79 protein-coding genes (1 of these 79 running past the window's edge) are annotated in these 81,930 nt (G+C 65.2%); 52 read left to right on the top strand and 27 right to left on the bottom strand.

Annotation, left to right across the window (positions count from 1 at the left end):
* The 4 genes from F595_RS0110665 to glnK form a co-directional block, all read right to left on the bottom strand.
* On the bottom strand, positions 1-229 hold a 229-nt coding region (locus F595_RS0110665; protein ID WP_022956866.1), incomplete at its 3' end, for a helix-turn-helix domain-containing protein.
* 128 nt (positions 230-357) lie between these two features.
* A complete protein-coding gene (locus F595_RS0110660; protein ID WP_022956865.1) occupies positions 358-744 on the bottom strand; it encodes an SCP2 sterol-binding domain-containing protein in 387 nt (128 codons plus the stop codon).
* 205 nt (positions 745-949) lie between these two features.
* Entirely contained in the window at positions 950-2,260 is a 1,311-nt protein-coding gene (locus F595_RS0110655; RefSeq protein ID WP_026913512.1) for an ammonium transporter, read from the bottom strand.
* Between the two features lie 36 nt (positions 2,261-2,296).
* Entirely contained in the window at positions 2,297-2,635 is a 339-nt protein-coding gene (gene glnK, locus F595_RS0110650) for a P-II family nitrogen regulator (RefSeq protein ID WP_022956863.1), read from the bottom strand.
* 465 nt (positions 2,636-3,100) lie between these two features.
* Here glnK and ccoN point away from each other — a divergent pair, with 465 nt between their 5' ends.
* The 14 genes from ccoN to F595_RS0110585 all read left to right on the top strand — a co-directional run bounded on the left by ccoN (position 3,101) and on the right by F595_RS0110585 (position 15,256).
* The gene (gene ccoN, locus F595_RS0110645) at positions 3,101-4,522 is read left to right on the top strand and encodes a cytochrome-c oxidase, cbb3-type subunit I (protein WP_022956862.1); all 1,422 of its coding nucleotides are present in this window, start codon (positions 3,101-3,103) and stop codon (positions 4,520-4,522) included.
* 15 nt (positions 4,523-4,537) lie between these two features.
* Complete coding sequence (ccoO, locus tag F595_RS0110640) at positions 4,538-5,161, top strand: cytochrome-c oxidase, cbb3-type subunit II (protein ID WP_022956861.1); 624 nt, start codon at positions 4,538-4,540, stop codon at positions 5,159-5,161.
* A 2-nt stretch (positions 5,162-5,163) separates the two neighbouring features.
* Positions 5,164-5,349, top strand: coding sequence for a CcoQ/FixQ family Cbb3-type cytochrome c oxidase assembly chaperone (locus tag F595_RS0110635; RefSeq protein ID WP_026913511.1), 186 nt, complete (start codon positions 5,164-5,166; stop codon positions 5,347-5,349).
* Positions 5,346-6,230: a cytochrome-c oxidase, cbb3-type subunit III gene (gene ccoP / locus F595_RS0110630; RefSeq protein WP_022956859.1), complete on the top strand. Its 885-nt coding sequence runs from the start codon at positions 5,346-5,348 to the stop codon at positions 6,228-6,230. Before F595_RS0110635 ends, ccoP begins: the two co-directional genes overlap by 4 nt.
* Before the next feature lie 110 nt (positions 6,231-6,340).
* On the top strand, positions 6,341-7,774 hold the full coding sequence (gene ccoG, locus F595_RS0110625; protein ID WP_022956858.1) for a cytochrome c oxidase accessory protein CcoG: 1,434 nt from the start codon (positions 6,341-6,343) through the stop codon (positions 7,772-7,774).
* Between the two features lie 16 nt (positions 7,775-7,790).
* Entirely contained in the window at positions 7,791-8,285 is a 495-nt protein-coding gene (locus tag F595_RS0110620; RefSeq protein WP_022956857.1) for a FixH family protein, read from the top strand.
* The gene (locus tag F595_RS0110615; protein WP_022956856.1) at positions 8,282-10,744 is read left to right on the top strand and encodes a heavy metal translocating P-type ATPase; all 2,463 of its coding nucleotides are present in this window, start codon (positions 8,282-8,284) and stop codon (positions 10,742-10,744) included. The genes F595_RS0110620 and F595_RS0110615 overlap by 4 nt, the downstream gene beginning before the upstream one ends.
* A 15-nt stretch (positions 10,745-10,759) precedes the next feature.
* Positions 10,760-10,978 carry a cbb3-type cytochrome oxidase assembly protein CcoS gene (ccoS, locus tag F595_RS0110610; protein WP_022956855.1) on the top strand — a complete coding sequence of 73 codons (219 nt, stop codon included), beginning with the start codon at positions 10,760-10,762 and terminating at the stop codon, positions 10,976-10,978.
* Entirely contained in the window at positions 10,975-11,778 is an 804-nt protein-coding gene (locus F595_RS0110605; RefSeq protein WP_022956854.1) for a sulfite exporter TauE/SafE family protein, read from the top strand. Before ccoS ends, F595_RS0110605 begins: the two co-directional genes overlap by 4 nt.
* 76 nt (positions 11,779-11,854) lie before the next feature.
* On the top strand, positions 11,855-12,793 hold the full coding sequence (locus F595_RS0110600; RefSeq protein WP_022956853.1) for an alpha/beta fold hydrolase: 939 nt from the start codon (positions 11,855-11,857) through the stop codon (positions 12,791-12,793).
* A 10-nt stretch (positions 12,794-12,803) separates the two neighbouring features.
* Positions 12,804-13,532 (top strand): dienelactone hydrolase family protein, encoded by a 729-nt coding sequence (locus tag F595_RS13810; protein ID WP_022956852.1) that lies wholly within the window; start codon positions 12,804-12,806, stop codon positions 13,530-13,532.
* The gene (locus F595_RS0110590; protein ID WP_022956851.1) at positions 13,414-14,103 is read left to right on the top strand and encodes a DNA-deoxyinosine glycosylase; all 690 of its coding nucleotides are present in this window, start codon (positions 13,414-13,416) and stop codon (positions 14,101-14,103) included. The genes F595_RS13810 and F595_RS0110590 overlap by 119 nt, the downstream gene beginning before the upstream one ends.
* Complete coding sequence (locus F595_RS14690; RefSeq protein WP_156873865.1) at positions 14,090-14,242, top strand: hypothetical protein; 153 nt, start codon at positions 14,090-14,092, stop codon at positions 14,240-14,242. Before F595_RS0110590 ends, F595_RS14690 begins: the two co-directional genes overlap by 14 nt.
* A gap of 111 nt (positions 14,243-14,353) precedes the next feature.
* A complete protein-coding gene (locus F595_RS0110585) occupies positions 14,354-15,256 on the top strand; it encodes an acyltransferase (protein ID WP_022956850.1) in 903 nt (300 codons plus the stop codon).
* Position 15,257: 1 nt separating this feature from the next.
* Here F595_RS0110585 and F595_RS0110580 read toward each other — a convergent pair whose 3' ends face one another.
* Entirely contained in the window at positions 15,258-17,030 is a 1,773-nt protein-coding gene (locus F595_RS0110580) for an alkaline phosphatase D family protein (RefSeq protein WP_022956849.1), read from the bottom strand.
* A 169-nt stretch (positions 17,031-17,199) separates the two neighbouring features.
* On the opposite strand from F595_RS0110580, the gene F595_RS14685 reads away from it, so the two are divergent.
* From F595_RS14685 to F595_RS0110560, 4 genes are read left to right on the top strand one after another with little or no spacing between them, the layout of a single operon-like run.
* The gene (locus F595_RS14685; protein WP_022956848.1) at positions 17,200-17,352 is read left to right on the top strand and encodes a hypothetical protein; all 153 of its coding nucleotides are present in this window, start codon (positions 17,200-17,202) and stop codon (positions 17,350-17,352) included.
* A 16-nt stretch (positions 17,353-17,368) separates the two neighbouring features.
* Positions 17,369-18,571 carry an acetate/propionate family kinase gene (locus tag F595_RS0110570; protein WP_022956847.1) on the top strand — a complete coding sequence of 401 codons (1,203 nt, stop codon included), beginning with the start codon at positions 17,369-17,371 and terminating at the stop codon, positions 18,569-18,571.
* Positions 18,572-18,586: 15 nt separating this feature from the next.
* Positions 18,587-20,662: a phosphate acetyltransferase gene (gene pta, locus F595_RS0110565; protein ID WP_022956846.1), complete on the top strand. Its 2,076-nt coding sequence runs from the start codon at positions 18,587-18,589 to the stop codon at positions 20,660-20,662.
* An 11-nt stretch (positions 20,663-20,673) separates the two neighbouring features.
* On the top strand, positions 20,674-22,209 hold the full coding sequence (locus tag F595_RS0110560) for an AbgT family transporter (RefSeq protein ID WP_022956845.1): 1,536 nt from the start codon (positions 20,674-20,676) through the stop codon (positions 22,207-22,209).
* A gap of 1 nt (position 22,210) precedes the next feature.
* On the opposite strand, the gene F595_RS14275 is transcribed toward F595_RS0110560, so the two are convergent.
* The 3 genes from F595_RS14275 to F595_RS0110545 form a co-directional block, all read right to left on the bottom strand.
* On the bottom strand, positions 22,211-22,969 hold the full coding sequence (locus F595_RS14275) for a CHAD domain-containing protein (protein ID WP_022956844.1): 759 nt from the start codon (positions 22,967-22,969) through the stop codon (positions 22,211-22,213).
* A gap of 77 nt (positions 22,970-23,046) precedes the next feature.
* A complete protein-coding gene (locus F595_RS0110550; RefSeq protein ID WP_022956843.1) occupies positions 23,047-24,078 on the bottom strand; it encodes an RNA methyltransferase in 1,032 nt (343 codons plus the stop codon).
* A 43-nt stretch (positions 24,079-24,121) separates the two neighbouring features.
* The gene (locus F595_RS0110545; protein ID WP_211213171.1) at positions 24,122-24,685 is read right to left on the bottom strand and encodes an HD domain-containing protein; all 564 of its coding nucleotides are present in this window, start codon (positions 24,683-24,685) and stop codon (positions 24,122-24,124) included.
* A 79-nt stretch (positions 24,686-24,764) separates the two neighbouring features.
* Here F595_RS0110545 and F595_RS0110540 point away from each other — a divergent pair, with 79 nt between their 5' ends.
* Positions 24,765-24,989, top strand: coding sequence for an ATP-binding protein (locus F595_RS0110540; protein ID WP_022956841.1), 225 nt, complete (start codon positions 24,765-24,767; stop codon positions 24,987-24,989).
* A gap of 26 nt (positions 24,990-25,015) precedes the next feature.
* Here the strand turns inward: F595_RS0110540 and F595_RS0110535 are convergent, their stop codons facing one another.
* Entirely contained in the window at positions 25,016-25,435 is a 420-nt protein-coding gene (locus tag F595_RS0110535; protein WP_022956840.1) for a helix-turn-helix domain-containing protein, read from the bottom strand.
* Positions 25,436-25,511: 76 nt separating this feature from the next.
* Here F595_RS0110535 and F595_RS0110530 point away from each other — a divergent pair, with 76 nt between their 5' ends.
* Both F595_RS0110530 and F595_RS0110525 read left to right on the top strand, forming a co-directional pair.
* Positions 25,512-26,003, top strand: coding sequence for a DUF2938 domain-containing protein (locus tag F595_RS0110530; RefSeq protein ID WP_022956839.1), 492 nt, complete (start codon positions 25,512-25,514; stop codon positions 26,001-26,003).
* 25 nt (positions 26,004-26,028) lie between these two features.
* The gene (locus F595_RS0110525; protein ID WP_026913506.1) at positions 26,029-26,253 is read left to right on the top strand and encodes a DUF2798 domain-containing protein; all 225 of its coding nucleotides are present in this window, start codon (positions 26,029-26,031) and stop codon (positions 26,251-26,253) included.
* 49 nt (positions 26,254-26,302) lie between these two features.
* Here the strand turns inward: F595_RS0110525 and yjjJ are convergent, their stop codons facing one another.
* From yjjJ to F595_RS0110510, 3 genes are all read right to left on the bottom strand, one after another.
* Complete coding sequence (gene yjjJ, locus F595_RS13800) at positions 26,303-27,619, bottom strand: type II toxin-antitoxin system HipA family toxin YjjJ (RefSeq protein WP_022956837.1); 1,317 nt, start codon at positions 27,617-27,619, stop codon at positions 26,303-26,305.
* Positions 27,620-27,795: 176 nt separating this feature from the next.
* On the bottom strand, positions 27,796-28,284 hold the full coding sequence (locus tag F595_RS0110515; RefSeq protein WP_022956836.1) for a DUF4411 family protein: 489 nt from the start codon (positions 28,282-28,284) through the stop codon (positions 27,796-27,798).
* Entirely contained in the window at positions 28,284-29,435 is a 1,152-nt protein-coding gene (locus F595_RS0110510) for an ImmA/IrrE family metallo-endopeptidase (protein WP_022956835.1), read from the bottom strand. The genes F595_RS0110515 and F595_RS0110510 overlap by 1 nt, the downstream gene beginning before the upstream one ends.
* Positions 29,436-29,679: 244 nt before the next feature.
* On the opposite strand from F595_RS0110510, the gene F595_RS13795 reads away from it, so the two are divergent.
* The 4 genes from F595_RS13795 (at position 29,680) to F595_RS0110485 (ending at position 37,814) form a co-directional block, all read left to right on the top strand.
* Complete coding sequence (locus F595_RS13795; protein WP_040568538.1) at positions 29,680-31,272, top strand: ATP-binding protein; 1,593 nt, start codon at positions 29,680-29,682, stop codon at positions 31,270-31,272.
* Between the two features lie 219 nt (positions 31,273-31,491).
* Entirely contained in the window at positions 31,492-33,339 is a 1,848-nt protein-coding gene (locus F595_RS0110495) for a type I restriction-modification system subunit M (protein WP_022956832.1), read from the top strand.
* A gap of 44 nt (positions 33,340-33,383) precedes the next feature.
* Positions 33,384-34,658 (top strand): restriction endonuclease subunit S, encoded by a 1,275-nt coding sequence (locus F595_RS13790; RefSeq protein WP_228126956.1) that lies wholly within the window; start codon positions 33,384-33,386, stop codon positions 34,656-34,658.
* A 51-nt stretch (positions 34,659-34,709) separates the two neighbouring features.
* On the top strand, positions 34,710-37,814 hold the full coding sequence (locus F595_RS0110485; RefSeq protein ID WP_022956830.1) for a type I restriction endonuclease subunit R: 3,105 nt from the start codon (positions 34,710-34,712) through the stop codon (positions 37,812-37,814).
* Between the two features lie 6 nt (positions 37,815-37,820).
* Here the strand turns inward: F595_RS0110485 and F595_RS14885 are convergent, their stop codons facing one another.
* From F595_RS14885 to F595_RS13785, 5 genes are all read right to left on the bottom strand, one after another.
* A complete protein-coding gene (locus tag F595_RS14885) occupies positions 37,821-38,168 on the bottom strand; it encodes an HVO_A0114 family putative DNA-binding protein (protein WP_022956829.1) in 348 nt (115 codons plus the stop codon).
* The gene (locus F595_RS0110475) at positions 38,165-38,536 is read right to left on the bottom strand and encodes a toxin-antitoxin system TumE family protein (protein ID WP_022956828.1); all 372 of its coding nucleotides are present in this window, start codon (positions 38,534-38,536) and stop codon (positions 38,165-38,167) included. Before F595_RS0110475 ends, F595_RS14885 begins: the two co-directional genes overlap by 4 nt.
* 159 nt (positions 38,537-38,695) lie before the next feature.
* Positions 38,696-40,210 carry a fumarate hydratase gene (locus F595_RS0110470; protein ID WP_022956827.1) on the bottom strand — a complete coding sequence of 505 codons (1,515 nt, stop codon included), beginning with the start codon at positions 40,208-40,210 and terminating at the stop codon, positions 38,696-38,698.
* 82 nt (positions 40,211-40,292) lie between these two features.
* Entirely contained in the window at positions 40,293-41,210 is a 918-nt protein-coding gene (locus F595_RS0110465; RefSeq protein ID WP_022956826.1) for an alpha/beta fold hydrolase, read from the bottom strand.
* A complete protein-coding gene (locus F595_RS13785; protein ID WP_022956825.1) occupies positions 41,207-42,463 on the bottom strand; it encodes a YihY family inner membrane protein in 1,257 nt (418 codons plus the stop codon). Before F595_RS13785 ends, F595_RS0110465 begins: the two co-directional genes overlap by 4 nt.
* A 61-nt stretch (positions 42,464-42,524) precedes the next feature.
* Here F595_RS13785 and wrbA point away from each other — a divergent pair, with 61 nt between their 5' ends.
* The 12 genes from wrbA to F595_RS0110400 all read left to right on the top strand — a co-directional run bounded on the left by wrbA (position 42,525) and on the right by F595_RS0110400 (position 51,835).
* Complete coding sequence (gene wrbA / locus F595_RS0110455) at positions 42,525-43,118, top strand: NAD(P)H:quinone oxidoreductase (protein ID WP_022956824.1); 594 nt, start codon at positions 42,525-42,527, stop codon at positions 43,116-43,118.
* 34 nt (positions 43,119-43,152) lie between these two features.
* Positions 43,153-43,557, top strand: coding sequence for a DUF2069 domain-containing protein (locus F595_RS13780; protein WP_022956823.1), 405 nt, complete (start codon positions 43,153-43,155; stop codon positions 43,555-43,557).
* Between the two features lie 78 nt (positions 43,558-43,635).
* Positions 43,636-44,385: a thermostable hemolysin gene (locus F595_RS13775; RefSeq protein WP_022956822.1), complete on the top strand. Its 750-nt coding sequence runs from the start codon at positions 43,636-43,638 to the stop codon at positions 44,383-44,385.
* Positions 44,382-45,893, top strand: coding sequence for an AMP-binding protein (locus F595_RS13770; RefSeq protein ID WP_022956821.1), 1,512 nt, complete (start codon positions 44,382-44,384; stop codon positions 45,891-45,893). The genes F595_RS13775 and F595_RS13770 overlap by 4 nt, the downstream gene beginning before the upstream one ends.
* Positions 45,890-46,573 (top strand): TenA family transcriptional regulator, encoded by a 684-nt coding sequence (locus tag F595_RS0110435; RefSeq protein WP_022956820.1) that lies wholly within the window; start codon positions 45,890-45,892, stop codon positions 46,571-46,573. Before F595_RS13770 ends, F595_RS0110435 begins: the two co-directional genes overlap by 4 nt.
* The gene (locus F595_RS0110430) at positions 46,570-47,370 is read left to right on the top strand and encodes an SDR family oxidoreductase (protein ID WP_022956819.1); all 801 of its coding nucleotides are present in this window, start codon (positions 46,570-46,572) and stop codon (positions 47,368-47,370) included. Before F595_RS0110435 ends, F595_RS0110430 begins: the two co-directional genes overlap by 4 nt.
* Positions 47,367-48,008 carry a tetratricopeptide repeat protein gene (locus F595_RS0110425; RefSeq protein ID WP_022956818.1) on the top strand — a complete coding sequence of 214 codons (642 nt, stop codon included), beginning with the start codon at positions 47,367-47,369 and terminating at the stop codon, positions 48,006-48,008. The genes F595_RS0110430 and F595_RS0110425 overlap by 4 nt, the downstream gene beginning before the upstream one ends.
* A gap of 54 nt (positions 48,009-48,062) precedes the next feature.
* Entirely contained in the window at positions 48,063-48,722 is a 660-nt protein-coding gene (locus F595_RS0110420; RefSeq protein WP_022956817.1) for a response regulator, read from the top strand.
* Entirely contained in the window at positions 48,719-50,032 is a 1,314-nt protein-coding gene (locus tag F595_RS0110415; RefSeq protein WP_022956816.1) for a sensor histidine kinase, read from the top strand. Before F595_RS0110420 ends, F595_RS0110415 begins: the two co-directional genes overlap by 4 nt.
* Before the next feature lies 1 nt (position 50,033).
* The gene (locus F595_RS0110410) at positions 50,034-50,369 is read left to right on the top strand and encodes a cupredoxin domain-containing protein (RefSeq protein ID WP_022956815.1); all 336 of its coding nucleotides are present in this window, start codon (positions 50,034-50,036) and stop codon (positions 50,367-50,369) included.
* Positions 50,370-50,372: 3 nt separating this feature from the next.
* The gene (locus F595_RS0110405; protein ID WP_022956814.1) at positions 50,373-51,131 is read left to right on the top strand and encodes an FTR1 family protein; all 759 of its coding nucleotides are present in this window, start codon (positions 50,373-50,375) and stop codon (positions 51,129-51,131) included.
* On the top strand, positions 51,128-51,835 hold the full coding sequence (locus F595_RS0110400; RefSeq protein WP_156873864.1) for a hypothetical protein: 708 nt from the start codon (positions 51,128-51,130) through the stop codon (positions 51,833-51,835). The genes F595_RS0110405 and F595_RS0110400 overlap by 4 nt, the downstream gene beginning before the upstream one ends.
* A gap of 5 nt (positions 51,836-51,840) precedes the next feature.
* On the opposite strand, the gene hda is transcribed toward F595_RS0110400, so the two are convergent.
* Positions 51,841-52,572, bottom strand: a complete 732-nt coding sequence (gene hda, locus F595_RS0110395) for a DnaA regulatory inactivator Hda (RefSeq protein ID WP_169447019.1) — start codon at positions 52,570-52,572, stop codon at positions 51,841-51,843.
* Positions 52,562-53,638 (bottom strand): AI-2E family transporter, encoded by a 1,077-nt coding sequence (locus tag F595_RS13765; protein ID WP_022956811.1) that lies wholly within the window; start codon positions 53,636-53,638, stop codon positions 52,562-52,564. The genes hda and F595_RS13765 overlap by 11 nt, the downstream gene beginning before the upstream one ends.
* Before the next feature lie 112 nt (positions 53,639-53,750).
* Between F595_RS13765 and purM the strand changes: the two genes are divergently transcribed.
* The 3 genes from purM (at position 53,751) to F595_RS0110375 (ending at position 56,295) form a co-directional block, all read left to right on the top strand.
* Entirely contained in the window at positions 53,751-54,791 is a 1,041-nt protein-coding gene (purM, locus tag F595_RS0110385; RefSeq protein WP_022956810.1) for a phosphoribosylformylglycinamidine cyclo-ligase, read from the top strand.
* A 75-nt stretch (positions 54,792-54,866) separates the two neighbouring features.
* Positions 54,867-55,529: a phosphoribosylglycinamide formyltransferase gene (gene purN / locus F595_RS0110380; protein WP_022956809.1), complete on the top strand. Its 663-nt coding sequence runs from the start codon at positions 54,867-54,869 to the stop codon at positions 55,527-55,529.
* A gap of 22 nt (positions 55,530-55,551) precedes the next feature.
* Entirely contained in the window at positions 55,552-56,295 is a 744-nt protein-coding gene (locus F595_RS0110375; RefSeq protein WP_022956808.1) for a DUF3108 domain-containing protein, read from the top strand.
* A gap of 149 nt (positions 56,296-56,444) precedes the next feature.
* Here F595_RS0110375 and dcd read toward each other — a convergent pair whose 3' ends face one another.
* The 3 genes from dcd to F595_RS0110360 are packed head-to-tail and all read right to left on the bottom strand — an operon-like array spanning position 56,445 to position 59,580.
* On the bottom strand, positions 56,445-57,017 hold the full coding sequence (gene dcd, locus F595_RS0110370; protein WP_022956807.1) for a dCTP deaminase: 573 nt from the start codon (positions 57,015-57,017) through the stop codon (positions 56,445-56,447).
* Between the two features lie 38 nt (positions 57,018-57,055).
* The gene (gene apbC / locus F595_RS13760) at positions 57,056-58,150 is read right to left on the bottom strand and encodes an iron-sulfur cluster carrier protein ApbC (protein ID WP_022956806.1); all 1,095 of its coding nucleotides are present in this window, start codon (positions 58,148-58,150) and stop codon (positions 57,056-57,058) included.
* Between the two features lie 35 nt (positions 58,151-58,185).
* A complete protein-coding gene (locus tag F595_RS0110360; RefSeq protein WP_022956805.1) occupies positions 58,186-59,580 on the bottom strand; it encodes a flavin monoamine oxidase family protein in 1,395 nt (464 codons plus the stop codon).
* 346 nt (positions 59,581-59,926) lie between these two features.
* Between F595_RS0110360 and F595_RS0110355 the strand changes: the two genes are divergently transcribed.
* The 6 genes from F595_RS0110355 to F595_RS0110330 all read left to right on the top strand — a co-directional run bounded on the left by F595_RS0110355 (position 59,927) and on the right by F595_RS0110330 (position 66,278).
* On the top strand, positions 59,927-60,151 hold the full coding sequence (locus F595_RS0110355) for a hypothetical protein (protein ID WP_022956804.1): 225 nt from the start codon (positions 59,927-59,929) through the stop codon (positions 60,149-60,151).
* Positions 60,152-60,265: 114 nt separating this feature from the next.
* On the top strand, positions 60,266-62,395 hold the full coding sequence (gene metG, locus F595_RS0110350; RefSeq protein WP_022956803.1) for a methionine--tRNA ligase: 2,130 nt from the start codon (positions 60,266-60,268) through the stop codon (positions 62,393-62,395).
* Positions 62,395-63,057, top strand: a complete 663-nt coding sequence (locus F595_RS0110345) for an alpha/beta hydrolase (RefSeq protein WP_022956802.1) — start codon at positions 62,395-62,397, stop codon at positions 63,055-63,057. The genes metG and F595_RS0110345 overlap by 1 nt, the downstream gene beginning before the upstream one ends.
* Before the next feature lie 48 nt (positions 63,058-63,105).
* Positions 63,106-63,564 (top strand): LexA family protein, encoded by a 459-nt coding sequence (locus F595_RS0110340; RefSeq protein WP_022956801.1) that lies wholly within the window; start codon positions 63,106-63,108, stop codon positions 63,562-63,564.
* Positions 63,565-63,569: 5 nt separating this feature from the next.
* Positions 63,570-64,841 carry a Y-family DNA polymerase gene (locus tag F595_RS0110335; protein WP_022956800.1) on the top strand — a complete coding sequence of 424 codons (1,272 nt, stop codon included), beginning with the start codon at positions 63,570-63,572 and terminating at the stop codon, positions 64,839-64,841.
* Positions 64,842-64,859: 18 nt separating this feature from the next.
* Positions 64,860-66,278, top strand: a complete 1,419-nt coding sequence (locus F595_RS0110330) for a 3'-5' exonuclease family protein (protein ID WP_022956799.1) — start codon at positions 64,860-64,862, stop codon at positions 66,276-66,278.
* Between the two features lie 12 nt (positions 66,279-66,290).
* Here the strand turns inward: F595_RS0110330 and F595_RS0110325 are convergent, their stop codons facing one another.
* The 3 genes from F595_RS0110325 to F595_RS0110315 are packed head-to-tail and all read right to left on the bottom strand — an operon-like array spanning position 66,291 to position 69,625.
* Positions 66,291-67,808 carry a flavin-containing monooxygenase gene (locus F595_RS0110325; protein ID WP_022956798.1) on the bottom strand — a complete coding sequence of 506 codons (1,518 nt, stop codon included), beginning with the start codon at positions 67,806-67,808 and terminating at the stop codon, positions 66,291-66,293.
* 16 nt (positions 67,809-67,824) lie between these two features.
* Entirely contained in the window at positions 67,825-68,661 is an 837-nt protein-coding gene (locus F595_RS0110320; RefSeq protein ID WP_022956797.1) for an SDR family NAD(P)-dependent oxidoreductase, read from the bottom strand.
* A gap of 37 nt (positions 68,662-68,698) precedes the next feature.
* A complete protein-coding gene (locus tag F595_RS0110315) occupies positions 68,699-69,625 on the bottom strand; it encodes a metal-dependent hydrolase (RefSeq protein WP_026913498.1) in 927 nt (308 codons plus the stop codon).
* A 381-nt stretch (positions 69,626-70,006) separates the two neighbouring features.
* On the opposite strand from F595_RS0110315, the gene mutS reads away from it, so the two are divergent.
* Complete coding sequence (mutS, locus tag F595_RS0110310; RefSeq protein ID WP_022956795.1) at positions 70,007-72,679, top strand: DNA mismatch repair protein MutS; 2,673 nt, start codon at positions 70,007-70,009, stop codon at positions 72,677-72,679.
* Between the two features lie 115 nt (positions 72,680-72,794).
* Entirely contained in the window at positions 72,795-73,118 is a 324-nt protein-coding gene (gene fdxA / locus F595_RS0110305) for a ferredoxin FdxA (protein ID WP_022956794.1), read from the top strand.
* Between the two features lie 702 nt (positions 73,119-73,820).
* Here fdxA and F595_RS0110300 read toward each other — a convergent pair.
* Together F595_RS0110300 and F595_RS0110295 are read right to left on the bottom strand one after the other, a co-directional pair.
* A complete protein-coding gene (locus F595_RS0110300; RefSeq protein ID WP_169447017.1) occupies positions 73,821-75,380 on the bottom strand; it encodes an ATP-binding protein in 1,560 nt (519 codons plus the stop codon).
* 61 nt (positions 75,381-75,441) lie between these two features.
* Positions 75,442-76,155: a response regulator gene (locus F595_RS0110295; RefSeq protein ID WP_022956792.1), complete on the bottom strand. Its 714-nt coding sequence runs from the start codon at positions 76,153-76,155 to the stop codon at positions 75,442-75,444.
* A 494-nt stretch (positions 76,156-76,649) separates the two neighbouring features.
* Here F595_RS0110295 and F595_RS0110290 point away from each other — a divergent pair, with 494 nt between their 5' ends.
* The 4 genes from F595_RS0110290 to F595_RS0110275 form a co-directional block, all read left to right on the top strand.
* Positions 76,650-79,499 carry a ribonucleoside-diphosphate reductase subunit alpha gene (locus F595_RS0110290; protein WP_026913497.1) on the top strand — a complete coding sequence of 950 codons (2,850 nt, stop codon included), beginning with the start codon at positions 76,650-76,652 and terminating at the stop codon, positions 79,497-79,499.
* Between the two features lie 25 nt (positions 79,500-79,524).
* Complete coding sequence (locus F595_RS0110285; protein WP_026913496.1) at positions 79,525-80,853, top strand: ribonucleotide-diphosphate reductase subunit beta; 1,329 nt, start codon at positions 79,525-79,527, stop codon at positions 80,851-80,853.
* A 6-nt stretch (positions 80,854-80,859) separates the two neighbouring features.
* Positions 80,860-81,180 (top strand): hypothetical protein, encoded by a 321-nt coding sequence (locus tag F595_RS0110280; RefSeq protein WP_156873863.1) that lies wholly within the window; start codon positions 80,860-80,862, stop codon positions 81,178-81,180.
* A gap of 208 nt (positions 81,181-81,388) precedes the next feature.
* On the top strand, positions 81,389-81,930 hold the 5' portion of the coding sequence (locus tag F595_RS0110275; protein ID WP_156873862.1) for an SMP-30/gluconolactonase/LRE family protein. The gene runs 382 nt beyond the window's last position; only the first 542 of its 924 coding nucleotides appear in the window; its start codon is at positions 81,389-81,391; the stop codon falls past the right edge of the window.

The raw sequence follows: 81,930 nt of genomic DNA, 5'->3' as shown, positions 1-81,930 counted from the left end.
GCAAAGGGTCTAACATGGCGGGCATCCGATAGGGTCTGGCGGTCAATCCACCCTGCCAGTCCTGTCGCCCATGCTTGCGCAACCAGACCAGAACCGTCGACCGCCCCTGGATACCGTAGCGCACCTGCGCCTGCTTGTAACTCAGTTCGCCTTTTTCAACCTGCTCGACAACGGCGAGTTTAAAAGCCAGCGAGTAATCCCCCTGCGTCCGCTTCACCTCAGCATTCATCGCACTCTCCTGAAAACAGCATGGAAAGTGTCAACCTTATTCAGGACGAGACACCGGACATGAAAAAGCCCCGGACGAACCGGGGCTTTTTCATGAGGCAGGCAACGCTGCCACCCAGGCAGGATATCTCAGGCGGTGAGCGCGAGGATCTGCTTGAACAGGGCCTTCTGCTGTTCGCTCGGACGGGCCGACTGCATGGCCATGAGCTTGCTCATGTCGCCTTCGACCTTGATCTGGCCGCTCATGAAGCCCTGCATGCCGGCGGCGGCATCGCCCTCCAGGAAGATCTTGCGCAGCAGGTCAGCCGGCAGAATCAGCTTGGTGCCAGCCGAGGCGTTGTGACCACGCTCGAACTTGCCGCCATTGAGTGCCATGTCGACGTTGCCTTCCGGCGCGCCGGTGGCGGTCACGTTGAGCACCAGATTGGCCAGCGATGCCGGCACGTTGAGGTCACCGGCAGCTGCCGTCAGTTGATCAACCTTTGCAAACCACTCTTGGGACAGGAAAGCTGCCATTTTTCTACTTCTCCAAAGTTAGCCGGGTCATGAAAATGCCGGGAATCAGCAATGACCGGGCGGTCTAACGTACACGCAGACAACCGGCCTGACAACTGCGCGCGCCACAAATGAGAAACGCCCCGCAAGGGGGCGTTTCGGTCATCAATGCACCATTCAAGATCATTTCGATCTCATTGCGCACCAGAACGGATCATTTCACCGTTCAGTGGATGTCGTAGCCACGCTCATCGTGCAGCACCAGATCAAGACCTTCGGTTTCCTGCTCGGCCGAGACACGCAGACCGCCGGTGATCACGCCGGTGAGCTTGAGCAGCAGCCAGGTGGCGATCGCGGTGTAGACGATGCCGACACCAACGCCCAGCGCCTGCGCGCTGAACTGCTCGGCAATGCTGGCATTGCTGCCAGCAAACCCCTGGCCGGAGAAGATGCCGAGATCCGGGCTGGCGAGCACGCCGACCAGCAGCGAGCCGAGGATGCCGCCGACGCCATGGACCGGGAAAACGTCGAGAGAATCGTCGATCTGCCAGCGTTTTTTCACGATCTGCGTCATGTTGAAGCAGACATAGCCCGCCAGCACACCGATCAGTAGCGCCCCCATGGGACCGACGTTGCCGGATGCCGGGGTGATGGTGCCGAGGCCGGCGACCATGCCGGTGACAATGCCCAGCACCGACGGCTTGCCGAAGCGCTTCCACTCGCAGAGCATCCAGACCAGCGCGCCTGCCGAGGCCGAGATGTGCGTCACCAGCAACGCCATGCCGGCCGAGCCGTTGGCCGCCAGCGCGGAACCGGCATTGAAGCCGAACCAGCCAACCCAGAGCATGCCTGCACCAATGACGGTCATGGTCAGGTTGTGCGGCGGCATGGCCTGCTTCGGAAAACCGCGACGCGGGCCGATGACGATGGCAGCGACCAGTGCCGCGACGCCCGCCGTGATGTGCACGGTGATGCCGCCGGCAAAGTCGATGACACCCTGCTGCGCCAGGAAGCCGCCGCCCCAGACCCAGTGCGCCACCGGCACGTAGACCACGGCTGTCCACAGCAGCGAGAAGATCAGCGTGGCCGAGAACTTCACGCGCTCGGCGAAGGCGCCGATGATCAGCGCCGGGGTGATGATGGCGAAGGTCATCTGGAAGGCCGCGAACAGGATTTCCGGAATGTCGCCCTGCATGCTGTCCTTGCCGATGCCGGCAAAGAAGACCTTGGACAGGCCGCCGATCCAGTCCTGGGCCGCCCCGCCATCACTGAAGGTCAGCGAATACAGGCCGAGCAACCAGAGAATGCTGACGCCGCCAGCGATGGCGAAGCAGGCCATCAGCACCGACAGCACGTTCTTGCTGCGCACCAGACCACCGTAGAACAGGGCCAGTCCGGGCAGGGTCATGAACAGCACCAGCGCGGTCGCCGTCAGGATCCATGCCGTGTTGCCGCCATTCAGCGTGACTTCTTCCGCGTGCCCCAGTGCCGGCACCAGCATCAGCGGCAGTGCCGCACCCATCCAACGACTCACCATGTTCACCACTCCTGCAGTTGACTGACCGCCACGACGTCAGAGCGCGTCGTTGTTGGTCTCCCCCGTCCGGATCCGCACCACGTGGAGCAGATCCGTGACAAAAATCTTGCCGTCGCCAATCTTGCCGGTACTGGCCGACTGGGTAATGACCTCGATGACCTGATCCAGCTGATCATCCGCAATCGCCAGATCCAGACGGACCTTGGGCACGAAGTCGACGACGTACTCCGCACCACGATAGAGCTCGGTATGCCCCTTCTGGCGACCGAAACCCTTCACCTCGGTCACGGTCAGACCGGTAACGCCAATGGCCGACAACGCCTCGCGCACGTCATCGAGCTTGAACGGCTTGATTACGGCAGTGATCATCTTCATGAGCAACCTCTTGTTTTCTCAAATGAAACCCGATTGATCGGTCCGCCTGGCGAACCAATGGGCGAGATCATACCACCGCGTCAGCATGGACCGTGCAGCCACCGGTCAGGGCTTGCACAGTCCGGGGGCAGCGGTTGAGCTGCCGCACCGTTTCGATGCCGGCGCATAAGCATGTTTCATGCCATCTTGTGGATACCGGTCTGAATTTCTGCCCGGCAAGGACCTGATGCGGCGCAAAAAAAAACGGAATGCCCCCACTTTTTCAGTGCGCTTTGCTGGTTTGGCGCTCTAAAATAGCGCCGCTTTTCCTGCATCCGTCGTCTCTGGCGGATTCGCAGCGAAAATCGCGGTCGTCGTGTCCAACGACAGCCGCATTGCGGGGCTTTTGCCAGCACGCCATGCTTGTGCCTGCGTGTGTTGTCGCGAACGCTCTTGACGCACAAAACTGGTTAACAGGAAGCAAGTATGTCCCATGCACAGTCAGTCGCCACGCCGGCGTACAACATGCAGGTGGTCAGGCAATTTGCCATCATGACCGTCGTCTGGGGGATCGTTGGCATGGCACTGGGGGTCTACATCGCCGCCCAGCTGGCCTGGCCGGCCCTCAACTTTGATACGCCGTGGCTGTCCTTCGGCCGTCTGCGTCCGCTGCACACCAATGCGGTGATCTTCGCTTTCGGCGGCTCCGCCCTGTTCGCGACGTCCTACTACGTGGTGCAGCGCACCTGCCAGACCGGGCTGTTCATGCCCAAGCTGGCGACCTTCACGTTCTGGGGCTGGCAGGCCGTGATCGTGTCCGCCATCGTGACCCTGCCGCTGGGCTACACCTCCACCAAGGAGTACGCCGAGCTGGAATGGCCGATCGACATCCTGATCGCCATCGTCTGGGTCAGCTACATGATCGTGTTCTTCGGCACCATCACCAAGCGCACGACCTCGCACATCTACGTGGCGAACTGGTTCTACGGCGGCTTCATCATCACCATCGCCCTGCTGCACATCGTCAACTCGATGGCCGTGCCGGTCGACTTCCTGAAGTCGTACTCGATGTATTCGGGCGCCACTGACGCGATGATCCAGTGGTGGTACGGCCACAATGCCGTGGGCTTCTTCCTGACCGCGGGCTTCCTCGGCATGATGTACTACTTCGTGCCGGTGCAGGCCGGACGTCCGGTGTACTCCTACCGTCTGTCCATCGTGCACTTCTGGGCGCTGATTTCGGTCTACATGTGGGCCGGTGCGCACCACCTGCACTACTCCGCCCTGCCGGACTGGACCCAGTCGCTGGGCATGGCGTTCTCGCTGATCCTGATCGCACCGTCCTGGGGCGGCATGCTCAACGGCGTGCTGACACTGTCCGGCGCCTGGGACAAGCTGCGCTCCGACCCCATCATCCGCTTCCTGATCGTCGCCCTGTCGTTCTACGCCATGGCCACCTTCGAAGGCCCGATGATGTCGATCAAGACCGTGAACTCGCTGTCGCACAACACCGACTGGACCATTGGCCACGTGCACTCCGGCGCACTGGGCTGGGTCGCGATGATCTCCATCGGTTCGCTGTACGTGCTGATTCCGCGCATCTTCGATCGCCAGTGCATGTACTCGACCTCGCTGATCAACGTGCACTTCTGGCTCGCCACCATCGGCACCGTGTTTTACATCGTGTCGATGTGGATCTCCGGCATCACCCAGGGCCTGATGTGGCGTGCGCTGAACAGTGACGGCACGCTGACCTACAGCTTCGTCGAAGGCGTGGTGGCCAGCCACCCGATGTATGTCGGTCGCATGATCGGCGGCGCCCTGTTCCTCGCCGGCATGCTGATCATGGCCTACAACGTGTTCAAGACGGTCCGCGGCGACACGCCGAAAGACCTGCCGGCCGCCTGAAGGAGAATGTGAATCATGGCTTCGTCCAAGCATGAACTGGTAGAAAAGAACGTCGGCCTGCTGGCCCTGTTCACGGTGGTGGCGATCAGCTTCGCCACCCTCGTGGAAATCGTGCCGCAGTTCTTCCAGAAGGAAACCACCGAGCCGGTGAAGTCGCTTGTGCCGCTCAGCCCGCTGGCCCTGGAAGGCCGCGATGTCTACATCCGCGAAGGCTGCCACGTCTGCCACACCCAGATGGTGCGTCCGCTGCGCGCCGAGACCGCCCGCTACGGCCACTACTCGGTTGCCGGCGAATCGGTCTGGGATCATCCCTTCCTCTGGGGCTCCAAGCGCACCGGTCCGGACCTGGCCCGTGTCGGCGGCCGCTACTCGGATGACTGGCACCGCGCGCACCTGATCAATCCGCGCGACGTGGTGCCGGAATCGATCATGCCGTCCTACCCGTGGCTGCAAGACAACGTCCTCGACGGCAAGCTGACCGCCAAGAAGATGGAAACCTTCCGTGACTTCGGCGTGCCGTACACCGATGCGCAGATCGCCAATGCCGCCGAGCAGGTGAAGGGCAAGACCGAGATGGATGCCCTCATCACCTACCTGCAGCAACTGGGTCATGCCTTCAAGGATCGTGGAGTACGTTGATCATGGACAGCGGCACCCTGCATGGCATTGCCACCATCTTCGCGATGGTGGCCTTTCTGTCGATCTGCTGGTGGGCCTACAAGCCCTCCAACAAGCAGCGCTTCGAAGCCGACGGCCGCCTGCCGCTGGACAGCGATCCCCTGTACAAGCCGCGCGCTGACAAGACGAGTGGAGATACACAAAAATGAGTAATTTCTGGAGCGGTTACATCATCGTTCTGGCCCTGGCCAACATCGTTGCCGTGTCCCTGCTGCTGCTGTGGACGCGCAAGATGGACCTGTCGGACCTCGCCGATGATGGCACCACCGGTCACGAATACGACGGCATCAAGGAGTACAACAACCCGCTTCCGCGCTGGTGGCTGTACTGCTTCTGGGGCTCGATCGTGTTCGCCCTGGGCTACCTCGCCCTCTACCCGGGCCTGGGCAAGTTCCCCGGCCTGCTGGGCTGGACCTCGCATGGCGAACTGGCCGCGCACGAAGCCGAATACGACAAGGAATTCGGCCCGCTGTACGCCTCGTTTGCTGCCACGCCGATTCCCGAGCTGGCCAAGAACGAACGCGCCATGAAGGTGGCCGGTCGCATCTTCGCCAACAACTGCGCCCTCTGCCACGGCAGCGACGCGCGCGGCGCCTCGGGCTTCCCGAACCTGACCGACGGCGACTGGCTGTATGGCGGCGAGCCGGAAAAGCTGGTGGAAACGCTGACCCACGGGCGTGGTGGCCAGATGCCGGCCTGGAAGGACACCTTGGGTGAACAGGGCGTGAAGGAAGTGGTGGCTTACGTGCTGTCGCTGTCCGGTCGCCAGGTCGATGAAGACCTGGCCAAGGCTGGCCAGGGCAAGTTCGCGCCCTGCTCCGCCTGCCATGGTCCGGAAGGCAAGGGCAACCAGGCCATCGGCGCGCCCAACCTGACCGACACCGTGTGGCTCTATGGCGGCACCGAGAAGAAAGTTACCGAGACCCTGCTCAAGGGCCGCAACGGCCGCATGCCGGCCTTCGGCGTCACGCTGGGCCCGGAGCGCGTGCATCTGATGGCAGCCTACGTGTATTCCCTGTCGCATCGCTGACACGCGCCAGGAAATCCGCTGCATGACACGGCCCGCGACATCTTGTCGCGGGCCGTTTCGTTTCAAAAGGGAGTAGAATATTGGCTCCGTGATTCCCTCTGGAACGTGTTATGAGCGAGAAGATCCCCAGCCTCGATGTGTCACCGGACCCGGTAAAGGTCCATGAACCGCAGATGATGGATCTCTACGCCAAACGCGAGAAGATTCACGCCCGCTCCATCTCCGGCTTCTTCCAGAACCTGCGCAACGCCTCGCTGACCATCACCATGGCCGCGTTCTTCCTGCTGCCCTGGCTGAACTGGGATGGCCGTCAGGCCGTGCTCTTCAACCTGCCCGAGCGTCATTTCTACATCTTCTGGTGGACCTTCCTGCCCCAGGACTTCTTCTTCCTGTCCTGGCTCTTCATCATCGCTGCTTTCACCCTGTTCGCCGTGACCGTGTTCGCCGGTCGCGTCTGGTGCGGCTACACCTGTCCGCAGACCGTGTGGACCAAGGTCTTCATGTGGATCGAGGAGAAGGCCGAGGGCAACCGCAACGCGCGCATGCGACTGGACAAGGCGCCGATGAGCGTCGGCAAGTTCCTGCGCCGCACCGTCAAGCACACCGGCTGGGTCATCGTAGCCCTGGCCACCGGCCTGGCCTTCATCGGCTATTTCACGCCGGTACGTGACATCTGGCACCAGATCATCACCGGCACGCTGGATTTCTGGATGGGCTTCTGGATGCTCTTCTTCACGCTGGCGACCTATCTCAATGCCGGCTGGATGCGTGAGCAGATCTGCCTGCACGTCTGCCCCTACGGCCGCTTCCAGAGCGTCATGTTCGATAGTGACACGCTGATCATCTCCTACGACCACCATCGCGGCGAGTCGCGCGGCTCGCGCAAGCGCGGCACCACCGGTGCCGAAAACGGTCTCGGCGACTGCATCGACTGCGGCATGTGCGTTCAGGTCTGCCCGACCGGCATCGACATCCGTGACGGCCTGCAGTTCGAGTGCATCCAGTGCGCCGCCTGCATCGATGCCTGCGACAGCGTCATGGACCAGATGGGCTATGAGCGCGGGCTGGTGAGGTACACCACGGAAAATCTGCTGGAAAAGAAAGGTGACGGCAAGTACCACTTCCTGCGTCCGCGCCTGATCGGCTACACCGCCGCGCTGCTGATCATGGTCAGCGCCCTGCTCTTCGCCCTGATCACGCGGGTGCCGCTGTCCATCGAGGCACTGCGTGACCGTGGCCAGCTCTACCGCGAGACCACCGAAGGCCTGATCGAGAACAGCTACACGCTGAAGATCCAGAACAAGGCCCAGAAGGACGGCCGCTACCTGATCGAGGCCAGCGCCCCCGACCTCACGCTGGAGATCGCCGGCGGCCCGCGTGAAATCGCGCTGGCAGCGGGTGAGCTGGCGACTGTTCCCTTGACCCTGGTGGCGGATCCGGCTGACATCAGCAAGCCCAGCCTGCCGATCGTGATCCGTGTGCGGCAGATCGACGGCGGTGGCGCTGAAGCCGATACCGACAACACCTTCCTGTCGCCCCGTTGAGGATAGCGAGTCCGTCATGAACGTTGCTTATGAGCGCCCGTGGTACCGCCAGTTCTGGGTCTGGTTCGTCATTGCCATTCCTGCCCTGGCCATCTTCTTCTCGCTGCAGTTCGTTTACATCGCGGTGGTCAATCGTGACACTGTGGTGCGCGATGACTGGTACGAGGATGGCAAGGCCGTGAACAAGAGCTTCGCCCGCGAGGAGAACGCGGCACGCCTCGGTCTGGCTGCCACCGTGCGTCTTGATCCCGAAAGCGGCGACATCAGTCTGCATCTCGATGGCCAGCTGCCCGACGATCTGGAACAGCTGCCGCTGGACTTCGTGCACAGCACCCGCGAGGCACTGGATCAGCGCCTGGTGGTCTATCGCATCGCCGATCGCGAGTTCCGTGGCCAGCTCAAGCGTCCGCTCAACGGCCGTTTCAACATCGAACTGGGCACGGACACCTGGCGTCTGGCCGGCACTCGTCAGCTGCCCGATGGAGAAGGCTTCCGCCTTAGCGCCGAGTGAACGCCGAGACCCTGGCACCTGCCCCCGCCGCAGCCGGGGTCGGGACCTACTGCTACCACTGCGGTCTGCCCAACCCGTCTGCCGGGCAGGGAGCACGCTACATCACCGACGTGCTCGGCGAGCCGCGGGCATTCTGCTGTCCGGGCTGCCAGGCGGTAGCGGAAAGCATCGTCAGCCACGGCCTGTCCAACTACTACCGTGAACGCGACCAGGTCAGTCCCACCGCTGCCCTGCCGGAAGCCGACGACATCCTTGCCCGCTTCGACCACCCGGCGGCGCAGAAGGATTTCGTGCACCGCGAAGGCCGCTATGCCTGCACCGATCTCAGTCTCGAAGGTCTGACCTGTGCCGCCTGTGCCTGGCTGATCGAGCGCCGTCTCGGCCAGCAGACCGGCATCGCCCAGGCCACGGTCAACGTCAGCAACCACCGTCTGCGGGTGGTCTGGGACGACACCGTGACACCGCTCAGCCAAGTCATGGCAACCCTTGAGCACATCGGCTACCGTGCCCGCCCCTTCCGTTCCGATACCCATGCCGCCCAGCTCAAGCAGGCCTCGCGCGCGCAGCTGATCCGCCTCGCGGTCGCGGGACTCGGCACCATGCAGGCGATGATGTACGGCCTCGGACTCTACATCGGCGCCTTCCAGGGCATCTCCGAGGAATACCGCGACTACCTGCGCTGGATCTCCGGACTGGTCACCACGCCGGTGTTCCTGTATGCCGGCTGGCCGTTCTACCGCGCCGCCTGGCAGGCGCTGAAGACGCGCAGCCTGAACATGGACGTGCCGGTGTCGATCGCCTTGATCGGCACCTTCCTGGCGAGCTGGTACGCCACCCTGACCCAGGCCGGCGAGACCTACTTCGACTCGGTCTGCATGTTCATCTTCTTTCTGCTCACCAGCCGCTATCTCGAGCTCAAGGCTCGCCAGCGCGCCGGCGAGACCGCGGCCAGCCTGCTCACGCTGACACCGCGGCTGGCGCACCGGCGCAGCGCGACCGGTGACTGGGAGACCCTGTCCGCCGATGACCTGGTGCCCGGAGACCATATACTGATCGAGGCTGGCGAGGCCGTGCCCTGCGATGCCCGCGTCGTGTCCGGGCTGGGTCGCGTGTCCGAGGCCCTGCTCACCGGCGAGCCGCTGCCGGTGGAGAAAGGCCCGGGTGACCGCCTGATTGGCGGCAGCATCAACCATGACCAGCCGCTGCAGGCCGAGGTCACCCGCACCGGCCAGGACACCGTGCTGGCCACGCTGCAGCAGCTGCTGTCACGGGCGCTGTCCGAGAAGCCGCTGATCGCGCAGAAAGCCGACCGCATGGCGCGCTTCTTCGTCGGCCGCGTGCTGGTGCTGGCCGTCGCGGTCTATGTCGGCTGGCAGTTCGTCGACCCGTCGCAGGCCTTCTGGGCCACCCTCGCCGTGCTCGTCGCCACCTGTCCCTGCGCGCTCTCGGTGGCGACGCCGGCAGCGCTGACCACGGCCACGCACACGCTGGCACGCGAAGGCTTTCTGCTCACCCGGGGCCATGTCCTGGACTCACTGTCGCAAGCCACCCACGTGGTCTTCGACAAGACCGGCACCCTGACCCAGGGCCGCTTCGCGCTCGCCGAGCTGACAGCATCGGGCATTGATCGCCAGCGCGCGCTGTCGCTGATGGAGGCGCTGGAGACGGGCGCCTCCCACCCCATCGCCGACGCCATACGCCAGCAGGCGCGCAGCGAGCATGTGCCCTTGCTGACCCCGGAGACGCCACCGCAGCTGCACGCCGGCGGCGGCGTCAGCGCCCGCATCGATGGTCGCGACTATCGCCTCGGTCACGCCGGCTTCGCCCTGACCGACCACGATGCCGGCAGCGATGAGCATCTGGTGCTCTGGCTCAGCGAGCAGCTCGACGATGGCCGCCTGAGCGCGCTGGCCCGCGTCATCGTGCAGGACATCCTGCGCCCCGAAGCCCTGCCGGTATTGCAGGCCCTGCATGCACGCGGCCTGAAGACCCTGCTGATGTCCGGCGACCCGTCGCGGGTTCCGGAACAGGTAGCCAACGCGTTGGGCATGACATCGTGGCAACGTGGCATGACACCGTCCGACAAGCAGGCCGCCATCGCCGCGCTGCAGGCCGACGGCGCCGTGGTGGTGATGGTCGGTGACGGGGTCAACGATGCCCCCGGCCTGGGCCAGGCCCATGTCGGCGTGGCCATGGGCTCCGGCACCGACCTGGCGCAGACCACGGCGGATGTGGTGTTGCTTGGCGACCGTCTGCCGTCGCTGGTGCCGGCCTTTGAACTGGCCACCCGCACCGCCGTCATCATCCGTCAGAACCTGCGCTGGGCGCTGGGCTACAACCTGGCCATCCTGCCACCGGCGGCGCTGGGCTATGTGCCGCCCTGGCTGGCCGCCCTGGGCATGTCGCTGAGTTCGCTGGTGGTGGTCATCAACGCCTTGCGCCTGCGTCGCCGGCACTGACACTCGAGGACATTCATGGAAGTGATCTACCTGCTCATCCCGCTCAGCCTGGTGTTCCTGGTGGCAGCGGTGTGGTTCTTCTTCTGGGCGGTGAAAAGCGAGCAGTACGAGGACCTTGAGGGCCCGGCCCACCGCATCATCCTCGATGACCGTGATCAGGAGCGCGGGGTCAAGCCGGCGCCGACGCCAGAGGCATCGGCGCCTGCACGGAACCGCGACGACACGCCATCATGATCACGATTGCTGACTGGAGCTGGCTGCTCAGCGCCGCGCTCATGGGCCTGCTTGGCGGCACCCACTGCATCGGCATGTGCGGCGGCCTGAGCAGCGCCTTCACCTACGCGCTGCCGGAAAGTGAACGTCGCGGCATGCGTCTGCTGGGCTGGCAACTGCTCTACAACAGCGGACGCCTGCTGACCTACACGCTGCTCGGCCTGCTTGCCGGCAGCCTGCTGCACAGCCTGCAGGACCTGGGCATGGCAAAGCAGCTCCTGCGCGGTCTGGCGGGTCTGCTGATGATCCTGCTCGGCGCCTATCTGGCCGGCTGGTTTCCCGCCATGGCCCGGCTGGAGTCGGTGGGCGCACCGCTGTGGCGCCGCATGGAGCCGCTGCGGCGCAAACTGCTGCCGATCCGACAGCGACCGCAGGCGGTGATCGCCGGCATGCTCTGGGGCTTTCTGCCCTGCGGCTTGGTGTACAGCGCCATGGCACTCGCCATCACCCGCGCCGCGCCGCTGGAGTCCGGTCTGGTGATGCTCGCGTTCGGCCTCGGCACCCTGCCGACACTCCTGCTCACCGGCGCTGCCGCCAGCCAGCTGCGCCATGTCCTGCAACGCCCGGGCACACGTCAGACGGCCGGTCTGCTGGTGATCCTGTTCGGTCTCTGGACCTGGGTCGGCATGAGCGGTCATGGCGCAGGTCACGACCATGGCAACCATGACATGGGTGGCGATAGCCATGCCGGCCATGTCATGCCGATGAGCGACAATGCCAGTGCCATGGACAGCGACGCGCATGCGCATCATGGACACTGACTGTTGTCTGATTTGCCTTGAGTCCGACGGTGGCGCCGGCTAGTCTCAGGCCTTGTCCTGACTCCGGAGCCGCCCCATGAAACACCGTCTTCTGCCCTGGCTGACAGCTGCCGTTCTCGGCCTTGTCATCGCCGCGCCGGCTCAGGCCAGTGTCGGTCTCTGGGTACAGGAACAGGCCTTAGCACTGGAACAGAAGCTCGCCGGTCTTGATACCCGGCGCGTCAGCGTCGGCGACCACAGCTGGCAGATCCACACCCGCCATCTCGACAGTGATCAACCCTGCCTGGTCATGGTGCACGGTTTCACGGCGCGTGCCGCACACTGGTTCCGCATGGCACGCCAGCTGCCCGAGGAGCGCTGTCTGATCGCGGTCGACCTGCCCGGCTTCGGCCAGTCCGACTACAAGCCCACCGCCGACTATTCGCCAGCCACCCAGGCCGCACGCCTGCACGAGCTGCTGCTGAGCCTGAAGCTCAAGGCACCGGTCGTGGACATGGTGGGCAACTCCATGGGCGGCATGATCATTGCCGAACATGCCCTGAACCACCCGGAACACACCGGACGCATCATCCTGATGAATGCCGCTGGCGTCAGCAGCCCCGAGCCCAGCACCCTGAACAAGGCCATCGAGGCCGGCAGCAATCCGTTCTTCGCCAAGGATCTCGCCGGCTTCCACCGCTTCTACGCGATGACCATGAGCGAGCCGCCCTTCGTGCCCGGCTTCGTGCTGGATGCCGTCGGCGAGGAAACCCTGGGCAAGGTGCCGCGTCACCAGTACATCTTCAAGCAGCTGCAAGGCCCGCGCCTGGATGACCGCCTCAAGGACATCAAGAGCCCGACCCTGGTGGTGTGGGGCGACCAGGACCAGCTGCTGCATGTCAGCATGACCCGGATCTGGCGTCAGATCCCCGGTGCTCGCGTGTTCCTCTTCAAGGGAGTCGGCCACATGCCCCACCTTGAGCGCCCCGCCGAGTCGGCGGACCTGGCCACCCGTTTCCTGACCAACAGCCTGTGAGACCCTGGACATGACACACACTGCCGACCGCCGTTTCACGCTGTCCCTGAGCAACGGCCACGCCATGGCCTGCGAACTGTTCCTGCCGCGCCAGCGCAATGACAAGCAGGCCGCCATCATCGCCATTCACGACATCTTCGGCCTCACCGAGGACATCCGCCGCATCGCCCGCCGGCTCGCCGATGCCGGCTATCCGGCAGTGGTGCCCGACCTCTACGACAACGGCAGCATGAAGCCGCTGTGCGTGACCAAGACCCTGATGGCGCATGAAACCGGCAAGGGCCTGGCCTTCGAGCAGCTCGACAGCGCGCGCCAGTGGCTGCTGGCCGAGCCCGGCCTGGACGTGACAAAGGTTGGCGTGATGGGCTTCTGCATGGGCGGCCGCTTCGCCCTGCTCTACGGTCAGCGCGCGCCGATCTCGGTGGTGGCACCTTTCTACGGCATGGTGCCGCCCAAGACCGAGGCCCTGCAGGGCATCTGTCCGGTGGTGGGTGGCTGGGGTGCCAAGGACTGGATCATGGGTCACCATGGCGAGCGCCTGGTCAAGCATCTGGAGGTGCTGGGCGTGAAGCATGACGTCAAGACCTATCCGGACGCCGGCCATTCCTACATGAACAACCATGACACGGTGTTCTTCCGCGACCTCGGCGACTACAGCCCGCTGCGCGCCAAGTACAGCGAGGCCGAGGCCGAGGACAGCTGGCGCCGCGTGTTCGCCTTCTTCGACGACGTCCTCTGAGGCGGGCAGTGATCCCTGCAGGAACCGCCCCCTGAGCCTGGTCAGCAGCTTTGCCCCCGTTGCCGACCGGTCGGCACGGGTGCTCATCCTCGGCAGCATGCCGGGGACGGCTTCGCTGGCTGCCAGCCAGTACTACGCGCATCCGCGCAATGCCTTCTGGCGCATTCTCGGCGAGATCACGGGCGCCACACCGGAGCAGCCCTATGACGAGCGCCTGCGCCGGCTGCGCGAGCACGGCATTGCGCTCTGGGATGTGCTGCAGCAGTGCCATCGACCGGGAAGCCTGGATGCCGATATCGCGCCTGACTCCATGATCGTGAATGATTTCGCCGGATTCCTGCGTGCGCATCCTGCCATCGATCGTGTGCTGTTCAATGGCGCGACTGCCGAGCACTGCTTTCGCAGCAGGGTCCTGCCAGACCTGTCCGGCGTCAGGGCAGAGCCTCTGACCCTGATCAGGCTGCCCTCGACCAGTCCGGCCCATGCCGCTCTGAGCTATGCCGACAAGCTGGCCGCCTGGCGACAGGCGCTCAGCACGCCTGCAGGAGACGATGTCCATGATGCTTCCTGATCATCTGTCCGGACCGCTGGTGCGCCAGAGCCTGCGCGCGACCTTCAAATCCTTAAGCCGGCTGCAACGCCGGGGCGTTCCTGCGTCAGCAGCTGCCCGGCTGACAGGCCTGTTTCCGCCGGGCGGCGCGCTGTCGTGACGGGTTAGGCAATCAGTGCTTGCAGCCGGCGATCAGCCGGCTACTATCTGCGCAATCAATTCATGCGCACGTGTGCATACACTTGTTCGCCTTTGTGGAGACCCGAACACCATGTCCCGCTCCCTCCTCGCCACGCTGCGCGGCGTGCTGGCCAGCGTGCTGCTGGCTGCCAACACCCTGTTCTGGTGCGTGCCCCTGTTCCTGCTCGCCCTGCTCAAGTTCCTGCTGCCGCTGACCCCGGTGCAACGCCTACTGCGCACCCTGATGCATTGGTGTGCGGAAAGCTGGATCAGCATCAACGCGCTGTGGATGCAAGGCATACGCTGGGATGTGCGCGGCCTGGACGGCTTTGATCGCGAGCACTCCTACCTGATCACCAGCAACCATCAGAGCTGGGTCGACATCTTCGCGCTGCAGCACCAGTTCAACGGGCGCATTCCGTTCCTGAAGTTCTTTCTCAAGCAGGAGCTGATCTGGGTACCGGTCATCGGCCTGTGCTGGTGGGCGCTGGAGTTTCCGTTCATGAAGCGGCACAGCAAGGAATACCTGGCAAAGCATCCGGAGAAGCGCGGCCAGGACCTGGCCACCACCCGTGCCGCCTGCGCCCGTTTCCGGACCAACCCGGTATCGGTGTTCAACTTTCTCGAGGGCACGCGCTTCACGCCCGAGAAGCACCAGCGCCAGGCCTCGCCCTTCCGTCACCTGCTCAAGCCCAAGTCAGGCGGCATCGCCTTCGTGCTCGACGCCATGGGCGAACAGCTGGCCGGCATCGTCGATGTCACCCTGCACTACCCGGACGGGCGCCCGACCTACTGGGATCTGGCCTGCGGCCAGGTGCCGCGCATTGTCATGCGCGTTCGGGCGGTGGATATTCCCGGCGAATTCCTGGGCCGCAGCTACGAAGAGGACATTGCCTACCGGCAGGCCTTCCACCAGTGGGTGAACCAGCTCTGGCTGGCCAAGGACGCCGAGCTGGCAGCGCTGCACGAGGCCTTCCCGCCCGCCGCGCGCTGACTCAGCTCAACGGGGCAGTCACCGCCACCAGCCGCTTGCTGCCCTTGACCACCCGGAACGATTTCACGGCTGCCGCTGCCGTGTCCGGATCGGTGCGATCGTCGACATGCCAGAAGTCGTACTGCGCCTGGGTGGCGGCAAACTCGACGACACCATAGCCGTTGCGGAAGCCCTCGTGGTATTTCACCCACGGGTTGGCCAGAGTCAGGTTGGCCTCGAACACGGTGTTGATGTTGAGCGGCGCATCTCCGGGCAGGCCCAGGCCAGCCAGGGTCTCGGTCAGGCCCGGCGAGGTCACCGCCGGACAGATGAACTCCACCGCCACCGTGCGCGCATCCAGCAGCGGCACCGGCGCCAGCTGCGACAGCGCATAGTCACCCGGCTTCAGCGGCACCTCGGCGGCAAATGACTCGTGGTAGTCGCCGGTCAGCACCACCACGTCATCAACACCATCCATGACGTCGATCAACGCCTGCTGCTCGGCACGGTAGCCGTTCCAGTCCTCGACGGTCAGGGTCGCGGGCAGCGGCGGCAGCGTGCCATCGCCCTGGTCGATGATCTGCTGCAGCGCATCCGGCAGGTTCACGCCGAGCACGAAGGGATAGAACGGCACCTGGTTGCCCAGCACCTTCCAGGTTGCCGTGCTCTGCGGCAGCCCGCCGAACAGCCACTGCTTCTGGGGGGCGCCGAGCAGCGTGCGTGACGGATCGTCGGTGGCCGGATCCACCGAGCCGTAACCGACGATGGCGTTGTCGGGCTGCTGATCGCGATAGAGCCGGGTATCGAGCATCCAGAGATCCACGGTGCGACCGTACTGTAGCCGGCGATACGCCTGCACCGAGCCGGTCAGGATCAGACGCAGCGGCTGCCACTCGCGCCAGGCTTGCAGGGCGCTGGCCAGGCGCAGCAGGAAGTCGCCCTCGCTGGCGTCGTGATTCTCGGCGCCCTCGCGCCACCAGTCGTTGGCAACCTCGTGATCGTCATAGCTGGTGATGAAGGGAAAGCGCGCATGCAGGGCCTGCAGGTCGGCGTCGCTGCGGTACTGACCGTAGCGCTGGCGGTAGTCGGCCAGCGTGGTGGTCTCGCGCGGCGGCTCGTGCACGCGGTCAAAGGCGGCACCCGGTGACGGTACCGGGCCGTAGCTGGTGCCGAACTCGTAGATGTAGTCACCCAGGTGAATGATGGCATCGAGGTCGTTGCGCTCGGCCAGGCGGCCATAGGCCCCGAAGAAGCCGAACTCCCATTCCGCGCAGGACACCACGCCGAAACGCACGGCGCGCGTCGAGGAAGCGGCGGGAGCGGTTTTCGTGCGCCCGGCCGGCGAGGTCACGCCACGGCTGCGGAAGCGATACCAGTAGCTGCGGTCCGGATCGAGGCCGGTGACATCGACATGCACCGTGTAGTCATGTTCGGCAACCGCCATGGTGCTGCCACTGCGCAGCGTGCCGGCGAAGCCGGCGTTGTCGGCAACCTCCCACTGCACGGGGAGCGGCTCGACCACGACATTGGCTCCCGGCGTGGCCGTCTCGACGGGGGTGACGCGCGTCCAGATCACCACCGCCGTCGGCAACGGGTCTCCTGAAGCGACACCATGCAGGAAAGCCGGCGCCGGTCCGTTGCCAGGACCATCCGGATCGACATCGGGGCGGGTCGGATCATCGCTTTCACGTGCCGGGTTCTCGTCCTCCGAGCAACCCGCCACCAGGGTTGCGGCACCCGCCCCCATCAGGGTCAGAAGCTGTCGTCGGGTCAGACGGGGGGTCTTTCGCTGCATGGCCTTCTCCGGGCGCTCGTCACGAACATTCGGTAAGTATCCGACAGGGAATCCGACAAAGCAAAACGACGGGCCGGACCAATGCGCCTGACGTCATGGCCGGCTGGCGCTATGATGAACAGCACTCAACTGCCCGGATTTGCGGGCCATTTGCAAGGAATACGGAACCATGTGTGCCAATTACGCCCTGATGCTCATCCTCGTGCTGGTGATCCTGCCACTGATCTTCACCAACAAATTCTTTGAACGCCTCAGCACCATCCTCATCGTGGTGACCTGCATCGCCGGCATTTCCGGTATGTTCCAGCGCTACATCTGCTGATCCGCCGGACTGTCTCATGACGCGCACCCGACAGATCCTGGTCATCAACGGCGGCAGCTCGTCGATCAAGTTCGCGCTGATCCGCGATGACCAGCCGGAGGCCGTGCTGACCGGCCTCGCCGAGCGCCTGGGCACGGCCGAGGCCCGCCTGCGCTGGACCGGCAACGGCAGCACCGCCGAACAGGCAATCGCCGGCGCCGATCATGCCCGCGCCCTGGCCACCCTGCTGCCGCTGGTCGAGGCCGCCGCAGCTGGTGGCCTGACCGGCATAGGCCATCGCGTGGTGCATGGCGGCGAACGCTTCTCCGGTGCCTGCCGGCTGACACCGGAGACGCTGGCCGCGATCCGTGCCACCTCGCCGCTGGCACCGCTGCACAACCCGGCCAACCTGCTCGGCATCGAGGCCGCGATGGCCGTGTTCCCGAGTCTGCCGCACGTGGCCGTGTTCGATACCGCCTTCCATCAGACCCTGCCGGCCCGTGCCTACCGCTACGCGCTGCCGGAGTTCCTGTACCAGGAGCATGGTGTGCGCCGCTACGGCTTCCACGGCACCAGCCACCGCTACGTCAGCCAGCAGGCCATCGCGCGCAGCGGCCTGGCCGAGGCTGGCAGCGGCTGGCTCTGCGCCCACCTCGGCAACGGAGCCTCGACCTGTGCCATCGCCGACGGGCGCAGCGTCGACACCAGCATGGGGCTGACGCCGCTGGAGGGTCTGGTCATGGGCACCCGCAGTGGTGACGTCGACCCCAACCTGCACGGCCACCTGGCACGCACGCTGGGCTGGTCGCTGCCCGAGATCGACCGCCTGCTCAACCATGAAAGCGGTCTGCTCGGCCTCTCCGGCGGGCTTTCCAACGACATGCGCACCCTCGAGCAGGCACGCGCCGACGGCCATGCCGGCGCCACCCTCGCCGTGGAGGTGTTCTGCTACCGCCTGGCCAAATCGCTGGCCGCCATGAGCTGCGCGCTGCCACGTCTGGACGGCCTGATCTTCACCGGCGGCATCGGCGAGAACTCGGCGCTGGTGCGCGAGCGCACCGTGGCCCAGCTGCACCTGCTCGGGCTGCGCCTGGATGCCGCCGCCAATGCGCGCTGCATTCGCGGCGAGCAGGGTCGCATCGACAACGGCTCGCCCTCGCCACAGATCTGGGTCATCGCCACCAACGAGGAGCGCCAGATCGCCCTCGACACCCTGGCCGTGCTCGCCGCCACCCCCTGATTGCCGGAGTCTGTCATGCATACCTTTCTTCTGGCGCCCACCGGCTTCGGTGTCGGCCTGACCTCCACCAGCCTGGGCCTGGTACGCGCGCTGTCGCGTACCGGCCTCAAGGTCGGCTTCTGCAAGCCGGTGGCCCAGCACCACCGCAGCGATGCCGGCCCCGAACGCTCCACCGGTCTCATCGAGCGCACCCACGGCATACGGGCACCGCAGCCGCTCAGTCTCGCCCATGTCGAGCAGCTGCTCGGCGATGACCAGATGGATGACCTGCTGGAAGAGATCATCACGCTGCACCAGCAGGCCGCCGAGGGCAACGACGTGGTCATCATCGAAGGCATGGTGCCGACGCGCCAGGCCAGCTATGCCGCCCAGGTCAATGTCGAACTGGCGCGCAGCCTGAATGCCGACGCCATTCTCGTGACCGCGCCGGACAACGAGACCCCGGAAGCCCTGGCCGATCGCATCGAGCTGCATCTGCAGCAGTTCGGCGGACCGCGCCAGGCGCACATCGTCGGTGCCGTGGTCAACAAGGTCAGCGATGACGACTACGCCAGCGCCCTGCGCGCCACGCCCCTGTTCCGTGACGAGCGCTTCCGCCTGATCGGCCACATTCCGTGGCACAGCGACCTCAATGCGGCACGCACCCGTGACATTGCCGACCTGCTGGGCGCCACGGTGCTCAACGCAGGCGACTACGAACAGCGCCGCGTGCAGCGGGTCATACTCTGCGCCCGCGCCGTACCCAACACCGTGCAGCTGCTCAAGCCCGGAGTGCTGGTGGTGGTGCCCGGCGATCGTGACGAGATCATCCTCGCCGCCTGCCTGGCCGCCATGAACGGCGTGCCGCTGGCCGGCCTGCTGCTGTGCAGCGACTTCCAGCCCGATCCGCGCATCCTGGAACTGTGCCGCAACGCCCTGCAAGGGGGGCTGCCGGTGCTCACCATCGCCACCGGCTCGCACAGCACGATCGGCAACCTGGATCGCATCAACAACGAAATCCCGCTGGATGATCGCGAACGTGCCGAGAAAGTCACCGACTTTGTCGCCAGCCATCTCGACCATGACTGGCTGACCGCGCAATGCGGCGCACCGCACGAGACACGACTGACCCCGGCAGCCTTCCGCTACCAGCTGGTGAAGCAGGCCCAGGCCGCGCGCAAGCGCATCGTGCTGCCCGAAGGCAGCGAGCCGCGCACCGTGCAGGCGGCCGCCATCGCGCAAAGCAAGGGCATCGCGCGCTGCGTGCTGCTGGCCAGGCCCGAGGCCGTGCACGAGGTCGCGCGAGCCCAGGGCATCACCCTTCCACCGGACCTGGAAATCCTTGATCCCGAGCTGATCCGCGAGCGCTATGTCGCGCCCATGGTCGAGTTGCGCAAGGGCAAGGGACTGAATGCCCCCATGGCCGCCGCCCAGCTCGAGGACACCGTGGTGCTGGGCACCATGATGCTCGCCCTCGACGAAGTCGACGGCCTGGTGTCGGGCGCCGTGCATACCACCGCCAACACCATCCGCCCCGCCCTGCAGCTGATCAAGACCGCGCCCGGCTACAAGCTGGTGTCGTCGGTGTTCTTCATGCTGCTGCCGGACCAGGTCGTGGTCTATGGCGACTGCGCCGTGAACCCGGATCCCAATGCCGAGGAGCTGGCCGAGATCGCCCTGCAAAGCGCGGCCTCGGCCGAGGCCTTCGGCATTCCGCCCCGCGTCGCCATGCTCAGCTACTCCACCGGTGACTCCGGCAGCGGCGAAGAAGTCGAGAAAGTCCGCACAGCCACCCGACTGGCGCAGAGCGCGCAACCGCAGATGGCCATCGACGGCCCTCTGCAGTACGACGCCGCCTCGGTGGCCGAGGTCGGCCGCCAGAAGGCCCCGAACAGCCCGGTCGCCGGTCGCGCCACGGTGTTCGTGTTCCCCGACCTGAATACCGGCAACACCACCTACAAGGCGGTGCAGCGCAGCTCCGGCTGCCTCAGCGTCGGCCCCATGCTGCAAGGCCTGCGCAAGCCGGTGAATGACCTCTCGCGTGGCGCGCTGGTCGACGATATCGTGTTCACCATCGCGCTCACCGCCATCCAGGCCATGCAGGAGCGCTGAACAGGACCGGCATGAGCGACTCGAGACTGCTGCAGGCGCTGGCCCGCATCGAACACCTGGGCAACCGGCTGCCGCCACCGACCTGGCTCTTCGTCTGGCTTTGCGGCCTGGTGCTGGCAGCCTCGGCCGTGGCCGCCGCCAGCGGCTGGCAGGCAGTCTGGCCGGATGGCAGCCGCACCGTGAGCGCCGTCAACCTGCTCTCGGCAGACGGCCTGCGCCGCATTCTGGGCGAGACGGTCAGCAACTTCACCCAGTTCGCCCCGGTCGGTACTGTGCTGGTGGCCATGCTCGGCCTCGGTCTTGCCGAGCGTTCCGGCCTGCTGGGCGCCGCCCTGGCGCGGCTGGTGCGTCTGAGCGGCCGGCGCAGCCTGCCGGCGGTGGTGGCCTTCGCCGGGGTGATGTCGAGCATTGCCGCCGACGCCGGCTACGTGGTGGTGATCCCGCTCGCCGGCCTGCTCTTCCAGCGTGCCGGCCTGCCACCGCTGGCGGGCATCGCCTGCGCGTTTGCCGGCGTGTCCGGCGGCTTTTCCGCCAATCTGCTGATCGGACCGGTGGATGCCCTGCTCGCCGGCATTGCCAGCGAAGCCCTGCGCACACTGGATGCCGACGCGCACGTGGCGGTCACCGCGAACTACTATTTCATGGCGGTGTCGGTCGTGCTGGTCACCGGGGTGGTCACGCTGGTGCATCACACGCTGATCCTGCCCTACCTGCAGCGTCAGCCGGCTGCCACACAGGCCACGGTCGACGGCTCGCCCGCGCACGGCGAGACTGCCGCCGGCAGTTCGGCCGCCGATGCGCTGGTCCCCCTGCATCGCGGCGGCCTGCGCGCCGTCGGGCTGTGGACACTGCTGGTGCTTGCCGTGATCGCGCTCACCCTGCTGCCGGCCGACGCCAGCCTGCGCGGCGACGATGGCTCGCTGATCCGCTCCCCCTGGATCAGCGGCATCGTGGTGCTGGTCGCGGTCTGGAGCGGCGTTGCCGGCATCCTCTATGCCCGTGTCAGCGGCCTGTGGACACGCAGCAGCGATGCCGTGTCGGCACTTGAGGACACCCTGCGCAGCCTGGCCAGCTATCTGGTGCTGATGTTCTTCGCCGCCCAGTTCGTGGCGTACTTCCAGTGGAGCCAGATCGGCCAGCTGATCGCGCTCGACGGGGCACTGGGCCTGCGCGAACTGGCCTGGTCTCCGGTGGCCCTGCTGCTGCTGTTCGTGCTGCTCACCGTCGCGCTGGATCTGCTGATCGGATCGGCCTCGGCCAAGTGGGCACTGATGGCCCCGGTGTTCATCCCGATGTTCGTGCTGGTCGGCATTCCCGCCGACGCCACGCTCGCCGCCTACCGCGTCGGGGACAGCGTGGCCAACATCATCACCCCGCTGATGCCCTATTTCGCCATGGTGGTGGCGTTCGCGCAGCGACATCAGCCATCCGCCGGCATCGGCACCCTGATGGCACTGATGCTGCCCTACTCGCTGGCATTGCTGCTGGGCTGGGGGACCTTGCTGGGGGTGTGGCTGGCAGCCGGCTGGCCGCTGGGACCGGGCTGAGTCAGCGCAGCAGGCGCTGACGAAGCTGCTCCAGACTGTGATCGGCATCGCGTTCGAAACGGCGCATTGATGCCTGCCAGCCGGGCACGCCCACCTGCAGATCGTCCTCGGATTCCGCCAGCACCAGCCAGTGCATGGTGTCATGCCAGCGTCCGACATCGGCCTGCGCCTGTTTCAGCGCGGCACGCTGGCGCGGACCGAACAGGCCCGGCTCGGGATAGACCCGGTCGCTGTAGCGCAAGGCCTTGACCAGCAGGCGAATGGCGTGACGATCCACGGGAGCCATCTCCAACCCCTGACGCAGCGTCTTCAGCTGGCGCTGCTGCTGGCGCGCCATGCGATGCGGATGCGGCCAGTCGGCATCACGCTGCCGTGCCGCCGCGGCCAGCCCGGGCCATGCCGCCAGGGCCTGCTGCAACCAGTGCAGGGTCTGGCTGCGCGCGATGTCACGACGCATGCGCCGCAGCAGACGCAGGCGCGGCACCGCAACCGCATCCAGCCCGAGACGCTCCAGCTCGGCACACAGCGACTCCAGGTCACGCGCCGGGCCCAGCAGGCGAATGGTCTCGCGTACCGCCCAGGACAGTTCGCCGCCATCGACATCGGGCAACAGCACGAGCAGGCTCTGCACCCGGCGCAGGGCCACGCGCAGGTCATGCAGAGCATTCGCTTCGTCTGCATCGGACAGACGCTGCACGGCCGCCGTGAGCGCGCCTGACAGCAGGCGCTGACGCGACAGAATCACGTCCGCGGAATCCATCTCACTCTCCTGTGGCCGGCATGATTCATGGCGAATCGCCAGCGCCACACTCACGTCCGCCAGCGGCGGCGGTTGACTCAGCGCAACCCGCGCGTGTTGACGAACTCGACGGCGCGGGCACGCAGCTGGCCACAGCCGCCAGCGACTTCCTGGCCTGCGCTGTTGCGCACCTTGACCAGCACGCCACGGCTGGCCAGGTAGCGCACCATCTCCACGATACGCTCCCCGTCCGGACGTTGGTAGTCGTCGCCCTCGAGGCTGTTGAAGGGAATCAGGTTGAGCACCGCGTACTTGCCGGCAAACAGGGCCGGGATGGCCGCCAGCTCGTCATCACCGTCATTGACGCCCTTGAGCAGCGTCCACTGCACCTGGACAGGATAGCCGACGCGGCGCGCATACGCCTCGCCCAGTGCCATCAGCTCGTCCGGCGCGATTCTCGGCGCCTTCGGCAGCAGGTGCTCGCGCAACTCGGCCCTGGTGGTGTGCAGCGACAGCGCGAGCCCCGGCTTGACGCGCTGCAGCGGCAGCCGCTCGAACACGCGCGGGTCACCGACTGTGGAAAACACCAGATTCTTGTGACCGATGCCGCCATGGGTGCCGAGCAGATCAATGGCCTCGAGCACGTTGTCGAGGTTGTGTGCCGGCTCGCCCATGCCCATGAACACCACCTTGCGCACCGGCCGGCGACGACGCGCCTGCACCACCTGGGCGACGATCTCCAGGCTGCTGACCTGGCGCAGCAGGCCGCTCTTGCCGGTCATGCAGAAGCGGCAGGCCACCGCGCAGCCGACCTGGGACGACACGCACACGCCGTCACGCGGCAGCAGCACCGTCTCGACCATCTGGCCATCGGGAATGTCGACCAGCAGACGCGCCGAGCCATCCGGTGCCGGGTGCTCGGAACGTATCCGGGCCAGGTCATCAAGCTCGGCAGACAGCTGCGGCAACGCCTCGCGCAGGGCCTTGGGGAAGACATCGGCGACCTGCTGCCGGGTGGTGCCGGCAGCATGCAGGGGTCGGCCCTGCAGCCAGGCACGCAGCAATGCGTCCCGGTGCACGGGGCGGGCACCGAGGCTGGCAAGGCGAAGGTCGAGATCGGTCAGGCGCATGGGCGCGGAGGGTAGCAGCGCCGGCGGCAAATGTCCCCGGCCATCACCACTTCAGCATGGGCAGCGGACGCAGCGGATGCCTGGCCATCCAGCGCAGACCGCGTCGCGCCAGCATGCGGTGAAAGCCGGCGTTGGGAAACAGCGCCTGCTGGGCACGGATCAGCGAGCGCGGCAGCCCGGCGGTGTACACCCCGCGCGAGAAATCGACCAGATCGGCGCGCCGGAACACCTCCACCAGCGGATAGCGCGCATCACGCACCGGTCGCAGACGATGGTGTTCGCTGATCATCAGGCCGACCTCCTCGATCCAGCCGGCATGACCGCTGGCGCTCAGATAATCGGCAGCAAGCTGCACCGAGGGCGGCAGATAGTCCAGGGTATCGTCGGTCCACAGGCCGATGTCATGGAAAGCGGCAGCGATGGCCAGCTTGTGCTGATCCTCGATGCCGGCCTGCGGTGCCAGCGCCAGGCAGAAACTGAGCATGCGACGACAGTGGTTGGCGTAGCCGGACAGCTCGTCCGCCAGCGGCTTGCGGTAGGTGTGCAGCAGACGGTCCAGCAGATCATGGGCAGTGAGCATGGCGGCGGTCTCGGGCGACAAAGTCACGAGCCTACCGCATCCGGCGCGCTGTACAAGAACTCGCCAGCGCGCGACCATGACTTAACGACCCGCCGCGAGCCCCTGCATGCCCGCCATCGCCCTGCCCGAGATTGATCCCGAGCGCTGCACCGCCTGCGGTCGCTGCGTGGCAGCGTGCCCGCCGCATGTGCTGTGGCTGGAGAGCGAGCGCCCTCAGGGCTGGGGACGCAAGCGCGCGATGCTGCATGACGCCGACGGCTGCACGGGCTGCGCGAAATGTCATGCCGTGTGCCCGTTCGATGCCATCCGCATGGTGCGTCAGCCCGACTGAAATCCAGCATGCGCCCGGGTCGGCGCTCAGGACAAGCGCTTGCCGCCACGCGCGGCCAGCGCCCCGCTGGCTGCCGCCGACAGCAGGCGCTGAAAGCTCGGGCACTCCAGATGGCTGGGCGCCTGGCAGGCGGCGGCATGGCGCAGTCCGTCACGCATCGCGCTGAGCTGGCGGATGCGTGCCTCGAGCTCATCGGCCTTGCGCGTCAGCAGCTCGCGGTCAATGTCCGGCGTGCCATCGGGTGCGAACATGCGCGCCATGTCATCCAGCGAGAGGCCCGCGGCTTGCCCCAGCGAGATCAGGGCCAGACGCTGCAGGATGTCGTCGCGGAACAGGCGGCGCAGGCCCGAGCGCCCCACCGAGGTGATCAGTCCCCGCGACTCGTAATAACGCAGGGTGGATGCCGGCAGCCCGCTGCGCCTGGCCACGTCAGAAATATCGAGCATGCCTCTTGACCTCAAGTCGACTTCAAGATGCACGCTACGCCTGACCGCCCTTGGAGGCAAGCTCAGGAGACCGCACATGAATACCCTTGCTGGCATCGTCATCACCGGCGTCGGCGCCACCCTGGTCATGGACCTGTGGGGACTGGCGCGCCGGCCCCTGCTCGGCATTCCGGCCCCGGACTACGGACTGGTGGGACGCTGGCTGGGCCACATGCCCGCCGGACGCTTCCGGCACCCGCGCATCGCGGCAGCGGCGCCAGTACGCGGCGAACGCCTGCTGGGCTGGACCGCGCACTACCTGATCGGCATCACCTTCGCCGCGCTGCTGGTGGCACTGGTCGGCCCGGACTGGCTGCAGACGCCAAGTCTGCTGCCCGCCCTCGGCGTCGGTCTGGTCAGCGTGCTTGCACCCTTCATGCTCATGCAGCCGGGCATGGGTGCCGGCGTAGCCGCCTCGCGCACGCCCGATCCCGGCAAGGCCCGCCGGCAGAGCCTGCTGACCCATGCCGTGTTCGGCCTCGGCCTCTACCTCGCCGCCAGTGCCGCCCGGTTGCTGGTCGCGGTCTGATCATCAGCCTTGAATGGAGAACACCATGCGCATTCCCGCCCGTTTCGCCCCGCTGCTGTTCAGCGCCCTGCTCTCAGCCATCATGGTCTGCATCGTCTCCGGCTTCGTGCTGGTGATGAACCAGGGCCTGCACCCCGGCCTGCCGGCGGCCTGGCTGCACAGCTGCCTGATGACCTGGCCGGTGGCCTTCCCGACCGTGGCCGTGGTCGCGCCCAGGGTCCGACGGCTGGTGGAGTGGCTGACCCGATGAACTTACGTAACAGCGTGTGCTCACGCCGGCAGGACGCGGAAAACGTGCCTCACAGCAGCGCTGACAACGCCGCCACATGCGCCTGGCGGTGCCTGGCTTCGTCCCGGTAGTCCGCAGACATCCGGTCATCTCCAGCCACCCGCGACCAGAACCGGGTGGCCGCCTCAATGAGTGATGACATGGCTGCGGACGCCCCCCCCGCTGGCAAACCCGGCCGGAACGGCTGCAGGCTGACATCGCCGTCGGACTTCGGGGCATCGCGCATGGGCAGCATGTCGTAGGCTGGCAGGGTCGTGGCCGGCCAGACGCCCTCGAAGCCCAGTGACAGGTTGCCGAAATGACGATCCGTGTTGGCGATCAGCTCGGCATAGGCCTGCTGCCAGGCCACCTGCGCCACCCCGGCCTCACTCAGCAACTGCTGCCGGGCCAGTGCCTCGGCCGTGTCCAGCCAACGCTGGCGACGCCCGACGAACTGGTCATCGAACGCCCCCAGCGAGATCATGCCGCGCCGTCCGCGCAGGCCTTGGCGGTCGAAGCGTTGCACCTGCAAAAACACGCGATTCGCGGCGAACACCAGCTCGGTGAGCGCCGCTGGCTGTCCGGCTTCCCGCATCACCGTGAGCGCATGGTGCTCGGCAATCAGCAGATCGGCCCAGCGGCGGCCCACCTCGGTGGCCAGGTCACCGGAGAACTTCACGATCACATGCTGCGGCGGCTCGCCGGCCAGGATGGCGGTGAACTTGGGCTGCTCGCCCCCCGCCGAGCTGCCAGGTGCCTCCCCGCTCAGGGCCGCGACCGCCAGTTCGGGGTAACGTACAGCGCGTGCCTCCGGCGGCAGCAAAACCGGCAGCTCGGATGACCAGACCTGCAACGCCGCATCGCCCAGCAGCAGATTGCCCGGCGCATCAACACCGACGAGCCCCAGCGCGATCAGTACATGGTCATCGTTCCAGTCCGCGAGTCGCTCGGGCAGCCCCAGGCTCGCCACCCGCTGCGCGAAGGCACGTCCGAGAAACCCTTGCGGACGCATGTCGGCGATGAACCACGGCAGGCTGTCGAAGAAGCCGGAATGCCCGTGAGGCTCCAGGTTCTCGAACCCGTAGCCGCCATGCAGCACCTGCAGGCGCCCCAGCAGGCTAACCCGACCCTGCGGCAGCACGCGATGCACAGCGATGGTATCGCCCAGCCCCGGCAAGGCGCGGCGGAGCCCGTAGCGCGTGGCACGACCGGCCCCCAGCGTCGCGATCGACGCTCCGGCCGCGCGCAGCAGCCGCGACACAGAGGGCTGGCTCAGACCCAGCCGGGCCTGCAGCTCACGCGAGGTGAGCGGGCCGGCCAGCAGGGCATCGTGCAGGGCATCGTGCATGGCTTGATGTGAATAGATGATGAATAGATAAAATTAATACTATTCCCATTGTAAACAATTTGATAGTGAGCCCTATGGAGGATTATTGAATAGAAATGCAGGCATTTGGCGTACACCTGCCTCTCTGCCGAGACTAGGTGCGCCTGGGCAATCAGTCATTTACAGCGCGTATCGATTCAGGCTCCCAGCACGAACCGGGCGCGCTCGCGGCGCAGCATCTGGTAGGGGCTCACGAACTGCACACCCATTGCTACGCAGGCGTTCGGAATCTTGATTCTGGACAAACCATCGGAGGGCACTTCGTGGGTCACCAGCACATGTCCATGCGCCACGGCATGCGCGACCAACCAGTAATCCGCACTTTGCAGAAAAGTACTCACGGCAGCCGGCCTGAAGCTCTGCGTATTGGCCCACAAACTCAAGTTCGGCAGCGCACTCATCACGGCGGCATCGGGTGACAGGAAGAAGCCTTCGCCCCTCGCCTCGGCCCAGGCCGACAGTTCATCATCGCCCGCACACAGCTCATCCCCTACCTGCTGGATGCTGAACAGTTCACCCGCAACGTATTTCACATCCAGCCAATCCCAGAATGCCGGACAGAAATCAAAACCGTACTGCAGGTTCTTGGCCTGGATGAACACATTCGCATCCAGCAGGTAGGCCATCAGAGCGGATATCCCAGGGTACGGCCCAACTCATGGAAGGTGGCCGTCTTGCTGATGCCCAGCATGCGGAAGGCATCGCGGTAGAGGGTGCGCCCCTCCAGCGTGCTTTCCACCAGAGCCCGAGCGTAGCGCTTGCCGACACGCGCGAGCGTGGTGTTGTAGAAGCTGCCGCCACCGGATTGGCGTGTGTCCAGCGCTTGTATGCGGGTCAGCTCCTCGTGATAGGCCGCGAAGAAGGTCTGACGATCCAGCTGGCCGGCATCGTGCAAGCGTCGGAGCACCACCAGCGTGCTGACCTTGAAGCGACGCGCCAGACGCGACAGGGTGTCGGGCAAGGGCTCGTGCTCGCGAAGCTCGTTCATGAACACCGCCATCGGCACCAGCAGCTCGGCCGCCACCTGGTTGCACCAGGACTCGACCGCATGCCCGCCGTCATGGTCGCCGCTGGCATCGGACAAGGCAGTCTGCCCCAGCCACAGATGCGCCAGCTCGTGCGCCAGCGTGAACATCTGCGCGGCCTTGCTGTCGGCCCCGTTGATGAACACCAGCGGCGCCCACGGGTCAGACAGCGCGAAGCCCCGGAATTCCTGCGGATCGAGCTTGCGTATGTTGTTGCTGAGCACCACGCCATTGACCATGACCAGCACGCCCAAGCCCTCGGCCTGCGCGATGAACTGGCGGAGCGCCTCGCTCCAGTTGGCGCAGCCGCGGCGCGCCTCCACGCTGAAGCCGAGAGCATCGCGGATGCGTTCAGCGGCCTGGATCGTGGGCATGTCGCGGGTCAGACTGCCGACGAATGCCAGCTGCGTCAGCCCGCTGACCTGGGCATGTTCGCGATACCAGCTCTGCCGCTCCTGGCAGGCATAGACCGTATCCAGCAGATCGGGACTAGGCCGGGTGACGGTTCGATCGGCCAGTGTGCGGAAGTCGGGGATGGGAACTGGCTCGACGGGCGGTTCAGGCAGGAAGAAGTAGCCGAATGGTGCATGTGTGGCGTGGGCGTAATCCTGCAGCTGACGCAGGGTGGGCAGCAGTTCGCCCGCCTCCCACGCCGACAGCTTGGGGAAGCGCTGTGCGAGCGCAGCGGCATCCAGCCGGGCTCGCTCGCGAGCCCAGCTCAGCAGCTGGGGACTTACAGAGATGCGTTCCATGGGAGGAATTTAAGCACAGGATGTGGCGGTTCGCTGGGTGGTTTTTCGGGTGGCTGCTTTCGACCCGAAGGGGACGGATGCTTCGCGACACCTTTAGGTTGGTTGCTCCGCAGACAATGTGCTGGCATTCTCAGGATCAAATAATTTGTGGTACTTGTCAGCAGGGAGTGCTGAATCCGCCTCACCAAGACATTGAAAGCCTTGGGCATAAGGTAATTATTGATTGCACTTTGAGAGGGCTCCAGTGAAGATCTCGGCAGTTCAATTACGGAACTTTAAGCGATTCTCAGATCTGAAAATAAAAAATATTCCTCGAGCAGCTAAGCTAGTTGTTGTGCTAGGACCAAACGGCTGTGGAAAATCATCGCTATTTGACGCGATGTTGCAGTGGTACAAAGGAAACGTTGGATTTGGCTTTAATGGCGACGAAAAATATTTCCGTAAAGATGCGACGCAGCATTTTGATTGGAGTCAAAGTGTCTCCATCGAAACACATGACAATGAACGCCCCCAGAAGGGCTCTCTTTACGTTAGAACAGCATATCGGAACGACCCAGATTTCAATGTGTCTAGTTTTAGCCGGGAGGCCGCGCCATCGGATCAGATTCGACTTCAGAGAATTATTGATAATGATCAGACTGTTGGCATTAACTATCAGCGCCTGGTGTATGACACTATGTCAGGTGTTTTCGATTCTTCGAATAACGCCAAGACGGTACAGCAGCTCAGAGAGGAGCTTATTGGTCATATTCGAGAATCTATGCAAAGAGTTTTCGGCGACCTTGTTCTGAACAACATCTCTGATCCGCTCGGCGATGGTGCATTTTATTTTGAGAAGGGATTAGCAAAGTATTACCATTATAAGAATCTATCTGGCGGAGAAAAGGCTGCTTTTGATTTATTACTTGACATACATGTCAAGAAAAAATACTTCCCAGCTGCAGTTTACTGCGTTGATGAAATAGAAACTCATCTCCATACGCGCATACAAGGTTCTCTTCTGCGAGAGTTGTATGCGGTACTGCCTGCCGAGTCACAACTTTGGGTGACAACTCACTCTCTCGGAGTTACCCGGGCTGCTCTTGAGCTAGCCAACACAAATCCTGGCACAGTTTGCGTAATTGATTTTGATAGCGTGGATCCGGATCAACCACGAGAGATTGAGCCAAGCAACCTTGGGCGTGCAGCCTGGGAAAAGATGCTGTCGATCACACTGGATGATCTTTCGCCTCTTATGGCACCGCAGCATATTGTGGTATGCGAGGGTTCTAGTGTTGGTTCACGCCGGCGAGATTTTGATGCGGAAATTTACAATCGAATCTTCAACGATTCCTACCCTAACGTGATTTTTGTGTCCGGTGGAAATTCGGGGCAGGTTGCGGGTACTGCTGGTACCGTTGCCAAAATGCTAAAATCTGTTCTGCCAAATACAAAAGTTTATCATCTCATCGATCGTGACGATAGAAGTGATATGGAGGTACAGCGACTCAGGCAGGCCGGTACGCTAGTTCTTGAGCAGCGTAATTTGGAAAGTTATCTGTTCTCTGAGGACGCCATTCAAAGTCTCATCACAGAGCTAGGCGAAGAGTTGCAACTAGAGGCAGCGTTACAAATTAGAGCGAATGCGCTTGCGGCGAGTGTGGCACGAGGTAACGCGGTCGATGACGTCAAATCTGCATCTGGGGATATCTTTGTTGAATTGAAGCGTTTGCTTGGCCTCACTCGCCGGGGAAATAACACGGATGAGTTCTTGCGAGACACTATGGCATTTCATGTTAAGTCAGGCTCGACGGGGCACGCAGAGCTTAGAGCCCAGATCTTTGATCGGCTTTCGTGATTGCCTTAAGCGCCAATGCCCATAAGCGTTTAGTGAGGCCCTTTCAGTCCAGAGCAAATCAGTCCGCTTGGGGTCGATAGCCGCCACCCACCGCCAAGCTCACCCCATGAGCCACCCACCCCGCACAGTCCCTCTCAGCCCCCACAAACTGCACCCTCGCCATCTCCGCCCCCAACCCGAAAATGCTACCCTCCCCCATCAACAACCAGAAAAACCGGCATGAACCACCAAGCCCTCTCCTCCCTGATCTGGTCCGTCGCCGACCTCCTGCGTGGCAACTACCGCCAGTCCGAATACGGCAAAGTCATCCTCCCCTTCACCGTCCTGCGTCGCCTCGATTGCGTGCTGGAAGGCACCAAGGCTGCCGTGCTCGCCGAGCTGGCGGCCAAGCAGGCCGCTGGCCTGAATCCCGAGCCCTTCCTGCTGCGCAAGGCCGGGCAGTCGTTCTACAACGCGTCGCCGCTGGACCTGCCCAAGCTGCTGGGTGACCAGGACCTGATCCGCGAGAACCTCTACGCCTACATCCAGGGGTTTTCGGCCGAGGCGCGTGACATCTTCGAGCGTTTCGATTTCTACACGCAGATCGAGCGACTGGCGAAGGACGGCCTGCTGTACCTGGTCACCGAAAAGTTCGCCAACGTGGACCTGCACCCCGACCAGGTGGACAACGCCAGCATGGGCGCGGTGTTCGAGGAGCTGATCCGCAAGTTCGCGGAAATCTCGAACGAGACCGCCGGGGAACACTTCACCCCGCGTGAGGTCATCCGCCTCATGGTGAACCTGCTGTTCATCGAGGATGACGACGTGCTGAGCCCCGGCCATGCCGTGGTGCGCACAATCTATGACCCGACAGCGGGCACGGGCGGCATGCTGTCGGTGGCTGGCGAGCACCTGCTGGCGCACAACCCGCAGGCGCGTCTGACCCTGTTCGGGCAGGAGCTGAACGACGAATCTTTCGCCATCTGCAAGGCGGACATGCTCATCAAGGGCCAGGCGGTCGAGAACATCGTCGCGGGCAACACGCTGAGCCACGACGGCCACGCGTTCCGCAAGTTCGACTACATGCTCTCCAACCCGCCCTTCGGCGTGGAATGGAAGAAGGTCGAGCGGGCAGTGCGTCAGGAACACGAGCTGATGGGCTATGGCGGTCGTTTCGGGCCGGGCCTGCCGCGCGTCAGCGACGGCTCCATGCTGTTCCTGCTGCACCTGGTGTCGAAAATGGCCCCCGTGGTGAACGGCGAAGGCGGCTGCCGCTTCGGCATCGTGCTCAATGGCTCGCCGCTGTTCACGGGCGGCGCGGGCAGCGGCGAAAGCGAGATCCGCCGCTACGTGCTGGAGAACGACCTGGTGGAGGCCATCATCGGCCTGCCCACCGACATGTTCTACAACACCGGCATCGCCACCTACGTGTGGGTGCTCTCGAACAAGAAGGATGCCGACCGCCAGGGCCACGTGCAGCTGATCGATGCCAGCAGCTTCTGGCAAAAGATGCGCAAGAGCCTGGGCAGCAAGCGCAAGGAAATGAGCGATGCGCACATCGCCACGGTCACCCGCCTGTTCGGCGACTTCACCGAAGCCGAATACATCACGGTATTGGATGCCGACGGCAAGGCCCTGGGCGAGCCCGCGCTGGTGACCGGGACCGACACCCCGCCCGTGGCCCCCGAGGGCGGCCGCCTGAAGCGCGTGCCGATCAGCCGCATCTTCAAGAACGAGGAGTTCGGCTACACCACCATCACCGTCGAGCGCCCGCTGCGTGATGAGGCGGGCGAGGTGGTGCTGGGCCAGAAGGGCAAACAGAAAGGCAAACCCCAGCCTGACAGCAGCCTGCGAGACACCGAGAACGTGCCGCTGGGCGAGGACATTCAGGCGTACTTCGAGCGGGAGGTGCTGCCGCATGCGCCGGATGCCTGGATCGATCACGAGAAGAGCAAGGTCGGGTACGAAATTCCGTTCAACCGGCACTTTTACGTGTTCGAGCCGCCGCGCAGCCTGCATGCCATTGATGAAGATCTGAAGGCTGTTTCCAGTCGCATCATGGCGATGCTGGGGGAACTGGCGGAATGAGCCTACCTAGGTATCCTGATTATAAGCCTTGCCAGATGGGATTGATGCTAAAAGTTCCAAGTCACTGGCAAGTAAAGCCACTGAAAAGAATTTCAGAAATACAGACTGGCCTTACTCCTCCGAGCGAAGTCGAAGAAAATTATTCAGACGATGGATTTCCGTGGATTCGACCTGAAGACATCAATGAAAGCGGAATATTTACTACTGGAAGCAAATTTCTTTCGCCGCAAGGCCTGAAAATCGCACGGATTATTAAGCGAGGAGCAAGCCTAATATGCTGCATAGGAACGATTGGTAAAGTTGGCATCACAAATTGTGATATCACAACAAACCAACAAATTACAGCGGTAAATTTTTTTGGTTGTTCGCGTTTCTTTTACTATGCAACTGTTGCTGCCCGAAAAGACTTTGAGCAAGCCGCAACGGGGAATGTCCTAAAGATATTGAATACCCAAAAACTGGGTGAGATCTCTTATTGTGTCCCTCCATTAGATGAGCAGGGCCTAATCGCCGCCTTCCTCGACCACGAAACCGCCAAGATCGATGCCCTGATTGCCGAGCAGGAAAAGCTCATCGCGCTGCTGGCCGAAAAGCGCCAGGCCACCATCTCTCATGCCGTCACGCGTGGGCTAAATCCCGATGTTCCGATGAAGGACTCTGGGGTAGCTTGGTTGGGGGAGGTGCCGGCGCATTGGGGCGTCACGCGACTCAAGTTCGTCGCCAATGTCCAGACCGGCATCGCCAAAGGTAAAGATACTGCCGGCAAGGAGACTGTGACAGTCCCATATTTGAGAGTCGCAAATGTACAGGATGGATACCTTGCGCTAGATGACGTCACAACCATCGACATTGAGCGCGACCAGCTATGTCGCTATCGGCTGAGCCCTGGCGATGTTTTGATGAACGAAGGCGGCGACTTCGACAAACTGGGTCGAGGCGCCATCTGGCAGGGCGAAATTGTTGATTGCATTCATCAGAACCATGTATTTGCGGTGCGTCCATACGCCATTCAACCAGCATGGCTTAACCGAATTACGAGTTCGCAATACGCGCAGTTCTATTTCATGGGTCGCTCGAAGCAGAGCACCAACCTCGCATCGATATCGTCGACCAACATCATGGAGTTGCCTGTGTTGATGCCGCCAGAGGGCGAGCAACAAGCAATCCATTCGTTCCTCGACGCCGAAATAAATCGCGTCGATATGCTCCGCACCGAATCCGAGCGCGCCATCAACCTACTCAAAGAACGACGCTCCGCCCTCATCGCCGCCGCCGTCACCGGCCAGATCGATGTGCGCGGCTGGACACCGAACAACTAAGAACAACCAGGCCACCATCCGCCAGGGGCGATTCAGGCCAAGGAGCAGGCAATGACGCTGCACAAGGAAATCCACTTCGAGGCCGAGATCTGCGCCCACCTCAGCCAGCATGGCTGGCTGTACGCCGACGGTGACGCCGCCCATTTCGACCGGCCTTCCGGCCTGTTCTTGCCCGACCTGCTGGCCTGGGTCGAAGCCACCCAGCCAGAGAGCTGGCAGAAGCTCAGCAAGACCCATGGCGCGGCCCTGCCGCAGGTGCTGGCCGAACGCATCCGCAAAAACCTCAACGAGCGCGGCACGCTGGATGTACTGCGCCGGGGCGTCGAGCTGCTGGGCCTGTCAGCCCCGCTGGCCTTGGCGCAGTTCAAGCCCGCCCTGAACCTGAACCCGGCCACCCAGGCTCGCTACGAGGCCAACCGCCTGCGCGTGGTGCGTCAGGTGCGCCACTCGCCCAATGCCCCGCAGGATGCGCTGGACCTGGTGCTGTTCCTGAACGGCATTGCCGTGGCCACGGCCGAGCTGAAGAGCAACTTCACGCAAAGCGTGCACGACGCAGTTGACCAGTATTGTTGTGACCGCCACCCGCAACCCAAGGGCGGCGTGCAGGAGCCGTTGCTGGGCTTTCCGGGCGGGGCGCTGGTGCATTTCGCGGTCAGCCAGACCGACGTGATGATGACCACCAGGCTGGCTGGGAAAGCGACCAACTTCCTGCCCTTCAACCGGGGGCACGACGGCGGCGCGGGCAACGCGCCCAACCCCGCAGGCTTCGCCACCGCTTACCTCTGGGAAGAGGTCTGGGCCCGTGACAGCTGGCTGGATATTCTGCACCGCTACCTGATCGGCAAGCGCAACGACAAGAAGCAGCCCAGCGCGGTCATCTTCCCCCGCTACCACCAGCTCGACGCGACCCGCAAACTGGTCGCCGACGTGCTGGACCAGGGGCCGGGCCAGCGCTACCTCATCCAGCACTCGGCGGGGTCGGGCAAGACCAACTCCATCGCCTGGACCGCCCACTTCCTGGCCGACCTGCACGACGCGCAGCAGCAGAAGCTCTTCGACAGCGTGCTGGTGGTCAGCGACCGCACCGTGCTGGATGCGCAACTGCAGGAAGCCATCTTCGATTTCGAGCGCACCACAGGGGTGGTCGCCAGCATCAGCAACGAGACCGGCAGCAAGAGCGCCCAGCTCGGCCAGGCGCTGAAGGACGGCAAGAAGATCATCGTCTGCACCATCCAGACCTTCCCCTTCGCGCTCAAGACCGCACAGGAGCTAGCCGCCACCGAGGGCAAGCGCTTCGCGGTCATCGCCGACGAGGCCCACAGTTCGCAGACCGGCGCGTCAGCCGCCAAGCTCAAGGAGCTGCTGTCCGCGCAGGAATGGGCCGACCTGCAGGATGGCGGCGAGGTCGACACTGAGGCATTGCTTGCAGCACAGATGGAAGCGCGCGCAACGGCATCTGGTCTGACCTACGTCGCCTTCACCGCCACGCCCAAGGCCAAGACGCTGGAACTGTTCGGCCGGCCGGGGCCGGATGGACTGCCCGCCCCCTTCCACGTGTATTCCATGCGCCAGGCCATCGAGGAAGGCTTCATTCTCGATGTGCTGAAGAACTACACCAGCTACAAGCTCGCCTTCAAGCTCGCCCACGATGGCCAGGAGTGGGACGAGAGGCAGGTCGAGCACAGCGCCGCCATGAAGGGGCTGATGCAGTGGGTGCGCTTGCACCCCTACAACATCGCCAGCAAGGTGCAGATCGTGGTCGAGCACTACCGCGAGAACGTGCAGCCGCTGCTCGGCGGGAAGGCCAAGGCCATGGTCGTGGTCGGCTCCCGCAAGGAGGCCGTGCGCTGGCAGAAGGCCATCCGCAGCTACATCACCAACCAGAACTACCCGCTGGGCGTGCTGGTGGCGTTCTCGGGCGAGGTGAACGATGCCGAGAGCTTCCCGGAGGCCGTGACCGAGACTAGTGCGCTGCTGAATCCGGGGCTCAAGGGCCGCGACATTCGCGAGGTGTTCAAGGGCGAGGACTACCACCTGCTGCTGGTCGCCAACAAGTTCCAGACCGGCTTCGACCAGCCGCTGCTGTGCGGCATGTACGTGGACAAGATGCTCGGCGGCATCCAGGCCGTGCAGACGCTCTCGCGCCTGAACCGCGCGCACCCGGGCAAGGACACCACCTACGTGCTGGACTTCGTGAACGACCCGGCGGAGATCCTCAAGGCCTTCCAGACCTACTACACCACCGCCGAGCTGGAGGGCGTGACCGACCCGAACATGGTCTACGACCTGCGCGCCAAGCTCGACGCGGCGGGCTTCTACGACAGCTTCGAGGTGGACCGCGTGGCGCACGTGGACCTGGACCCGAACGGCACGCAGAAGCAGCTGGAAGCCGCCATTGCGCCGGTGGCGGACCGCCTGCTGAAAGCCTACAGCGCCGCCAAAAACGACAAGGCACTGGCCGAGGACAAGCACGACGAGGCCGCCGCCAAGCACGCCAAGGACCAGCTCGATGCGTTGCTGCTGTTCAAGAACGACATGGGCGCTTACGTGCGCCTGTATGCCTTCCTGAGCCAGATCTTCGACTACGGCAACGCCGACATCGAGAAACGCTTCCTGTTCTTCAAGCGCCTGCTGCCACTGCTGGAGTTCGGCCGCGAACGCGATGTGGTGGACCTCTCCAAGGTCATGCTCACGCACCACACGCTCAAACACCAAGGCAAGCAGACCCTCGGGCTGGGCGGCGATGCCTACAAGCTCCCGCCCATGGATGCCGTGGGCAGCGGTGCCGTGCAGGACAAGCTGCAGGTGTACCTGGCCGAGATCATCGAGCGGGTGAACGGGCTGTTCGAGGGCGAGCTGAGCGACGACGACCAGCTGGTGTACGTGAACGGCGTGCTCAAGGGAAAGCTGCTGGAGAACGAGCTGCTGGTGCAGCAGGCGGCGGTGAACAGCAAGCAGCAGTTCGCCAACTCACCGGACCTGGGCAAGGCGCTGCTGGACGCCATCATGGATGCCTTCGAGGCGCACCAGACCATGAGCACCCAGGCGCTGGGCTCGGAGCGGGTGCGCGACGGGCTGAAGGACATTCTGCTGGGGCCGGCGCAGTTGTATGAGGCGTTGCGGGCGCGATCAGAGGGACGTGGCGCGGTGACGTGATGGCGCTCAGGCCACGATTCTGAATTCGGTCACCTTGGCGATCGGACGGACAGAACGGCTCTCCCGCCTCATCTCCACGAATCCATAATTGGACATGGTCTTGAGGGTACGGGAGAGATTGCCAGGCTTGCGCCCCGTCAGTTCGGCCAGCGAAGCAATCGATTGCGGCTTGGCTTCCTGGATGATGCGGATCAGCGCACGGTTCTCGTCGCTCAGCACTTCGGCCAGGGAACGCATGGAGGTGAACCAGATCTTGGGCTCGCCGGGCTTGGGCTTGTACTCCCCTTTCGCAATCGCCAGCATGCGCTCACGAATGCGCTCTTGCGGCAAGATGCCAATCACGACGGCTTTCATGTCTTTCTGATCTCCTGCAACACGTGATCGACTTCCGTGAAGAAGTCGCTCAACAGCTGATGCGCATCTCGAAACGCATAGGGCACGCCTTTGTCACTGACATGTCGATGCCGGTGGTCATAGGGCAGTCGCATACCTGCATGTTTGAATTTGCCGGGTGGCTTCACGGCATGCGCATTGTCATAGCCAAGAATTCGCCCGCCATAAGGCTCATGCAAGGTCAGCGAGTAGCGAACTCCATGCGGAATGGACGACGTTGGCTCGACGCGCCATGCCTCAATCTTGATCCAGTAGCCATGGCCCTGATCAATGATCTGATCATGCAAGTCAATCAGCGTTGAGATGCCAGCGTCTTCGCGTGCCTTCAAAAGTATCATCCGATGATAGCAATCATGGATCGGCACGATCAATGTGCCGGGTTGGGCTGTCAGAGCCGCACACTCGAAAAGTCTAGTCCAGCAATGTGGCGCTCGCTGGGAAATGAAAAGGCCCGCTTTCGCGGGCCTCCTTTTCAACCACTGACCGACTTACGCCGTGACCGGAATCTTCCCGATCTTGGCCTGCCAGATCTTCGGCGCCGTGTTGTGCACGGAAGTACCGTTCACATCCACCGCCACGCTCACCGGCATGTCTTCCACGACGAACTCGTAGATCGCTTCCATGCCCAGGTCCTCGAAAGCAACCACGCGTGACTTGCGGATGGCCTTGGACACCAGATAGGCCGCGCCGCCGACGGCCATCAGGTAGACGGCCTTGTGGTTCTTGATGGCGGCAATGCCGGCCGGGCCGCGCTCGGACTTGCCGATCATGCCGTAGAGGCCGGTTTCGGCCAGCACGGTCTCGGTGAACTTGTCCATGCGGGTGGCCGTGGTCGGGCCGGCCGGGCCGACCACCTCGTCACGCACCGGGTCAACCGGGCCGACGTAGTAGATGAACTTGCCGCGCAGGTCCACCGGCAGCTTCTCGCCCTTGGCGAACATGTCGACCATGCGCTTGTGGGCGGCATCGCGGCCGGTATACATGGTGCCGCTGAGCAGCAGCGTGTCACCGGGCTGCCAGCTGGCGATCTCTTCCGGGGTCACGGTGTCGAGGTTCACGCGCTTCGACTTCGAGGCATCGAAGGTCAGCTTCGGCCAGTCTTCCAGCTTCGGCACCTCCAGCTCGGCGGGGCCCGAGCCATCCAGCTCGAAATGCACATGGCGGGTGGCGGCGCAGTTCGGGATCATCGCGACCGGCAGCGAAGCCGCGTGGGTCGGGTAGTCCTTGATCTTGATGTCGATGACCGTGGTCAGGCCGCCCAGGCCCTGCGCGCCGATGCCCAGCGCGTTGACCTTCTCGTACAGCTCGATGCGCAGTTCCTCGACACGGTTCTGCGGACCGCGCGCGATCAGCTCCTGGATATCGACCGGATCCATCAGCGATTCCTTGGCCAGCAGCGCGGCCTTCTCGGCGGTACCGCCGATGCCGATGCCGAGCATGCCCGGTGGACACCAGCCGGCGCCCATGGTCGGCACGGTCTTCAGCACCCAGTCCACGATGCTGTCGGAGGGGTTGAGCATGGCCATCTTGGACTTGTTCTCGGAACCGCCGCCCTTGGCTGCGACGGTGATGTCGACCTTGTCGCCCGGCACGATGCTGTAGTGGATCACCGCCGGGGTGTTGTCCTTGGTGTTCTGGCGCTTGCCGGCCGGGTCACGCAGGATGGACGCGCGCAGCACGTTGTCCGGGTTCAGGTAGGCGCGGCGCACGCCTTCGTTGATGGCGTCGTCCAGCGACAGATCACCGAGGTCCCAGCGCACGTTCATGCCGACCTTGACGAAGATGGTGACGATGCCGGTGTCCTGGCAGATCGGGCGATGGCCCTCGGCGCACATGCGCGAGTTGATCAGGATCTGCGCCATGGCGTCCTTGGCGGCCTGGTTCTCTTCACGCTCCCAGGCGGCGTGGATGGCCTGGATGAAGTCCACCGGGTGATAGTAGGAGATGAACTGCAGGGCGTCGGCGACGCTCTGGATGAGGTCGTCCTTCTTGATGACGGTCATGGGGCTGGCTCCAGCGCAAAGAGTGAGCGGCACGGCGGCGGGCCGGCAAAGCCCGCACAAACGGCTGGAGTATAACGCCGCTTCAGGCCGCCGTGGCGCGAAGGTGACTTAGCAACTCGTCGAGTACCGCGTCAGGGCGCTCCATTTGCAGGAAATGGCCACAGCCCGCCAGCCGCTGGACACGTATGCCGGCCGGAAACATGGCCGGATCAACCAGGGCGTCGTAGAGCGCGGACTGCATGCAGCCGTCCAGCTCCCCGGTCAGTGCCAGCGTCGGCACGCGTAGCGGATAACGCGCCAGCATGAACAGGCGACGGGTCTTGCTGCGCCAGAGCGTGAACAGGGCGCGGTAGTAGCGCGTCGCAGCCCAGGCCACGTTGGCCTCGACAAAGGCCGCCTGCACCGGTGCGAACGCAGCCTCGCTGAACGCCCAGCCCGGCGACCAGATGCGCCAGAGTTCGCGCAGGCGCGCGCTGCCGTTCGCGCGTATGCCCTGCACCGCGCTCAGCGACTGCATCTCGAGCATGTAGGCCGAATGCTGCAGCTGTGACGGCAGCAGACGCCATGCCCGCTCCATGCGCTGGAACGGCGGGATCGCCAGCGTGGTCAGCGACTGCCAGGCGGCCGGCCGGCTGGCGACAGCCGCCATGGCGGCAACCGCGCCCCAGTCATGACCGACCAGATGCGTGACCGGCGCAGCCAGCAGATCACGCCAGGCCAGCAGATCCATGGCGGCACTGAGCGCGTCGTAGTCGGCATCGCTGTGCACGGAGGCGGGGGTGTAGCCGCGTAGCCAGGGCCGCAGCACGCGGTAGCCGGCAGCCACCAGGCCGGCGGCCACGGCATCCCAGCCATGCGGAGTATCGGGAAAGCCATGCACCAGCATCACCAGCGGCGCATCCGCCGGCCCCTCCAGCCAGGCGCTCAGGGTGAGCTGCTCACGCTGGAGGGTGATGCTCTGTCGCACGTCGCTGTCCAGCGGTGCATGCCGACCGGTCATGCTGCCACCTCGCTGCCCTTGCCGCGCAGGACGTCAGCCAGCGGCTGCGGACGCTGACAGGCCGCCTGCACCGGTGCCAGCCAGTTCTGCAGCGGGCCGTGCCAGAGCGTCTGGGCAAAGCGGGCATCGAGCCCGGCAACCCCGTTGCGGGCCATCGGCACCGGCCAGGGCAGCGCCGGCAGCCACTGCGCCAGATCAACCTGGCTGAGATCGCGAGCGAGACGGAACTCGCCGTCACTGCTGCGCACGATCAGGCGTTCGCGCAGCAGCCAGTCCTGCCACTCCGACCAGCCCCAGACCGCACTGCGCTGCACCTCGCGCATGACCTCGGTCTCGCTCAGACCGCGACCGGCATCGTGCGCAGCCTGCAGGCGAGTGAGCAGATTCATCAGGGCATAGAGCGGGTGACAGGGCGTGCGCGTCTCGATGTCGTGCAGCACCAGGGCACGACTGAGCTCGACGCCATAGAGAATGATCAGCCAGGACAGGTAGAGCCAGAGCAGGAACACCGGGAACACCGCAAAGGCGCCATAAACCAGCTCATAGGAGCTGAAGCTGGTGACGAAGATGCCGAAGCCGCGCTTGGCCAGCTCGAACAGCACCGCAGCCACCACCCCGCTGGTCAGGCCGGCGCGCCAAGGCACCCGGCAGTTGGGCACGGCTGTATAAAGCAGGGTGAAGCCGAGCGCGGTGAAGAGCAGCGGGATCAGGCCGACGCCGGGCGCGACGGTGCCGACCAGATCGGCGGCATCGCTGAACACGCGCAAGGTCATCAGGTAGGACGAGAGCAGGAAGCCGGCACCGAGCAGAAAGGGGCCGAGGCTGAGCACCGCCCAGTAGCGCAGGAAGCTGATCAGCCCCTGCCGGGGCGCCTTGACCTGCCAGATCTCGTTGAAGGCGCGCTCGATGGTCACCAGCATCATCAGCGCGGTGACGAAGAGGATGCCGATGCCGACCACGGTGAGCTGGCTGGCCTGCTGCGAGAATTCACCGAGATAGGTCTGCAGCTGCGCGCCGCTGCTCGGCACCAGATTGCTGTAGATGAACTGGCGTATGTCTTCGCTGATCGGCTTCAGCGAAGGAATGGCGGCCAGCAGGGTGAAGATCACGGTCAGCAGGGGCACCACGGCGAACAGGGTGGTGAAGGTCAGTGCGGCGGCGTGCTGGCGACAGTTGTCGTTGAGAAAATGACGCACGCTGGTTCGCAGCGCGTGATCCACGGTGTGCCAGTGCCCAACCCATGCCGATGTCATCTGCCGCTCCCTGATGCTTCAGGATAGTATTCCTTCCTGTCCTGTTCGTGTCGAGAAAACCATGTCAGAGCCCTATGTTCTGGTGCTGTATTACAGCCGCCACGGTGCCACCCGCGAGATGGCCCGGCACATCGCCCAGGGCGTCGAACGTGCCGGACTGGAAGCGCGCCTGCGCACGGTACCGGCGGTATCGGCCGACTGCGAAGCGACGGCACCGGACATCCCGGAGCGGGGTGATCTCTATGCCAGCCTGGACGATCTCGCCGGCTGCGCCGGCCTGGTGCTGGGCAGTCCGACGCGCTTCGGCAACATGGCTGCCGCCATGAAGTATTTTCTCGACGGCACCACCGCGCTCTGGCTCAATGGCGCCCTCATCGACAAGCCGGCGGCCGTGTTCACGTCCACCGGGTCGCTGCATGGCGGCCAGGAATCGACCCTGCTGACCATGATGCTGCCGCTGCTGCACCACGGCATGGTGATGGTCGGCCTGCCCTACTCCGAGCCGGCGCTGAGCGCGACCCGTACCGGTGGCACCCCCTACGGCGCCAGCCACTGGGCCGGCAGCGACAGCAGCCAGCAGGTCAGCGACGACGAGCTGCGTCTCTGCCAGGCCCTGGGCGAACGCGTCGCGCGCTGGGCCCTGAAGGCACGCTGACCCCCTTTTCCGCTTTCTGACTGCGAGATGCGCCATGACCGATGTCACCCCGCCTGATACCGCCCTGCTCAACGCCGAAGCCGCCCGGCTGCAGCGTTACAGCCTGTGGGCGCTGCTTGCGCTGATCGCCTGGCTGATGATCAGCACCGTGGCCACGGCGCCGGCCGGGCTGTCAGCACTGACCCTGCTGGTGGGCTGGCTGCTGCAGTCCCTGCCACTCTGGCTGTTCGTTCCCGGCCTGCGCGCCGGTCGTGCGCGCAGCGGGGTGTGGCTGGGCTTCGTGCTGATGTTCTACTTCGTGTTCGCCGTGCTCAATGCCTTCGCCCCCGGCCTGCACGGCCTGCTGGCAACCGTCGAGGCGGTGCTGATCAGCGGCGTGTTCATGCTCGTCATCCGCTTCGTGAAGGCGCAACGCGCCACGCAGAACGGCGCCCTCTGAATTATTTTTTCGTCTTAAGGATGCCTTAAGGTCCGCCCCCTAGTCTGACCCTGACGCCTTTCCCGTCAGGAGTTCAGCATGCTGTCGCTGCCCCGGACCGCCACTGCCGCGGTTCCCGCTGTCACACCGGAACACCCGGATCGCATTGCGCGGCTGCTGTCACGGCAGCTGGCGCAACATGCCGTGAGCTGGCATGACGAGAGCAGCCTCGATCGCGATGTGGTCGAAGACTACATCCACGCCCGCTTTGCCCGCGCCTACGATGCCCATGTCGGGCATTTCATGCCTGCCCTGCTTGGCTTGCGTCAGCACGGTGAGCTGGTGGCGGCGCTGGGTCTGCGCCCGGCTGCAGAAGGCCCGCTTTTTCTCGAGCGCTACCTGGACCAGCCCGTGGAACAGTCGCTGGCCGCCGCCTTGCGCCAGCCCGTCCCGCGTGACGGCATCATCGAGATCGGCAATCTGGCTGCCGATCACCACGGCGCCAGCCTGATGCTGTTTCTCACGCTCGGCAACCTGATGCGCAGCGCCGGCTACCGCTGGCTGGTGTTCAGCGCCACGCCACAGGTGGCTGCCATGATGACCAAGCTGCATCTGGCCACCCGCCTGCTGGCACCCGCCGATCCGGCCCGCCTCGGGCACGAGGCCGCCGACTGGGGACGCTACTACCAGACCTGCCCGCAGGTGCTGGTCGGCGACATGGACAGCGTGTTCGCGGCCGAGCCTGACGACCTGAACCGCACGACGCCACTGCGCCTGTTCGCGGACACCGGTGCCGCACTGGCCCCGCAACTGTTGCAACGCCGTCAGCGTGCGGAGCAGCGCCAATGAACCGCCTGCTCGCTGCCATTGCCGAACACGCCGAGCGCAGGCCGCAGGCGCCCGCGCTGACCTCGCCTGCGCTGAGCCTGGACTATGCCGGCCTCTGGCAGGCGGTGCAGGACATGGCTGCATGGCTGCGCACGCTGCCGGATGGTCCGCTGGCGCTGGCACTGGACAACGGCACGGCCTGGGTGGTGATCGATCTCGCCTGCCAGCTGGCACGACGCCCGCTGCTGCCTCTGCCGGGCTACTTCAGTGCCGATCAGCGCCAGCATGCCCTGGCCACGGCCGGCGCCATCGCCGTGCTGCAGCAAAGGCCGACCGACATGCCCGGCGGCACCGGCACCCTGACCGTGCCGTACTGGCCGGGCCTTGCCCTGACGCTGCTGCCTGTCGGCCGGAGCACCAACGACCAGACTGCCCCGGAATGCCTGGCCGGTCTGCCGCAGGGCACCGCCAAGATCACCTTCACCTCGGGCAGCACCGGCCAGCCCAAGGGCGTGTGCCTGAGCCAGGACAACCAGATCACGGTCGCCGAATCGCTGGCGACCGTGATCGCCGACCCCGCGCCGCGCCATCTCTGCGTGCTGCCGCTGGCCACGCTGCTGGAGAATGTCGCCGGCGTCTATGTGCCGCTGCTCTCCGGCGGCGAGGTGCTGCTGCCCGGCCTCGAAAGCCTGGGCCATGGCGGCAGCCGCACCCTCGACCCGCAGGCGTTTCTGGCACGCATCACCGAGGCCCGTCCGGCCAGCCTGATTCTGGTGCCACAGCTACTCGACCTGCTGGTACAGGCGGCAGGACAGGGCTGGCCGGTGCCGGACTCGCTGCGCTTTGTCGCCGTCGGCGGCAGCCGGGTCGCCCCGGAAGCGGTGGCCCGGGCTCGCAAGCTGGGCATCCCGGCCTTCGAAGGCTACGGCCTGTCCGAATGCAGCTCGGTGGTGAGCCTGAACACACCGGCACATGACCAGCCCGGCAGCGCCGGGCAGGTGCTCCCGCATCTGCAGGTGAGCACCGGACCGGATGGCGATCTGACCGTGACCGGCAACGCGTTTCTCGGCTATGCCGGACAGCCCGCGAGCTGGCACCCGGCACAGGTCGATACCGGCGATCTCGCGCGTGTCGATGCGCAGGGCTTTCTGCACCTGGCCGGACGCCGCAAGAACCTGCTGATCACCAGCTATGGCCGAAACATCAGTCCGGAATGGGTGGAAAGCCAGGTGCTGGCACATCCGGGCATGCGCGAATGCCTGGTGCTGGGCGACGCACGCCCGTACTGCAGCGCGCTGCTGTTCGCGCCGACCCTGGATGACACCACCATCAACGGCTGGCTGGATCAGATCAATGCCGGACTGCCCGACTACGCCCGCGTGCTGCGCTGGCAGCGTCTGCCGGCACCCCTGCAGAGCAACCCCGACCTCACCACCGCCAACGGCCGCCCGCGCCGCGATCGCATCGCGCAGCAGCTGCACACCCTGATCGACGCCCTGTACGCCCCTTCGGAGGAAACCTGTTCATGAGCTTTCACGACACCCTGGTGCAACACACCCAGTCCGCGGCTGCCACCCTGCAATCGGCCGCCATCATCCAGAACACCCTGCGCGGCGAGATCACCCGCGCCGAGTATGTGGCCTTCCTCACCGAGGCCTACCACCACGTCAAGCACACCGTGCCATTGCTGATGGCGGCCGGCGCCCGCCTGCCTGAGGACAAGGAGTGGCTGCGCGAAGCCGTCGCCGAGTACATCAGCGAGGAAGTCGGCCACCAGGAGTGGATCCTCAACGACCTCGCCGCCTGCGGCGTCGACAAGGAGGCCGTGCGCCACGGTCGCCCGGCGCTGGCCACGGAGCTGATGGTGGCCTATGCGTACGACACCATCCAGCGTGGCAACCCGCTCGGCTTCTTCGGCATGGTGCATGTGCTGGAAGGCACCAGCATTGCCATCGCCGATCGTGCGGCCGATGCCATCGCCGAAGCCACCGGCCTGCCCCGCAAGGCCTTCACCTACCTGCGCTCGCATGGCGGTCTGGATGTCGAGCACGTGAAGTTCTTCAAGGGCCTGATGGATCGCATCAGCGATCCGGCCGAGCAGGATGTCATCCTGCACGCCGCCGGCGTGTTCTTTCGTCTCTATGGCGACATCTTCCGCAGCCTGCCGGCGCTCGCCGCCAGCAGCACGGCGAAGAAGGTGGCAGCATGAACCTCGCCGGCAAGCGTGTCCTGCTCACTGGCGCCACCGGCGGCATCGGTCAGGCCATCGCCACACAGCTGGCGGCCGAGGGTGCCTCCCTGCTGCTGACGGCACGTGACGCGGATGCCCTCGCCGCGCTCGCCACCCGCCTGCCCGGCACGCACCAGGTCTGCGTCGCGGATCTGGCGAAAGCTCCGGAGCGCGCCCGGCTCGCCAGTCGTGTCGCGGCCTGGGGCGGTCTCGACGTGCTCATCAACAATGCCGGCAGCCAGCACTTCGGCTGGTTCACGGAGCAGCCGGAAGACGCCATCAGCCGCCAGCTGCTGCTCAATCTGGAGGTGCCGGTACTGCTCAGCCACGACCTGATGCCGCAGCTGGCCGTGCCTGGCGAAGCCGTCATCCTCAACATCGGATCCACCTTCGGCAGCATCGGACATCCCGGCTTCAGCACCTACTGCGCCAGCAAGTTCGGACTGCGCGGCTTCAGCGAGGCGCTCGGTCGCGAGCTGGCCGATACCGGCATCCGGGTCTGCTACCTGGCCCCGCGGGCGACCCGCACCGATCTCAACGGTCCGGCGGTGAACGCCCTCAACGATGCCCTGGGCACCCGCAGCGACAGTCCGCAGGTGGTCGCGGCAGCCGTCATCGCCATGCTCCGCAATGGCAGCCGGCGTCGCCACCTGGGCTGGCCGGAGCGCTTCTTCGCCTGGCTCAACCAGGTGCTGCCTGCCGTGGTCGACCTCGCCCTGCGCCAGCAACTCGCCCTCATCAAACGTTTCGCCATGCACCAGGAGATCAGCAAATGAATACCGCTTCCCGCGCCCGCGTCGCTCTGCTCGCCAGCCTGCTTGCCAGCGGCCTGATCCAGGCCGGCATTCCCGAGGACCTCGCCAGCGTGCAGAGCGGCTGGGCCGTCGCCACCTACCAGAACACGGGTGAACGCAAGGTTGCCGCGCTTGAAGGCCTGATGGCACGCAGTGACGCCCAGGTCCGCCAGCACCCGGACTCGGCCGAACTGCTGATCTGGAACGGCATCGTCAAGTCCAGCCTGGCGGGTGCCAAGGGCGGACTGGGCGCACTGGGTCTGGCCAAGGCCGCGAAGAAATCGCTGGACCAGGCCATCAGCATCAACGGTCAGGCCCTGGATGGATCCGCGTACACCAGCCTGGGCACGCTGTATGCCAAGGTTCCCGGCTGGCCGGTAGGCTTCGGCGATGAGCGCAAGGCCGAAACCCTGCTGCTCAAGGCACTGCAGATCAACCCCAACGGCATCGACCCCAACTACTTCTATGCCGACTTCCTGCGTGAACAGGGAGATACCGCGAAGGCACGCCAGTACCTGCTGCGCGCTCGCAAGGCCGCACCGCGACCCGGCCGTGAACTGGCCGACCAGGGTCGCCAGGGCGAGATCACCGCCGCGCTGAAAGCGCTGGACGGTCGTTGAGCACACCCGTGGCGGGATCTATAGTGCGTCGATACCGATGTCGAGTCTGAGCTGATGCGCCTGCTGCTGGTCGAAGACAATCCGTCACTCGCTGACGGCCTGCGTGAAGCCCTGCAAGACGAGGGCTTCGCGGTCAATCACGTGGCCACGGCCGGTGCCGCTCTGGCGGCGTTGCGCAGCGACCCGCCCGATCTGCTGGTGCTCGATCTCGGCCTGCCGGATCGCGACGGCCTGCAGGTGCTGCGCGAGCTGCGAAGTGACGGCATGCGCCTGCCGGTGCTGCTGCTGACCGCACGCGACACCATCGACGACAAGGTCAGCGGTCTCGACAGCGGCGCCGACGACTACCTCGCGAAACCCTTCGACATGGCCGAGCTGCTGGCGCGCCTGCGCGTGCTCGAGCGCCGTCTCGGCATCCAGACCCAGGCCACGCTGACCCATGGCGACATCATCCTGTCCACCAGCAGTCACGATGTCAGCCGTGCCGGGCAGCCGGTGGAGCTGTCGCGGCGCGAATACATGCTGCTCAAGTCGCTGCTGGAAAACGCCGGCCGCGTGCAGACCCGCGACACGCTGGAATCGCGGCTGTACAGCTGGGGCGAGGAAGTCGCCAGCAACGCCCTCGAGGTTCACATCCACAACCTGCGCAAGAAGCTCGGCAGCGAGGTCATCCGGACCGTTCGCGGTGTCGGCTACGTGATGCCTGCGGCATGACATCGATACGCCGCTTCCTGGTCTACCTGCTGGCTGCAACCTTCGCGCTGACCAGCTTCGTGGCCGCCGTGCAGGCCTATCACAGCGGCTCGCGCAGCCTGCGGCAACTGCTCGATCAGCACCTGATCGACTACGCGCTGGTGCTGGCACAACAGGACGCCACCGTGTCACGCCGCCAGCCGGTCAGCAGCCAGACCAGCCTGGCCTACCAGATCGTGTCGCGAGATGGCCTGGTGCTCGGCCGCTCGGCCAGCGCCCCGGACATGCCGCTCATGGCACTGAGCCAGGGTTTCGACGAGGTCAACTTTGGCGGTCAGCGCTGGCGCGCCCTGGCCACCCGTGTCGATGCCGAGCGCTGGGTGCTGGTGGCGGAGCCGCTGCGCCTGCGCGACCGGGTCACTGACGCGCTGATCACCGAAATGCTGTGGCCGATGCTGGTCGCGATTCCACTCGCCGCCCTGCTGATCTGGCTGGTGGTGGGCCGGGGTCTGAGCCCGCTGCTGCAACTGTCCGCACGCCTGCAGCGGCGTCAGGCCGATACCCTGGAACCGATCTCGCTGGCGGTCCTGCCGTCCGAGCTGCAACCGGTGCTGGCCGCCATCAATGACTGGCAGGACCGCCTCAAGCGCGCCTTCGAGCGCGAGCGGCATTTTGCCTCCGATGCCGCGCACGAGCTGCGCACCCCGGTGAGCACGCTGAAGATCCACCTGCACAACCTGCAGCGGCAAAGCAGCGGCGATGCCGCCCACTGGCAGCCCGTGCAGCGTGCGGTGGCCGATCTCGAGCATCTGATCGAGCAGATGCTCATGCTCTACCGCACGGCACCGGACCAGTACCTGGCACGGCATGAACGGCTGGACCTGGCGGCGCTCGCTCGCGAAGTGATCGCCGGCCGTTACGACGACATCGACCGCAAGAGGCAGACCATCACGCTGGAAGCGCCCTCTGTCTGCGTGGACGGCAACCGCTTCGCGCTCGCCGCGCTGCTCGACAACCTGGTCAGCAATGCCGGCAAATACACCCCCGCGGGCGGCGAGATCATCGTGTCCCTGAGCGCCCGGGCCGGCGTGGCCGAAGTGACGGTGGAAGACAGCGGCCCCGGCATCCCGCCCGAGCGCCGTGACATCGCCCTCGAACGCTTCCAGCGCCTGCAGCATGGCAGCGGCGACATTCCCGGCTGCGGCCTGGGTCTGGCCATTGTGCGTCATGTCGTCGAACGCCACGGCGGCCACATCCGGCTTGACGAATCACCCCGCCTGCACGGGCTGCGCGTCTGCGTGCAGCTGCCCCTGCCCCCCGAGGACACCTGACATGCGCCTGCTGCCTGCCCTGATGCTGGCCACTCTCACCGGACTGTCACCGGCTGCACACGCCGGCGTACCGGAATTCACCCTGGAGATCCGCCAGCACCTGTTCGTGCCGGACACGCTCACCGTGCCGGCCGGCACCAAGGTGCGTCTGCGCGTGATCAATCACGACCCGACCCCGGAAGAATTCGAGAGCTACTCGCTGAACCGCGAGAAAGTGATCATGGGGCACCAGCAAACCATCATCTTCATCGGTCCACTGTCACCCGGCAGCTACGATTTCTTTGGCGAATTCAACCCGCGCACGGCCGTCGGCCGCATCGTGGCCACGGAGCTCTGACGCATGCTGCTGGTCTCTCTGGTGGTGGTGCTGCGCGAAGTGCTGGAGGCGTCGGTCACGCTCGCGCTGCTGTTCGTGGTGGGCCGACAGGTCGGTCTCGGCCGGCACTGGGTGCCGGCGGGTCTCGCCCTCGGTGCCGCGCTCGCCAGGCTGCTCGCCGGCAACTTCGAGCAGATCGCGGCGTGGCAGGATGGCGTCGGCCAGGAACTGCTCAACAGCGTCCTGTCCGTGCTGGTGTTTCTCGGTCTCGCCTGCCTGTGCCAGTGGCAGGGCAATCCGGCCCGTCGCCAGCACATGATGGTGGTGATGACTGCCGTCTTCACCATGACCACCACGCGCGAAGGTGCCGAGCTGCTGCTGTACTACTCCGCCTTCTCGGCCGATCCCTACAGCCTGCGCACCGCCCTGCTCGGCGGCGCCATGGGAGTCGGCATCGGCCTCAGTCTTGGCGTGGTCTGCTACTACACCCTGATCCAGCTGTCCCGTACGGTGCGCCAGCACGGTACCCGGCTGTGGCTTGCGCTGTTCGGTGCCGGCATCCTGTCGCAGGGCGTGCAGATGCTGCAGCAGGCCGACTGGCTGCCGGCACAGCCCGCACTCTGGGACAGCGGCTGGCTGATTCCCGAGCATGAACTGGCCGGCCAGCTGCTCTATGCCCTGTTCAGCTACGAAGCCACCCCCAGCGCCCTGCAGCTCGTCGTCTGGCTCGCCGGAATGACCCTGCTGTGGTTGCTGCCCATGCGCCGCTGGAGGTCCGCATGATGCCCTGCCGCCGCCACAATGCCTGCACCACCCTGCTGTTGGGCCTGCTCGTGCTGCCTGCGCTCGCCGCCGGCGACGGCCTCGCCATTGACCGGGTCTACGAACCCGCGGTGACGGCACTGGAGCGCGAACTGGAAATGCGCACCCTGCTGCCCTCGGGCGCACGCGACAGCCTGACCCTGGGCTATGGTCAGAGCGTGGCGGAGCGTGTCGCCATCGAGGGCTATGTCACCCTCAGCGGCGAAGACGGCCGCGGTCTCGATGTCGCTGCCTGGGAAGCCGAGCTGCGCTGGCAGCTCAGTGAAACCGGCGAATACGCGCTGGACTGGGGATTGCTGCTGGAAAGCGAATACGAACGCGACGAACGCACATGGGAAAACAGTGTCAGCGTGATCGCCAGTCATCAGGCACCACGCTGGACCGGCACCGTCAACCTCGCGCTGGCCTACGAGGCCGGTCCGGAAACCCGCAACGAATTCGACACCAGCGCGCGCGGCCAGTGGCGCTATCGCTGGCATCCGCTGCTGGAGCCGGGCCTGGAGGTGCATGTCGGAGAAACCACGCGCGCCATCGGTCCCATGCTGGCAGGACGCCTGAAGCTGTCGCCACGCCAGCGCCTGAACTGGGAGGTCGCCGCGCTCGCCGGCGTCAGCGATGACACGCCGGATGCCACCCTGCGCACCCTGCTGGAGTGGGAATTCTGACGCGCTCAGCGCGCCTGCGTTTCCTCGAGCAGCTGGCGCGCCAGCGGTACCGACAAGGCCCGCTTGTCACGCTGGGCGCGCTGATCGAGGCGATCGATCAGGGCCATGAAGCGCCCGAGAGGACGCGGACCGCGCTCGATCAGGTAACGCTGCAACTCGGCCTCGAGAACCCAGCCACGACGTTGCGCGGTGGCCTGAAGCAGCTCCACGCGCACCGCATCCGACGGCGACGGCAGGCTGTAGACGCTGGCGCGCGCCAGCCGCGAACGCAGATCCGGCAGCTGCAAGGGCAGACCGGCCGGCGGCATTGCCGAGGTCACCAGCAGGCGTCCGCCACTGTCCTGCAAGCGGTTGTAGAGATTGAACAGTGCTTCTTCCCATGCCGGCCAGCCGGCTGCCGCTTCGATGTCATCCAGCACCACCAGATCGCAGTGCTCGAGACCATCAAGCATTTCAGCGGGCAGGAACACGACCTGGCGCAGCGGCAGCATGACCACGCGGGAGAGGCGCTGGCTGGCGTCGGCCACGAAGGCATTGACCAGCAGCGAGCGGCCGGCGCCCGGTTCGCCCCAGACATGGAGCTGGGCAACCTCGCCGCGACAGAGCGCGTCCAGTGCCGCGAGCACCGGCGCGAACGCCTGCCCGGGCAGATCGGCAAGGGTCAGCACTGGCGCGGACTGCAGGGGCAGCAGCAGCTGCTCCTGCGGCATGAACAGATCGGGGGTGTCACTCGTCACGCAGGACATCCCCGCCCTGGTAGAAGGTGCTGCGCAGGTAGCTGGCGTGGGCATGGCGCAGCAGCACCACCAGGATGGCCGCAACCGGCAGCGCCAGCAGCATGCCGAAGAAGCCGAACAGCTGACCGCCGGCCATGATGGCGAAGATCACGCCCACCGGCGGCAGACCGATGCGATCACCGACCAGCCAGGGCTGCAGCACCCAGCCCTCGAGAATCTGGCCGATGCCGAACACCAGCCAGACCAGCAGCACCGGCTCCAGCACGAGGCCGAACTGGAACAGCGCGACGATGGTGGCGGTGATGATGCCGATGATGAAGCCGAAATAGGGAATGATGCTGGCCAGCCCGGCCACCAGGCCGATGACCATGGCCAGCTTGATGCCGACCAGCTGCAGACCGACGCCATAGATCAGGCCCAGCGCCACCATGACCAGCAGCTGTCCGCGCAGGAAAGCGGCGAGCACGTCATCACATTCGCGCGCGAGATCGACCAGCCGGGGCTCAAGCCGGCGCGGCAGCAGATGACGGATCTTTTCCATCAGCGTTTCCCAGTCCAGCAGCAGATAGAAGGTCACCACCGGAATCAGCGCGATCAGGCCCAGCGTGGCCGCAACGTGCAGGCCCGACTGCGCCAGCGTGGTCAGCAGTTGCGAGGTGCTGGCATCGGCTCCCTGCCAGAACGCGGTCAGCCACTGCGTGATGCGATCCATGTCGAGGCGGTCGATGTTGACGTGCAGCTTGTTCTCCAGCCAGGGAATGCCCTGCCGGTTCATCCAGCGCAGCGCCGAGGGAATGCGCGATTCCAGGTAGACCAGCTGCTCCCACAGACGCGGCAGCAGCAACAGCAGCGCCAGCGTGGTGCTCAGGAACAGCGCCGTGAACGCTGCCGATACCGCCGTGATGCGGCGGCAGCCGAAGCGCATGAGCTGATTCACCAGCGGATTGGCAAGATAGGCCAGCAGGGCGCCGACCAGGAATGGCATCAGGATGGGCTTGAGGGCATGAATCAGTGCAGCGGTCAGCACGATGCCGAGCAGGATCATCCAGCGGTTGCGGTCAGTCATGCGCCATCCTCGTGTCTTCTGCCGGGTATTGTGCGGAGCCGGTGCCATGACGGGCAAGCGCTGTGCTGATAGAATGCGCGCTTCATTTGCCACCGCTCGCCGAGTTTTTGCCATGACCGACCAGAAGCCCTCGCTCAGTTACAAGGATGCAGGTGTCGACATCGACGCCGGAGACCACCTGGTCGAACGCATCAAGGGCGTGGCGAAACGCACCAAGCGTCCGGAAGTCATGGGCGGCCTCGGCGGCTTCGGCGCGCTCTGCGAGATCCCGGCCGGCTACCGCCAGCCGGTGCTGGTGTCCGGCACCGACGGCGTCGGCACCAAGCTCAAGCTGGCCCTGCAGCTGAAGCGCCACGAGCACATCGGCATCGACCTGGTGGCCATGTGCGTCAACGACATCGTGGTCACCGGCGCCGAATCCCTGTTCTTCCTCGACTACTACGCCACTGGCCACCTCAACGTGGACACCGCCGCCACCGTGGTCACCGGCATCGGTGAAGGCTGCCTGCAGGCCGGCTGCTCGCTGGTCGGCGGCGAGACCGCTGAAATGCCCGGCATGTACGAAGGCGAGGACTATGACCTGGCCGGCTTCGCGGTCGGCGTGGTGGAAAAGTCCGAGATCATCGACGGCAGCAAGGTCAAGGCCGGCGACGTGCTGATCGGCGTGGCCTCCAGCGGGGCACACTCCAACGGCTACTCGCTGGTGCGCAAGATCATCGACGTGTCCGGCGCCGACCTGACCCAGGACCTGGCTGGTCGTCCGCTCGCCGACGTGGTGATGACCCCGACGCGCATCTACGTGAAGTCCATGCTGGCCATGATCAAGGCCCTGCCCGTCCACGCCCTCGCCCACATCACCGGCGGCGGCCTGCCCGGCAACCTGCCGCGCGTGCTGCCGGAAGGCTGCGATGCCGTCGTCAACGAGTCGTCCTGGACCTGGCCGCCGCTGTTCCAGTGGCTGCAGGCGCAAGGCAACGTCGAGCGTTTCGAGATGTACCGCACCTTCAACTGCGGCGTCGGCATGGTCGTCGTGGTGCCGGCCGAGCAGGCCGATGCCGCCATTGCCCAGCTCCAGTCCACTGGCGAAACCGCCTGGAAACTGGGCGAGATCGTGCCGTCGACGCATGCCGAACCGACCGTGGTGTTCGCCTGAGCATGCGGCGTCCGCAGCCTGCGACCGCAGGTCGTCTGACGGCCGTCACCGGCCTGTGAAGGAGCCTGTGCCGGCATGAGCCTGCGTCTGGTGGTGCTGATTTCCGGCTCGGGCTCCAACCTGCAAGCCATCCTCGATGCCTGCGGACAACGCCAGGCAGGCCGTCACGCCGACATCGACGTGATGCCGGCACAGGTGGTCGGCGTCCTGAGCAATCGCAGTGATGCGCTCGGACTGTCACGTGCCGCCCGTGCCGGCGTTGCCACCGCGACGCTGGCGCACACCGACTTCGCCGATCGTGCCGCCTTCGACCAGGCCATGATCGCCGTGATCGACCGCTGGCAGCCGGATGTGGTGGTGCTGGCAGGCTTCATGCGCATCCTGACGCCAGCCTTCGTGCAGCACTACAGCGGTCGCCTGCTCAACATCCATCCCTCGCTGCTGCCGCTGCACAAGGGTCTGAACACGCACCAGCGAGCCATCGATGCAGGCGATGTCGAACACGGCTGCTCGGTGCACCTGGTCAATGCCGAGCTCGATGGCGGCCCGGTCATCGCCCAGGCGGCCCTGCGCGTTGAGGAATCGGATACCGCCGAGACCCTGGCGCAGCGCGTGCACGCCCTCGAACACCGGCTCTACCCCGCTGTGCTAGGCTGGGTGGCAAATGGCCGGCTTCAGCTCGACACCGTGCCGCCGCGACTCGACGGCCAGCCCCTGACCACCCCGATACGCCTGTGATGACGGGCGCGAGAGGCCCCACATGCGCACACGCCATCCGCTGCTTCTGCTGCCCCTGCTGACCCTGCCCCTGCTCGGCTGCGCCAGCAGCAGCGCCCAGACCAACCCGACCGCAGTGCCTGCCACGCCCGCTGCAGCACCGGCAGCCACTCTGCCCGTGGCGGCCAATGCCCAGCGCTACCTGCTGAGCTGGGATGGCCAGCTCACCGGCAGTGCCGTGCGTCGCCTGAGCTGCCAGCACGCCAGCTGCACCTTCCGCACCGACGCCCAGGTGCCCGGACTGGCAACGCTCACCGAGGAAAGCCGCTTCCAGTGGCGCCATGACCGGGTCGTGTTCCAGCGCTACCAACGCGATCTGCAGCTGCTGCTGTTCCCGCAATCGGTCAGCATCGTGCGCGAAGCCGACGGCCAGTTCGTGACCCAGCGCAAGGGCAAGACCCGCCGCTATCCGGGTCAGGATGACGCGGTCGATCTGCTGGGACTGGAGGTGCAGCTGCGTGCCGACCGTCTCGCCGGCAAGACCCCCAAGGCCAGCTATGCCCTGGCCGAGGTGAAAGGCATCACGCCCGTGTCGCTGACACGACTCGACAACGTCACGCTCACGCTCAACGGCAAGGCCTGGGGCACCGAGGTCTATGAACGCCGCGACGGCCAGCGTCTGACCACGCTGTGGCTGGCGCCCGATCTGGGTTTCGTGCCGGTGCAGATCGTGCACCAGGACGGACCGGAGACTTACCGGATGATCTGGCAGGGCCCTGCCGACTGATCAGCAGTCGCTGGCGTCCGATCGGAGCCGGGGGCTGGCGCAGGGAAAACCGTCGCACGCCATGGATGGCGTGCGCGAGCCTACAGGGACGTATTCACGGCGTGTTTTCACGCGCCAGCCCCCGGCTTCGGCCGGACGCCAGCGACACATCAGGTTCTCGGCAGGGTCACGCCAGTCTGGCCCTGGTACTTGCCGCCGCGGTCCTTGTACGAGGTCGCGCAGATCTCGTCGCTCTCGAAGAACAGCATTTGCGCCACGCCCTCGTTGGCGTAGATCTTGGCCGGCAGGTTGGTGGTGTTGGAGAACTCCAGCGTGACATGGCCCTCCCACTCCGGCTCCAGCGGCGTCACGTTGACGATGATGCCGCAGCGCGCGTAGGTCGACTTGCCGAGGCAGACCACCAGCGTCGAGCGCGGGATGCGGAAGTACTCGACCGTGCGTGCCAGCGCGAAGCTGTTGGGCGGGATGATGCAGACATCCGACACCACGTCGACGAAGTTGTTCTCGTCGAAGTTCTTCGGGTCGACGATGGTGGAGTTGATGTTGGTGAAGATCTTGAACTCGTTGGCGCAGCGCACGTCATAGCCGTAGCTGGAGGTGCCGTAGGACACGATCTTGTGGCCGTCTGCCGGGGAGTGGCGCACCTGGCCCGGCTCGAACGGCTCGATCATGCGGTGCTGCTCGGCCATGCGGCGGATCCAGTGGTCTGACTTGATGCTCATTCAGGTTCTCGCAGGAAAATCAGGCGCAGCGACCGCGCTCAGGCGGTCGGCTGCAGGGGAATGCGGGTATCGCTGACACGCGGCCCCAGGGCCAGCGCGGCAGCGGTGCGACGTGCCAGCTCGCGGTAGGCCGCCGCCAGGGCTCCATCGGGCTCGGCGATCACGGTCGGCACGCCGCTGTCGGTCTGCTCTCGGATGCGCGCATCCAGCGGCAGCTGGCCCAGCAGCGGGGTCTGGTACTGCGCCGCCATGCGTTCGCCGCCGCCGGCGCCGAAGATGTGCTCGACATGCCCGCAGGACGAGCACACGTGCTGGGCCATGTTCTCGACCACGCCGAGCACGCGGATGTCGACCTTGCGGAACATCTCGATGCCCTTCTTCGCATCCAGCGTGGCGATGTCCTGCGGCGTGGTGACGATCACCGCGCCGGCGACCGGAATGCGCTGCGCCAGGGTGAGCTGGATGTCACCCGTGCCGGGCGGCATGTCGACCACCAGATAGTCCAGCGACGACCAGCGCGTCTGCGTGACCAGCTGGATCAGCGCGCCGGTGGCCTTGGGCCCGCGCCACACCACCGGGGTGTCGCCCTGCAGCAGGAAACCGATGGACATGACCTCGATGCCGTGCGCGGTGTGCGGCACGAACCACGCATCATCCACCGTGTCCGGGTACTTGCCGAGACCGATGCCGAGCATGGTGGGCTGGCTGGGGCCGTAGATGTCGGCATCCAGGATGCCGACGCGGGCACCTTCACGCGCCAGCGCCAGCGCCAGGTTGACGGCGGTGGTGGACTTGCCGACGCCACCCTTGCCCGATGCCACCACGATCAGGTTGCGCGCCAGCGTCAGCGGTGCCACCTCGCCCTGCGGCTGGATGCGCGGAATGGCCTGCGACCAGCGGATATGCACGTCACGCGCACCGGCCACGTGCAAGGCGGCCTCAAGTGCGGCGCCGAACGCCTGTGCCGGATTGGCATGCGGGTAAGGCAGCTGGATGTGTGCAAAGACACGACCGTCGTCGGTCACCTGGGTGTCCTGCGGCACCGCGAGCAGGGCGTAGGTGGCGTCGGGGCCGAGGTAGGGGTCGCTGTGGGCAGCGAGGATGGCGTCTACCGCCGCACGGGTGATGCTCATGGATGGAAACGGTCCGGATCGCGAAGGCCCCTATGCTAGCAGGACAGCAGCGCGGCGGCGACGCGTTCGCCAGAGCGCACGGCCCCCTCCATGTAACCGGTCCAGTAACCGGGAATCTCGCTGCCGGCCCAGTGAATTCGACCCTGCGGCCACGACAGCAGATCGCGACAGCCGGTCAGCACGCCCGGCGCGCAATACCCGGTGGGCGCACCGCGGCTGAAGGCTTCCTCGCCCCAGTGCTGCCGAACCACCGCCGATGGCTGTGCCGCATCGGGACCGAAGCAGCGCACCAGGCTGGCCAGCACCTCGGCGCGCAAGGCCTCGGGCGCGAGCCGATCGGCCGCATCCAGATGCGCACCGCCGATGAAGGCCAGCAAGGCGCCCTCCTCACCGGACGCCGGCGTGACCTCGAACACCAGATTGACCAGCCCGTCCGCAAGAATGGCATTGCCGGAAAGTCCGGCCTCGCGCCAGAACGGACGCGTGTAGATCACCTCGTATTTCATCAGGCGGCCCATGCGGATGCCGGCCATCAGGTCATCATGCAAAGGCGGCAGCGGCGGCTGGAAGTCGATGTCGGCGCGACAGGGTGGCGGCACCGCCACCACCAGATGGTCGGCCTGCCAGTGCTCGCTGAGCCCGTCCACCTGCGCAGACACGCGCACGCCATGCTCATCCTGCTGCACGTGGGTGACCCGGGCCCCGAGCACCACGGCATCGCCCAGCGCAGCGGCCAGGGCCTGCGACACCGACTGGCTGCCACCGGCGAAGCGTCGCTCCTGGGCGCCGTTGATGGTGGCGGTCAGACGACCGAAGGTGCCGGGATTCTGCTCGTCGCCAGCCGCAGCGACATAGTGCAAGGCATACAGGAAGGACAACTCGCGGGCATTGCCGCCCCAGAGCGTCTCGAAGGTGGCTTCGGCGAGCACGCGGGTGCGTTCGCCAAGACGGCGCTCGTCCAGCCAGTCGGCCAGGGTCATGGCGTCCCATTCGGCAGCACGCGGCGCCTCCCAGGGGCGGCCCACCGGCACCGTGGCCGCGAGCCGGTTGAGCTGAAACTCAAGCTTGAGCAGATCAGGCAGAAGACGCCAGTCATGCGGCGCTCCCTGGGTGGAGATCAGCCCGAACAGACGGTCGCCATGGATCTGGCGACGCGCACCAGTCACATAGACACTGGCACCGCGACCGGCCTGCTCGACCATTGCCAGGCCAAGCTCCCGGGCCAGCGCCAGCATGCGGTTCTGGGTCGGACCGATCCAGGCGCCGCCACGATCCACCGGCGTGCTGCCATGCCATTCGGTCCAAGTACGCCCGCCGACCCGCTCACGCGCTTCCAGCACGCAAACCCGACGACCGGCCCGTTGCAGCGCGCGTGCCGCGGTCAATCCGGCCAGGCCGGCACCCACGATGACCACATCCTGTCTGACCATATGCAAGACCCTCCGATCACCCGAAAACTGGCACACATACAATTACTTCACAAAATATTAATAAGAAAGCCGACGAAAAGTGTTGATTTCTTTGAACTAAAAAACTAGAACTGATTATCCGCACGGAATGCATCTAATAACGTCATGGACGGCGCCCCAACCTGAAAGCCATGGGGCGGTTATTTGCAGAGCGGATACAGTCGTTACAGAACCCGCACGCAAGCGTCGCACACGTCACGTCGCTGAACAGCACGTCGACGCAGCGCATACCGCAAACCCCCACAAGGCTCTCGGGATTCCGAGATAGTGACTTCAGTCGAATGGCTGACGTCGTGAGGGTAGCGCCATGTGGAATCTGAACGCGATGATGATGGGTGCCGCAAGTGCGGTGATGCTGCTGAGTGCCACCCCGGCACTGGCCGCACCGGTCGATGCCGCTGCACCGGTCGCCGCCGTCGAGCTGGCTGGCAACGATGTCGGCAGTGTCTGGATGCCGCCCCGCCCGGGCAGCTACCGTGACAAGTTCTGCCTGGAAGACCGTCCCTGCAAGTACCGCACGCAGATCGCCTGATTCCGCTCTCCTGCCGCTGCCGGCAAAAGCAGCGGCAATCGCCCCGGTGGCGGGGCAGCCGCGAGTCCGCAGTGCTATCATCGGCGACCTGTCGATTGCCACGCTGTAGAGATCATGACCCGTCGCCTGCTTGTCACCAGCGCCCTGCCCTATGCCAACGGCCCCATTCATCTGGGCCACCTCGTCGAATACATCCAGACCGACATCTGGGTCCGCTTCCAGCGCGCACGCGGGCATGAAGTCCATTACGTCTGCGCCGACGACGCCCACGGCACGGCCATCATGCTCAAGGCCGAGCAGAACGGTCTGCCGCCGGAACAGCAGATTGCCAACGTCAAGGCCGAGCACCAGCGTGACTTCGCCGGCTTCAACGTCGCCTTCGACAATTACCACTCCACGCACAGCGACGAGAATCACCAGCTCGCCCGCGAGATCTATCTGCGTCTGCGCGACGGCATTCCCGGCGCGCATCCGGGCACGCTGCAGACCGGCGGCCATATCGCCACGCGCGCCATCCGCCAGCTTTTTGATCCGGAAAAGCAGCTGTTCCTGGCCGATCGCTTCATCAAGGGTGACTGCCCGAAGTGCGGCGCCGTCGACCAGTACGGCGACTCCTGCGAAGTCTGCGGCGCCACCTATTCGCCGACCGAGCTGAAGAACCCGCGCTCGACCATCTCCGGCGCCACGCCGGTCGAGAAGGAGTCCGAGCACTACTTCTTCAAGCTGCCCGACTTCGAGGCCATGCTGAAAGCCTGGACGCGCAGCGGAACGCTGCAGGAGGAAGTCGCCAACAAGCTGGCGGAATGGTTCGAGGCCGGCCTCGCCGACTGGGACATCTCGCGTGATGCCCCCTACTTCGGCTTCGAGATTCCCGATGCCCCGGGCAAGTACTTCTACGTCTGGCTGGATGCCCCGGTGGGCTACATGGCCAGCTTCGCCAACCTGTGCGCGAAGACGCCCAAGCTGGTTTTCGACGACTTCTGGCGCAAGGACAGCAGCGCCGAGCTCTACCACTTCATCGGCAAGGACATCGTCTACTTCCATGCCCTGTTCTGGCCCGCCATGCTGGATGGCGCCGGCTACCGCCTGCCCACGGGGGTGTTCGCGCACGGCTTCCTGACCGTCAACGGCCAGAAGATGTCGAAGTCGCGCGGCACCTTCATCCAGGCGCAGACCTACCTGCAGCACCTGAATCCGGAATACCTGCGCTACTACTTTGCCGCCAAGCTCTCCAGCAAGGTCGAGGACATCGATCTCAATCTGGAGGACTTCACGCTGCGCGTGAACTCGGACCTGGTCGGCAAGGTGGTCAACATCGCCAGCCGCTGCGCCGGCTTCATCAGCAAGCGCTTCGAGGGCCGACTCTCGGCGGAATGCGCCGAACCGCAGCTGCTGGCGGACTTCATCGCCGCCGGTGACAGCATCGCCGCGCACTACGAGGCGCGCGAGTTCGGCCGCGCCATCCGCGAAATCATGGCGCTGGCCGACCGCGCCAACCAGTACATCGACGAGAAGAAGCCGTGGGCACTGGCCAAGGTCGAGGGCATGGACGCCGAGGTGCAGGCGGTGTGCTCGGTCGGCCTCAACCTGTTCCGCCAGCTCATGACCTATCTTGCGCCGGTGCTGCCGGCCATGGCCGAGGCCAGCGCCGGCTTCCTCAACCTGCCCGGCTCGCCGTCCCACGGGCTGGCCTGGGAGGCGCGCCGCGACCTCCTGCTCGGTCACCGCATCGAGACCTTCCAGCCGCTGATGACACGTGTCGATCCGGCCGCCGTGGCCGCCATGGTCGAGGCGTCCACGGACTCGCTGGCGAACGCCCAGCCGGCAGCGGTGGCCACCAAGGCTGCCGGCCAGAGCCCGCAGGCCGCCGCCAAGCTGGCGCCCGCGAGCGCCGCCGCGGCAGCTGACGCCTCCGGCGTGATCGGCATCGACGACTTCGCCAAGGTCGATCTGCGCGTGGCGCGCATCGTCAGCGCCGAACACGTCGAGGGGGCTGACAAGCTGCTGCGTCTGCAGCTCGACCTTGGCGGCGAGACCCGCCAGGTGTTCTCCGGCATCAAGAGCGCCTACCCGGACCCGGCCGTGCTGGTCGGTCGCCTCACCGTCATGGTGGCCAACCTCGCCCCACGCAAGATGAAGTTCGGCATGAGCGAGGGCATGGTGCTGGCCGCCGGCCCCGGCGGCAGCGACATCTTCCTGCTCACCCCGGATGCCGGTGCGCAGCCCGGCATGGCGGTGAAGTGATGTTGCCGACCCTCGTTCGCGAGACCGGCCCGGCGCCCCGGCTGAGCGTGATCTGGCTGCACGGGCTGGGTGCCGACGGCAACGACTTCGTGCCGGTGGTGCCCGAGCTGCAGCTGCCCGCCAGCCTGCCGGTGCGCTTCGTGTTCCCGACCGCGCCGGCAATGCCGGTGACCATCAACGGTGGCTACGTGATGCCGGCCTGGTACGACATCCTGTCACTGGATGGTGATCAGCGCCTGGTCGACGAGGCCGGCATCCGTGCCAGCCGGGACGCCATCCGCGCCCTGATCGCCGCCGAGAATGCCCGTGGCATGCCGTGCTCGCGCATCGTGCTGGCCGGCTTCTCCCAGGGTGGCGCACTGGCCTGGCTCACCGGCCTGACACACGACCAGCCGCTGGCCGGACTGATCGCGCTGTCCACCTACCAGCCACTGCCGGCGCTGCTGGCTGCTGAACTCAATCCGGCCTGCCTGGCCACGCCGGTGTTCGCCGCCCACGGCGACGCCGACGACGTGGTGCCGGCCAGCATGGGCATGGCCGCCGCGGAACAGGCGCGCGCCCTGGGGCTGGACCGCCTGGACTGGCAGACCTATCCCATGGGGCATGCCGTCTGCCTGCCGGAAATCCTCGCCATCGGCCGCTGGCTGCAGACCCTGGCCTGACCCGGCTGACTGCTTGACAGCTCGCCAGCCCCACCAGATACTGTCTTTATGGACAGCATCTGGTGGTTCACCCGGCAGCCTGTCGCGCTGTCACTTCCCCTGCACCTGACGCCGGTTCCGGCAGGGTTTCCCTCGCCCGCCGCCGATCACGTGCAGAAGCGCATCGACCTCAACGAGCGCCTGGTGCATGACCCGGCAGCGACGTTCTTCATCCGTGCCAGCGGCGACTCCATGCGTGATGCCGGCATACTCGACGGCAGCATCCTGGTGGTGGACGCAGGACGCCTGCCGCAGGATGGCGACATCGTGGTGGCGCGCATCGACGGCCGTCACACCGTGAAGCGGCTGCGCCAGATCAACGGCCGCCACGAGCTGCATCCGGAACATGCCGGTGGTGGCTACCCGGTGCTGCGTCCCGGGCACGAGCTGCAGATCTTCGGCGTGGTGACCGCGCACATCGTCGAACACCATCGCCGCCGCCCGTCGCGAACACCCGGCAGCAGCTGACCGCCATGAGCTGCGTGGCCCTGGTCGACGCCAACAACTTCTACGCCACCTGCGAGACCATCTTCGCGCCGGCGCTGGCCGGACGACCGCTGGTGGTGCTGTCCAACAACGACGGCTGCATCGTGGCGCGCTCGGCGGAGGCCAAGGCGCTGGGCATTCCCATGGGCGCGCCCATCCATGAATGGCGCACGGTCTGTGCCGACCATGGCGTGGTCATCCGGTCATCCAACTACACGCTCTACGGCGACATGTCGGCACGCATGCTGAGCGTGCTGCAGGACGCCTGTCCGCGCGTGGAGAGCTACTCCATCGACGAGAGCTTCGTCGATCTCGACGGCGTGGCCGATCCGGTTGCCCATGCACGCCAGCTGCGCGACGACCTGCGACGGCGCGTCAAGATCAGCTGCGGGATCGGCATCGCGCGCAGCAAGACCCTGGCCAAGTTCGCCAACCACCTGGCCAAGAAGCAGGCTGTCTGGGACGGTGTCTGCCCGCTCGGCAACCTGCCCGAAAGCCGGCTGACCGCCCTGCTCGCGAGCCAGCCGGTGAACACCGTCTGGGGCGTGGGTGCGCGTCTGGCCGAGCGTCTGGCGCAGGACCGCATCCGTACCGCGCTGGATCTGCGCGACGCCGACAGCCTGCGCATACGGCGACGCTACGGCATCGTGCTGGAAAAGACAGTACGCGAGCTCAATGGCGAATCCTGCCTGGCGCTGCATGAGGTCGAGGCCGAGCGCCAGATGATCCTGGCCTCGCGCTCCTTCGGGACGGTGCTGCGTGACCTCGCGCCGATACGCGCCGCCATCGCCCATCACGTCAGCCGGGCCGCCGAGAAGCTGCGCGCCCAGGGCAGCCTGGCCCAGCATGTCCACGTCATGCTGCGCAGCAACCCGTTCCGGCCGCAGGACATCCCGTTCCGGCGCACCACGCTTGTGCCATTGGCTTTTCCCAGTGCCGACACCATGCTGCTGTCACGCGCTGCGCTGGCCGGTCTGGACGCGCTGTTCCAGCCCGGTCTGAACTACCACAAGTGCGGCATCATGCTGACCGCGCTGGTGCCGGCAAGCCGGGTGCAGCCCGACCTGTTCGCTGCCGGCGACAGCCCGCGCCGCCAGCAGCTGATGCAGCTCATGGACCGGGTCAACCGGCAGCACGGACGCGGCACCCTGCATCTCGCGGCCTGCGATCTCGACCCGCGCTGGGAAATGCGTGTGCGCCAGCGCTCGCCGCGCTACACCACCTGCTGGGACGAACTCCCGGTGGCCTGGTGCGATTGACAGCCCGCGAGGACACTAATGCATCCACTGCCCGCCCTGGCACCCCAGGCACTCGCCATCCTCGATCTGGAAACCAGCGGCGGCCGTGCCGACCGTGACCGCATCACCGAGATCGGCGTGCTGCTGGTCGATGAGGATGGCGTGCGCGAATGGTCCCGGCTGGTGCAGCCGGACGTGGCGCTGCCAGCCTTCATCACCCGCCTGACCGGCATCGACGATGCCATGCTGGCCAGTGCTTCCCGCTTTGCCGATCTCGCGGACGAACTCGCCGAGCTGCTCGACGGACGCACGCTGGTCGCGCACCATGCGCGCTTCGACTACGGCTTCCTGAAGGCCGAATTCGCCCGCTGCGGACGCCGCTTCCAGCCGCGCACGCTGTGCACGGTGCGGTTGTCGCGCGCCCTCTACCCGGACCAGCGCCGGCATGGTCTGGATGCCATCGCCGAGCGCCACGGCATCGCCATCACGCAGCGCCACCGCGCTCTCGACGATGCCCGCGCCGTGTTCGCCTTTCTGCAGGCTGCCGAGGCCGGGCGTGGCTGCGAGGCCGTGCGGTCGGCAGTGAAGGCCCTCGGCCGGAACAGCGTCCTGCCGCCCTACCTCGACGCCGACCTGGCACAGCGCCTGCCGGAATGCCCCGGCGTGTACTTCTTTCATGGCGAAGCCGGACTGCTCTACGTGGGCAAGGCACGCGACCTGCGCCAGCGCGTGCTCAGCCATTTCCAGGCCGATCTGCGCGACAGCCGGGAAATGCGGCTGTCCCAGCAGGTGCGCGACATCACCTGGGAAACCACGGCCGGCGAACTCGGAGCGCTGCTGCGTGAAGCCCGCTACGTCAAGCAGCTGCAACCGCTGCACAACCGGCGGCTGCGCCGGCAGGGCCGGCTGCTGTCGCTGCAGTTGCGTGAAGACAGCGACGGCCTGCTGCACCCCGTGGTGGTAGACGGTGATGCACTGCGTCAGGGCGGACGTCTGTACGGCCTGTTCGCCTCCCGCGCCGCGGCCACGCGTGTGCTGCGCGAGCTGGCGCCGGCACAGGGGCTCTGCGACTACGTGCTGGGTCTGGAGCGCCGGCAGTCGCGCCCCTGCCCGTCACGCCAGCTGAAGCGCTGCCGGGGCTGGTGCGATGGCAGCGAGAGCAGCACGGCGCACAACCTGCGACTGATGCAGGCACTGGCTGAACAGGCGCTGAAGACCTGGCCGCACGAGGGCCCGGTGATTCTCGAGGAGCACAATCCGGAGCACGACCGGCGTGAATACCACCTGGTCGACAACTGGTGCTGGCTGGCCAGTGCCGACACCCCGGAAGCGCTTTGCCAGCGTGCAGCCGACGGGCCTGAGCCGGTGCTGGACAAGGACAGCTACCGGCTGCTGCTGGGTGCCGTGCTCGGACGCACGCGCCTTCCGGCCATGCCGCTGCCGGCCGGAAGGCGGTAGCTGAGCGCGTGCTCAGGCCGCCGTGCGCGCGCCCTCGCCAAACAGCTCGAGTTCGTACTCGGCCGGCTCGAAGCGGCTGAGGCGACGCTTGAGCTCGGCCAGCGACCATGGCCAGGCGGCGAAGTTCCGGCCGTTGGCATCGAGGTAGTAGCTGCGGCAGCCGCCGCTGTTGAACACCGTGCCCTGCAGCTGTTCCTGGACCCGGACGTTGTGCGCGGCCAGCACGTCGGGACGGATGGTGTAGCGGCTGACATGGCGGGCCTTGAGCTTGCCCAGCGCATCCACGATGTAGTCGAGCTGCGCCTCGGCCAGACCGATGAAGGAGTCATAGACCAGCACGTTGGGACCGAGCATCAGGAAGGCATTGGGCACATCCGCCAGGCTGGTGCCCAGATAGGCCTCCGGCGACGAGTCCTTCCAGCGGTCTGACAGGCGCCGGCCGTTGGCGTCAATGACGCGGCGTCCGATGGGGGGGTGCGAGACCTCGAAACCGGTACCCCAGATGATGACATCGACCTCGTGACGCTCGCCGTTGGCGGCGACCACGGCATTGCCCTCGACCGCGACCAGGCCGTGAGGAATCAGCCGGGTGTTGTCCGCCTGCAGCGCAGGATAGTAGTTGTTGGCGAACAGGATGCGCTTGCAACCCAGGGTGAAGTCCGGAGTCACTGCACGACGCAGCGCGGGATCCTGGATCTGAAGACGCAGCAGCTGGCGCGCCAGCGCGCTCACCGGCTTCAGCACCTCGGGATTGCGCAGACCAAAGTTGATGGCATTGAGTGCCGTCGAGATGGTCTGGCGCCAGCGCTGCTGGATGGCGGGGTAGCGCGCGATCAAACCCTTGGCGGTGTCGCCCAGCGGCAGGTCCGGCTTCGGCAGCACCCACGGCGCGGTACGCTGGAACACCAGCAGTGACGCCACCTTGGGCTGGATCTCGGGCACGAACTGGATGGCCGAGGCACCGGTGCCGATGACGGCAACACGCTTCCCGGTCAGATCCAGATCATGGTTCCAGCGTGCGGAATGGAACATCTCGCCGGTGAAGCCATCCAGCCCCGGAATCGCCGGAATCTGCGCCTCGGTGATGGGGCCGGTAGCAAAGATCACGGTGCGTGCCAGCTGCTGGCCGGCGCTGGTGTCCAGCACCCAGAGCTGACGCGACTCGTCCCAAGCCGCCTGCTCCAGCGCGGTGTTGAAGCGGATGCGCGGCGTCACGCCGTAGTGGTCGGCGACCTCCTCGAGGTAATCGAGGATCTCGGGCTGCTTGGCGAACAGGCGGCTCCAGCGGCTGCTGGGGAAGAACGAGAACGAGTACAGCGAGGATGGCACGTCGCAGCCGCAGCCGGGATAGGTGTTCTCGCGCCAGGTGCCGCCGACGCGGCTGGCACGCTCGATGATCACGACGTCGTCGTGACCGGCCTCCTGCAGGCGGATGGCGGCCGCGATGCCGGAAATGCCGGCACCGACGATGAAGACCTCATGGATGCGTCCGGCATCGATGCCGGACGTGGCTTGCGTGTGATCGGTCACGAGAACACTCCGTTGCTCATTTCAGAAAGCGGTAGGAAAAGCCGAGGAAGTCGGCATAGAGATTGGGCGAGGCCCGCTTCATAAGCCAGAACAGCTTGGCGTCGATCTGCGGCGTGGTGTAGAGCTCGCCGCGATCGAGGCGGTCCAGGGTCAGGGCGGCGACCTCGTCACTGGTGGTCATGGCGTAGTTCATCAGGGCGTGGTCAGCGAGACCGGAATAGCGTCCCGGAATGCGGCCGTTCTTGATGATGTTCGTGGGCACCAGGGTCGGACAGAGCACGTTGACGCGGATGTTGTCCTTCTTGAGCTCGGCGTAGAGGGTCTCGGACAACGCCCGCACCCCGGCCTTGGTGACGTTGTAGGCGCTCATTTCCGGCGCTGCCGTGTAGGAGGCGGCGGAGGCCACGTTGATGATGGCGCCGCCACCGGCACGCTGGAAGCCCGGCACGAAATAGTGGCAGCCGTGGATGACGCCCCACAGGTTGACGTTCATGCACCACTGCCAGTCATCCAGCGAGACATCCTCGAACTTGCCGCCGAGCCCGACACCGGCGTTGTTGATGAGCAGGGTGACCGGATGCGCGAGCAGGCCTTCAGCCTGCTCCGACAGGGCCTTCACGGCCTCGGCGCTGCCCACGTCACAGGTCATGGCAGCAGCCCTGCCCCCCATGGCCTCGATCAGGCGCACGGTCTCGCGGGCCGCCTCGAGATTGATGTCGACACAGAGCACGGTGCCGCCGCGACGCGTCAGCTCGAGGGCAAAGCTGCGGCCGATGCCGCTGCCGGCGCCAGTGACCACCGCAAAGGCCCCGTGACTGGGCCTGGCGGCACGCTTCCTAAGAAAATTCATCATGAAATGTCGTTCTCGTTGTCGCGATGGGAAGTCCGGATCAGGCCCGCAGCGCCGGCATGAACTCACGATCCAGGTAAGGGGTCAGGAGGCCGTGCACCGGATGCAGGAGGCGCTGCCGGTAATAGGCGATGTAGTTGCTGGTGTCGTGGTCGTTGGGATGAAAGTCCGGACGCAGGTAGTCCAGGATGTGCGCCATGCTGCTGCCATAGACGCCGTTCCTGCCGCCGAACAGCAGAGCGGCACTGCGCTTCACGTCCCGCCAGTAATCCGGGCTGAGCAGGTTGGCCGGGCGCCGGATGACCGGAATCAGCGTGGCCGCGAACGGCACCAGGGCCACGATGGTGATCGCCGCGATCAGGAATCCGGCCACGCGCAGCGGGTAGCTGCCATTCAGGGTCTGGTAGACGTCATAGGCAATGTCCTTGTGCTCGGACTCCTCCAGCATGTGCCACATCCACAGGGCGCGCTGCTTCTCGTCATCGGACTGGAAGAAGTTCTCTTCGTGTTTCATCATGAATTCGGCAAGCACGGCGGTGAAATGCTCGATGCCGGCCATCATCGACAGCTTGAGCGGCTGCGGAAAGCGGTTGAAGCCGTACTCGAAGACCTTGCCGCCGAGGAAGCGGTACAGCGGCACCGGGAACTTGTGCCTGGCAAGCACGTCATTCCACTCGTTGTGCACGCGGGAGTGGATGGCCTCCTGACCGATCAGCACGGTGACGCGACGTTTCAGCTCCTGATTCGTGAGCAGGTCGCGATGATGGCGTGCCGTGTCGATGACCAGGTCTTCGCCAAAAGTCAGGAAGATCGACAATGCCTCGAAATAGGCGCTGGCCAGCTCGGCGCGCAGGTAGAAGCGGTCATCGGCCCGCTCCGGATCGAAATCGAAGGTCATGTGCCGGACGGGCACATCAAGCGGCAGCCGGGCAGTGCTGAGTGGCAGGTTGATCACGGTGGCAGACATGGCAGATCCCTCGTCGACGATGCGCCCGACATGGGCGCGCATATGTTCAGCGATAACGGTTACAGTCAACGATGTCATCGTAAATTGAACACTCGTCCGGAAACAATTCGGATCAGATCAGACTGAATGAGCACATCACAAGAAACTCAAGTTGTTGTTTTTAATGTATTAAAAATAAACCACAAGCAAACATTACATGACCAATCAGTCATGTGCTCGGATTTGTCACGGAAATTCTGCTCGGAATCTGAGCACGCCTGCCGGGTGGCGATGAAACGTGGCCGTCATCGCTAACCAGATGCGCCATAATGCCTGCTCGATGCAGGCAGCCAACCGCGAATGCCCCAAGCGCCAGCCTCTGACAACACGTGATTGGTTTAAATGGAAAACAGCGCCTACTCTGACCACACCCCCATGATGCAGCAGTACCTGCGCATCAAGGCCGAGCATCCGCACGAGCTGGTGTTCTACCGCATGGGCGACTTCTACGAGCTGTTCTTCGACGACGCGAAGAAGGCTGCTCGCCTGCTCGACATCACCCTGACCCAGCGCGGCAAGTCCGCTGGCGAGCCGATCGCGATGGCCGGCATTCCCTACCATGCCGCCGAGAACTACATCGGTCGGCTGATCCGCCAGGGCGAATCGGTGGTGGTCTGCGAGCAGGTCGGCGAGCCCGGCGCCCAGAAAGGACCGATGGAGCGCCAGGTGGCGCGCATCGTCACGCCCGGCACGGTCAGTGACGAGGCCTTTCTCGACGAGCGCCGCGACACGCTGCTGGCTGCCGTCTGCCAGCAGCGCGGCCTGTGGGGACTGGCCACGCTGGACATGGCCGGCGGACGCTTCCGCCTGCAGGTGATCGCCACCGAGGAGCTGCTGCAGGCCGAGCTGGCCCGGCTGTCTCCGGCCGAGCTGCTCTACCCCGAGGATGCCGGCTGGAAGGATCTGCTTGCCGAACAGCGTGGTCTGCGCCCGCGCATGCCCTGGCACTTCGAGGCCGACAGCGCCTACCGCCAGCTCTGTCAGCAGTTCGCGGTGCACGACCTGAAGGGCTTCGGCTGCGACGATCTGCCGGCTGCCATCACCGCCGCGGGCGCCCTGCTCGGCTACGCACGCGAGACCCAGCGCAGCGCCTTGCCGCATCTGCGCGGCATCCAGGTGGAGAACACCCGCGACATCCTGCAGATGGACGTCGCCACCCGGCGCAATCTGGAAATCACCCAGAACGTCCATGGCGAGACCCAGGCCACGCTGGCCAGCGTCGTCGACCAGACCCGCTCGCCGATGGGCAGCCGCCTGCTGCGGCGCTGGCTGCACCAGCCGCTGCGTGCTCACGATGTGCTGCGGCAGCGCCAGCAGGCCATCGCCGAGCTGATCGAGGAGCGCGGCTGGGACAGCGTCGGCGACTGGCTGGCCGAAGCCGGCGATGGCGAGCGCATCCTGGCACGGGTGGCGCTGCGGACAGCGCGGCCGCGCGACCTGACCCGGCTGCGCGAGCTCCTGCACCTGCTGCCCGCCCTCAACGGCTGGCTGCAGCCGCGCCAGGCCCTCCGACTGCAGGCCCTGACTGCCGCCATCCGGCCGTTTCCGGCACTGGCGCTGACCCTGCAACGGGCGCTGGTGGATACGCCGCCAGTGGTGCTGCGTGACGGTGGCGTGCTTGCCGACGGCTTCGATGCCGAGCTCGACGAGCTGCGCGGCATCAGCGCCAATGCCGGTGACTACCTGCTGGCGCTGGAGGCACAGGAACGCGAGCGCAGCGGCATTGCCGGCCTGAAGATCGGCTACAACCGGGTCAGCGGCTACTATTTCGAGCTCAGCCGCAGCCAGGCGGAACAGGCTCCGGCGCATTTCATCCGGCGTCAGACCCTGAAGAACGCGGAACGCTACATCACGCCCGAGCTCAAGGCCTTCGAGGACAAGGCGCTGTCAGCGTCGGCGCGAGCGCTGGCGCGCGAGAAGCAGCTCTACGAGCAGCTGCTGGACACCATCCTCGACGACCTGCAGCCCCTGCAGCAGCTCACCGAAGCACTGGCCGAGCTGGACGTGCTGACCTGCCTCGCGGAGCGCGCCGACACCCTGGACTGGGTCTGCCCTGCCTTGGGCAGCGAACCTGGGCTGGTGATCCGGGCCGGCCGTCACCCGGTGGTCGAACGCATGATCACCCAGCCCTTCACTGCCAACGACCTGCATCTGGACCCGCAGCGCCGCATGCTGGTGATCACCGGCCCGAACATGGGCGGCAAATCCACCTACATGCGCCAGGCCGCGCTCATCGTGCTGCTTGCCCACATCGGCAGCCACGTGCCTGCGGATGCCGCGCGCATCGGTCCGGTCGACCGCATCTTCACCCGCATCGGCTCCTCGGACGACCTTGCCTCCGGCCGCTCGACCTTCATGGTCGAGATGACCGAGGCCGCCAACATCCTGCACAACGCCACCCCTGACAGCCTGGTGATCATGGACGAGATCGGGCGCGGCACCAGCACCTTCGACGGGCTGTCGCTGGCCTGGGCCGCCGCTGCCTGGCTGGCCCGCGAGCGACGTGCGCTGACCTTGTTCGCGACCCACTACTTCGAGCTCACCGCCCTCGCTGACCAGCTCGACGGCGTGGCCAACGTGCACCTGTCGGCAGCCGAGCACGACGGCCGCGTGGTGTTCCTGCACAGCGTCAAGGACGGCCCCGCGAGCCAGAGCTACGGTCTCGCCGTGGCCCAGCTTGCCGGGATTCCGGCGGCGGTCATCGACGCCGCCCGCGACAAGCTGAGGCAGCTGGAAACCCAGAGCGTCAGCCTGCGCCTGAGCGAACATGACTCCACCCCGGCAGCCGGCATGCCGGCCGCGACAGCGGCTGCAGCGACCGACACGACAGGGCATGACAACACGGCCAGCCGGCGCCGCGGACGCATGCCGGAAACCGCGGTGACCCATCAGCCCGATCTGTTTGCCACCCGCAGCCCCAGCGATGTCGAACTGTGCCTGCGCGATGTCGATCCCGACCAGCTCAGCCCGCGCGATGCCCATGCCCTGCTCTACCGTCTCAAGACGCTGCTGTGAGTCCGGTACGGGCATGGCCATGGGCCGCCCCGGAGCAGGCACGTCGATTGCCTTGCCCTGGTCTGGGCATTAAACTACGCGCCACTTTTCGAACCTGACACTCGGGGTCTGCGCCATGACGTTCGTCGTTACCGAAAACTGCATCAAGTGCAAATATCAGGACTGCGTGGAAGTCTGCCCGGTCGACTGCTTCTATGAAGGCCCCAACTTCCTGGTCATTCACCCCGACGAGTGCATCGATTGCGCGCTCTGCGAACCGGAGTGCCCTGCCAACGCCATCTTCTCGGAAGACGAGGTGCCGGCGGACCAGAAGCCATTCATCAAGCTCAATGCCGAACTGGCCGAGATCTGGCCCAACATCACGCAGATTGGCGAGCGCCCGGCCGATGCCAAGGAATGGGATGGCGTGAAGGGCAAGCTGCAGCATCTGGAGCGCTGAGCCCGCTCACGCCCGCGCTGCGGCCGCAAGAGAGATCAGTCTGCCGAAGCGCGGCAACATGCGAATAAGCGGTATCATGCAACGAAAAAGGGGACCATCCGGTCCCCTTTTTCGTTCTTCGACACACCCGGATCACACGACGGTCACATCCTGTGCCTGCTCGTACGTCCCTGTGCCTCATCCCTGAGTCGAGGTGCTCCGACCTCGCTTCCCTTGCCGCGACATTCCTTGCCGCATCGACCGCATCCTGCGATCCAGCCGTCATGGCTTGAGTGCATTGTCGCTCCTGGCAGAAACGGGACAAGGGGGTGCGTCCGCAGGGAGCATCGAGGCCGACGCTACATTCTGAAATACTTGCTGACGAATCATTAACTTGAAAACAACAGAAGAACGCGCCGGGCAAAATGCCGGCAGGATTTTCAGCCAGCGCCGACAGCGCATGTCAGCGAAAGCCTACGCCAGAAACGCAAAAAAAGGTCCGCATCATGCGGACCCGAGAAGACCATGACCTGTAGCACCGATTCAACGTCTCATGAGTGATGAAGACGTCGCTTCACTTGATCTGTTGACAGCGTGCGTCAAAAAACCGTCACCCTCAATGCAACTGTTGTGGCGAGTCTGTAATGTTTCGTAAACAGACAACAGTCGACTTTGGTGGCATGCGGGACCTTGGCAGACTGCCACACACGGCTGGCGACAGGCTCAAAGCCTGGGCTGGTGCATGGGCCAGCGCATGATGAAGCGGGCACCGCCCAGCGTTTCGCTGCGGTCCACGCGAATGGTGCCTCCGAACCAGTACACGATGCGGCTGACGATCGACAGCCCGAGGCCGTAGCCACCGGTGCTGCGGGTGCGGCTGTCGTCCAGGCGAGTGAAGGGCTGGAAGACACGATCGCGGCTCTCCTCTGGAATCCCGGGACCGTCATCCTCCACCGTCAGCACCGCCCACTGGCCTTCCTTGTGCACCGACGCCTTCACGGTCTTGTCGGCATAGCGCAAGGCATTGCCGACCAGGTTCTGGATGACCCGGTGGATGTAGCGCGGCACGGCATCGGCCACCAGACCGGGCTCGGCCTCGGTGATCAGCTGCGCCGGCTTGCGCAAGGCCTCGGTCTCGCGCTGGATGCGCACCATCAGGGCCACCATGTCCACCGGCTCGAAGTCCAGCCGTGGCGTGCCCTGCTCCAGCGTGGCATAGGTGAGAATCTCGTCGATGAGCTGATTGAGCTGGGCGATGTCCTCGTCGAGCTGGTCGAGCTGCTGCAGGCGGTCGTCCGGATCCGGGCTCTCCGCCATCATCTCCATGCCGAAGCGCAGGCGCGCCAGCGGCGTGCGCAACTCGTGCGACACCGCCTGGGTGAGCTCGCGCTGCGAGTCCAGCAGACGCTTGGTGTGACCGGCCATCTGGTTGAGCGTATCGGCAAGACGGGCAATTTCGTCGGCGCCAGTGACCGTCACGCGCGCGGTCAGATCCCCCTCGCGCAGCTTCTTCACGGTCGCCTCGACCGCCAGCAGCTTGACCTCGAGGGCGTGAATGACGCCGTAGGAGCCCAGGGTGATCAGCAGCAGTGCGAGGATGGCGGCCAGCACCAGCCACTCCATGGGCAGGCGCTCGAACAGGTCGAACGGTCCGATGACCAGCAGCTTGCCGGGCTCGGACTGACTGGGCGCGATCACGGTAATGGAGGAACGACCGGAGGACGACAGCTCCTGGAAGGTGACCACCACTTCATCCTGGCTCAGGCGCAGACGCTGCTCGCGATCCAGGGGCACGTCCATGGCGGGCTTGAGCACCATGGGAAAGCCCATGAACGGCGCCAGCGTACGCAGTCGCACCGACTCCTGGCCCGGATAGTTGGCCAGATCCTCAAGGTAGAAGTTGGCGGCCGCGCGCGCCTGGCGCTCGCCGAAGCCGTCCATCTCGGACACCAGATAGATGGACTTGCCCGGCAACGGCACGCGGATGGTGATCTGGCTGCGCTGATCCACACCCTGGCGGGCGACGGCATAGCCCTGCTCGAGACGCAGACGCTCGCGCCGGGTCGGCGTGAAGTCGAGGGCATTGACCAGGCGCATGGGCGCGCCGACCAGCTGCTCGGCATCCTGCACCCAGAGCGCCCGGCTCTCCGGATCCTGGCGGGCGATGGCAATGGCCGTGATGTGGAAGAGCGCTGTCGACATGCGCTCGGTATAGGCCTGTGCACGCTCGTCGTTGATGTAGTTGAGCACCGCGTACGTGCACAGACTGACCGTCAGGGTCACCAGCAGGATTCCGCCGTAAATGCTGACAAAAATGCTTTTAGGGCGGAAGAAACGCAGCATGTCAGGCGTTGCCGCTGTCTTTCACGAACAGGTAGCCCTTGCTGCGTACGGTCTTGATGATGCGCGGACTGTCCGGATCATCACCGATCTTGGGACGGATGCGCGAAATGCGCACGTCGATGGAACGGTCCTGGCCGTCGTACTCGATGCCCCGCAGCTTGGAGAAGATGTCCTCGCGCGACAGGGTCTTGCCGGCATGCGAGGCCAGCAGCCAGAGCAGGTCGTACTCGGCACTGGTGAAGTCGACCAGTTCGTTGGCCAGGGTGACCGAGCGCGCGCCGTTGTCGATGACCAGGTCACCGAACACCAGACGCTGGGCACTGCTGGTGTCAGCGGCCTCGCCACGACGCAGCTGGGCCCGGATGCGCGCCAGCAGCACGCGCGGCTGCACCGGCTTGGGCACGTAATCGTCGGCACCCATCTCCAGACCCAGGACCTGGTCCATGTCGTCGGTGCGGGCAGTGAGCATGATGATGGGCTGATGATACTGGCTGCGCACCTCGCGGCAGACGGTGAGACCGTCGGCGCCAGGGAGCATCAGATCCAGCACCACCAGGTCCGGCTGCTCGTCGATGATGCGGCGGATGGCGCGCTGGCCATCCCCTTCGATGCTGACTTCGAGCCCGTTGCGGATGAGGTATTCCTGGGTAAGTTCAGCCAGGCGCTGATCGTCCTCGACGATCAGGATGCGCGGCGGGGCTTCGTAGGATGCCATGCGATTGCTCCCTTCTCGGATGTCCGCGCAGGCCTGTGCGAACATCCTGTTATTTTGTGATGGCTTTCAAGACATTATAGATAGCATACCGTAACCCGTCCGGGCTACCCTCACGGCTCGTCGGCATGCATTGCGAACACAACATCTTGGGGTCGCGTGAAAGCCGCGCCAGCACCGGCCCGGACCCGGTTATCCCCAGTCTGATCCACCTGCCATCCACATCTTGTCCACAGCTTTGCCTGGTCGATGCGCCTGAAAAATCGGCTATGTAGTAGTAGACACCCCATGTGACACACAATATATTGATGGCATCACCTCACGCCGCCACCCATGTGCCCGTCATCGACAGCGCATGTGCACATCCGGTCCGGAGAAACCGGAGTGCCTGGCCAGCGGCCTGAAAACGACAACTGACAACACAAGATATGGTGTTTCCTGCCGGCATGGCAGGAATCCGTCACCCGTTCAACCCCTCATCGCGCGCCGAGGAAGCCATGCAGACAGACATTTTCGCCGAAGTCCAGACCCCCACTCCCCCGACGGCTGGCGACGCCCCGCTGGCACCGGGCCAGCTGCGCGTGATCAAGCGCAATGGCACCGTGGTCGGCTACGACGACAGCAAGATCGCGCTGGCCATCAGCAAGGCCTTCCTGGCGCTGGAGGGCACGGCAGCCGCCTCCTCGGCGCGCATCCACGAAACCGTGGCCCAGCTCACCACCATGGTCAGCAACACCTTCCGCCGCCGCATGCCCACCGGCGGCATGGTGCACATCGAAGAGATCCAGGACCAGGTCGAACTGGCCCTGATGCGCTCCGGCGAACACAAGATCGCCCGCGCCTACGTGCTCTACCGTGACGAGCGCGCCCGCGCCCGTGATGCCGAGGCACCTGCCGTCAAGCATCACCCCAGCCTGCACGTGATCAAGGCCGACGGCAGCCGCGAGCTGCTCGACCTGGGCCGTCTCGAGGCACTGGTCAGCAATGCCTGCGAGGGTCTGACCGGCGTCGAGTCCACCGCCATCGTCGAGGACACCCTGCGCAACCTCTATGACGGCGCCCGCGAAGCCGACATCAACAACGTGCTGGTCATGTGCGCGCGCGTGCTCATCGAGCAGGAGCCGAACTACACCTACGTCACCGCCCGCCTGCTGATGGATCATCTGCGTGCCGAGGCCCTGGAGTTCCTGGGCATTGCCCATGACGCCACCCAGGATGAAATGACGCGCTACTACCCGCAGGCCCTGCCCGCCTACATCCAGCGCGGCATCAGCCTGGAACTGCTGGATCCGGCCCTGGCCGACTACGATCTGGCCCGCCTTGGCGCCGCGCTGAAGCCGGAGCGTGACTTCCAGTTCACCTACCTCGGCCTGCAGACCCTGTACGACCGCTACTTCCTGCACAGCAACGACATCCGTTTCGAGCTGCCGCAGATCTTCTTCATGCGCGTCGCCATGGGTCTGGCCATGCGTGAGCAAGGTGACCGCGAGGCCCGCGCCATCGAGTTCTATGACCTGATGTCGAGCTTCGACTACATGGCCTCGACACCGACCCTGTTCAACGCCGGCACCCTGCGTCCGCAGCTGTCGTCGTGCTACCTGACCACCGTGCCGGACGACCTGCACGGCATCTATGGCGCCATCCAGGACAACGCCATGCTGTCCAAGTGGGCCGGCGGTCTCGGCAACGACTGGACGCCGGTGCGCGCGCTGGGCGCCTACATCAAGGGCACCAACGGCAAGTCGCAGGGCGTGGTGCCCTTCCTCAAGGTCGCCAACGACACCGCGGTCGCCGTCAACCAGGGTGGCAAGCGCAAGGGCGCGGTCTGCGCCTACCTGGAGACCTGGCACCTCGACATCGAGGAGTTCGTCGAGCTGCGCAAGAACACCGGCGATGACCGTCGCCGCACGCACGACATGAACACCGCCAACTGGGTGCCTGATCTGTTCATGAAGCGCGTCTTCGACAACGGCAGCTGGACCCTGTTCTCGCCGTCCGACGTGCCGGATCTGCATGATCTCTACGGCCGCGCCTTCGAGCAGCGCTACACCGAATACGAGCAGATGTGCGACAACGGCCAGATGCGCCTGTACAAGCGTGTCCAGGCCCAGGACCTGTGGCGCAAGATGCTCTCCATGCTGTTCGAGACCGGCCATCCCTGGATCACCTTCAAGGACGTCTGCAACCTGCGTTCGCCGCAGCAGCATGCCGGTGTCGTGCACTCGTCCAACCTGTGCACCGAGATCACGCTGAACACCAGCAAGGACGAGATCGCGGTCTGCAACCTGGGCTCGATCAACCTGGTCAACCACGTCAGCGCCGACGGCCTCGACCAGGCCAAGCTGCGTCGCACCGTGCGCACGGCCGTGCGCATGCTCGACAACGTGATCGACATCAACTACTACGCGGTGAAGGCGGCGGAAACCTCCAACCTGCGTCACCGTCCGGTCGGTCTCGGCATCATGGGCTTCCAGGATGCCCTCTACGTGCAGAAGCTGGCCTACGCCAGCAATGACGCCGTGGTGTTTGCTGACCGCTCGATGGAAGCCATCAGCTACTACGCCATCGAGGCGTCCTGCGAGCTGGCCGCCGAGCGTGGCCGCTACTCCAGCTTCGAGGGCTCGCTGTGGAGCCGCGGCATCCTGCCCATCGACTCGCTGTGGGCGATCGCCGAACACCGTGGCGCCCAGTATGTCGAAGTCGACTTCAGCCAGACCCTGGACTGGGCGACGCTGCGCGAGCAGGTCAAGACCGTGGGCATGCGCAACTCCAATGTCATGGCCATCGCCCCGACGGCGACCATCTCGAACATCTGCGGCGTATCGCAGTCGATCGAGCCGACCTACCAGAACCTGTACGTGAAATCCAACCTGTCGGGCGAGTTCACCGTGGTCAACCCCTACCTGGTGCACGAGCTCAAGGCACGCGGCCTCTGGGACGCGGTCATGGTCAACGACCTCAAGTACTACGAGGGCTCGGTGCAGAAGCTCGACCGCATTCCGGCCGACATGAAGGCCGTCTACGCCACCGCGTTCGAAATCGAGCCGCGCTGGCTGGTCGACTCGGCATCGCGTCGCCAGAAGTGGATCGACCAGGCCCAGTCGCTGAACTTGTATCTGGCCGAAGCTTCCGGCAAGAAGCTCGACATCACCTACCGCATGGCCTGGTACCGTGGTCTCAAGACCACCTACTACCTCCGCGCCATGGGCGCCACGGCCGCCGAGAAGTCCACCGTCTCCGACGGTGCGCTGAACGCGGTCAAGGCCCAGATCGAGGAAATGGTGGAAGCCGCGCCGGTGCCCAAGGCCTGTTCCATCGACAACCCGGACTGCGAAGCCTGTCAATAAGCACACGGCTCTAGGAGAACACAACATGATCAGCTGGGACGACTTCAATGCGGATGACAAGCCCACCCCGAAAGCATCGCCTGCGTCGGCAGGAACTGCGCCGGCAGCTGCGCTCGCAGCAGCTGCGCCGGCACCAGCAGTGGTACCTGCTGCGGCAGCCGCAGCCGGATCTGCCGTTCGTGGACTTGAGGCCCCTGCTGCCATCGTCGACGCCGCCATCCAGCGTGTGAGCAGCGAAGCCCGTGTAGCCGAGGAAGGCTCGGCGCACGAGCGCGCCGCCGCCGCACTCGCCGAACTCGACGTGGCACCGGGCCTGGAAGAGCTGGAGATGGGCGCAGGCCGCATCCAAGTCGATGACAAGCGCATGATCAACTGCCGCGCCGACCTCAATCAGCTGGTGCCGTTCAAGTACGAATGGGCCTGGCAGAAGTATCTCGATGGCTGCGCCAACCACTGGATGCCGCAGGAAGTGAACATGTCCAAGGACGTGTCCATGTGGAAGTCGGCAGACGGCCAGCTCACCGACGACGAACGCCTGATCGTGATGCGTTCGCTGGGCTTCTTCTCCACCGCCGACTCGCTGGTGGCGAACAATCTGGTGCTCGCCATCTACCGCCTGATCACCAACCCGGAGTGCCGCCAGTACATCCTGCGCCAGGCCTTCGAAGAGGCCATCCACACGCATGCCTACCAGTACTGCATCCAGTCGCTGGGCATCGACGAGGGCGAGGTCTTCAACATGTACCGCGAGGTCCCGAGCGTGGCGCGCAAGGCGGCCTGGGGACTGAAGTACACGCAGTCGCTGAGCGATCCGACCTTCAGGACCGGCACGCCGGAAGCGGACCAGAAGCTGCTGCGCAACCTGATCGCGTTCTACTGCGTGCTCGAAGGCATGTTCTTCTACTGCGGCTTCACCCAGATCCTGTCCATGGGTCGCCGCAACAAGATGACCGGTGTTGCCGAGCAGTTCCAGTACATCCTGCGCGACGAGTCCATGCACGTGAACTTCGGCATCGACGTCATCAACCAGATCAAGAACGAGAATCCGCAGCTGTGGACCAAGGCCTTCCAGCTCGAGGTCACCCAGATGATTCTCGAGGGCACGCAGCTGGAGATCGAATACGCGCGCGACACCATGCCGCGTGGCGTGCTCGGCATGAATGCCGCGATGATGGAGGAGTACCTGCAGTTCATCGCCAACCGTCGCCTCGTCCAGCTGGGCTTGCCAGAACAGTTCCCGGGCGTGAAGAATCCCTTCCCGTGGATGTCCGAAATCATGGACCTGCGCAAGGAAAAGAACTTCTTCGAAACCCGCGTCACCGAGTATCAGACCGGTGGCGCACTTGCCTGGTAAGTTGTCATGACCAAGCTGTTAGCAACTCTGGGTCTGGTGGTGCTGCTGGCAGCAGGCGCTGCATTCTGGTGGCAAACGTCGTCGCAACCCGCGACGGCGGACGTGGCCGAACAGGATGCTGTCGTGGCGGCGGCCCCGATCGAAGCCGCCAGCCCGGCACAGGAGCTGGCGCTGACCGAGGAAGCGGTTGACGCCCTCGCCACCGAGAACGCCGAACTGGAGGCACGCATCGCCGATCTGGAGGCACAGAACGCCGATGCTGAAAAACTGATCGCCCTGAAGACCGCCCGTCTGCAGGAGCTGGAAAAAACCCAGCCCGCTCAGTAACGTGGACGACATCCGCAGCCTGCGACCCGGGCTGCCTGATGCGGGGTCATCTGTGCCGACACAGCGCTTCACACGGTCCGTCCTGACCACACTTCTGACTGCAGCGATCAGCGCACTGGCTGCGTCTGTCGCTGCCGCCAGCACGTCACCGCTGCAGGCCAGTCAATGCGAACGCATCAGCACCGGTCCCGGCCCTGACGACATCGCCGTGCAAACGGGCGAAACACCCCGCCTGCTCATCTCCAGCCACGACCGCCGCCGCTTTGTGCGACCGGGTGACATCTACGCATACACCCCCTCCGCACGCGAAATGGTGGTGCTCAAGCGCACCGGCGAGCCCGAGGGATTCCGCTTGCGCCCGCATGGCATCGACCTGGTGCAGCGTCAGGGCCGCTGGTGGCTGTATGTGGTCAGCCATGACCGCGAGCTGATCAGTGATCAGCACAGCCTGATGATCTACGAGGTGGATGGCGATACCCTGCGCTTCCACAAGCAGCTGCTGTCACCCTTGCTGAGTGCGCCCAATGACGTGGCCGTGGCTGACAACGGCGACATCTATGTCACCAACGAACGTCGTGACGGTGCCAGCATCATCGAATGGCTGCTGCTGCAGCAGAAGGCCACGGTAGCCATGTATCGCGCCGGCCAGGGCTGGCAGCTGGCCGCCGAAGGCCTGGCCATCGCCAACGGCATCGTCATTGACGGCAACACGGTCTGGGTCACGCAGACGCTTGGCGAAGGCATGGTGCG

The organism is Perlucidibaca piscinae DSM 21586 (assembly GCF_000420045.1).
In the GTDB taxonomy this organism is placed as follows: Bacteria; Pseudomonadota; Gammaproteobacteria; order Pseudomonadales; family Moraxellaceae; genus Perlucidibaca; species Perlucidibaca piscinae.
This window is presented reverse-complemented; position numbering and strand designations above follow the sequence as displayed.

What these genes read in the sequence shown, in the direction of transcription:
- F595_RS0110420 (WP_022956817.1), top strand. Translation starts at nt 48,063, where the DNA reads ATGCGCCTGCTGCTGGTCGAAGACAATCCGTCACTCGCTGACGGCCTG.
- F595_RS14275 (WP_022956844.1), bottom strand. Translation starts at nt 22,969, where the DNA reads ATGGATTCCGCGGACGTGATTCTGTCGCGTCAGCGCCTGCTGTCAGGC.
- F595_RS0110335 (WP_022956800.1), top strand. Translation starts at nt 63,570, where the DNA reads ATGAGCTGCGTGGCCCTGGTCGACGCCAACAACTTCTACGCCACCTGC.
- ccoP (WP_022956859.1), top strand. Translation starts at nt 5,346, where the DNA reads ATGAGTAATTTCTGGAGCGGTTACATCATCGTTCTGGCCCTGGCCAAC.
- F595_RS0110660 (WP_022956865.1), bottom strand. Translation starts at nt 744, where the DNA reads ATGGCAGCTTTCCTGTCCCAAGAGTGGTTTGCAAAGGTTGATCAACTG.
- F595_RS0110290 (WP_026913497.1), top strand. Translation starts at nt 76,650, where the DNA reads ATGCAGACAGACATTTTCGCCGAAGTCCAGACCCCCACTCCCCCGACG.
- F595_RS0110550 (WP_022956843.1), bottom strand. Translation starts at nt 24,078, where the DNA reads ATGCGCCTGACCGATCTCGACCTTCGCCTTGCCAGCCTCGGTGCCCGC.
- F595_RS0110430 (WP_022956819.1), top strand. Translation starts at nt 46,570, where the DNA reads ATGAACCTCGCCGGCAAGCGTGTCCTGCTCACTGGCGCCACCGGCGGC.
- F595_RS13775 (WP_022956822.1), top strand. Translation starts at nt 43,636, where the DNA reads ATGCTGTCGCTGCCCCGGACCGCCACTGCCGCGGTTCCCGCTGTCACA.
- F595_RS0110635 (WP_026913511.1), top strand. Translation starts at nt 5,164, where the DNA reads ATGGACAGCGGCACCCTGCATGGCATTGCCACCATCTTCGCGATGGTG.
- F595_RS14685 (WP_022956848.1), top strand. Translation starts at nt 17,200, where the DNA reads ATGTGTGCCAATTACGCCCTGATGCTCATCCTCGTGCTGGTGATCCTG.
- F595_RS0110590 (WP_022956851.1), top strand. Translation starts at nt 13,414, where the DNA reads ATGACACGGTGTTCTTCCGCGACCTCGGCGACTACAGCCCGCTGCGCG.
- F595_RS13785 (WP_022956825.1), bottom strand. Translation starts at nt 42,463, where the DNA reads ATGACATCGGCATGGGTTGGGCACTGGCACACCGTGGATCACGCGCTG.
- F595_RS13810 (WP_022956852.1), top strand. Translation starts at nt 12,804, where the DNA reads ATGACACACACTGCCGACCGCCGTTTCACGCTGTCCCTGAGCAACGGC.
- F595_RS0110285 (WP_026913496.1), top strand. Translation starts at nt 79,525, where the DNA reads ATGATCAGCTGGGACGACTTCAATGCGGATGACAAGCCCACCCCGAAA.
- F595_RS0110515 (WP_022956836.1), bottom strand. Translation starts at nt 28,284, where the DNA reads ATGGCCTACCTGCTGGATGCGAATGTGTTCATCCAGGCCAAGAACCTG.
- F595_RS14885 (WP_022956829.1), bottom strand. Translation starts at nt 38,168, where the DNA reads ATGAAAGCCGTCGTGATTGGCATCTTGCCGCAAGAGCGCATTCGTGAG.
- F595_RS0110320 (WP_022956797.1), bottom strand. Translation starts at nt 68,661, where the DNA reads ATGATGAATTTTCTTAGGAAGCGTGCCGCCAGGCCCAGTCACGGGGCC.
- ccoG (WP_022956858.1), top strand. Translation starts at nt 6,341, where the DNA reads ATGAGCGAGAAGATCCCCAGCCTCGATGTGTCACCGGACCCGGTAAAG.
- F595_RS0110280 (WP_156873863.1), top strand. Translation starts at nt 80,860, where the DNA reads ATGACCAAGCTGTTAGCAACTCTGGGTCTGGTGGTGCTGCTGGCAGCA.
- F595_RS0110605 (WP_022956854.1), top strand. Translation starts at nt 10,975, where the DNA reads ATGATCACGATTGCTGACTGGAGCTGGCTGCTCAGCGCCGCGCTCATG.
- yjjJ (WP_022956837.1), bottom strand. Translation starts at nt 27,619, where the DNA reads ATGCACGATGCCCTGCACGATGCCCTGCTGGCCGGCCCGCTCACCTCG.
- F595_RS0110655 (WP_026913512.1), bottom strand. Translation starts at nt 2,260, where the DNA reads ATGGTGAGTCGTTGGATGGGTGCGGCACTGCCGCTGATGCTGGTGCCG.
- metG (WP_022956803.1), top strand. Translation starts at nt 60,266, where the DNA reads ATGACCCGTCGCCTGCTTGTCACCAGCGCCCTGCCCTATGCCAACGGC.
- F595_RS0110510 (WP_022956835.1), bottom strand. Translation starts at nt 29,435, where the DNA reads ATGGAACGCATCTCTGTAAGTCCCCAGCTGCTGAGCTGGGCTCGCGAG.
- F595_RS0110470 (WP_022956827.1), bottom strand. Translation starts at nt 40,210, where the DNA reads ATGACCGTCATCAAGAAGGACGACCTCATCCAGAGCGTCGCCGACGCC.
- F595_RS0110495 (WP_022956832.1), top strand. Translation starts at nt 31,492, where the DNA reads ATGAACCACCAAGCCCTCTCCTCCCTGATCTGGTCCGTCGCCGACCTC.
- pta (WP_022956846.1), top strand. Translation starts at nt 18,587, where the DNA reads ATGCATACCTTTCTTCTGGCGCCCACCGGCTTCGGTGTCGGCCTGACC.
- F595_RS0110560 (WP_022956845.1), top strand. Translation starts at nt 20,674, where the DNA reads ATGAGCGACTCGAGACTGCTGCAGGCGCTGGCCCGCATCGAACACCTG.
- wrbA (WP_022956824.1), top strand. Translation starts at nt 42,525, where the DNA reads ATGTCAGAGCCCTATGTTCTGGTGCTGTATTACAGCCGCCACGGTGCC.
- F595_RS0110485 (WP_022956830.1), top strand. Translation starts at nt 34,710, where the DNA reads ATGACGCTGCACAAGGAAATCCACTTCGAGGCCGAGATCTGCGCCCAC.
- F595_RS0110315 (WP_026913498.1), bottom strand. Translation starts at nt 69,625, where the DNA reads ATGTCTGCCACCGTGATCAACCTGCCACTCAGCACTGCCCGGCTGCCG.
- ccoS (WP_022956855.1), top strand. Translation starts at nt 10,760, where the DNA reads ATGGAAGTGATCTACCTGCTCATCCCGCTCAGCCTGGTGTTCCTGGTG.
- F595_RS0110525 (WP_026913506.1), top strand. Translation starts at nt 26,029, where the DNA reads ATGCGCATTCCCGCCCGTTTCGCCCCGCTGCTGTTCAGCGCCCTGCTC.
- F595_RS13770 (WP_022956821.1), top strand. Translation starts at nt 44,382, where the DNA reads ATGAACCGCCTGCTCGCTGCCATTGCCGAACACGCCGAGCGCAGGCCG.
- dcd (WP_022956807.1), bottom strand. Translation starts at nt 57,017, where the DNA reads ATGAGCATCAAGTCAGACCACTGGATCCGCCGCATGGCCGAGCAGCAC.
- glnK (WP_022956863.1), bottom strand. Translation starts at nt 2,635, where the DNA reads ATGAAGATGATCACTGCCGTAATCAAGCCGTTCAAGCTCGATGACGTG.
- F595_RS0110400 (WP_156873864.1), top strand. Translation starts at nt 51,128, where the DNA reads ATGATGCCCTGCCGCCGCCACAATGCCTGCACCACCCTGCTGTTGGGC.
- purN (WP_022956809.1), top strand. Translation starts at nt 54,867, where the DNA reads ATGAGCCTGCGTCTGGTGGTGCTGATTTCCGGCTCGGGCTCCAACCTG.
- F595_RS0110465 (WP_022956826.1), bottom strand. Translation starts at nt 41,210, where the DNA reads ATGACCGGTCGGCATGCACCGCTGGACAGCGACGTGCGACAGAGCATC.
- F595_RS0110345 (WP_022956802.1), top strand. Translation starts at nt 62,395, where the DNA reads ATGTTGCCGACCCTCGTTCGCGAGACCGGCCCGGCGCCCCGGCTGAGC.
- purM (WP_022956810.1), top strand. Translation starts at nt 53,751, where the DNA reads ATGACCGACCAGAAGCCCTCGCTCAGTTACAAGGATGCAGGTGTCGAC.
- F595_RS0110540 (WP_022956841.1), top strand. Translation starts at nt 24,765, where the DNA reads ATGCCCGCCATCGCCCTGCCCGAGATTGATCCCGAGCGCTGCACCGCC.
- F595_RS0110600 (WP_022956853.1), top strand. Translation starts at nt 11,855, where the DNA reads ATGAAACACCGTCTTCTGCCCTGGCTGACAGCTGCCGTTCTCGGCCTT.
- F595_RS0110415 (WP_022956816.1), top strand. Translation starts at nt 48,719, where the DNA reads ATGACATCGATACGCCGCTTCCTGGTCTACCTGCTGGCTGCAACCTTC.
- F595_RS0110330 (WP_022956799.1), top strand. Translation starts at nt 64,860, where the DNA reads ATGCATCCACTGCCCGCCCTGGCACCCCAGGCACTCGCCATCCTCGAT.
- F595_RS0110425 (WP_022956818.1), top strand. Translation starts at nt 47,367, where the DNA reads ATGAATACCGCTTCCCGCGCCCGCGTCGCTCTGCTCGCCAGCCTGCTT.
- F595_RS0110585 (WP_022956850.1), top strand. Translation starts at nt 14,354, where the DNA reads ATGTCCCGCTCCCTCCTCGCCACGCTGCGCGGCGTGCTGGCCAGCGTG.
- F595_RS13790 (WP_228126956.1), top strand. Translation starts at nt 33,384, where the DNA reads ATGCTAAAAGTTCCAAGTCACTGGCAAGTAAAGCCACTGAAAAGAATT.
- ccoO (WP_022956861.1), top strand. Translation starts at nt 4,538, where the DNA reads ATGGCTTCGTCCAAGCATGAACTGGTAGAAAAGAACGTCGGCCTGCTG.
- F595_RS0110360 (WP_022956805.1), bottom strand. Translation starts at nt 59,580, where the DNA reads ATGGTCAGACAGGATGTGGTCATCGTGGGTGCCGGCCTGGCCGGATTG.
- F595_RS0110620 (WP_022956857.1), top strand. Translation starts at nt 7,791, where the DNA reads ATGAACGTTGCTTATGAGCGCCCGTGGTACCGCCAGTTCTGGGTCTGG.
- F595_RS0110435 (WP_022956820.1), top strand. Translation starts at nt 45,890, where the DNA reads ATGAGCTTTCACGACACCCTGGTGCAACACACCCAGTCCGCGGCTGCC.
- F595_RS0110530 (WP_022956839.1), top strand. Translation starts at nt 25,512, where the DNA reads ATGAATACCCTTGCTGGCATCGTCATCACCGGCGTCGGCGCCACCCTG.
- F595_RS0110405 (WP_022956814.1), top strand. Translation starts at nt 50,373, where the DNA reads ATGCTGCTGGTCTCTCTGGTGGTGGTGCTGCGCGAAGTGCTGGAGGCG.
- F595_RS14690 (WP_156873865.1), top strand. Translation starts at nt 14,090, where the DNA reads ATGATGCTTCCTGATCATCTGTCCGGACCGCTGGTGCGCCAGAGCCTG.
- F595_RS13780 (WP_022956823.1), top strand. Translation starts at nt 43,153, where the DNA reads ATGACCGATGTCACCCCGCCTGATACCGCCCTGCTCAACGCCGAAGCC.
- F595_RS0110340 (WP_022956801.1), top strand. Translation starts at nt 63,106, where the DNA reads ATGGACAGCATCTGGTGGTTCACCCGGCAGCCTGTCGCGCTGTCACTT.
- F595_RS0110570 (WP_022956847.1), top strand. Translation starts at nt 17,369, where the DNA reads ATGACGCGCACCCGACAGATCCTGGTCATCAACGGCGGCAGCTCGTCG.
- F595_RS0110375 (WP_022956808.1), top strand. Translation starts at nt 55,552, where the DNA reads ATGCGCACACGCCATCCGCTGCTTCTGCTGCCCCTGCTGACCCTGCCC.
- F595_RS0110355 (WP_022956804.1), top strand. Translation starts at nt 59,927, where the DNA reads ATGTGGAATCTGAACGCGATGATGATGGGTGCCGCAAGTGCGGTGATG.
- F595_RS0110295 (WP_022956792.1), bottom strand. Translation starts at nt 76,155, where the DNA reads ATGGCATCCTACGAAGCCCCGCCGCGCATCCTGATCGTCGAGGACGAT.
- mutS (WP_022956795.1), top strand. Translation starts at nt 70,007, where the DNA reads ATGGAAAACAGCGCCTACTCTGACCACACCCCCATGATGCAGCAGTAC.
- F595_RS0110580 (WP_022956849.1), bottom strand. Translation starts at nt 17,030, where the DNA reads ATGCAGCGAAAGACCCCCCGTCTGACCCGACGACAGCTTCTGACCCTG.
- F595_RS0110535 (WP_022956840.1), bottom strand. Translation starts at nt 25,435, where the DNA reads ATGCTCGATATTTCTGACGTGGCCAGGCGCAGCGGGCTGCCGGCATCC.
- F595_RS13765 (WP_022956811.1), bottom strand. Translation starts at nt 53,638, where the DNA reads ATGACTGACCGCAACCGCTGGATGATCCTGCTCGGCATCGTGCTGACC.
- fdxA (WP_022956794.1), top strand. Translation starts at nt 72,795, where the DNA reads ATGACGTTCGTCGTTACCGAAAACTGCATCAAGTGCAAATATCAGGAC.
- F595_RS0110410 (WP_022956815.1), top strand. Translation starts at nt 50,034, where the DNA reads ATGCGCCTGCTGCCTGCCCTGATGCTGGCCACTCTCACCGGACTGTCA.
- apbC (WP_022956806.1), bottom strand. Translation starts at nt 58,150, where the DNA reads ATGAGCATCACCCGTGCGGCGGTAGACGCCATCCTCGCTGCCCACAGC.
- ccoN (WP_022956862.1), top strand. Translation starts at nt 3,101, where the DNA reads ATGTCCCATGCACAGTCAGTCGCCACGCCGGCGTACAACATGCAGGTG.